105 protein-coding genes and 1 pseudogene (1 of these 106 only partly in view) are annotated in these 113,676 nt (G+C 66.5%); 44 read left to right on the plus strand and 62 right to left on the minus strand.

What is annotated here, in order from left to right; genetic code table 11:
- The 7 genes from ACQKIE_RS16250 to ACQKIE_RS16280 all read left to right on the plus strand — a co-directional run.
- A partial coding sequence (locus ACQKIE_RS16250; protein WP_427461004.1) for a dATP/dGTP pyrophosphohydrolase domain-containing protein occupies positions 1–842 on the plus strand: 842 nt, incomplete at its 5' end.
- Positions 839–1,120, plus strand: a complete 282-nt coding sequence (locus tag ACQKIE_RS16255; RefSeq protein WP_427461006.1) for a hypothetical protein — start codon at positions 839–841, stop codon at positions 1,118–1,120. The genes ACQKIE_RS16250 and ACQKIE_RS16255, both read left to right, overlap by 4 nt.
- Before the next feature lie 2 nt (positions 1,121–1,122).
- Complete coding sequence (locus ACQKIE_RS16260; protein ID WP_427461352.1) at positions 1,123–1,593, plus strand: DUF1643 domain-containing protein; 471 nt, start codon at positions 1,123–1,125, stop codon at positions 1,591–1,593.
- Positions 1,593–2,015, plus strand: a complete 423-nt coding sequence (locus tag ACQKIE_RS16265) for a hypothetical protein (RefSeq protein WP_427461007.1) — start codon at positions 1,593–1,595, stop codon at positions 2,013–2,015. The genes ACQKIE_RS16260 and ACQKIE_RS16265 overlap by 1 nt, the downstream gene beginning before the upstream one ends.
- Entirely contained in the window at positions 2,015–2,362 is a 348-nt protein-coding gene (locus ACQKIE_RS16270) for a hypothetical protein (RefSeq protein ID WP_427461010.1), read from the plus strand. Before ACQKIE_RS16265 ends, ACQKIE_RS16270 begins: the two co-directional genes overlap by 1 nt.
- Positions 2,359–2,574, plus strand: coding sequence for a hypothetical protein (locus ACQKIE_RS16275; protein ID WP_427461012.1), 216 nt, complete (start codon positions 2,359–2,361; stop codon positions 2,572–2,574). Before ACQKIE_RS16270 ends, ACQKIE_RS16275 begins: the two co-directional genes overlap by 4 nt.
- Positions 2,571–3,725, plus strand: a complete 1,155-nt coding sequence (locus ACQKIE_RS16280) for a site-specific integrase (RefSeq protein WP_427461014.1) — start codon at positions 2,571–2,573, stop codon at positions 3,723–3,725. The genes ACQKIE_RS16275 and ACQKIE_RS16280 overlap by 4 nt, the downstream gene beginning before the upstream one ends.
- A gap of 163 nt (positions 3,726–3,888) precedes the next feature.
- On the opposite strand, the gene queC is transcribed toward ACQKIE_RS16280, so the two are convergent.
- From queC to clpB, 19 genes are all read right to left on the minus strand, one after another.
- Positions 3,889–4,572, minus strand: coding sequence for a 7-cyano-7-deazaguanine synthase QueC (gene queC, locus ACQKIE_RS16285; RefSeq protein WP_427461016.1), 684 nt, complete (start codon positions 4,570–4,572; stop codon positions 3,889–3,891).
- Positions 4,573–4,587: 15 nt separating this feature from the next.
- Entirely contained in the window at positions 4,588–5,280 is a 693-nt protein-coding gene (queE, locus tag ACQKIE_RS16290) for a 7-carboxy-7-deazaguanine synthase QueE (protein ID WP_427461018.1), read from the minus strand.
- Between the two features lie 4 nt (positions 5,281–5,284).
- Positions 5,285–6,136 carry a tol-pal system protein YbgF gene (gene ybgF / locus ACQKIE_RS16295; RefSeq protein WP_427461020.1) on the minus strand — a complete coding sequence of 284 codons (852 nt, stop codon included), beginning with the start codon at positions 6,134–6,136 and terminating at the stop codon, positions 5,285–5,287.
- Positions 6,137–6,139: 3 nt separating this feature from the next.
- Positions 6,140–6,649: a peptidoglycan-associated lipoprotein Pal gene (gene pal / locus ACQKIE_RS16300; protein WP_427461022.1), complete on the minus strand. Its 510-nt coding sequence runs from the start codon at positions 6,647–6,649 to the stop codon at positions 6,140–6,142.
- 244 nt (positions 6,650–6,893) lie between these two features.
- Positions 6,894–8,210: a Tol-Pal system beta propeller repeat protein TolB gene (gene tolB / locus ACQKIE_RS16305; protein ID WP_427461024.1), complete on the minus strand. Its 1,317-nt coding sequence runs from the start codon at positions 8,208–8,210 to the stop codon at positions 6,894–6,896.
- Positions 8,211–8,336: 126 nt separating this feature from the next.
- Positions 8,337–9,281, minus strand: a complete 945-nt coding sequence (locus tag ACQKIE_RS16310; protein ID WP_427461026.1) for a cell envelope integrity protein TolA — start codon at positions 9,279–9,281, stop codon at positions 8,337–8,339.
- Positions 9,268–9,711, minus strand: coding sequence for a protein TolR (gene tolR / locus ACQKIE_RS16315; protein ID WP_306849581.1), 444 nt, complete (start codon positions 9,709–9,711; stop codon positions 9,268–9,270). Before tolR ends, ACQKIE_RS16310 begins: the two co-directional genes overlap by 14 nt.
- Before the next feature lie 15 nt (positions 9,712–9,726).
- Positions 9,727–10,410, minus strand: coding sequence for a protein TolQ (tolQ, locus tag ACQKIE_RS16320; RefSeq protein ID WP_427461029.1), 684 nt, complete (start codon positions 10,408–10,410; stop codon positions 9,727–9,729).
- Between the two features lie 30 nt (positions 10,411–10,440).
- Positions 10,441–10,845, minus strand: a complete 405-nt coding sequence (ybgC, locus tag ACQKIE_RS16325; RefSeq protein WP_427461031.1) for a tol-pal system-associated acyl-CoA thioesterase — start codon at positions 10,843–10,845, stop codon at positions 10,441–10,443.
- Positions 10,842–11,882, minus strand: a complete 1,041-nt coding sequence (ruvB, locus tag ACQKIE_RS16330; RefSeq protein ID WP_427461033.1) for a Holliday junction branch migration DNA helicase RuvB — start codon at positions 11,880–11,882, stop codon at positions 10,842–10,844. Before ruvB ends, ybgC begins: the two co-directional genes overlap by 4 nt.
- Positions 11,883–11,996: 114 nt before the next feature.
- Positions 11,997–13,898 carry a potassium transporter Kup gene (locus ACQKIE_RS16335; RefSeq protein WP_427461036.1) on the minus strand — a complete coding sequence of 634 codons (1,902 nt, stop codon included), beginning with the start codon at positions 13,896–13,898 and terminating at the stop codon, positions 11,997–11,999.
- A gap of 2 nt (positions 13,899–13,900) precedes the next feature.
- Positions 13,901–14,497 (minus strand): Holliday junction branch migration protein RuvA, encoded by a 597-nt coding sequence (ruvA, locus tag ACQKIE_RS16340; RefSeq protein WP_427461038.1) that lies wholly within the window; start codon positions 14,495–14,497, stop codon positions 13,901–13,903.
- Complete coding sequence (gene ruvC / locus ACQKIE_RS16345; protein WP_427461040.1) at positions 14,494–15,015, minus strand: crossover junction endodeoxyribonuclease RuvC; 522 nt, start codon at positions 15,013–15,015, stop codon at positions 14,494–14,496. Before ruvC ends, ruvA begins: the two co-directional genes overlap by 4 nt.
- Positions 15,016–15,033: 18 nt before the next feature.
- On the minus strand, positions 15,034–15,777 hold the full coding sequence (locus tag ACQKIE_RS16350) for a YebC/PmpR family DNA-binding transcriptional regulator (protein WP_427461042.1): 744 nt from the start codon (positions 15,775–15,777) through the stop codon (positions 15,034–15,036).
- 150 nt (positions 15,778–15,927) lie between these two features.
- A complete protein-coding gene (locus ACQKIE_RS16355) occupies positions 15,928–16,554 on the minus strand; it encodes an esterase/lipase family protein (RefSeq protein ID WP_427461044.1) in 627 nt (208 codons plus the stop codon).
- A gap of 13 nt (positions 16,555–16,567) precedes the next feature.
- Positions 16,568–18,340, minus strand: coding sequence for an aspartate--tRNA ligase (gene aspS / locus ACQKIE_RS16360; RefSeq protein WP_427461046.1), 1,773 nt, complete (start codon positions 18,338–18,340; stop codon positions 16,568–16,570).
- Positions 18,341–18,415: 75 nt separating this feature from the next.
- On the minus strand, positions 18,416–18,958 hold the full coding sequence (locus ACQKIE_RS16365; protein WP_427461048.1) for a DUF3011 domain-containing protein: 543 nt from the start codon (positions 18,956–18,958) through the stop codon (positions 18,416–18,418).
- A gap of 93 nt (positions 18,959–19,051) precedes the next feature.
- Complete coding sequence (locus tag ACQKIE_RS16370; protein WP_427461050.1) at positions 19,052–19,354, minus strand: FmdB family zinc ribbon protein; 303 nt, start codon at positions 19,352–19,354, stop codon at positions 19,052–19,054.
- A gap of 77 nt (positions 19,355–19,431) precedes the next feature.
- Entirely contained in the window at positions 19,432–22,014 is a 2,583-nt protein-coding gene (clpB, locus tag ACQKIE_RS16375; protein WP_427461052.1) for an ATP-dependent chaperone ClpB, read from the minus strand.
- 153 nt (positions 22,015–22,167) lie between these two features.
- On the opposite strand from clpB, the gene otsB reads away from it, so the two are divergent.
- Both otsB and otsA read left to right on the plus strand, forming a co-directional pair.
- Positions 22,168–22,941, plus strand: a complete 774-nt coding sequence (gene otsB, locus ACQKIE_RS16380) for a trehalose-phosphatase (protein ID WP_427461054.1) — start codon at positions 22,168–22,170, stop codon at positions 22,939–22,941.
- Entirely contained in the window at positions 22,938–24,356 is a 1,419-nt protein-coding gene (gene otsA, locus ACQKIE_RS16385) for an alpha,alpha-trehalose-phosphate synthase (UDP-forming) (RefSeq protein ID WP_427461056.1), read from the plus strand. The genes otsB and otsA overlap by 4 nt, the downstream gene beginning before the upstream one ends.
- On the opposite strand, the gene pgeF is transcribed toward otsA, so the two are convergent.
- Both pgeF and rluD read right to left on the minus strand, forming a co-directional pair.
- Positions 24,353–25,093: a peptidoglycan editing factor PgeF gene (gene pgeF / locus ACQKIE_RS16390; RefSeq protein WP_427461058.1), complete on the minus strand. Its 741-nt coding sequence runs from the start codon at positions 25,091–25,093 to the stop codon at positions 24,353–24,355. The two genes, otsA and pgeF, sit on opposite strands and share 4 nt — an antisense overlap.
- 2 nt (positions 25,094–25,095) lie before the next feature.
- Positions 25,096–26,070 (minus strand): 23S rRNA pseudouridine(1911/1915/1917) synthase RluD, encoded by a 975-nt coding sequence (gene rluD / locus ACQKIE_RS16395; protein WP_427461060.1) that lies wholly within the window; start codon positions 26,068–26,070, stop codon positions 25,096–25,098.
- Positions 26,071–26,139: 69 nt separating this feature from the next.
- Here rluD and ACQKIE_RS16400 point away from each other — a divergent pair, with 69 nt between their 5' ends.
- Positions 26,140–26,967 (plus strand): outer membrane protein assembly factor BamD, encoded by an 828-nt coding sequence (locus ACQKIE_RS16400; protein ID WP_427461062.1) that lies wholly within the window; start codon positions 26,140–26,142, stop codon positions 26,965–26,967.
- Between the two features lie 45 nt (positions 26,968–27,012).
- On the opposite strand, the gene ACQKIE_RS16405 is transcribed toward ACQKIE_RS16400, so the two are convergent.
- The 6 genes from ACQKIE_RS16405 to ACQKIE_RS16430 are packed head-to-tail and all read right to left on the minus strand — an operon-like array spanning position 27,013 to position 37,669.
- Positions 27,013–28,629, minus strand: coding sequence for an NAD+ synthase (locus ACQKIE_RS16405; RefSeq protein WP_427461065.1), 1,617 nt, complete (start codon positions 28,627–28,629; stop codon positions 27,013–27,015).
- A 52-nt stretch (positions 28,630–28,681) separates the two neighbouring features.
- The gene (locus ACQKIE_RS16410) at positions 28,682–29,719 is read right to left on the minus strand and encodes a serine hydrolase domain-containing protein (RefSeq protein WP_427461067.1); all 1,038 of its coding nucleotides are present in this window, start codon (positions 29,717–29,719) and stop codon (positions 28,682–28,684) included.
- A gap of 2 nt (positions 29,720–29,721) precedes the next feature.
- Positions 29,722–30,423 (minus strand): M15 family metallopeptidase, encoded by a 702-nt coding sequence (locus ACQKIE_RS16415; protein WP_427461069.1) that lies wholly within the window; start codon positions 30,421–30,423, stop codon positions 29,722–29,724.
- Positions 30,383–33,025 (minus strand): membrane dipeptidase, encoded by a 2,643-nt coding sequence (locus ACQKIE_RS16420; protein WP_427461071.1) that lies wholly within the window; start codon positions 33,023–33,025, stop codon positions 30,383–30,385. Before ACQKIE_RS16420 ends, ACQKIE_RS16415 begins: the two co-directional genes overlap by 41 nt.
- A gap of 33 nt (positions 33,026–33,058) precedes the next feature.
- Complete coding sequence (locus ACQKIE_RS16425; RefSeq protein WP_427461072.1) at positions 33,059–36,055, minus strand: TonB-dependent receptor; 2,997 nt, start codon at positions 36,053–36,055, stop codon at positions 33,059–33,061.
- 45 nt (positions 36,056–36,100) lie between these two features.
- Positions 36,101–37,669, minus strand: a complete 1,569-nt coding sequence (locus ACQKIE_RS16430; RefSeq protein WP_427461074.1) for a transglutaminase-like domain-containing protein — start codon at positions 37,667–37,669, stop codon at positions 36,101–36,103.
- A gap of 156 nt (positions 37,670–37,825) precedes the next feature.
- Between ACQKIE_RS16430 and ACQKIE_RS16435 the strand changes: the two genes are divergently transcribed.
- From ACQKIE_RS16435 to ACQKIE_RS16510, 16 genes are all read left to right on the plus strand, one after another.
- Entirely contained in the window at positions 37,826–38,974 is a 1,149-nt protein-coding gene (locus ACQKIE_RS16435; protein WP_427461077.1) for a DUF819 domain-containing protein, read from the plus strand.
- Between the two features lie 13 nt (positions 38,975–38,987).
- Positions 38,988–40,382 carry an SH3 domain-containing protein gene (locus tag ACQKIE_RS16440; RefSeq protein WP_427461079.1) on the plus strand — a complete coding sequence of 465 codons (1,395 nt, stop codon included), beginning with the start codon at positions 38,988–38,990 and terminating at the stop codon, positions 40,380–40,382.
- Positions 40,383–40,399: 17 nt separating this feature from the next.
- On the plus strand, positions 40,400–41,491 hold the full coding sequence (locus ACQKIE_RS16445; RefSeq protein WP_427461081.1) for a dipeptide epimerase: 1,092 nt from the start codon (positions 40,400–40,402) through the stop codon (positions 41,489–41,491).
- Between the two features lie 10 nt (positions 41,492–41,501).
- Positions 41,502–42,347 (plus strand): MurR/RpiR family transcriptional regulator, encoded by an 846-nt coding sequence (locus ACQKIE_RS16450; protein ID WP_427461083.1) that lies wholly within the window; start codon positions 41,502–41,504, stop codon positions 42,345–42,347.
- A 14-nt stretch (positions 42,348–42,361) separates the two neighbouring features.
- Positions 42,362–43,123 carry a L,D-transpeptidase family protein gene (locus ACQKIE_RS16455; protein ID WP_427461085.1) on the plus strand — a complete coding sequence of 254 codons (762 nt, stop codon included), beginning with the start codon at positions 42,362–42,364 and terminating at the stop codon, positions 43,121–43,123.
- Positions 43,120–44,355, plus strand: a complete 1,236-nt coding sequence (locus ACQKIE_RS16460; RefSeq protein WP_427461087.1) for a dicarboxylate/amino acid:cation symporter — start codon at positions 43,120–43,122, stop codon at positions 44,353–44,355. The genes ACQKIE_RS16455 and ACQKIE_RS16460 overlap by 4 nt, the downstream gene beginning before the upstream one ends.
- On the plus strand, positions 44,352–45,476 hold the full coding sequence (locus ACQKIE_RS16465) for an NAD(P)/FAD-dependent oxidoreductase (protein ID WP_427461089.1): 1,125 nt from the start codon (positions 44,352–44,354) through the stop codon (positions 45,474–45,476). The genes ACQKIE_RS16460 and ACQKIE_RS16465 overlap by 4 nt, the downstream gene beginning before the upstream one ends.
- An 84-nt stretch (positions 45,477–45,560) precedes the next feature.
- On the plus strand, positions 45,561–46,316 hold the full coding sequence (locus ACQKIE_RS16470) for a hypothetical protein (RefSeq protein ID WP_427461091.1): 756 nt from the start codon (positions 45,561–45,563) through the stop codon (positions 46,314–46,316).
- Positions 46,317–46,406: 90 nt separating this feature from the next.
- Positions 46,407–47,777: a TolC family protein gene (locus ACQKIE_RS16475; protein WP_427461093.1), complete on the plus strand. Its 1,371-nt coding sequence runs from the start codon at positions 46,407–46,409 to the stop codon at positions 47,775–47,777.
- Positions 47,777–48,910, plus strand: a complete 1,134-nt coding sequence (locus ACQKIE_RS16480; protein ID WP_427461095.1) for an ABC transporter permease — start codon at positions 47,777–47,779, stop codon at positions 48,908–48,910. The genes ACQKIE_RS16475 and ACQKIE_RS16480 overlap by 1 nt, the downstream gene beginning before the upstream one ends.
- Positions 48,907–49,638 (plus strand): ABC transporter ATP-binding protein, encoded by a 732-nt coding sequence (locus ACQKIE_RS16485; protein WP_427461098.1) that lies wholly within the window; start codon positions 48,907–48,909, stop codon positions 49,636–49,638. The genes ACQKIE_RS16480 and ACQKIE_RS16485 overlap by 4 nt, the downstream gene beginning before the upstream one ends.
- Positions 49,635–50,561: an efflux RND transporter periplasmic adaptor subunit gene (locus tag ACQKIE_RS16490; protein WP_427461100.1), complete on the plus strand. Its 927-nt coding sequence runs from the start codon at positions 49,635–49,637 to the stop codon at positions 50,559–50,561. Before ACQKIE_RS16485 ends, ACQKIE_RS16490 begins: the two co-directional genes overlap by 4 nt.
- A 46-nt stretch (positions 50,562–50,607) precedes the next feature.
- On the plus strand, positions 50,608–51,444 hold the full coding sequence (locus ACQKIE_RS16495) for an alpha/beta hydrolase (protein ID WP_427461102.1): 837 nt from the start codon (positions 50,608–50,610) through the stop codon (positions 51,442–51,444).
- A gap of 5 nt (positions 51,445–51,449) precedes the next feature.
- Positions 51,450–51,809, plus strand: a complete 360-nt coding sequence (locus ACQKIE_RS16500; RefSeq protein WP_427461104.1) for an EamA family transporter — start codon at positions 51,450–51,452, stop codon at positions 51,807–51,809.
- The gene (locus ACQKIE_RS16505) at positions 51,806–52,204 is read left to right on the plus strand and encodes a DMT family transporter (protein WP_427461106.1); all 399 of its coding nucleotides are present in this window, start codon (positions 51,806–51,808) and stop codon (positions 52,202–52,204) included. The genes ACQKIE_RS16500 and ACQKIE_RS16505 overlap by 4 nt, the downstream gene beginning before the upstream one ends.
- Positions 52,205–52,209: 5 nt before the next feature.
- The gene (locus ACQKIE_RS16510; protein ID WP_427461108.1) at positions 52,210–53,430 is read left to right on the plus strand and encodes a DegT/DnrJ/EryC1/StrS family aminotransferase; all 1,221 of its coding nucleotides are present in this window, start codon (positions 52,210–52,212) and stop codon (positions 53,428–53,430) included.
- On the opposite strand, the gene ACQKIE_RS16515 is transcribed toward ACQKIE_RS16510, so the two are convergent.
- The 7 genes and pseudogenes from ACQKIE_RS16515 to sucC form a co-directional block, all read right to left on the minus strand.
- Positions 53,399–54,280, minus strand: coding sequence for a hypothetical protein (locus ACQKIE_RS16515; protein ID WP_427461110.1), 882 nt, complete (start codon positions 54,278–54,280; stop codon positions 53,399–53,401). The genes ACQKIE_RS16510 and ACQKIE_RS16515 overlap by 32 nt on opposite strands.
- Positions 54,277–55,344, minus strand: coding sequence for a GNAT family N-acetyltransferase (locus tag ACQKIE_RS16520; RefSeq protein WP_427461354.1), 1,068 nt, complete (start codon positions 55,342–55,344; stop codon positions 54,277–54,279). The genes ACQKIE_RS16515 and ACQKIE_RS16520 overlap by 4 nt, the downstream gene beginning before the upstream one ends.
- A 53-nt stretch (positions 55,345–55,397) precedes the next feature.
- On the minus strand, positions 55,398–56,801 hold the full coding sequence (locus ACQKIE_RS16525; protein ID WP_427461112.1) for an aspartate aminotransferase family protein: 1,404 nt from the start codon (positions 56,799–56,801) through the stop codon (positions 55,398–55,400).
- 18 nt (positions 56,802–56,819) lie between these two features.
- Positions 56,820–57,526 (minus strand): annotated as a pseudogene (locus tag ACQKIE_RS16530) (MtnX-like HAD-IB family phosphatase).
- 128 nt (positions 57,527–57,654) lie between these two features.
- Complete coding sequence (locus ACQKIE_RS16535) at positions 57,655–60,663, minus strand: TonB-dependent receptor (RefSeq protein ID WP_427461114.1); 3,009 nt, start codon at positions 60,661–60,663, stop codon at positions 57,655–57,657.
- 422 nt (positions 60,664–61,085) lie between these two features.
- The gene (gene sucD, locus ACQKIE_RS16540; protein ID WP_427461116.1) at positions 61,086–61,958 is read right to left on the minus strand and encodes a succinate--CoA ligase subunit alpha; all 873 of its coding nucleotides are present in this window, start codon (positions 61,956–61,958) and stop codon (positions 61,086–61,088) included.
- Between the two features lie 14 nt (positions 61,959–61,972).
- Positions 61,973–63,133 (minus strand): ADP-forming succinate--CoA ligase subunit beta, encoded by a 1,161-nt coding sequence (sucC, locus tag ACQKIE_RS16545; protein WP_427461118.1) that lies wholly within the window; start codon positions 63,131–63,133, stop codon positions 61,973–61,975.
- Between the two features lie 254 nt (positions 63,134–63,387).
- Between sucC and ACQKIE_RS16550 the strand changes: the two genes are divergently transcribed.
- Together ACQKIE_RS16550 and ACQKIE_RS16555 are read left to right on the plus strand one after the other, a co-directional pair.
- The gene (locus tag ACQKIE_RS16550) at positions 63,388–65,031 is read left to right on the plus strand and encodes a sensor histidine kinase (protein ID WP_427461120.1); all 1,644 of its coding nucleotides are present in this window, start codon (positions 63,388–63,390) and stop codon (positions 65,029–65,031) included.
- 67 nt (positions 65,032–65,098) lie between these two features.
- Complete coding sequence (locus ACQKIE_RS16555; RefSeq protein WP_427461122.1) at positions 65,099–66,499, plus strand: sigma-54-dependent transcriptional regulator; 1,401 nt, start codon at positions 65,099–65,101, stop codon at positions 66,497–66,499.
- 24 nt (positions 66,500–66,523) lie between these two features.
- On the opposite strand, the gene ACQKIE_RS16560 is transcribed toward ACQKIE_RS16555, so the two are convergent.
- The 10 genes from ACQKIE_RS16560 to ACQKIE_RS16605 form a co-directional block, all read right to left on the minus strand.
- Entirely contained in the window at positions 66,524–67,012 is a 489-nt protein-coding gene (locus ACQKIE_RS16560; protein WP_427461124.1) for a YfbM family protein, read from the minus strand.
- 40 nt (positions 67,013–67,052) lie between these two features.
- Complete coding sequence (locus ACQKIE_RS16565; protein ID WP_427461126.1) at positions 67,053–67,925, minus strand: hypothetical protein; 873 nt, start codon at positions 67,923–67,925, stop codon at positions 67,053–67,055.
- A 31-nt stretch (positions 67,926–67,956) separates the two neighbouring features.
- A complete protein-coding gene (locus ACQKIE_RS16570; protein WP_427461128.1) occupies positions 67,957–68,643 on the minus strand; it encodes a hypothetical protein in 687 nt (228 codons plus the stop codon).
- Between the two features lie 202 nt (positions 68,644–68,845).
- Complete coding sequence (locus tag ACQKIE_RS16575; RefSeq protein WP_427461130.1) at positions 68,846–69,040, minus strand: hypothetical protein; 195 nt, start codon at positions 69,038–69,040, stop codon at positions 68,846–68,848.
- Entirely contained in the window at positions 69,037–69,396 is a 360-nt protein-coding gene (locus ACQKIE_RS16580; RefSeq protein ID WP_427461132.1) for a DUF6984 family protein, read from the minus strand. The genes ACQKIE_RS16575 and ACQKIE_RS16580 overlap by 4 nt, the downstream gene beginning before the upstream one ends.
- A gap of 46 nt (positions 69,397–69,442) precedes the next feature.
- Positions 69,443–70,147: a hypothetical protein gene (locus tag ACQKIE_RS16585; RefSeq protein ID WP_427461134.1), complete on the minus strand. Its 705-nt coding sequence runs from the start codon at positions 70,145–70,147 to the stop codon at positions 69,443–69,445.
- A 111-nt stretch (positions 70,148–70,258) separates the two neighbouring features.
- On the minus strand, positions 70,259–71,821 hold the full coding sequence (locus ACQKIE_RS16590) for a response regulator (protein ID WP_427461136.1): 1,563 nt from the start codon (positions 71,819–71,821) through the stop codon (positions 70,259–70,261).
- 19 nt (positions 71,822–71,840) lie between these two features.
- Positions 71,841–72,287 carry a response regulator gene (locus ACQKIE_RS16595; protein WP_427461138.1) on the minus strand — a complete coding sequence of 149 codons (447 nt, stop codon included), beginning with the start codon at positions 72,285–72,287 and terminating at the stop codon, positions 71,841–71,843.
- Positions 72,284–74,080 (minus strand): sensor histidine kinase, encoded by a 1,797-nt coding sequence (locus tag ACQKIE_RS16600; protein ID WP_427461140.1) that lies wholly within the window; start codon positions 74,078–74,080, stop codon positions 72,284–72,286. The genes ACQKIE_RS16595 and ACQKIE_RS16600 overlap by 4 nt, the downstream gene beginning before the upstream one ends.
- Positions 74,081–74,248: 168 nt before the next feature.
- The gene (locus ACQKIE_RS16605; protein WP_427461142.1) at positions 74,249–76,597 is read right to left on the minus strand and encodes a GH92 family glycosyl hydrolase; all 2,349 of its coding nucleotides are present in this window, start codon (positions 76,595–76,597) and stop codon (positions 74,249–74,251) included.
- A 143-nt stretch (positions 76,598–76,740) separates the two neighbouring features.
- Between ACQKIE_RS16605 and ACQKIE_RS16610 the strand changes: the two genes are divergently transcribed.
- The 4 genes from ACQKIE_RS16610 to ACQKIE_RS16625 all read left to right on the plus strand — a co-directional run bounded on the left by ACQKIE_RS16610 (position 76,741) and on the right by ACQKIE_RS16625 (position 81,406).
- Positions 76,741–77,790, plus strand: a complete 1,050-nt coding sequence (locus ACQKIE_RS16610) for a LacI family DNA-binding transcriptional regulator (RefSeq protein ID WP_427461144.1) — start codon at positions 76,741–76,743, stop codon at positions 77,788–77,790.
- Between the two features lie 113 nt (positions 77,791–77,903).
- A complete protein-coding gene (gene fucP, locus ACQKIE_RS16615) occupies positions 77,904–79,133 on the plus strand; it encodes an L-fucose:H+ symporter permease (protein ID WP_427461356.1) in 1,230 nt (409 codons plus the stop codon).
- 78 nt (positions 79,134–79,211) lie between these two features.
- A complete protein-coding gene (locus tag ACQKIE_RS16620) occupies positions 79,212–80,192 on the plus strand; it encodes a carbohydrate kinase family protein (protein WP_427461146.1) in 981 nt (326 codons plus the stop codon).
- A complete protein-coding gene (locus tag ACQKIE_RS16625; protein WP_427461148.1) occupies positions 80,189–81,406 on the plus strand; it encodes an AGE family epimerase/isomerase in 1,218 nt (405 codons plus the stop codon). The genes ACQKIE_RS16620 and ACQKIE_RS16625 overlap by 4 nt, the downstream gene beginning before the upstream one ends.
- A 3-nt stretch (positions 81,407–81,409) precedes the next feature.
- Here ACQKIE_RS16625 and ligD read toward each other — a convergent pair whose 3' ends face one another.
- The 4 genes from ligD to ACQKIE_RS16645 form a co-directional block, all read right to left on the minus strand.
- The gene (gene ligD / locus ACQKIE_RS16630; RefSeq protein ID WP_427461150.1) at positions 81,410–82,282 is read right to left on the minus strand and encodes a non-homologous end-joining DNA ligase; all 873 of its coding nucleotides are present in this window, start codon (positions 82,280–82,282) and stop codon (positions 81,410–81,412) included.
- Positions 82,283–82,285: 3 nt separating this feature from the next.
- Positions 82,286–83,233 carry a Ku protein gene (locus tag ACQKIE_RS16635; RefSeq protein WP_427461152.1) on the minus strand — a complete coding sequence of 316 codons (948 nt, stop codon included), beginning with the start codon at positions 83,231–83,233 and terminating at the stop codon, positions 82,286–82,288.
- 111 nt (positions 83,234–83,344) lie between these two features.
- Complete coding sequence (locus ACQKIE_RS16640; RefSeq protein ID WP_427461358.1) at positions 83,345–85,237, minus strand: CocE/NonD family hydrolase; 1,893 nt, start codon at positions 85,235–85,237, stop codon at positions 83,345–83,347.
- A gap of 205 nt (positions 85,238–85,442) precedes the next feature.
- Positions 85,443–85,685: a hypothetical protein gene (locus ACQKIE_RS16645; RefSeq protein ID WP_427461154.1), complete on the minus strand. Its 243-nt coding sequence runs from the start codon at positions 85,683–85,685 to the stop codon at positions 85,443–85,445.
- A 294-nt stretch (positions 85,686–85,979) separates the two neighbouring features.
- On the opposite strand from ACQKIE_RS16645, the gene ACQKIE_RS16650 reads away from it, so the two are divergent.
- Positions 85,980–88,850 (plus strand): autotransporter outer membrane beta-barrel domain-containing protein, encoded by a 2,871-nt coding sequence (locus ACQKIE_RS16650; protein ID WP_427461156.1) that lies wholly within the window; start codon positions 85,980–85,982, stop codon positions 88,848–88,850.
- Between the two features lie 44 nt (positions 88,851–88,894).
- Here ACQKIE_RS16650 and ACQKIE_RS16655 read toward each other — a convergent pair whose 3' ends face one another.
- A complete protein-coding gene (locus ACQKIE_RS16655) occupies positions 88,895–89,773 on the minus strand; it encodes an EamA family transporter (RefSeq protein ID WP_427461158.1) in 879 nt (292 codons plus the stop codon).
- A 61-nt stretch (positions 89,774–89,834) separates the two neighbouring features.
- Here ACQKIE_RS16655 and ACQKIE_RS16660 point away from each other — a divergent pair, with 61 nt between their 5' ends.
- Positions 89,835–90,965: an aminotransferase class I/II-fold pyridoxal phosphate-dependent enzyme gene (locus ACQKIE_RS16660; protein ID WP_427461160.1), complete on the plus strand. Its 1,131-nt coding sequence runs from the start codon at positions 89,835–89,837 to the stop codon at positions 90,963–90,965.
- Positions 90,966–90,969: 4 nt separating this feature from the next.
- Here the strand turns inward: ACQKIE_RS16660 and ACQKIE_RS16665 are convergent, their stop codons facing one another.
- The 5 genes from ACQKIE_RS16665 to ACQKIE_RS16685 all read right to left on the minus strand — a co-directional run bounded on the left by ACQKIE_RS16665 (position 90,970) and on the right by ACQKIE_RS16685 (position 95,430).
- The gene (locus ACQKIE_RS16665; protein ID WP_427461162.1) at positions 90,970–91,494 is read right to left on the minus strand and encodes a hypothetical protein; all 525 of its coding nucleotides are present in this window, start codon (positions 91,492–91,494) and stop codon (positions 90,970–90,972) included.
- A 60-nt stretch (positions 91,495–91,554) separates the two neighbouring features.
- Entirely contained in the window at positions 91,555–92,328 is a 774-nt protein-coding gene (locus ACQKIE_RS16670; RefSeq protein ID WP_427461164.1) for a YdcF family protein, read from the minus strand.
- Positions 92,329–92,375: 47 nt separating this feature from the next.
- On the minus strand, positions 92,376–92,747 hold the full coding sequence (locus ACQKIE_RS16675) for a response regulator transcription factor (RefSeq protein ID WP_427461166.1): 372 nt from the start codon (positions 92,745–92,747) through the stop codon (positions 92,376–92,378).
- A 107-nt stretch (positions 92,748–92,854) separates the two neighbouring features.
- Positions 92,855–93,493: a response regulator transcription factor gene (locus ACQKIE_RS16680; RefSeq protein WP_427461168.1), complete on the minus strand. Its 639-nt coding sequence runs from the start codon at positions 93,491–93,493 to the stop codon at positions 92,855–92,857.
- Complete coding sequence (locus ACQKIE_RS16685) at positions 93,490–95,430, minus strand: PAS domain-containing sensor histidine kinase (RefSeq protein ID WP_427461170.1); 1,941 nt, start codon at positions 95,428–95,430, stop codon at positions 93,490–93,492. The genes ACQKIE_RS16680 and ACQKIE_RS16685 overlap by 4 nt, the downstream gene beginning before the upstream one ends.
- Positions 95,431–95,683: 253 nt before the next feature.
- Between ACQKIE_RS16685 and ACQKIE_RS16690 the strand changes: the two genes are divergently transcribed.
- Positions 95,684–96,247, plus strand: a complete 564-nt coding sequence (locus ACQKIE_RS16690) for a helix-turn-helix domain-containing protein (protein WP_427461172.1) — start codon at positions 95,684–95,686, stop codon at positions 96,245–96,247.
- On the opposite strand, the gene wrbA is transcribed toward ACQKIE_RS16690, so the two are convergent.
- Positions 96,244–96,843 (minus strand): NAD(P)H:quinone oxidoreductase, encoded by a 600-nt coding sequence (wrbA, locus tag ACQKIE_RS16695; RefSeq protein ID WP_427461174.1) that lies wholly within the window; start codon positions 96,841–96,843, stop codon positions 96,244–96,246. The genes ACQKIE_RS16690 and wrbA overlap by 4 nt on opposite strands.
- Here wrbA and ACQKIE_RS16700 point away from each other — a divergent pair.
- Both ACQKIE_RS16700 and ACQKIE_RS16705 read left to right on the plus strand, forming a co-directional pair.
- Positions 96,836–97,900 carry a hypothetical protein gene (locus ACQKIE_RS16700; protein ID WP_427461176.1) on the plus strand — a complete coding sequence of 355 codons (1,065 nt, stop codon included), beginning with the start codon at positions 96,836–96,838 and terminating at the stop codon, positions 97,898–97,900. The two genes, wrbA and ACQKIE_RS16700, sit on opposite strands and share 8 nt — an antisense overlap.
- A 55-nt stretch (positions 97,901–97,955) precedes the next feature.
- The gene (locus ACQKIE_RS16705; RefSeq protein ID WP_427461178.1) at positions 97,956–98,138 is read left to right on the plus strand and encodes a hypothetical protein; all 183 of its coding nucleotides are present in this window, start codon (positions 97,956–97,958) and stop codon (positions 98,136–98,138) included.
- A gap of 14 nt (positions 98,139–98,152) precedes the next feature.
- On the opposite strand, the gene ACQKIE_RS16710 is transcribed toward ACQKIE_RS16705, so the two are convergent.
- Positions 98,153–99,718 carry an alpha-amylase family glycosyl hydrolase gene (locus ACQKIE_RS16710; protein WP_427461180.1) on the minus strand — a complete coding sequence of 522 codons (1,566 nt, stop codon included), beginning with the start codon at positions 99,716–99,718 and terminating at the stop codon, positions 98,153–98,155.
- A gap of 116 nt (positions 99,719–99,834) precedes the next feature.
- Between ACQKIE_RS16710 and ACQKIE_RS16715 the strand changes: the two genes are divergently transcribed.
- The 3 genes from ACQKIE_RS16715 (at position 99,835) to ACQKIE_RS16725 (ending at position 102,787) form a co-directional block, all read left to right on the plus strand.
- Positions 99,835–101,490 (plus strand): alpha-amylase family protein, encoded by a 1,656-nt coding sequence (locus ACQKIE_RS16715; RefSeq protein ID WP_427461182.1) that lies wholly within the window; start codon positions 99,835–99,837, stop codon positions 101,488–101,490.
- An 86-nt stretch (positions 101,491–101,576) separates the two neighbouring features.
- A complete protein-coding gene (locus tag ACQKIE_RS16720; RefSeq protein ID WP_427461184.1) occupies positions 101,577–102,335 on the plus strand; it encodes a helix-turn-helix domain-containing protein in 759 nt (252 codons plus the stop codon).
- A 2-nt stretch (positions 102,336–102,337) separates the two neighbouring features.
- Positions 102,338–102,787 carry a MarR family winged helix-turn-helix transcriptional regulator gene (locus ACQKIE_RS16725; RefSeq protein WP_427461186.1) on the plus strand — a complete coding sequence of 150 codons (450 nt, stop codon included), beginning with the start codon at positions 102,338–102,340 and terminating at the stop codon, positions 102,785–102,787.
- A 9-nt stretch (positions 102,788–102,796) separates the two neighbouring features.
- On the opposite strand, the gene ACQKIE_RS16730 is transcribed toward ACQKIE_RS16725, so the two are convergent.
- Positions 102,797–103,426, minus strand: coding sequence for a homoserine/threonine efflux transporter (locus ACQKIE_RS16730; protein WP_427461188.1), 630 nt, complete (start codon positions 103,424–103,426; stop codon positions 102,797–102,799).
- A gap of 109 nt (positions 103,427–103,535) precedes the next feature.
- On the opposite strand from ACQKIE_RS16730, the gene ACQKIE_RS16735 reads away from it, so the two are divergent.
- Both ACQKIE_RS16735 and ACQKIE_RS16740 read left to right on the plus strand, forming a co-directional pair.
- Positions 103,536–104,840: a NupC/NupG family nucleoside CNT transporter gene (locus tag ACQKIE_RS16735; protein ID WP_427461190.1), complete on the plus strand. Its 1,305-nt coding sequence runs from the start codon at positions 103,536–103,538 to the stop codon at positions 104,838–104,840.
- A 3-nt stretch (positions 104,841–104,843) separates the two neighbouring features.
- Positions 104,844–105,698 carry a PfkB family carbohydrate kinase gene (locus ACQKIE_RS16740; RefSeq protein ID WP_427461192.1) on the plus strand — a complete coding sequence of 285 codons (855 nt, stop codon included), beginning with the start codon at positions 104,844–104,846 and terminating at the stop codon, positions 105,696–105,698.
- Here ACQKIE_RS16740 and ACQKIE_RS16745 read toward each other — a convergent pair.
- Both ACQKIE_RS16745 and ACQKIE_RS16750 read right to left on the minus strand, forming a co-directional pair.
- Positions 105,581–106,417: a glutaminyl-peptide cyclotransferase gene (locus ACQKIE_RS16745; protein ID WP_427461194.1), complete on the minus strand. Its 837-nt coding sequence runs from the start codon at positions 106,415–106,417 to the stop codon at positions 105,581–105,583. The two genes, ACQKIE_RS16740 and ACQKIE_RS16745, sit on opposite strands and share 118 nt — an antisense overlap.
- Entirely contained in the window at positions 106,417–109,050 is a 2,634-nt protein-coding gene (locus ACQKIE_RS16750) for a M1 family metallopeptidase (protein ID WP_427461196.1), read from the minus strand. The genes ACQKIE_RS16745 and ACQKIE_RS16750 overlap by 1 nt, the downstream gene beginning before the upstream one ends.
- A 206-nt stretch (positions 109,051–109,256) precedes the next feature.
- Here ACQKIE_RS16750 and ACQKIE_RS16755 point away from each other — a divergent pair, with 206 nt between their 5' ends.
- Positions 109,257–109,781, plus strand: coding sequence for a type II toxin-antitoxin system PemK/MazF family toxin (locus ACQKIE_RS16755; protein WP_427461198.1), 525 nt, complete (start codon positions 109,257–109,259; stop codon positions 109,779–109,781).
- Positions 109,782–110,032: 251 nt separating this feature from the next.
- Here ACQKIE_RS16755 and ACQKIE_RS16760 read toward each other — a convergent pair whose 3' ends face one another.
- Together ACQKIE_RS16760 and ACQKIE_RS16765 are read right to left on the minus strand one after the other, a co-directional pair.
- Complete coding sequence (locus ACQKIE_RS16760; RefSeq protein WP_427461200.1) at positions 110,033–111,271, minus strand: tetratricopeptide repeat protein; 1,239 nt, start codon at positions 111,269–111,271, stop codon at positions 110,033–110,035.
- A 97-nt stretch (positions 111,272–111,368) separates the two neighbouring features.
- The gene (locus tag ACQKIE_RS16765; protein ID WP_427461361.1) at positions 111,369–112,244 is read right to left on the minus strand and encodes an SDR family oxidoreductase; all 876 of its coding nucleotides are present in this window, start codon (positions 112,242–112,244) and stop codon (positions 111,369–111,371) included.
- Between the two features lie 326 nt (positions 112,245–112,570).
- Between ACQKIE_RS16765 and ACQKIE_RS16770 the strand changes: the two genes are divergently transcribed.
- Positions 112,571–113,578, plus strand: coding sequence for a zinc-binding alcohol dehydrogenase family protein (locus ACQKIE_RS16770; protein ID WP_427461202.1), 1,008 nt, complete (start codon positions 112,571–112,573; stop codon positions 113,576–113,578).
- 10 nt (positions 113,579–113,588) lie between these two features.
- Here ACQKIE_RS16770 and ACQKIE_RS16775 read toward each other — a convergent pair whose 3' ends face one another.
- Positions 113,589–113,676, minus strand: partial view of a response regulator gene (locus ACQKIE_RS16775; RefSeq protein ID WP_427461204.1) — the 3' end only. It continues 1,847 nt past the right edge of the window; 88 of the gene's 1,935 nt are visible here — the last part of the coding sequence; its start codon lies beyond the right edge, outside the window; its stop codon occupies positions 113,589–113,591.

The raw sequence follows: 113,676 nt of genomic DNA on the forward strand, positions 1-113,676 counted from the left end.
GGGCCGACCATCCGGCCAATACCGTGGGTCACATCTTCACGCCTCTCGTGATTGGTGGACAGCCGAAGCCCGAGCAGGCGGTGGGCGATGGGGTGTATGCGCAGGTGCAAGCCAGTGACGGTCGGAAATCTACGGTTGAGGTCGAAGCGTGGGAGCAGTTCGCTCGCGAGAAAGGCTTGAACATGGCGGAGCATCCGCTGCACTACCTGTTCCTCGACGAGAAGACCAGCACGGCACGTCAGGCATGGTCGGCTGCAATCCGCTTCGTCCTCGATGCCCCGCGCCCGGCTGTCGCCACGGCTGGGGATGGGGTGGCGTTCAATTTCGCGGCGCATCTGCAAAGACAACGGGATTGGTCGGGAAAGACGTTCGGCCCCGGTTCGCGCTCGCAGGGCGTGGTCGATCACATTCGCAAGGAATTGAAGGAAATCGAGGCGGATCCAGGCGACCTTAAGGAATGGATCGACGTGGTGATCCTTGCCCTCGACGGCGCGTGGCGATCTGGTGCGCAGCCTCAGGAAATCATCGACGCCCTGGTTTCCAAGCAAACGAAGAACGAGGGTCGCGTATGGCCGGACTGGCGCACCGCTGACCCGAATAAAGCCATCGAACATGATCGCTCGCACGACGCCCTCGCCTCTCGCCCCGTGGAAGCTGCGCAGGGTGGGGTTCCGGAGGGGTGGGAGTCAAAGCCTCGCGAACCCACGCCTGAAATGCTCAAGGCGTGCGACACCGTCATCCAGGGCTACGGCGCGAAACTGGTTTGGCAGCGCATGTACGACGCCGCGCCGGAGGTGCCAGCAACCACCCGTGATGCGGGTGATGGGGAGGTTCGGTCGTGAACCAGGTGATCGTATTCCCCCGCGGCCAGCTGTCAGCCGAGGACAAGGCCAGCATGCGCGACGCGGGCATCGTGGCTGTTGAAGCTGACGATCCGTCGAAAGTGGTGACAGTGATCCCGGTCGCCCCGTCGGCGCCGATGGCAACCCCGGACGACTTCACGATGAGCCTGCTCGGCGCATTGGATGACGATGCTTTCGGGTATGGGCAATGTCGCGCCATCAAAGAACTACACCGCCGCATGCTGGCCCGCGAGAAGGCCAAGGCGGTGCAGTCGTGAAGATGACCGCGATCCTCAGCCCATGTGGCCAGTACCGTTACGCCCTGACGCGGACGTGGGACGAGGCGCTGCCGGTGCTCGTGTTCTGCATGCTCAACCCGAGCACGGCGGACGCCAGCCAGGACGACCCAACAATCCGGCGCTGCATCGGCTTCGCGAAGCGCGAGGACTGCGGCGGCCTCGCCGTCGTGAACCTCTTCGCCTGGCGCGCCACCCACCCGGACCACATGCCCATCCTGGACATCGACAAGACGGGGCCCGACAACCATCACCACGTGGCCGAGGTTGTACGAGGGCGGCGCGTGGTGGTGGCCTATGGCGCCCACCATGCCGCTCACCCGTTCGTGGTCACGCCCCTGCTCGAGGTGCTTCGGCAGCACGCCACGAGCCTGCATCACCTGGGAACGACGAAGGCCGGTGCTCCGCGCCACCCTCTCTACGTGCGCGGCGATGCCCCGCTGGTGGAATTCTGATGCCGATCAAGCCAGAGAACCGCGACCGCTATCCCGCCAACTGGTCGACCGAGATCCGGCCAGCCATCCTCAAGCGCGCCGGCGACCGATGCGAGCGCTGCAAGGCGAAGAACGGGCACGTCATCTGCCGAGAAATGAGCGGCGCGACCTACATGGTCGACGACGGGTACGTCTTCAGTTCCGAAAATGGCGATTGCCTGGGTCGCGCACGCGTGACCGACTACCCCGCCGGCCGGTACATCACTGTCGTCCTGACGATCGCGCACCTCGACCACCAGCCCGAGAGCTGCGATCCGAACAACCTGCGAGCCTGGTGCCAGCGGTGCCACCTCGCCTACGACAAAGACCACCATGCCGTGACTCGGCGCGCCACGATCGCGGCGCGCAGAGCGTCCGGTGACCTATTCCAGGAGGCAGGCTGATGGGCTGGTCCCTCGGTTACGACGAGAACTGGAGCCGGGACGTGGGCTACGGCGTGCCAGCCACCTGCGACCATCCTGGCTGCGGCGCCAGCATCGATCGCGGGCTGTCGTTCGTCTGCGGTGGCGCACCGTTCGGCGGTGAGCACGGCTGCGGCCTCTACTTCTGCGGCGCGCACCGGCACATCGCTGCTGACCGCCGCGACAACGCCCCGCTGTGCACGCGCTGCTACTGGGGCAAGCCCAACCCGTATAACCCCACGCCGGACGTGCCGGAGTGGATCGAACACAAGGCCACCGACCCGAGCTGGGCGGAATGGCGAGCGGAACAGGAGGCGGCGAAGCCGTGAGTAGCAACTCCCACATCATCGACGCGGCCGAGCTACGCCGCCTGTCCGGGCTCCAACAGCCGGCGGCGGTGAAGCGGTGGGCCAGCACCCAGGGCATCCGCGTGCGCGACGGTGCCGAAGGGCCCTGGACGACCGTCGAGGCGATCAATGCCGCGCTGGGGGTAGGATCTGCCGGCAACGACGACGCCTACCGCCCAGAGGACCTGCTGTGACGCGTGGAAGGCCCCGCAAGCGGGACAAGACCATTCCGGAGCACATCGACCAGCGGAAGCTGCCTGTCGGCTGCTACTGGGACGCGCGCGATCGGGTCTGGTACACGATTCACCGGGACCCTAAGCCGCGGCGCCAGAAGGTCGCTGCGGCCGATGCGCTGATGTCCGACCTGCATTTGGCGATGGAGGCAATCCGCGGCGTGAACCGTAAGAGCCTGGGGTGGCTGGTCGACCAGTACCACGAGAGCCACGTCTTCGCGGCCCTCAGCGAACGCACCCGCGCCGACTATGCTCGGCAGCGGGCGATCGTCCGGACCCTCACATTGAAGGACGGGAGCACGCTGGCCAGCCTGGATTATGGGCGGCTCAACACGGTCTTCTTCCAGCGACTCGTGGACAAGATCGCTGGCGAGGGCACGCCAACGAAGGCGAACCACTTGATGCGCTACCTACGCCTGGTCTATTCGTGGGCCGTACGCCGCGGGTATGTGCCGGCCAACCCGGTGAAGGGAACGAAGGAAGCGAAGGAGCGCCAGCAGCGTCGCCTGCCGAAGCCGGATGTGATGGCCGCGCTCGTCAGGATGGCGTACGAAGGAAGCCAGCGCCAAGCGCACACCGAGGGCAGTTGTCCGCCCTACCTATGGGCCGTTGCCGACATTGCCTACCTCTGCCGACTGCGCGGCATCGAGGTCGTGACGCTCACCGAGGACCATGCTCTCGAGGCGGGCGTGCGCACGAACCGGCGCAAGGGCAGCCGCGACAACATCGTCGCCTGGACACCTCGGCTGCGAATGGCCTGGGACGCGCTCATCCGCTACCGCGATGGAATATGGCGGAAGCGCGGCACGCCCGTGCCTATCCGCGCCGAAGACCGCCCACTGGTCGTTGCCGCGCACGGCGGTGCCATCACGAAAAGCGGCCTCGATTCCGCTTGGCAACGTATCAAGGCGCGCGCCCTCGCGGAAAAGCTGCTCGACGAGAGAGACTGGTTCGGCCTGCATGACCTGAAGCGCCGCGGCGTCACCGACACCGCCGGAAACCGCGCCGACAAGCAGGAGGGAAGCGGCCACCGAACCGAGTCGATGATGGACGTCTACGACCTCAGCTTGCCCGTGGTGCCGGCCGCCGGATCGGCCAAAATCACCCCGTAAAATTCCCGCGCAAGTTGCTGATCAGCTTGGCATGGAAGGGCCGAAAACCCGTAAAAATAACGCTCGTAAGTTTGCGGATTCCTTGTAGCGAGCAGCGGACTTTTAATCCGTAGGTCGCCGGTTCGAATCCGGCACGACCCACCATTCGCGGCTCCCGGACGCCTTACGCGTAGCGCGTGGGGTCCGCAACGCCGGCCTTGGCGAAGCCCTCGGCACGTAAACGGCAGGCATCGCAATGCCCGCAGGCGCGGCCTTCCGCATCGGCCTGGTAGCAGCTGACGGTTTCGGCGAAATCCACGCCCAGCCGCATGCCCTCGCGCACGATGTCGCCTTTGCCCATCTGCATGAGCGGCGCATGGATGCGGATGCCCGCGCCTTCCACACCCGCTTTAGTGGCGACGTTGGCGAGGGTCTGGAAGGCGTCGATGAAGGCGGGACGGCAATCGGGGTAACCGGAATAGTCGACGGCGTTGACGCCACAGAAGATGTCGTTCGAGCCGAGCACTTCGGCCCAACCCAGCGCGATCGACAGCATGATCGTGTTGCGCGCTGGCACGTAGGTGACGGGGATGCCTTCGCCGCCGTCTTCGGGTACGTCGATATCCGCAGTTAGCGCGGAGCCGCCGATGCTACGCAGGTCGACGTGCACCGTCTTGTGCACGACGGCGCCAAGCATGGTGGCCACGCGCTCGGAGGCTTCCAGTTCGGAACTGTGGCGCTGGCCGTACGCGACGCTGAGCGCGTACACGTCGAACCCTTGCTCGCGCGCCATGGCGATCGTGACAGCCGAATCCATGCCGCCGGAAACGAGGATGACGGCTCTGCGGGGAGTGTTCGGAACGTTCATGCGATTACCCTGGAATCAATGGCCCGCGGCGTCGTTCCAGAGCAGCTTGTGCAGTTGCAGCTGGAAACGCACGGGGAGGCGTTCGGCGAGGATCCATTCGGCCAGTTCGCGCGGTTCGACTTTCGACCATACCGGCGAGAAGAGGACCATCGCCTTGCGGTCGAGCGCGTGCTCGCGCACGACGTCGCGCGACCATTCGAAGTCGGCGCGGCTGGCGATGACGAACTTCACCTGGTCGTGTGGCAGCAAGTGCGCAAGGTTCGACCACAGGTTGCGCGCGCTTTCGCCGGAATCGGGCGCCTTGAGGTCCATGACCTTGCGCACCCGCGAATCCACCTGGGATACATCGAGGGCGCCGGACGTCTCGAGCGATACCTCGTACCCCGCGTCGCACAGCTTGCGCAGCAGGATCAGGCAGCGCTTCTGCGCCAGGGGCTCGCCACCGGTCACGCATACATGATGCGCGCCGTGGCTGGCCACCTCGGCGAGGATCGCATCGATGTCGTGCCACTGGCCGCCGTGGAAGGAGTACTCGGTATCGCACCACACGCAGCGCAGCGGGCAGCCGGTGAGGCGCACGAAGACGGTCGGCCAGCCAATGGCGTCCGCTTCGCCCTGCACGGAGTGGAATATCTCGGTGATGCGCAGCCGCTCCCGGACGGGCGTGGCCGGCGAGACGTCCGCCGGCGTTGCGGTACTGCCGTTCATGGGATCAGTTGGCCGTCTGGCGCTGCAGGCGGCGCAGGCGTTCCTGTGCGAGGCCGGCGGCCTTCGTTCCCGGATACTTGGCGCTGACCTGCTTCAGCGTGGCGATGGCGGCGTCCTGCTGCTTCAGTTCGATCTGGCAGTAACCGACCTTGAGCAGGCCGTCGGAGACCTTGTCGCTCTGCGGGTACTGCTTCACGAGGCGCTGGAAGGCCTCGATCGCCACGGGGTAATTCATCGTCACGTAGTAAGACTCGCCGAGCCAGTAGTAGGCGTTCGGCGCGAGCGGGCTGTCCGGATACTTCACCAGGAAGTCGCGGAAGCCGCGGGAGGCCGTGACGTAATCGCCCGCGCGCAGCGACTTGAACGCGGCGTCGTAGGCAGCTTGCTGTTCGGTGCTCGGCGGCGTGGCCGGCGCGCCGCCCGGCGCGGCGGGAGCGGTCGCGGGAGCGGCCTGCGCGGCGGCGGGCGCTGCCGCGGACGGCGCGGAAGGGGCCGGCGTGGTGGCCGAGGCGGCGGGCTGGCCCTGCGGCGCCCCACCCTTCTCGATGCGGCCCAGTCGCGAATCGATGTCCGCGTACTGCGCCTTCTGGGAATCCTGGAGTTGCTGGTTCTGGTGCTGCAGTTCTTCGATCTGGCCCTGCAACTGCGACAGCTGCTGCTGCAGGTCGTTGACCTGGTTCACGAGCGACGTCGTACCGGCCTGCGCCTGCGACTGCTGCTCGAGCCGCGACACGCGGTCGGCGAGGCTGAGGCGGGTGTCCTGGGCGGCGGCCGGCAGAGCAAAAAGCGTGGCGGACGCGATTGCGCCCGCCACGCCAAGCCTGGCCATGATGCTGGTAGCCAGAGTCTTCTTCATCACTTACTTCGCGGTGTAGACGATCTCAACGCGACGGTTCTTGGCCCAGCAGTCTTCGTTGTGCTCGCGGCAGGTCGGCTTTTCCTTACCGTAGCTGGTCACGTTGACCTGGCCAGCCGAACCGCCAGCCGCCTGGAGGGCGCTGGAGACGGCATTGCCGCGGCGCTCGCCGAGGCCCAGGTTGTACTCACGCGTACCGCGCTCGTCGGTGTTGCCCTCGAGGGTCATCGCCGACTGCGGACGGTCCTGCAGGTACTTGGCGTGGCAAGCGATGATCTGCTGGAACTCCGGCTTGACGTCGTTCTTGTCGAAGTCGAAGTACACGACGCGCTGACGCAGGCAAGCGTCGGTGTCGAGATCGGACGGCTGGTACTTGCCATCGCTGGTCGGGGCCTGGGTCTGGGCGACCGGCTGCTGTTCCGGCATCGGAGCCGGCTTGGTGTTCTTCTTCGAGCACGCGGCGGCGCCAACGCAAAGCAGGGCAGCCAGGGTGACGGTAACGGTCTTATTCATGGGACGTTCCTTCAACAGTTGAGTTCCGACAGTCGGTTTTCGGTTTCGGGACAGGCACCGCCGGTTGTCCGGCTGTTTTTCTACTTACATCTACGCCGACGGGGCGCTGTCCCGCGCCCGGCGCCTTCGCTCCGGCCACCGCCCGAGAGGCAGTCGCCGAAAAACCTGCGTCCGCGGAAAAGGCGCGGCCACGCCGCGCCCCTCCCTGGACGTTGCCAATGTCGCCGCCCGGCAGGGCGCGCCATCAGCGCTGTCGATAGGGTCCCCAGGACGGCTCACGCACGTCGCCGTCCGACAGAACGAGACGCTGGCGCACGAGGCCATCGGCTGAAACCGCGTACAGGACGCCACGCGTACCCTGCGATGCCGCATAGAGCAGCATGCTGGCGTTGGGCGCGAAGCTGGGCGAATCGTCCACGTTACCCGGGGATACGAAACGCACCTGGCCTCCCAGACTACGGTCCATGATGGCGATACGATACACGTTCCCGTTGCCCTGCACCATCGCAATCTGCTTGCCGTCGAAGCTCACCGAGGCGCTGGCGTTGAAGCCGCCCTGGAAGGTGAGCCGCTGGGCGGAGCCGCCGGACGCCGACATCTGGTAGAGCTGCGGCTTGCCGGAACGATCGGAGGTGAAAATGATGCCCTGGCCATCCGGCGTGAAGGTCGGCTCGGTGTCGATCGCGAAATTGTTGGTGACCCGGGTTTCCGTCCGGCTGGCCACGTCGATGACGAAGATCTCCGGATTGCCCACGTAGGACAGGCTCACGGCGAGCTTGCTGCCGTCCGGCGACCAGGACGGCGCGCTGTTGATGCCGCGCGGATGCGAGGCGATCAGGCTGCGCGACCCGGTGGAGATGTTCTGCACATAGACCTGCGAGTTACCGCTCTCGAAGGACACGTAGGCGATCTTGCTGCCGTCCGGCGACCAGGCGGGGCCGAGCAGCGACTCACGCGAACGGGCCACGACCTGCGGATTGAACCCGTCGGAGTCGGCCACGATCAGCGAATAAGTGGTGTTATTACCGGTACCCACCGCCGTGATGTAGGCGATGCGGGTCCAGAAGGCGCCGCGCACGCCGGTGATCTTTTCGTAGATCTGGTCGGCGATCTGGTGGGCCACGCCACGCAGGTCGCCCGCCGGGGCCGTGAACGACTGGGCGAGCAGGCTCTGCTGCCGGTTCACGTCCCACAGTTCGTACTCGACCTTGAGCATGCCGCCACCGGCATCGCTGATGCGGCCGATGGTCACGTAGTCCTGCTTGAGCAGGCGCCACGTGGCGAACTTGATCTCGGAGCCCTGCGACGGGGTCTCGACGATGTCGTTCTTCGCCAGGGAGCGGAATTTGCCGGAACGGTTGAAATCCGCGCGGATGACGTCGGCGACGTCCGTCTGCAGCGGGGCACCGCCCGCCTGGGCGAAGGGGACGACGGCGATGGGAATGGCCGTCTTCAGTCCGCCGACGATTTCCACGTTGAGCGACTGGGCGGCAGCCGGGCCGGCCACGAGGGCGGCCAGGGCGGCCAGGAGGAGGACGAGTCGGGAAAACGTTCTGCGCATGGGCGGGTTCATTGCGGCCTGGGAATGAGGGACAGCGGCGAAATGTTAACGCGATGGTCACCTCGTGAGTGACCGGAATCTGAACCGCCCCTGCCCCGGCACAAGGCCGGGACGGGGCGCGCTACATCATTGCGGCCTGAACGTGAACGTTAGGTTGCGCTGGAAAACATCTTCGAAGCCCTGGTAGGGCAAGGGCTGGGCGCGCAACACGGCGTTCTCGACCGAGGCGCGACCGGCGGCGTCGTACGGGCAAGTCGAATCCACCTTGGCGCTCAGCACCTGGCCACCCGGCACCTGGACGATGTGCACGACGCATGCGGTCGCCGGCATGCTCTCGGGCCTCAGCCAGTTCTGCGTCACCGAATTCTGGATCGCGGCGAGGTACTGGCCCAGCTTGCCGGTGTCGCGTCCATTGGTGCCCGACTGCTTCTGGTCGGCCGGCGGCAGGTCCGGCAAGCCGTCGTCCTTGGCGTTCTGCAGGTCCTTCAACTGCTGCTCGGCCTGCTTCTTCGTGGTGTCGGCCTTTTTCGTCTGCGCCTTCGCCGCGTCGAGCTGCTTGAAGATGTCGTCGATTTCCTTCTGCTTCTCTTTCTTCTTCTGCTCCTGCTCCGCGTCCAGCTCCGCCTGGCGCTGGCGCTGCTTCTCTTCCTGCAGGCGCTTGGCGTCCTCGGCCTTCTGGACGGCGTCGTCGACGACGTGCTCCTGGTCCTTGAGGTCCGGCTGCTTCGGCGGCGGCGGAAGGGTCTCGACCTTCGGTTTTTCCGGCTGCGGCGGAGGCGGTGTCGGCACCACGGGCGGTGGCGGCGTCGTATTCGGCACCGGCTTGGCCTTGGTCGCCTTCGGCGGCGGGCTGCCGGTCGGACCGACCAGGGTTGCCTCGATGATCTGACCCGGCAACTCGAGGGGCGCCGGGCACTTCAGCGGATTCCACTCCGCCGGCACGCCCAGGGCCTCGGCCCATTTCTCGTAATCCGAGCACGGAATGATCGCGAGGCCCAGGAAGGCCACGATGCCGATGTGCAGGAGCGCGGCGAGGACGACCGCGCGGGGCGTGCCGTTACGGTTTTCCATTCTGCGCCGACTGCGGCTGGCTCATCAGGCCGATCTTGGAGACGCCCGCTTCCTGGAGGATCGGGAGGATCGAATACACCTTGCCGTAGCCCACGCGCTGGTCGCCCGCGACCAGGACCTGGAGTTCCGGATTGGCGTTATGGAAGGCCGTGATCTTGGTCCTGAACTCGTCGGCGCTCACCGGCTCGCGCTTGGCGCCGTTGGCGGTGAGGTAAATCTGGCCGGCTTCGTCGACGGACACCACGATGGGATCTTTCTTGTCCTGCAAGGACTTGGCGTTGGTCTGCGGGAGCTGGATGTCCACGCCGAGGTTCATCATGGGCGTGGTGACCATGAAGATGATCAGCAGCACGAGCATCACGTCGATGTAGGGCACGACGTTGATCTCGGATTTCAGCTTCCGCTTGTGCCGGCGGTAGACGTTGCGCATGGCCATCGTTCCGGCTCAGACCGTTTCGTCGGAGTGGATCTGACGTTGCAGCACGGACGAGAACTCTTCCTGGAATACCTCGTACCGCGACGCGATGCGCTCCACCTTGTTGGCGTAACGGTTGTAGGCCCAAACGGCCGGGATGGCCGCGAACAGGCCCATCGCGGTGGCGATCAGCGCCTCGGAAATGTGCGGCGCGACCACCGAGATGGTGACGTCCTTCATCTCGCCCAGGCCCTGGAAGGCGCCCATGATGCCCCAGACGGTGCCGAACAGGCCCACGTAGGGGCTGATCGAGCCGACGTTGGCGAGGAATTCGAGGTTCTGCTCGAGCTTGCCGATCTCGCGGGTGCCGGCCACGCGCATGGCGCGTTCGGAACCCTCCATCACGCGGTTAGGGTCGGTGACACGACGCTGGCGCTGGCGGGCGAATTCACGGAAACCGGCCTCGAAGACGTTTTCGATGCCGTGCTGGCCGTCGCGGTTGCCCACTTCGCGAAACAGGGCGGCGAGGTCGCCACCGGACCAGAAACGGTCCTCGAAGGTCTCGGCGTTGTCATGCGCCGTCTTCAGCTGGCTGTACTTGCGGATGATGATCACCCAGGACAGGAACGAGAACACCAGCAAGAGGAGCATCACCAGTTGTACGGGCAGGCTCGCTTCCGACACCAGCTTGAAAATGTTCAGTCCACCGTTCATCGCTTGAGGGCTCTCCGCCGGTTTCTGGCTTCAGGTAATAGGGTTGTCGTTGGAAAACAGGTCCGCGGGGATCTGCGCCGGGCGCATCGTGTCGAGGTTGACGCAGGCCACCCGGACCCTTGCGCGAACCAGCGCCGCCTCCCCCCGCACGATCTCCTGACCGAACAGCATACTGGCTGAACGGCGCTCTTTGACGCTTACGGTGACCCGGAGTTCATCATCCAGACGGGCCGGACGGTGGAAATCGAGTTGCATGTCGCGGACCACGAAGCCCAACGAGGTCGTTTCGCGAAGGGCGAGCTGGTCGATGCCCTGGGCACGTAACCACTCGCTGCGTGCGCGTTCCATGAAGCGGAGGTAGTTCGCGTGGTAGACGACACCACCGGCGTCGGTGTCTTCCCAGTAGATCCGCACGGGCCAGCTGAAAACGCTCATGCCTCGTCCGAAAACAGGTCCGGGGTGGCGGCCTGCCGGGGCGGAGGGGTCAGGCCCAGGTGGCGCCATGCCTTGGCCGAGGCCATGCGGCCGCGCGCCGTCCGGATCAGGTAGCCCTGCTGGATGAGGTAGGGCTCGACCACGTCCTCGAGCGTGCCGCGGTCCTCGCTGAGCGCCGCGGCCAGCGACTCCACGCCCACGGGGCCGCCGTCGAAGTTCTCGATGATGATCCCCAGGAGACGCCGGTCGAGGTCGTCGAAACCCTCGGCGTCCACCTTGAGCATGGTCGTCGCTGCACGGGCGAGGTCATGCGTGATCCGTCCGTCGCCACGGACCTCGGCGAAATCGCGCACGCGACGAAGCAGGCGATTGGCGATGCGCGGCGTGCCGCGCGACCGCCGGGCGATCTCCACAGCGCCTTCCAGTTCGCATTCGATGCCGAAGATACGCGCGGCGCGGCGCACGATCGCCGTGAGCTCGTCGACGCTGTAGAACTCCAACCGCTGGATGATGCCGAAGCGATCGCGCAGGGGCCCCGTGAGGAGCCCGGCCCGCGTGGTCGCGCCGATCAGGGTGAACGGCGGCAGGTCGAGCTTGATCGAGCGCGCGGCGGGGCCCTCGCCGATCATGATGTCGATCTGGAAATCCTCCATCGCCGGGTAGAGGACTTCCTCGACCACGGGCGACAGGCGATGGATTTCGTCCACGAACAGCACGTCGTTCGCCTCGAGGTTGGTCAGCAGCGCCGCCAGGTCGCCGGCGCGCTCCAGGACCGGCCCCGAGGTGGAGCGCACGCTTACCCCGAGCTCGTTCGCAATCACATGCGAAAGCGTGGTCTTGCCCAGGCCGGGCGGCCCGAAGATGAGGGTATGGTCCAGCGCGCCCCCACGCCGCCGCGCCGCCTCGATATAGATGGCCATCTGCTCGCGCACCGTCTGCTGGCCAAGGTACTCGGCCAATCGCTTCGGACGGATGCTGGCCTCCAGGGCCTCGTCGTCCATGGCGGCTGCGGAGGAAATGATGCGGTGTTCGGACATGGGCGGGATTATGGCAGGTCTGGGCAGCGGGACGGGTGCCAGCCCTTGTGTTGTGGGAAGCGCACCAGCGCGCTTCCCACAGGAATATTCAGCGGCCCGCAGAGGCGGGGCGACTCATATCTCGACTTGCGCGCCCAGTTCGATCAGGCGGTTGCCCGGGATCTGGAAGAAGGCCGTGGCGGGCATCGCGTTGCGCGCGAGGAAGGCGAACAGCTTGTCGCGCCACAGGGCCATGCCGGGACGGCGGACATCGGCGACGATGGTTTCGCGGGACAGGAAGAACGTCGTGTCCATCATGTCGAAGTCCAGCCCGAGCGCGCCGACGCGGGAGAGCGACACGGGAATGTTCGGGTCCTCCGCGAACCCGTAGCGAAGTTGCAGCCCGTAGAAGCCACTGCCGTACTCGATCACTTCCATACGCTCGTCGTGGTCCGCCACGGGCGTCTCGAGCATTTCCACGGTCAGCAGGACATTGCGCTCGTGGAGCACCTTGTTGTGTTTCAGGTTGTGCAGCATCGCGTGCGGCACGGAATTCTGGTTCGCCGTGAGGAACACGGCCGTGCCCGGCACGATCAGCGGCGGATGGTCCGCGATGTTCGCCACGAACGGCTCGAGCGCCAGGCCCGATTGCTTGATCTCGCGGACGACGAGGTCCCTGCCCCGGCGCCAGGTCGTCATCACCGTGAAGATGATCACGCCCAGGACGAGCGGGAACCAGCCGCCGTGGGCGATCTTGAGGGCGTTCGCCCCGAAGAACGACAGGTCGGTGATGAGGAAGATGACGCCCACGGTGATGACCGCGGACCAGTGCCAGTGCCAGCGCCGACGCGCGACGACCAGGGCCAGCAACGTCGTCATCGTCATGGTGCCGGTCACGGCGATGCCGTAGGCCGCGCCGAGGTTGTTCGAGGAACGGAAGCCGATCACCGCGAGGAACACCAGGACCAGCAGGAGCCTGTTCACCCACGGCACGAAGATCTGGCCGGACATCTCGTGCGACGTATGCACCACGGGCATGCGCGGCGAATACCCGAGGGACATCGCCTCGCGCGTCATCGAGAAGGCCCCGGAGATGACGGCTTGCGAGGCGATGATCGCCGCCATCGTCGCCAGTGCCACCATCGGATACAGCCACTCTTCCGGCACCATCCGGTAGAACGGATTCTCGATGGCACTGCGATCGTGCAGCAGCAGCGCGCCCTGGCCGAAATAGTTGATCAGCAGTGCCGGCAGCACGAAACCGAACCACGCCAGGCGAATCGGGCGCTTGCCGAAGTGACCCATGTCCGCGTACAGCGCTTCCGCGCCGGTGAGCGCGAGGACGACACCGCCCAGCGCGATGAAGGACATCTTCCCGTATTCGCGGAAGAAGGTGACCGCGTACCAGGGATTCAGCGCGACCAGCACCTGTGGGTGGGCCACCAGCTGGCGCAGGCCCAGGAAGGCCAGGACCAGGAACCACAACACCATGACGGGAGCGAACGCCTTGCCCACGATGTTCGTGCCGTGGCGCTGCACGGCGAAGAGCACGAAGATGATGACGAGACAGATCGGCAGCACGTACGTGTCGAGTTGCGGCGCGGCGATCTCCAGGCCTTCCACGGCCGAGAGCACCGAGATGGCGGGCGTGATCACGCCATCGCCGTAGAACAGCGAGGCGCCGAAGATGCCGATCGCCGCCAGGACCCAGCGCGCCCGCGGCGAGCCGCTGACACTGCGCTGCGCCAGCGCCATCAGCGCCATGATGCCGCCCTCTCCCTTGTTGTCCGCACGCATGACGAAGGTGACGTATTTCAACGACACCACCATGATCAGCGACCAGAAGATCAGCGACAGCACGCCGAGCACGGCGTCCGGGTGCGGCGTCATGCCGTGCGTGCCGAGCGTTTCCTTCATCGCATACAGCGGGCTGGTACCGATGTCGCCGAAGACGACGCCGATCGCGCCCAGCGCGAGCGCGCCGAGTCGCCGGCTATGCGCGTTCTGGAGATCGTCGCCCTGGTTTTCCGTCTTCACTTTCAACCTCCGAGCGCCGCGCGCAGCGCCTTGCGGATGATGGCCTCGGCGGAGTCGCCGTCCGCGGCGGCCTTCTGGACCAGCCGCGACGCCTCCACGGGCTTGTAACCGAGTTGCTGCAAGGCGACCGTGGCCTCGCCGACCGGATCCACAGGCGCGGCCTCGCCCACGATGCTGGACGGCAGGCGCACGCCCACCGCGTCCACGCGGTCGCGCAGTTCCACCACCATGCGTTCGGCGGTCTTCTTGCCGATGCCGGGAATCTTGGTCAGCGCCACGACGTCACCCGCGTGCACCAGGCGCGCGAGTTCGTCCGTGGCGACGCCGGAAAGGACGGCCAGCGCGATCTTCGCGCCGATGCCGCTCACCTTGATCAGGTTGCGGAACATGGCCCGCTCGGACTCGCGAAGGAATCCGTACAGCGCCACGCCGTCTTCCTTCACCGCGTAATGGGTGAGAAGGGTCACTTCCTTGCCCGTGGCGGGCAAGTCGTAAATGGTCGACATCGGTGCATCGACGTCGTAACCCACGCCACCCACCTCGATGAGGAGCGAGGGAGGCTGCTTGCTTACGAGAGTGCCACGCAGGCGGCCGATCATCGGCGACGTCTCCATGCCGTGCGGGGGATGCCCACGCGTTCGATGCTGGAACGGGTGTGCGCATGGGCGATGGCGATCGCCAACGCGTCGGCGGCGTCCGCCTGCAACGGACCCTTGATGCCGAGGATCATCCCGATCATGTGCTGGACCTGGGCCTTATCGGCGCGGCCGGTACCGACCACCGCCTGTTTCACCTCGGTCGCTGCATATTCGTGCACGACGATTCCCTGGCTGACCACGGCACATACGGCCGCGCCGCGCGCCTGGCCAAGTTTCAGGGCCGAGTCCGCGTTGCGCGCCATGAACACGCGCTCGATCGCGGCTTCCGCCGGACCGTGCTCGCCGATGATGCCGCACAGTTCGTCAAAGATGCGTTTCAGGCGCAAGGGAAAGCTGGCCTCGCCCCCGACCACCAGCGCGCCGTGCCAGACGTGGCTCACCGCGCCGCCGTCCGCCACGTCGATGACACCGACGCCGGTACGCTGGCTGCCCGGGTCGATGCCGAGGATACGGATCATGGAGGCGCCGACGGGGCCTCAGCCCTCGTCGTGGGCCGGCAGGACGGCGTTGTGGTAGACCTCGTCCACGTCGTCGAGCGAATTCAGGCGTTCCAGCAGTTTCTCGAACTGCTCCAGCGCTTCGCCGGTCGGCGTGACCAGCGGGCCGTTCGGGCGCATGACCACGTCGGAGCCTTCGATGTCGAAGCCCGCGGCGGCCAGCGCCTTGCGCATGGCTTCCACCGCGATGGGATCCGACGCGAGCAGCACCGTGCCGACGCCGTTCTCGATCACGATGTCCTCGGCGTTGTTCTCGATGGCGGCTTCTTCCAGCCTGGCCTCAACATCGGCATCGCCACCGGTGTGCACCACGACCTGGCCCACGCGGGTGAACTGGAAGGCCACCGAGTTGGTGGTCCCCATGTTGCCGCCGAGCTTGTTCAGCGCGGCGCGCACGTCGGCCACGGTGCGGGTCTGGTTGTCGGTGACGCAATCGATGATCAGCGCGGTGCCCGCCGGGCCATAGCCCTCGTAGCGGATCTCGTGCATGTCCGCGCCGCCCTCGGCACCCGAGCCGCGCTTGATGGCGCGCTCGATCGTGTCCTTGGTCATGTTGGCCGCGAGGGCCTTGTCGACGGCGGCGCGCAGGCGCGGGTTGCCGTTCGGGTCGGGCACGCCGCCGCGCGTGGCGATGGTGATTTCGCGGATCAGCTTGGTGAACACCTTGGCGCGCTTGGCGTCTTCGGCGTTCTTGCGACCTTCGATGGACGGGCCTCTACCCATGTTCGATTCCTGGACATACCGGACGGACAGGGGCGGGATTCTAGCGTAGGAAGGCGCTTTATGTGGGAGCCGCTTCAGCAGCGATGGACGCGTGAGGCGTGTTTGCCCGCTGCCGCGGGATCGCCGACAGGGTCGGCTCCCACCGCGGCTTCACGCGTCGAAGCGCCCTTCCCTGAGAAAAAACGCCGCCTGGCGAGCCACGTCCGCCGAGACCAGCATGCCCGTGTGGCTGGTTTCCAGGACGCAATGGGCGGTCAGGCCGGGCAGCCGGGTCTCTTCCACGCCCACCGAACCGTCGTGTTCGACGCCGACGTCGCCCACCAGCGAGCCCAGCCCCACCGGCTGGCGGCCGGCGATGACACCCACTTCGCGCAGGCCGTCCCAGCGGTCGAGGCCGTGTTCGAGCAGCTCCTTCGAGCGCCCCAGCAACATGTCGCCGCCCCAGCGATGGGTGAGACCGCGCGCCGCGCCGCTGCCGTTGAGTGGCGAGCCGAGGCAGACGATCCGCCCGTCGGGGAGGTCGTCGTCGCGGCAGGCCAGCAGGGCGAGGATGCCGCCCAGGCTGTGCCCGACGACATGGACGGGCCCCGGCGCCAGGGCGCGAATGCGTTTGCGCAGCCGGGTGATCGCCTGTTCCGGCGGCGCGGCCACGCTCATGTATTCGAACTGGTGGACCTCGAAGCCTTCCTCGCGGAGGCGCCGGTTGAGCATCGCCATGGCGAAGCCGCGCATCCACAGGCCATGCAGCAGCAGGACATGGACCTGGGAAGTTGTCATCGGACCATCCGGATCAGGCTTTCGCCGGCTCCGCGGCGGCCACGCGGACGTGCAGTTCCTTGAGCTGCGGCTCGGACACCGTGGACGGCGCGTCGGTCATGAGGTCCTGCGCGCTGGTGGTCTTCGGGAAGGCGATGACGTCGCGGATGGATTCCGTGCCCGCCATCAACGCAGCAATGCGGTCGATGCCGAAGGCCAGGCCACCGTGCGGGGGCGCGCCGAGACGCAGCGCCTTCAGCAGGAAGCCGAACTTGGCCTCCGCCTCGGCCTCGCCGATGCCGAGCAGATCGAACACGGCGCTCTGCATGTCCGGACGATGGATACGGATGGACCCGCCACCGATCTCGTTGCCGTTGAGGACCATGTCGTAGCCGCGGCTCACCGCCACGGCCGCGTTGGCGCGCAGCTCCGCGATGTCGTCGACCTTCGGCGCGGTGAACGGATGGTGGAGCGCCACGAAGCGCTTTTCTTCCTCGTCGTACTCGAACATGGGGAAGTCCGTAACCCACAGCGGTTTCCAGCTGTTTTCGACCATGCCGCGATCGCGGCCCAGCTTGATGCGCAACGCGCCCATGAAATCGGTGACCGTCTTCCAGGCGCCGGCACCGAAGAACACGATGTCGCCCGTCCCGGCGCCCGTCAGCTTCAGCACCTGCTCGAGCGCGGCGTCGTCGAGGAACTTCGCCACCGGCGAGTTGATGCCGTCGCGGCCCTTGGCCAGGTCTTCCACCTTCAGCCAGGCGAGGCCCTTCGCGCCGTACCGGCTGGCGTACTCGGTCAGGCCATCGATGTCCTTGCGGGAGAGGTCCGTCGCTCCCGGCACGCGGAGTGCGGCGACGCGGCCGGCGGGATCGTTGGCCGGGCCGGAGAACACCTTGAATTCCACGTGCTTCACCGCGTCGGCGATGTCCACGAGCTCGAGCGGGATGCGCAGGTCGGGCTTGTCGGAACCGAAGCGCCGCATGGCCTCTTCATAGGTCATCCGCGGGAAGCTCGCGTCGAGTTCCACGTGGCGCACTTCGCGGAAGACGTGGCGGATCAGGTCCTCGACGAAGTCCTGCACGTCGCGTTCCTCGACGAAGGCGAACTCGAGGTCGAGCTGGGTGAATTCCGGCTGCCGATCGGCGCGAAGGTCTTCGTCGCGGAAGCAGCGGGCGATCTGGTAGTACCGGTCGAAGCCGGCCACCATCAGGATCTGCTTGAACAGCTGGGGCGACTGCGGCAAGGCGTAGAACTGTCCCGGATGCACGCGGCTCGGCACGAGGTAATCGCGCGCGCCCTCGGGCGTGGCCTTGGTGAGGATCGGCGTCTCGATGTCCTGGAAACCCGCCGCGTCGAGGTAGCGACGCAGCTCGCGCACCAGCGCGGTGCGCGTGCGCATCATCTTCTGCATGTCCGGACGGCGCAGGTCGAGGTAGCGGTAAGTCATCCGCAGGTCCTCGTTGGGCGATTCGTGCAGCGCGAACGGCAGGTCGCGCGCCGCGTTGAGGATCTCGACCTTGTCCGCCAGGACCTCGACCGTGCCGGTCTTGAGCTTGTCGTTGGCGGACAGGCGCTTGCGGACCTGGCCGGTGACCTTCACCACGAATTCGTAACCAAGATCGCCGGCGACGGCGAAGGCCGCGGCGTTGTCGCGTTCGATCACCACCTGGGCGAGGCCCTCATGATCGCGGAGGTCGACGAAGGCCACATGGCTCTGGAGGCGAAGGGTGTTGACCCACCCGCAGAGGGTGACGTCCTGGCCAATCAGCGACTCGTCGATGAGTCCACAAAGGTGGGTGCGCATGCGCTTGGAACTCTGGGGAAAAGACCCCGGATCGTACCACGAGCCGGGGTCCCGATAGGGCCGGAAGCCGCTCTCTCAGCGGCCTATCGCGAACTTGCCGCGGCAACCGTGATCCGCCCAGATGCCGTCGCGGGTGAAGCCGTAGCTGTAGCCCTCGCGGCAATTGCTCTGCGAGGTCTGCTCCACGAGGCGGGCACCGCGGCCGATCGGCCAATGGCAGAACACGCGCTTGTTGTCGTTGCTGTCGCAGGACACGATGCGGCCGTCGCCGCCACCGGGACCGCCGCCCCAACCCGGACGATGGCCGTCATGGTCGTCCCAGTCCGGGCGACCGCCGCCGCCCCAACCGCGCGCCTCCTGGAAAATGCCGCGGCAGCCGTCGTCGACCCACAGGCCGCCCCGATCGATGTCCCAGGTGCGACCGCGGATGCACGCCGTCTTGGAATCCTGCCGGACGAGCCGGGCGTCGCGCCAGGGAACCCGGCAGTAGGACCTGCGGCCGTTGTCGCTGTAGCAGTTGACGGTGTCGCCACCGCGCTGGGCGTGCGCCACCTGCGGCGCCGCGAAGGCCACCGCGCCGAGCGCCACGGCAGCCGCCAGTCCCAGAATGCTTTTCATGCCCCTGCCTCCGATGTGTGTGGCGCCAACTTATCGGAGGAAACCGCAACGATGTTTGAACGGATCGAAAGAACCTGTGGCGACCCGCGACAATCAGCTTGTCGACGAGGTTCCGGATGCCGGGGCCGGCGTGGGCGCCGGGGCGGCTGCAGGTGCCGGAGCCGGAGCCGGCGCGCCCGACGATCCTTCGGCGAGGTTCCGCTTCTTGTCGCCGTCCTTCTTGAAATCCGTCTCGTACCAGCCGCTGCCGGCGAGGCGGAACTGCGGCGCGCTCAGCATCCGGCCCACGCGGGGTTCGCCACAGCTCGGGCAGGTCTCGGGGTCCGGGTCGGACATCTTCTGCAGTCGGTCGAAGCGGTGGCCGCAGGCCTGGCACTGGAATTCGTAGATGGGCATGGGTCAAGCATCCTGGGTGTTTCAGCCGGGGAATTATGGTGATTTCCAGTAGGAGCCGCCATGGCGGCTCCTACCCTTCAGCTCGCCGTGAACGTGAGGTGGTTGCCGTCGGAGTCCACGCGGATGGTCTGGCCAGGCGAGAAGGCGCCCTGCAGGATGCGCTGCGCCAGCGGATTCTCCAGCTGCTGCTGGATGGCCCGCTTCAGCGGCCGTGCGCCGTACACCGGATCGAAGCCCGCGCTGCCGAGCAGGTCGAGCGCCTTCTCGGTGAGGTCCAGCGACAGCTGCCGGTCGGCGAGGCGACGGGCCAGGTAATCGAGCTGGATGCGCGCGATCGAACGGATCTGTTTCTTGTCCAGCGGACGGAACACGACGAGGTCGTCCAGGCGGTTGATGAACTCCGGACGGAAATGCGCCTGCACGACGCCGAGTACCGACGCCTTCATCTGCAGGTAGTCGGCCTCACTGTCGCCGGCCTGCTCCTGGATGAGGTTCGAGCCCAGGTTCGAGGTCATCACGATGACGGTATTGCGGAAGTCCACCGTGCGACCCTGGCCGTCCGTGAGGCGACCGTCGTCGAGCACCTGCAACAGGATGTTGAAGACATCCGGGTGCGCCTTCTCCACTTCGTCCAGCAGGATCACGCTGTACGGGCGACGACGCACCGCCTCCGTGAGGTAACCGCCCTCTTCGTAACCCACGTACCCCGGCGGCGCGCCGACGAGACGGCTCACGGAGTGCTTCTCCATGAACTCGCTCATGTCGATGCGGACCATGGCGTCCTGCGTATCGAAGAGGAAATCCGCCAGTGCCTTGCACAATTCCGTCTTGCCCACGCCTGTGGGACCAAGGAACAGGAACGAACCGTAGGGACGGTTCGGGTCGGACAGGCCCGCGCGTGCACGGCGGATCGCGTCGGAAACCGCGCGCACCGCTTCGTCCTGGCCCACGACGCGGCCATGCAGCGCCTCTTCCATGTGCAGCAGCTTCTCGCGCTCGCCTTCGAGCATCTTCGCCACCGGAATGCCCGTCCAGCGAGCCACGACCTCGGCGATCTCTTCCGCCGTGACGCGATCCTGCAACAGCGTGAAATCCTGCTTCTCCGCTTTCTGCGCGGCGGCAAGCTGGGTTTCCAGTGCCGGCAGGCGGCCGTATTGGATCTCGCTCATCGCGCCATAGTCCTGGCGGCGTTGCGCGGCTTCCAGCTCGAGGCGGGCCTGCTCGATCTGCTCCTTGATCTTGGTCGCGCCCTGCAGCGTGGCCTTCTCCGACTTCCACACCTCGTTGAGGTCGGAGAACTCGCGGTCGAGCTTCTCGATGTCGGCCTCGAGGGCGGCGAGGCGCTGCTTCGATTCCTCGTCCTGCTCCTTCTTCAGCATCTCGCGCTGGATCTTCAGCTGGATCAGGCGACGCTCGAGCCGGTCCAGCTCTTCCGGCTTGGAATCGATCTCCATGCGAATGCGCGACGCCGCCTCATCCATCAGGTCGATGGCCTTGTCGGGCAACTGGCGGTCGGGGATGTAGCGTGCTGACAAGGTGGCCGCGGCGACGATCGCGGGATCGGTGATCTCCACGCCGTGGTGCACCGCGTAGCGCTCCTTCAGGCCGCGCAGGATCGCGATCGTGTCCTCGACGCTGGGTTCGCCCACGAAGACCTTCTGGAAGCGCCGCTCGAGCGCGGCGTCCTTTTCCACGTACTTGCGGTATTCGTCGAGCGTGGTCGCGCCGATGCAATGCAGTTCGCCGCGCGCCAGCGCCGGCTTGAGCATGTTGCCGGCGTCCATCGCGCCGTCGGCCTTGCCCGCGCCGACCATCGTGTGCAGCTCGTCGATGAAGAGGATGACCCGCCCTTCCTGCTTGGAGAGGTCGCTCAGCACGGCCTTCAGGCGTTCCTCGAACTCGCCGCGGAACTTCGCGCCGGCGATCAGCGCGCCCATGTCGAGCGAGAGCACGCGCTTGTCGCGCAAGCCCTCGGGCACCTCGCCGTTCACGATGCGCTGCGCGAGCCCCTCGACGATCGCCGTCTTGCCGACGCCCGGTTCACCGATGAGCACCGGATTGTTCTTCGTGCGCCGTTGCAGGACCTGGATCGTGCGCCGAATTTCCTCGTCGCGGCCGATCACCGGATCGAGCTTGCCGATTTCGGCCCGCTCGGTGAGGTCGATGGTGTACTTCTCCAGCGCCTGGCGCTGCTCCTCGGCGTTCTCCGACTGCACCTTTTCGCCACCACGCAGCTTCTCGATGGCGGCTTCCAGGCGCTCCTTCGTCGCGCCGGCGGCCTTGAGCGCGCCGCCGGTCTCACCGCGATCGTCCAGCGCCGCCAGGACGAACAGCTCGCTGGCGATGAACTGGTCGCCGCGCTGCTGGGCCAGCTTGTCGGTGAGGTTGAGCAGGCGGTTGAGGTCGTTGCCGAGGCTGATGTTGCCTTCCTGGCCGCTGACCTTCGGCAGGCGATCGAGGATCTCGCCCAGGCGCTGGCGCAGCGCGGGCACGTTGACCTGGGCCTGGGTTAACAGGGGCGCGGTGGATCCGCCCTGCTGGTCGAGCAGCGCGGCAAGCAGGTGCACCGGCTCGAGGATGTTGTGGTCGCGGCCGACGGCCAGCGACTGGGCGTCGGCCAGCGCTTGCTGGAATCGCGACGTGAGTCTGTCCATTCGCATCGTGGTTGTCTCCGAAAGTGTCGGCGCGCCCCGGGGCCCTCCCCCGCGACCGCCTCTCTGGCGTACCAGATGCGGGTTCCCCGCCGCCCCTTCAACGGCCGGCGGCGGCATGAGGCAGCGGTTTTTTCACGGTACGGCATGCATCCTGAGGGGATGAACGACCTCCCGCGCCCGCCCGCCGACCTCGTCACGACCGCCACCGCGCTGTTCCTCGACGCGGACGGTACCCTGCTCGCCTTCGCCGATGATCCAGAGGGCGTCGTCGTCCCGGCCGGCATGCTCGAGACGCTGGACGCGATCCACGAGGCGCTCGGCGGCGCGCTGGCCCTGGTTAGTGGCCGGGCCATCGCGAGCCTCGACAGCATCTTCGGCCGCCCCCGCTGGGCCGCCGCGGGGCAGCATGGACTGGAGCGCCGCGACGCGGAGGGACGAACGGTGACCGTCCCCGTAGACGCGGACGAGCTGGCCCGCCTGCGCGCCACGGTGCACGCCGTCGCAGCCGACATGCCGAGCGTGCGCGTCGAGGACAAGAGCTGGTCGGTGGCCCTGCACTGTCGCGAGCATCCGGAATACACGCCGGAACTCGAGCGCGTCGCGCCGGCCATCGCCGCGCGCTTTCCAGGCTTCGAGCTCCAGCCGGGCAGCTACGTGTACGAATTCAAGCCGCGCGGCATGGACAAGGGCGTGGCGGTCGCGGCCTTCCTCGATGCACCGCCGTTCCAGGCCCGTCATCCCGTCTACCTCGGCGACGACCTGACGGACGAGCACGCCTTCGCCATGGTGAATGCACGCGGGGGCGCGTCGGTGCGTGTAGGTACAAGAACGCCCTCTTGCGCCGTGTTCACATTGTCTAGCCCGGCCGATGTCCATGCTTGGCTCGATTCCGTGAAAGCCGCATTGACGCAAGGAGCCGCAAGGAGACAATGAGTCGATTAGTCGTCATATCGAACCGCGTCGCGCTGCCGAAGCAGACACAGACGGGGGGATTGGCGTCCGCGATGAACGCGGCGCTGCAGGAAATGGGCGGCCTGTGGTTCGGATGGAGCGGCAACATCGCCGCCGAAACGGGCAAGGATCTGCACGAGGTCCAGGACGGACACATCAGCTACGCCACGATCGACATGTCCAAGGCGGACCATGACGACTACTACAGCGGTTTCGCCAATCGCGCGTTGTGGCCGCTGTTCCATTATCGCGGCGATCTCGTGGATTACCGTCGCGACCACCTGGAGGGGTACCTGCGGGTCAACCGCGCGTTCGCGAAGCGGGTGGCCAAACTCATCCGGAAAGACGACATCGTCTGGGTGCACGACTACCACCTGATCCCCCTCGCGGGCATGCTGCGCGAACTGGGTGTCGAGAACCGCATCGGTTTCTTCCTGCACACGCCACTCCCCGCTGCGGGACTGCTGATCACGCTGCCGCGCCATCGCGAGATCCTCGAGCCCCTGGCCGCATACGACCTCGTGGGCGTGCACACGCAGCGCGACCTGCGCGCGCTGGAGGATTATTTCCTGCACGAGCTCGGCGCCGCGATGCGCACCGGCGGCCGCATTCGCGCGGCAAACGGCCGCATCTTCCGGGCCGGCGTCTTCCCGATCAGCATCGACACCGCCGAGGCGGTGGAACTCGCCCATCGCGCGGAAGACAGCGGCGCCGTGGCGAAGCTGAAGGCGTCCATCGACGACCGCGCGCTGATCATCGGCGTGGATCGACTCGATTATTCGAAAGGCCTGCCGGAGCGCTTCGAGGGATTCGCCCGCCTGCTGCGCGACCACAAGGAAATGCGCGGCCGGGTTTCCCTCCTGCAGATCGCGCCGCCATCGCGCTCCGACGTGCCCGAGTACCGTTCGTTGCGCAGGGAACTCGAGCGCAGCGCGGGCCATATCAACGGGCAGTACGCGGAGCCGGACTGGGTGCCGATCCGCTATGTGAACAAGTCGTTCGCGCACAAGGTGCTGGCCGGCTACTTCCGGGTGGCGAAGGTCGGCCTGGTCACGCCGCTTCGCGACGGCATGAACCTCGTCGCCAAGGAATACGTGGCGTGCCAGGATCCGCAGGACCCGGGCGTCCTCGTGCTGTCACGCTTCGCGGGCGCGGCGCAGGAGCTGGACGCGGCCTTGCTGGTGAATCCCTCGGACCTCGACGAAGTATCGGAGGCGTTGAAGCGCGCCATGGAGATGCCGCTGAAAGAGCGGCGCATGCGCTGGCAGTCGATGATGGACGTGCTCGAACGCAACGACATCACCACGTGGCGCAATGCCTTCCTGCACGCGCTGACGGAACCGCCGAAGGTGAAGCCGGAGATCTACGTACCGTCGCCGATGACGGTGAGTCCCTAGCGCGTCCAGACCAGCGACGCGAAGCGTCCGCTGGACGCACCGTCGCGGCGGTAGGAATAGAGCCGTTTATCCCGGAACGTATCGAATCCGCCCCCGCTCACTTGCGTCACGCCCGCCGCGGCGAGCTTGCGCCGGGCCAGGACGTAAAGGTCGCAAAGCCAGTGTCCGGGACGGGTCGGCGTGAATGCCGTCTCGGCCCCGGTATCGGACGCCAGGAAGGCCGCACGCACTTCGTCGCCCACTTCGTACGACGGGCCGCCGATGGCCGGGCCGAGCCAGGCCATGACGGAGGCGGGTGGCGAGTCCATCCGGGCCACCGTGTTTTCCAGCACGCCGGCGGCGAGCCCGCGCCAGCCAGCGTGGGCCGCCCCGATCGTGCCGCCGTCCGCGCTGGCGAACAGCACCGGCAGGCAGTCGGCCGTGAGGATCGCCAGCACTTTCCCGGGCCCGTGGGCCACGGCCGCATCCGCCACCGGCTCGTCTTCCGTTGCCACGCCGGCATCGACGACCGCGGTCCCATGCACCTGGCGCAGCCACAGGGGTGGCCCCGGCAAATCGAGGGCGAGCGCCAGACTGACGCGATTCGCGGTCACCGCCAGGGGGTCGTCGCCGGAGCGCAGGCCGAGGTTGAGGGTGTCATACGGCGGTGCGGACGAGCCCGGACCGAGCCGGGTCGACACCGCGGCCCCGACGTTCGCCGGGGCGGTCCACTCCGGCACGATCCAGGCGTCGCCCATGGTCAGTCCTCGATCGGGTGCAGGGCCGTGTCGGCGCGCAGCGCCTCGATCAGGGCGTCCTGGTCGGCCGGACGCGGCGAGTCGAACTCGAGGTATTCCCCGGTGAGCGGGTGCTCGAACGCGAGTTTCTCGGCGTGCAGGGCTTGGCGGCGGAACCCGCGCAAGGCGTCGATGAGTTCCTGGCTCGCCCCGCGGGGCAGGCGCAGGCCGTTGCCGTAGAGCTGGTCCCCGACCAGTGGATGGCCCAGATGGGCCATGTGCACGCGAATCTGATGGGTACGGCCGGTCTCCAGGTTGCATTGGATGACGCTGTGGGCGCGGAAGCGCTCACGCACCCGATAATGGGTGACCGCTTCCTTGCCGCCGTCCTCGACGTCGCGGACGCCCTGCTTCAGGCGATCGTGCTGGTGCCGGCCGATCGGCTGGTCCACGGTGCCGCCGGCCACCATCGTGCCGAGCACCACCGCTTCATACTGGCGATGCACGTCGTGCCGGGCCAGCATGGCCACCAGGGCGGTGTGCGCGGCCATGCTCTTGGCCACCACCATCAGGCCCGCCGTATCCTTGTCGAGGCGATGCACGATGCCCCCGCGCGGCAGCTCGGCCAGCGTTGCGCTGTGGTGCAGCAGGGCGTTGAGCAGCGTGCCCGCCGGGTTGCCCGCGCCCGGGTGGACCACCAGGCCCACGGGCTTCTCGACCACCATGAGGTCGTCGTCCTCGTAGCGGATGTCCAGCGCGATGTCCTCGGGCTGGGCACGGACCTCGGCCTCCAGCTCGGCCTCCAGCGCCACCTGTTCCCCGCCGCGGACCAGGTGCCGCGGCGCCACGCGGGCGCCGTCCAGCAGGACCTTACCCTCCTTGATCCAGCCGGTGAGGCGGGATCGGGAGTAATCGGGGAACATCTCGGCCAGCGACTGGTCGAACCGCCGACCCGCTGCGGCCACCGGCACGGTGGCCTCGTGTCTGACCGTCGTCATAGCGCCTCGCCCGGCCCACGGCCGGTTTCGGCTATCATGCCTTTTCGCTCAAGCATCCGAACTCTCTCAATGCGTGCAACCAAGATCACCATTCTGCTCGTCCTCGCCTTGTCGATGAGCGCCTGCTCGATGTTCCGCAGCAAGAAGGAGACGATCGACACGATGCCGGTCGACCGGCTCTATGCCAATGCCCACGAATCGCTGGAGCATTCCGACTATGCCGCGGCTGAAAAGGCCTACCAGCGCCTCATCGCGCGCTTCCCGTCGGGGGACATCAACGAGCAGTCGCAGATCGAACTGGCTTACGCGCAGTACAAAGACAACAAGCCGGATGATGCCTACTCGACGATCAACCGCTTCATCAAGACGTTTCCGACCCATCCACACGCCGATTATGCCTATTACCTGCGCGGTCTGATCAATTTCGACCGCACGGCCGGCTTCATCGAGCGCTACCTGTCGCGCGGAGACAGTGCCTCGACCCGTCGGGACCAGGGCTTCAACCTCACGGCATTCGACGATTTCAGCCAGCTGACGCGTCGCTATCCCAACAGCGCCTACGCCACCGACGCCCGCCAGCGCATGATCTTCCTGCGCAACCAGCTGGCCCAGTTCGAAATCAACGTCGCCGAGTATTACCTGCGCACGAAGTCGTACATCGCCTCGGCGGATCGCGCCCAGTATGTGGTGGAGCACTACCAGCAGTCGCCGCAGACCGCCGACGCCCTGGCCATCCTCACCCGCAGCTATATCGCGCTCGACCGCCAGCCGCTGGCCGATCAGACCCGCAAGGTGCTGGCCCTGAATTATCCGGACCACCCGTACCTCACGGACGCCAACTGGCCGCACCATCCGTCGATCTGGCGCAAGGCCATCCCGTTCTCGGGACACCACTAAAAGAAAAAGCCGGCGCAAGCCGGCTTTTTCTTACCTGCCGGCCGCCTAGCGCCAGCCGGAGGTGATCGGGTAGCGCCTTTCGCGGCCGAAGGCCTTCGTGGTCACACGGGGTCCGGGCGCGGCCTGGCGGCGCTTGAACTCGTTGATGTAGACCATGCGGATCACGCGGCGCACGGTGGCGTCGTCGTAGCCGGCGGCGATGATGTCTTCCGCCGATGCCTCGCCTTCGATGAACAGGTCGAGGATCGCGTCGAGCACGTCGTAGGGCGGCAGCGAATCCTGGTCGGTCTGTTCATGGCGCAGCTCGGCCGACGGCGGCCGGTCGATCACCGCCGCGGGAATCGCGCCGTCGATCGCCGCGCGCCAACGCGACAGGGCGTACACCACCGTCTTGTAGACATCTTTCAGCGGGGCGTAGGCGCCGCACATGTCGCCATACAAGGTCGCATAGCCCACGGCCATCTCGCTCTTGTTGCCGGTGGACAGCAGCAGCTTGCCGGTCTTGTTCGACATGGCCATCAACAGCACGCCGCGTGTGCGCGACTGCAGGTTTTCCTCTGTGATATCGGGCGCACGGCCGGCGAATACCGGCGAAAGCGCATCCGTGAAGGCGCCATAGATGCCTTCGATCGGCAGCACGTGGTATTCCACGCCGAGCTGCTCTGCCTGGGCCTTTGCTTCGCGCAGGGACAGGCCGGAGGTGTATTCCGTCGGCATCATCACCGCGGTGACCTTGTCCTTGCCCAGGGCGTCGACCGCGATGGCAAGGGTAAGCGCCGAGTCGATACCGCCGGAAAGCCCGAGCAGCACGCCGGTGAAGCCGTTCTTCCCGATGTAGTCGTGCACGCCGCGCACGAGGCCGGCGTACATGATCGCCTCCGGCGAGCGGTTATCCGTCGCCGGCCAGTCGATCGCCGTGAGGCGCTTCGTCGCGGTGTCGTATTCCACGGCGAGAAGCATTTCCTCGAAGGACGGCGCGCGCGCCACGATGGTGCCGTCGGCCTGCACCAGCAGCGAGTGCCCGTCGAACAGCAAGTCGTCCTGTCCGCCGACGAGGTTCACGTACGCGATCGGCACGCCGTTCTCGGTGGCGCGGCGGCGCAGCAGTTCCTCGCGCGTCGCCGCCTGGCGGCGGTCGTAGGGCGAGGCGTTGATCACGAGGATCAGTTCCGCGCCGGCTTCCGCCGCGTGCGCGGCCGGCTCGGCTTCCCAGATGTCTTCGCAGATCAGCATGCCCACGCGAACGCCTTCGATCGTGAAGACCCGGGTGCTCTCGCCGTGCTGGAAATAGCGCTTCTCGTCGAACACCGTGTAATTCGGCAGCGCCTGCTTGTGGTACGTCCACTCGGCCCTGCCCTCGCGGATCAGCGTCGCGGCGTTGAACACCTCGCCACGCGTGTCGGGGTGGCCGACGACGGCGGAAATGCCCTTGATCCGTGGGGCCAACGCGGCGAGCTCCCTCGCGCACCCTTCGAGGAAGCTCGGGCGTTGCAGGAGGTCTTCCGGTGGATAACCCGAAAGGGTGAGTTCCGGAAAGGCGATCAGCGAAGCGCCGAGGCGGTCGCGGGCTTCATCGGCCAGGGCCTGCACGCGCCGGGCATTGTCGGCGGTGGCGCCCACGGGAAAGTCGAACTGGGCCAGGGCGAAGCGAAACGTGGACATGGGGGATCCGTGCAGTCGCGGGGAACCGCCATGATAAGCCATCGCGCGGTTCCTACAGGTACAGGTGCGCGATCGCCAACGCCGTCCTGTAGGGCTCCGGATCATTACGGTTGGTCAGCAGGATCACCGTCAAATGACGGTCCGGGTAACGGACGATCACGTTGCGAAACCCGATCGTCTCGCCCGAGTGCCATACGGAATCGCCGGTAATCCGCCAGCCGTACCCGTATTCGACGGTCGGATCGTCGGTCCGCGTCTTGGGCGTGAAAGCCGCGGCGCGGGATGATTCGCTGAGCAGGCGGTCGTCGTAGAGCGCGGCGTCCCAGCGGGCCATGTCGTCGATGGACGCATAGATCCCGCCGTCGCCGAGCACCGAGCTGGTCATGCTCTGGTCGGTGCGCACCCAATGCCCGTTTTCCTCGCTGTAGCCGAAGGCACGGTGCGGCACCGCCGGCCCTTCCTTCACGTAGGCGAGCGTGTGGATCATACCTAGGGGAAGGAAGATGCGCTCGCGCAGGAAGTCCTGGAACCTCTTGCCCGATGCCTTCTCCACGATCAGGGCGAGCATCGCGTAGCCGCCGTTGCTGTAGCGGTACGACGTGCCCGGCGCGAAGTACAGATGATCGGTGGCCGACATCAGGTCCAGCACGTCCTTGTCGCGCAGCGGCACCCTTGTATCCGCCGGCATCACGTCCTCGTAGTCGACGAGCCCGCCCTGGTGGCTGAGGAGTTGGGCGATCGTGATGGCGTCGGCCGCCGGAGGAAGCGCGGGAAGCCATTGCCTCGCCCGGTCGTCGAGGGAGAGCTTGCCGTCCTGCGCCAGCAGCAGGATCGCCGCGGCGGTGAACTGTTTGCTTACCGAAGCGAGCCGATAGTCGGTCTGCGGCGTCGCCGGCACACGGTTCTCGAGATCCGCAAAGCCGTAGCCGCGCCGCACCAACGGCACGCCGTCGCGCACCACGAGCAGCGAGGCCCCGGGGCCGTCACCTTCGTATCGGGACATCAGGCTGTCGACGGAGGCGTTCGGCGAGTGGGCCGCCGCACATGACGCCAGGAGGACGCAACAGACAAGGAGGACGGCGAATCGCATGCTCACTCCACGGGAACGTCGTAGATGGTGTCGGCGGCCGCGGCGGACGGCAGCGAGTAATGCCACCACTCCTGCGGGTAGTTGACGAAGCCTTCCTTCGCCATCGCATGCACTAGGCGCTGCCGGTTGGCGCGTTGCGCGGGATCGATGCCGGGATCGTCCGTATGCGCGCGCGGATCGAAGAAGTCGAAGTCCGTGCCCATGTCGAGTGCCGCGCACCGGTCGCCATCGCAGCGCATGAGGGTGAGGTCGACGGTGGCACCGCGACTGTGGCCGGACACGGGGGCGATGTACTCACCCAGTAGCTGGTCCTTTTCGAGGTGCGGATAATGCGCCGGCTTTGTCTTGGTGTCGGAGAGATCGCCCGCCCAGCGCACGAAGTTGGCCACCGCCCGCGCCGGGCGGTAGCAATCCCAAAGGCGCAGACGATAGCCGGCCCTGCGCAGGTTGTGCTCCACGCGCGCGAGCGCCTCGGCGGCGGCGGTGCGGAGGAAGCATTTCGGCGCGCGATACCCATCCACGGTGGCGCCGGTGAAATTGTCGCTGCCGGCGTAGTGGATGGTTTCCGCCATGTCGGGCACGAGGGAACGGATGTCCGTCAGCCCCGCCTCCGCCATCGTGCGCGCGGACGAGACGCGCGGTGGTGCGTCGGCGGCGTGGACGCTAAGGGCAAGCGCGCACGCGAGCGAAATCCAGGTCTTCATAGTCGTTGCTGAAATCGGCATCGGGGTCGACCTTGGTGAGACGCAGGCGGTCCGGTGCGGAAAGATCGAGCCACGGCTCGGCATCCATCCGCTCTCCCTTCCACTGTACGAGGTAGCGCGTCCCCACGCGCTGGAGGGCGCCGGTCATTGCGGGTGAGCGCGAGGCGACAAAGCCGACGCCGCCCTTCACCGGGCAGATGCTCACCTCACCGAACCAGGGGTCCCGCCAGACACCGAGGAACGCCTTCGCGTCGTCGGTCGAGGCGGTGACGCGCGAGGACGTATCGGGGGCGCGCGAGGCGCCGGGGGCCGAGGCCTCGGCGGCGATGCGGTCCGCGTATTCGCCGACCGTGTGTGTCTCGCCTGGCACGGTAAGTCGTTTCAGCAAGGCCTCGGCTAGTGTATCGCGCGCATCTTCGCCGCCGCCGTTCATCATGATGACGAAGCCGCTGCGCTGCTCCGGTAGCAGGCTGACCGTGGAGTACATGCCCGAGAGCGTGCCGGTGTGCGACACACTCCATTGGCCATCCACGTCGGCAAGGCGCCAGCCGTATCCGTATCCGTACAGGTGGGTGTCGTTCCATGTCTTGCGACGCTGCCCGACAGGCATCGGGTTCTGGATCGACCACAGCGGCTCGCGCTGTTTCGCGTCCAGCCAGGCCAGCTGGGACGCATCGGGCGCGAGCCAGTTGCCGGCCCAGCGCAGCATGTCGTCGAGGTCGCAGCGAACGCCACCCGCGGCGGCGGACGTGATCGCGGGGATCGTCGCGGGATCGGCACCCACGACGTCATTGCCGTGCTCGCCATGGCGGTGTGGCTGGGCGACGTTGCCCACCCCGTCGCGCGACCAGCTGCCGATCTGGCAACGGGACAGGCCGAGCGGCTCGAACACCTCGCGGCGTAGCAGTGTCTCGTAGGACGCGCCCCCTGCCGCGGCGGCCACCTCGCCCGCGACGACGTAGAGCAGGTTGTCGTACGCGTAACGCGAACGGAAACTGTGTTCCGGCTTCAGGTACGCCAGCCCCGCGAGGATGTCCTTGCGGGTGAAATGGTTCGGCTCGGGCCACAACATCAGGTCGCCCGCGCCTTCGCGCAGTCCACTGTTGTGGATCAGCAGGTCGCGCACCTGGATCTCGCGCGTGACCCACGGGTCGTTCATCCGGAAATCCGGCAGGTACTTCACCACGGGGTCGTCCCAGTGCAGCTTGCCGGCAGCCACGAGGCGGGCGATCAGCGCCGTGGTCATCGCCTTGCTGTTGGAGGCGATCTTGAACAGCGTGCGGCTGTCGACCCTGACCCGCGACCCCGCTGCCCGCACACCCGCCGTACGGGTGTATACGACGTTGCCGTCCTGGATCACGCCCACGGCGATGCCCGGGATGTCATAGCGCGCCACGGCCTCGTCCACCAGTTTGTCGAGCGATGCGGACGAAGCCGCCTCGTCGGCAGACCAGACGCGCAGGAGGTTGCCGCTCCAGATCTTCGCGATGTCGGCATCGGAGAAGCCGCGTCGCTTCAAGCCGGCGGTGACGTTGCGCGTCTCCGACGCGTCCATCCACCCCGTGATTTCGCCGCCGCCATCGAAGTCGGACGCGATACCCACGTGGTCGATGCCGGCGACCTTCACCATGTGCTGGATGTGGTCGAGGAAGTCGTCCAACGTCGCCAGCGGATGCTCCCGCTGGATCGCCCTCATGCCTTCGGTGTATGCCGGCAGGTAATCGTGCTTCTCGCTGTCGTATGCCTTGTCCCCCGCCTCGCGTGCCACACGCGCCTGGAGGGCCTTCTCGGCGGCCTCGCGCGCCGGATCCTTCTTCAGGAACTCCTTGTACGCGACGGCCTGGATGACACCGCCCTTGTCCGCGATGGCTTTCAACAGCTCGTCGGGCAGGTTGCGCGGGTGGTCGGTGATCGCACGCGCGGAGGAATGCGACGCGATGATCGGCGCCGTGGAGAGGGCCAGCACGTCGCGTACGCAGGCGTCCGAGGCATGCGAGATGTCCACCATCATGCCCAGCGCGTTCGCCCGCCTCACCACCTGGCGCCCGAAATCGCTCAGGCCTAGATTGCTGTCGGGCTTGTCGCCCAGGTCCTTGCTCGGCAGCGAACTGCCGCAGAGGTCATTGTTGCCGACATGCGCCAGGCCGACGTAGCTCGCGCCACGCGCGTAGGCGGCGTCCAGCCGCTTCAGGTCGTGGCCCAGCGAATAGCTGTTCTCGATGCCGACCATCGCGGAGAGCCGCCCCGCCGCCTTGTTCGCCCGGACGTCGCCCGGCGTGCGCGCCAGCCGGATCTGGTCCGGGTAACGCTTCAGCATGAGATCGATGGCGTCGTACTTACGCGCGGCCTGCGCGACGGCCTTGGCGTAACCCGCCTGGGTCAGCGGCCCCTGCTCGACATAGATGACGAAGAAGGCGGCGTCCAGTCCACCGCGACGCATCTTCGGCAGGTCCACCTTGAGCGGACCGTCCTTGCCGGCGTCGAACTTCGCGTCGTGCATGTACGACAGGGGGATGTCGACATGGGTGTCGAGGGTCAGCGGATGGTCCTGTGCCTGCGCGGTGGCGCAGAACAACAGGGCCAGGCCGAAAGTTCGTTTCATTCTGCCTCCCGTCGAAAAGCGTTGCCTCAGGCATCAGAAGTCGATCGAGACGGTCAACTGCCCGAAGCGCGGCGGCTGGAAGCGGATCGGCTGGAGGTAGGTGTTGCTGTTGCTGCCGATCGACGTCTGCAGGTCCTGGTCGACGCCCGTCGTGCGCTGCTGGTTCAGCAGGTTGTACACGGCGAACTTCACGCGCAGGTTGTTCTTCTCGTCCAGCGGCAGCAGGTAGGTGATGCTGGCGTTGAGGTTGAAGCTCCACGGCGTGCGTTTCGCGCCGCGCTCGGACTCGACGTACACACGGTTCTCGGAGACCGGATCCGCGCAATTCTCCACGCAGATGAAGTAGCTGTGGTACGAGGTCTTGTCGAACGGATTGCCGACGCCGTACGCGGTGATCGGGCTACCCGACAAGGCTGTGACGTCTGCACCGACCTGCCACTGGTCGCTGATCGCGTACGTGCCGCGCAACTTGAACTGGTGGCGATGGTCGTTCGGGAGGTAGCCGCCTGACAGGTTCACCCAGGGATCGTCGAAGTTCTCGGTGCGGCCGGTGTCGTCGAAGTTGGTGTCCGAGTTCACCGGACCTTCGGCGTTGCCGCGGCTCCACGAGAGCACGTACGACGCATTGAACATCCACTTGTCGTCCCAGGCGCGGTCCACCTGGAATTCCAGGGAGCCGAACGTGCGGCGCGGCTTCTTCCAGCCGCGCTGGCCGAGGTAGTTGCCCGAGGCGTCGTAGAGCGCCCAGCCCTGCTTGGAAGTATCGAGGGTGATGTAGCCGTCCGGCGTGCCGTCGCAGTTGGTATCGCCATACACGGTCACGTTCCGGCCGGGATTGCCCATGACGTAACCGATGTAACCATCGCCACCGCACTGCGGCGTGGCGCTGATCTCCATGTCGTCGATCGCGTCGTGCAGCTTGCGGTACGTGCCGCTCACGCCCCAGGACCACTTGTCCGTGATCATCTGCTGGAAGCCGAGGATGGCCTCGTCCTGGTAGACCGGGTCCATGTTCTTGTCGACTTCGGCACGCAGGTCGCCCACGGTGCCGTTGCCCTGCGACGTGTCGACCGCGCCGATCTGCTGGCCGAGGATCGGCACCGCGTATTGCGATCCGTTGCGATCGAGGAACTGGTATCCCTCGAAGGTGTAGAACGTGCGCTCGTCGAGCAGGCCGCCGGCCTGCTTGATGTTGATCACGTTGGCCACCGGCAGGTAATACCGGCCCAGGTTGCCGAAGATCTTCGTCCGCCCGTCGCCATTGAGGTCCCAGGAGAAGCCCAGGCGCGGAGCGATCATGTTGTCGACCTTGATGTAGCTCTCGCCTTCGGCCGTCTTGTTGTCGAAGGAATCGCTGCGCAGGCCGACGTTCAGCAGGAAGTCGGGCGTGATGTTCCAGTTGTCCTCGACGTAATACGCGTTGTTCGAGGTCTCGAACGTACCGCTGATGTTGTAGCGGCGCTGGCGCACGTACATGTCGTAGCCGGGCGGCATGACGCCGTCGTTCTCGATGGTCGATCCGGGGTCGGCATGCACGATGTTGTAGTAGTACGCGCCCGGGCCCGGGTAATGCCGGTCGTACTGCGAGGTATCTACTTCGTGGTCATAGCCGAAGCGCACGAGGTGGTCGCCGAGGGTCCATTCGAAGTCCGCTCGGCCTTGCTTGCGCGTATCGTTGCGCTTCTCGACCATCGTGCTGGAGCTGCAGCCCAACGGCACGTCCGGGGCGTCGGCATTGTCGTCGATGCGGACGGGATTGCACTCGGCATCGGCCAGCCCGCGGGTGTAGGCCTCGCGCTCGTTGCGGCCGTACATCAGCTTCATCGACAGGTTGTCGACCAGGTAGCTGGTGAAAGTGCCGTTCCAGTTCCTGCCGCCCGTGTCGCTGGTGATGACGTCGCTCTTCTGACCCTTGGTGCGCGTCGCGTAGTCGTACGGGTAGACCGATCCCTCGTTCGTGTCCTTGTCCGAGAAGGCCATGAACTCGAGCAGGTTCTTGTCGTTGATGTGCCAGTCGACCTTGGCGCCCCAGAAGCCGGAGTCGGTGTCGTTCTGGGTGAGCACCGTGCCCTGGTTGTCCGTGTTCTGCGGCGTGTAGCCGCGCGCCTCGTACATCGCGAAGAAGAACAGCTTGTCCTTCACGATCGGGCCCGACGCGTACACGTTCATCTTCGTGCGCGAGTAATGGTCCTCGGACGAAGTGATGTAGCGCTCGCCGTCCCAGTAGCGGTTCTTCGTGGTGGCCTGCCAGTCGCTCGGCTCGAAGGTCATCTCCGCGCCGGCCTTGAACTCGTTGGTGCCCGAGCGGGTGACGGCATTCACCACGCCGCCCGTGGTGCGGCCGAACTCCACCGAGTAGCCGCCGGTCTTCACCTGGAATTCCTGATAGAAGGCGAACGGCGCTTCGGAGAAGCCGTTGCGGTTGTAGAAGTCGGTGACGTTGAGGCCGTTCACGTAGAACGAGTTCTCGGCCACCGACGAACCGCCGAAGGAGATGCCGCCGAAGCCGGCATTGCCCTTGTTCACGCCGGGCGCCAGCAGCGCGACGGACTGCACGTTCTGGTCCACGGGCAGCCGGCGAATTTCTTCGCGGCTGACGTTCGTCGCGATTTCCGTGGAACTGACGTCCACCGCGTTGATCACCACCGGCGCGCTCACCTGGACGCCTTCGAGCTCGGTGGTACCGGTCGCGCCGCGCTCCACGAGGTTCACCGTGGTCGCGTTGCCGAGGCTCACGTTCACTTCGGCGGTGGTCGCGACGGGCTTGCCGTCCTTGCTGCTGTCCACCTGGTAGTGGCCAACGGGGAGGAACGGCAGGCGGAAATTGCCGGCGTCATCAGCCGTCACCGTGCGCGTCAGCCCGGTGGCCGGGTCGCGCGCGGTCACCGTCGCGCCCGCCTTGGTCCGGCCGACGATCGAGCCATCGGTATTCGCACCCCAGGCGACGCCGGACATGGCGAGGCCCAGGCCGATCGCCATGCACAAGGCGCCGTGGCGCAATGCGCGCCGGTTCGTCTTGATATCCCCCATCTCCCCACTCCCATAAGATGATGTTTCGGGTTGTCTGATGCCCCGTCAGTGCTTCGTGCCGCCGGCCTCTTCCGGCGAGTCGACACGATGCCAACGGAAGTCGTAATCCCACTGGTCGAAGTACAGGTTGCCGCCCTTCCATTCGACTTCGCCGCGTTGCGAGTCGACCGTCTCCGAGCGGAAGAAGGTCTTCGCTGGCACGAACGGCCGCGAGTAGTCGTCGTTGAAGGCGATGCGGTAGGCGTCCAGGCCGCCGAGGTAGAACCACTCGAGCGTGTCGTCGCCCGGCTTTGCGTTCGCCCCGGCCGCCAGGCGGCCGAAGGTCACGTCCATCGGTACCCATCCGTACGGGGCAAGGTAGACCTGGCCCCAGTCGTGGATGTTGTTGTACTTGCCATCGGAGAAGATCCAGCCAGACTGCCAGCGGGCCGGAATGCCGTTGAGCCGCAGCAGCGTGATCAGAAGCAGGGTCTGCTCGCCGCAATCGCCGTGGCCCGCGTGCAGCGTGTAATCGCCGATATTCGCGATGGTGGAGTATTCGCGCGCACCCGCCCACGGGATCGTGTCCACGGCGGCGAACAGTTTCTGCGCGATACGGTACGGGTTGGTTTCGTTGCCCACCGCGCGTTTCGAATAGGCGCGCATCGCATCGGTGAACACGACATGCGGCGCACGCTCGGCCACGAAAGGCGCCAGCTCGGGCGTGATCGGCGCGCGCGTCACCTTCGCCGGGTCGATGTCCACGTAGCGGGCGTAGAGCGTCAACTCGTAGGTGATCGAAAATTCGGTCGCCTTCCCCGCCACGGCCTTCTTCTCGAGATAGGCGGTGCGTTGAAGCGTTGCCTCCGGTGCCAGCTTCGCGCCGGCGGGCTCGCTGGCAACGAGGCGGATGTCTTCCTGCTGCCCCTTGATCGCCCGTGGATACGGAATCCACGCACGCACGGTTTCGCCGGCGGGAACGGCGTCGGCCTTCACGGTGAGCACCTGCGTCACGCTTTCGCGCCGCGGAAGGACGCTGCTGCCGTGGCTGGCCAGCGCGGCATCGCGCACGGCGCGATGGTGATCGTTGAGCACTTCGTTCGGGCCATCGGCAAACGGCGTCTGCACCTTGCGGCGTGCCCGCGCCTCGGCGCTGATGCGGAAGAGGTTGCCGGGTGAACGGTTGAAATAGAGCGTACGGCCGTCGATCACCTGCTTTTCGAGCAGGCCCGCCGCATCCCACTGCGCGAACTCCGCATCGGTGAGGTCGGGAATCTGCTTGCGCAGGCGCGCCTTCACCGATTCGGCATCGAGCGTGAAGTCGATGAGGATGCGGCGCATGCGTTCGCGCTGGAATGCGAGGGTATTGCGTTGCGCGGCGGTCAGGCCGGGTTGTGCGAGCGCTTTCGCGATGGCGGCTTCGGCGTCCTTGAAGTGGCCCGCGTCTATCTGCTTCGACGGGGCATCGCCGACAGGGTCGGCTTCCACCAGGCCACCGGTACCTCGCGCCGTCATTGCCGTCGACGCCGAGCCGGCCTGCGTGGCAGCGGCATGGACGATGGCGACCGGTAGCGATGCCAACAGGCACGCCGCCAGCGCGGAGCGAATCGTCGCGTTTCGTGTAGCCGCTTTCACCGTTCGGTATCCCCGATGCAACCGTGGTGGGTGGACGTGCTGTGATGGGTGTGTAACATGCTTGCAAAGCGCGGTCAATAATTTATGCTTCGGGCTACTTCGTTAGGAATAGATATTCCTGACGACCGTCGTGACACCACCCGGGGAGAGGGACGCGTGATCCAGTCGGTTTGGCCTTATCTGGCCGTGATGCTGCTTGCGGCGGGGTTCTGGCCGGCGATCGAAAGGCGCTTTGCCTGGAAGGCCTTCGACATCCTTCCTCCCATCGTCCTCACGTACCTCACGGTCACGGCGCTCTCCGTCGCAGGGTTCTGGTCCGCGACACCCGAGATCCATCTCGCCCAGACGACGCTCGTGGCGCGGATGGTCCCGGCGCTGCTCTTCCTGCTGATGATCAATTGCGACCTGCGGGCCATCCTCGCCCTGGGTCCGCGCGTGCTCGGCGTCTTCGTCTGCACCTCCATCAGCCTGTTCACCGCGTTCATCGTCACTTTCCTGCTGTACCGGCACTGGATGCCGGGCACCGGCTGGATGCCGCTCGCCTCGCTGTCCGGCAGCTGGATGGGCGGCACGGCGAACATGATCGCCGTGAAGCAGGCGATCGGCATGTCCGACACGTCGCTGGCGACCACCCTGCTCACCGACGCCCTCTGCTACTCGATGTGGGTGGTGGTGCTGTTCGCCGTGGCGCGCCTGGCGCCGGCCTTCAATCGCTGGACGCGCGCGGCGTCCAGCGCCGACATGAACGTCGCCGAGTCGGCAGCACGGATCCCCGCCACCGGCGACAGCGTGCTGCTCTGGCTCGGACTTGCCGTGCTCGTCTCGACCCTCTCTGCGGTGCTCGGCGCACGGATGCCGGTCGGCAGCATGGTTTCACCGACGACCTGGACCATCCTCATCGCGACCATCGCGGGCCTCGTTGCTGCCCACACTCGGCTGGCACGGCTCCCGGGCGCGCAGGCGGTGTCGAGCGCCCTGTTGATCTGCGTGGTCGCGGTACTCGCCTCGCAGAGCAGCTTCGCCGGCATTGCCGCGGCGCCGCTCTACCTGCTCGCCGGGGTCACCGTCATCGCGATCCATGCCGTGCTCCTGTGCATCGCGGCGAGGATCTTCCACTTCGACCTGTACCTCTGCGGCATTTCCTCGCTCGCCCATATCGGTGGCGTGGCGGCGACGCCGGTGCTGGCCGCCACGTATTCACGCTCGCTGGTACCGGTCGGCATCCTGCTCGCGCTGCTCGGATATATCCTCGGGACTGGATTCGGTCTCGTCGTCGCCGCGGTGCTTTCGGCGCTGGCCTCCTGACAAGGAACTCGCTATGAACCTGCTTCGCCCCACCCTGCTCGCGGCCCTTCTCGCGCTTGCGACGGGCGGCACGCCTGCCCTGGCCGCCGACATGGCGGTACCGCCATCCGGGATACTCGGTGTATCCGACGCGCAGCTCACGCCCGAGTTCTGGGTGGGTCGGCTCACCGACGCCGACAAGCCGGTGCTGGATCGGGACGCCATCGCGGCTATCAATGAGCGCGTCGCCCGGCTCGACCCGTCCATGCACGACATCCGCCACCTGCCGTCCGCGCTGCCGCGCGACCAGGTGAAGGGCTGGATCGAGAAGCTGACCAGCAAGCCCACGAAACAGCTCTTCGATGTGCACGGCAAGCCGGTGGCGAGCGCGGCGATCGACGGCGTGATGGCAAACGCGGCGATCGGCGCCATTCCGGCCCAGGTGACGCCCCGGTACGGCATGGCCGTCCGGCGCAGCGCGCTGCGCGGCTACCCCACCGACCTGCGCGTATTCAGCCACGCCGACGACACCGACATCGACCGTTTCCAGGAGAGCACGCTGTTCCCGGGCGATCCGCTGGTCACGGTGCATACCAGCAAGGACGGCAAGTGGGTGTTCGTGGTGAGTCCGCGCTACGCGGCGTGGTTACACGCCGACGACGTCGCTTACGGCGACGCGGCCAAGGTGTTCGCCCATGCCGATGCCGCGCCCTACCGCGTCATCACGGGTGCCAAGCCACTCACGGTTTACACACCCGAGGCGCCCGCCGTCTCCGAATTGCAGCTCGACATGGGCACGCGCGTGCCGCTGGACACGTCCCTGCCGCCGGACCAACCGGTGAACGGGCAGAGCCCGTATGCGTCGTGGGTGCTGAGCCTGCCGGTACGCGACGCGAAGGGCACACTCGCCTTCCAGCCCGCCCTGCTCCAGCGCAACCAGGATTCCTCCGCGGACTACCTGCCGCTCACCCGCGCGAACATCGTGCGCCAGGCCTTCAAGTTCCTGGGCGAACGCTACGGTTGGGGGCACGCGTACAACGGCCGCGACTGCAGCGGCTTCGTCTCCGACGTCTATCGCAGCATGGGCGTGCAGATGCCGCGCAACACGCGCGACCAGAGCATCAGCCCCGGCCTCACCCATACCGTGTACAGCGACAAGGACACCCACGAGGCGCGCGAGAAGGCCGCGCTGGCGCTGGAGGTAGGCGACCTCGTTTACATCCCGGGCCACGTGATGATGGTCATCGGCAAGATCGACGGCCAGCCCTATGTCATCCATGACGTCGGAGGCATGAGCTACCGGCAAGCCGACGGCAGCCTGCGCCGGATCAAGCTCAACGAAGTGTCGGTCACGCCGCTCCTGCCGATGATGTCCAGTCGCGACAAGACGTTCGTCGACATCATGACCAGCATCGTCCGCATCCGCTAATTCGCCCAAGAGGCTCCATGAAAATCACCGACATCCGCTTCGGCATGCTCCGTGTGCCGCTGAAGACCCCGTTCAAGACGGCACTGCGTACCGTCGACAAGGTCGAAGACATCGTGGTGATGGTGCACACCGACGATGGCCGCGTGGGCTATGGCGAGGCACCGGCCACCGCGGTCATCACGGGCGACACGCACGGCTCCATCGTCGACGCCATCCGCCACTACATCGCACCGCGCCTCATCGGCCAGGACATCGCCGACCTCAACCGGATCACGAAGCTGATCCAGGGCACGATGGAGAAGAACACCAGCGCGAAGGCGGCGGTGGAGATCGCCGTCTACGACCTATGGGGCCAGCTCTACAACGCGCCCCTGTACAAGCTGCTCGGCGGCGGCGATCCGGTCATCACCACCGACATCACGATCAGCGTCGACTATATCGACAAGATGGTGGCCGACTCGGTCGCGGCGGTGGAAAGGGGCTTCGAGTCCCTCAAGATCAAGGTGGGCAAGGACATCGGCGTTGACATCGAGCGCGTCCGTGCCATCTACGCCGCCGTGGAAGACCGCGCCCTGCTGCGGCTGGACGCGAACCAGGGCTGGACGGCCAAGGAAGCCGTGTACGCGCTGCACGCGCTGGAAGACGCGGGCGTGCGCCTCGAGCTGGTGGAACAGCCGGTGAAGGCCCGCGACCTCGAAGGCATGCGCTACGTCACCGAGCGCGTGCACACGCCGATCATGGCCGACGAGAGCGTCTTCGGGCCGGCGGAGGTGATGGACCTCATCCGCATGCGTGCCGCCGACATCATCAACATCAAGCTGATGAAGACGGGCGGCATCTCCAACGCCATCCGCATCGCCGACATCGCCGGGCTCTACGGCATCGAGTGCATGATCGGCTGCATGCTGGAATCCAGCATCAGCGTGGCAGCCGCGGTGCACGTGGCGGTGGCCAAGTCCGACGTCATCACGAAGGTAGACCTCGACGGACCGTCGCTCAGTGCGTACGACCCGGTCGACGGCGGCGTGAACTTCAACGAATCGGAGATCTCCATCAGCGACGCCCCCGGACTCGGCATCCGCGAGATCCGCGGCCTCGAACCCCTCTGAAGGAACAGCCATGTCGCCCCTGGTGAAGATCCGTTCCGAGCGCGACCGCATGTCGGCGGTGGAACGGCGCATCGCCGACTTCATCCTCGAGAACGCCCACCTGCTGCGCGACTACTCGTCGCAGCAGCTCGCGAATGCGCTGGGCATCAGCCAGTCCAGCGTGGTGAAGTTCACCCAGAAACTCGGCTTTCGCGGCTATCCGGACCTCAAGTACTCCGTGGGCGAGGCGATCGTCCGCACCGAGGACACGGACGGCGATACCGCGCCGCCCAACGAGGCGGAGGGCGGCGACACGCTGGGCGCGGCGCTCTGGCAGCGCAAGGCGCGGGCCGAGGAAGCGACCCGTCTCCTCAACGAGCCCGGGACGATGGACGAACTCGTCGCCGCGCTCGACGCGGCCGGCAAGGTGTTCCTCATCGGCGTGGGCGAGGACGAACTGCATGCGCGGGGCTTCGCCATGCGGCTGTCGCTGCTGGGCATCGTCGCGATACGCCACGTGGACGTGGGACGGATGGCCGCGCAGGTGGCGATGTCCGCGCCGGGCGACATCCTTGTCGTGTTCTCGGAGCACGGGAAGCATCCCGCCCTGGTGAAGCTTGCCCGCTATTTCCGTGAGCATCGGGGCCGGGTGGTCACCGTGACGCGGCATACGTCGAACCCGTTGCGCGCGCTCTCCGATCTCTCGCTCGCGGTCGCGGCCCATGACGATGCATCCTACGTGCAGTCCCTGATCTACCAGTCCAGCGTGCAACAGTTGCTCGACACCGTGTTCGTGCACCTCTGCGAGGGCGACGAGGCGCGTCACGCCCGCCTCGTGGAAAACCTCGACCGCATTCATCAGATGCTCGAACCCTGACCGGAGCGCCATCCATGCCGTCGCCCAGCCTCCTCGCCCGTCTCTTCGGCCTCGCCGCCGTCATGGCGATCGTTCCCGCCGGTGCCTTCGAGACACCCGCCGCCTGGTCGGTCTCGCGGCAGATGATCGTCGTGACCACGGACGGCTGGGACGTCGACCACGGTACCCTGCGCGCCTACGTGCGCGACGGCGCGCACTGGAAGCAGGAAGGGCCGGCCGCGGACGTGACCGTCGGCAAGCACGGCAGTGCCTGGGGCGTCGGCCTCAATCCGCCGGAGCACGATGGACCGGTGAAGAAGGAAGGCGATGGCCGCAGCCCCGCCGGTGTCTTTCGTGTCGGCCCCGCCTTTGGTTATGCGGACAGCAATCCCACCGCCCTTCCCTACCGTGGCCTCACCGCGTCCGACTACTGCGTGGACGTGGACGGATCGCCGTACTACAACCGTATCGTCGATGCGGACACGGTCGGCGAGAAGGCTGTCGCGGGTGCCACCGAGCCGATGCGCCGCGACCTGCATTTCAACGGCGACCATGCGTATCGCATCGGCTTCGTCATCGAGCACAACCCGGACGGCCGCAAGGGCGCGGGGAGTTGCATCTTCGCCCACCTTTGGAAAACACCCACGACGTCGACCGCCGGCTGCACCGCCATGACCGACACCACGATGGAGCGCTTGCTCGGCTGGCTCGACCCCAGCAAGAAGCCGGTCTTCGTGCTGCTGCCCAAGAACGAGTACGCGCGCCTGCGCGAAGCCTGGAACCTGCCGGCCCCATGACCGCCACCCAACGCATCCTCCTCGGCCTGGCGCTCGGCGCGGCGGCTGGCATCGCCCTCGCCCACTGGACACCGGACGCCGCCGTTCGCGTGGCCGATGCAGTGCAGCCACTGGGCAAGCTCTGGCTCAGCGCCCTGCAGATGACGGTCGTGCCCCTGGTGCTGTCCCTCGTCGTCGTCGGCGCCAACACCGCCACGGATGCCGCCGCGTCAGGGCGCATCGCTCGCCGCGCCATCGTGGTGTTTCTCGTCCTGCTCGCCCTGGGCGCCGCCGTCGCGGCCATCGCCGCGCCGGAGCTGTTCCTGCTCTTCCCGCGCAGCGATTCCCTGCGGAACGCACTAGGCGCCGCCACCGGCAACCTCCCGGCCACCTCGCCCATCGGCTGGTCCGACTGGCTCGCCGGCATCGTGCCGACGAACGCGGTCATGGCCGCGGCGCAGAGTGCGATGCTACCGCTGGTGGTGTTCGCGATGTTCCTCGGCTTCGCGTTGACCCGCATCGGAGCGGAACGGCGGGCGCTGGCCGTGGAATTCTTCCGCGCGATCGCCGACGCGATGATCGTGGTCGTGCGCTGGGTGCTGCTGCTCGCGCCCTTCGGCGTCTTCGCCCTCATCCTCTCCGTCTGCGCACGCGCCGGGCTGCACATGCTCGGCGCCCTCGGCGTCTACGTGCTGGTGGAATGCATCGTGTACCTGATGGTCACCGCCCTGATGCTCGTCGTGGCGCGCGTATGGGGCCGCGAGCCTTTCGTCCGCTTCGCCTCGGCCATCGCGCCGGCGCAGGTGGTCGCCGCCAGCACGCAGTCGTCGCTCGCGTCGTTGCCCGCGATGATCGAGAGCGCGGACCGCCGGCTCGGCTATCCCACCGCTATCACCTCGCTGGTGCTGCCGATGGCAGTGTCCCTTTTTCGCCTGACCAGCCCGGTGCAATACATCGTGTCGGCCAGCTTCATTGCCTGGGCATTCGGCATCGACCTCGGCGCCGCACAGCTTGCCGCCGGCGCCGCGCTGGCAGTAGTGATCAGTCTCGGCTCGGTGGGCCTGCCGGGCCAGGTGACCTTCATCGCCACCAATGTGCCGGTCGCGCAGGCGATGGGTTTGCCCATCGGTCCGCTGGGGTTGATGCTGGCGGTGGACACGCTGCCCGACACCCTCGCCACGCTCGGCAACGTCACCGCCGACCTCGCGGCAACCAGCGTCGTCGCGGCGCAATCCTCCAAGGACAAGGCATGAGCACGAAGCACGCGGATGTGATCGTCGTCGGCGCGGGCATTGCCGGTGCGTCGGTGGCGTGGTTCCTCGCACCGCATGCACGCGTCGTCGTGCTCGAGCGTGAATCGTTTGCCGGGTTCCATACGACCGGGCGCTCCGCGGCGCATTTCAGCGAGAGCTATGGCTCGCCGCAGGTCCGCGCGTTGAGCCGTGCCACGCGCCCGTTCCTCGAACGTCCCCCGTCCGGTTTCGCGGGACATCCGATCCTGCACCCGCGCAGCGCGCTCGTGATCGGCAGCGCCGATCAGGCCGATCGTGTGCGCGAGGAGTTCGAGGCCGTGCGGCACTTCACCCCGGCGCTCACGCTGCTGAGCGGTTCCGCGGTGATGGACCTGGTTCCCGTGCTGCGTCCGGAGGCGGCGCGCATCGCGTTCTTCGAACCGGACTCCGCCGATATCGACGTCAACGAACTGCACCAGGGCTTCCTTCGCGGCGCGAAGGCCAACGGCGTCGCACTGCACGTGGACACCGAGGTGCGATCGATCCGGCGCGAGGCCGGCGAGTGGGTCGTCAACGAGACGTGGCAGGCACCCATCGTCGTGAACGCCGCGGGGGCGTGGGCCGATGTCCTGGCCGCCATGGCAGGCGTGGCTCCGATTGGCCTGGAACCGCGGCGTCGCTCCGCTTTCACCTTCGCGGCACCGGAAGGCATCGATAGCGCGGCATGGCCGTTCGTCGTGGACATCGACGAGACGTTTTATTTCAAGCCCGACGCCGGCCTGCTCCTCGGTTCGGCCGCGAATGCCGATCCCACGCATCCGCACGACGTGCAACCGGAAGAGTTCGACATCGCACTCGGCATCCATCGCATCGAGGAAGCCACCACGATGACGATCCGCCGGCCCGCGCGCACGTGGGCGGGGCTGCGTAGCTTCGTCCCCGATGGCGACCTGGTCGGCGGTTTCGCACCCGGCGCACAAGGCTTCTTCTGGCTCGCTGCGCAAGGCGGCTACGGCATCCAGACCAGTGCGGCCATGGCGGAAGCATGTGCCTCGATGATCCTTGGCCGGCCGATGCCGTGGCACTTGCTGGACCAGGGCATCACAGCCGATCTCCTGGGCCCCGCGCGACTGCTGCCCTAGTCGCGCAAGTTATTGCGCAGCGCCTAGGGGCGATCTAAGCCGAGCGCCTTAGTGTGGCGGAAACCATCCGCGAGGCGAAGGCCGGTGCAGGCAAAGGAAATCGTAAGCAAGGTACCCGAGGTCACCCTGGCTTTCTGGATCGTCAAGATCCTCGCCACGACGCTCGGCGAAACCGGCGGCGACGCGGTGTCGATGTCGATGCAACTCGGCTACTTGCTCAGCACCGGCATCTTCGCGCTGGTATTCGCCGTCGCCGTGACGATGCAGATTCGTGCTGCCCGCTTCCGGCCGCTCCTCTACTGGACCACCATCATCGCGACCACCACGGTCGGAACCACGCTGGCGGACTTCGCCGACCGTTCGATCGGCATCGGATACGCCGGCGGCTCGAGCATCCTGCTGGTGCTGCTGCTTGCGTCGTTGTTCACCTGGTATCGCGTCCTCGGCACGGTCGCCGTGGATTCCGTCCGTTCGCCAGACAGCGAGGTCTTCTACTGGATCACGATCATGTTTTCGCAGACGCTGGGCACGGCGCTCGGCGACTGGACGGCGGACAGCATGGGCCTCGGCTATCTCGGCGGCGCGGCGGTCTTCGCTGGGTTGCTGGCCCTCATCGCCATTGCGTACCTCTGGACACGCATGTCCCGCACGCTGCTGTTCTGGGCGGCCTTCGTGCTGACCCGTCCCCTCGGTGCGGTGGTGGGCGACTTGCTCGACAAGCCGCTCGACCACGGCGGCCTCGCCTTCAGTCGTTACACGGCCTCGGCCGTGCTCGTGGTCCTCATCCTGGCGTGCATCCTGATTTTTCCGCAGGGGCCGGCGCGCCGACGCGGTGCGTGATTGGCGATCCTTCCTCGATCGGAACCGTGGCGAAAGGTACTTTCCCGATAATGCCGCCGGTCCAGACATAGCGAGCGGTTCGGGGCGGCCATGCGTAACCTGATTGCCGTTCCCTTGTTGACCGCGCTCGCGGCGTTCGCCGGCTGTGCCAGCACACCCATGCCCGACCTTCTCGCGCCGACGCCGGATCATTGGCGTCACGACGTCGCCGATGCCGGCACGCCCACCGACCTGCATGGATGGTGGCATGTGTTCGACGATCCCGCACTCGACGCGCTGGTGGACGAGGCGCTGGCCCATAGCCTGCTGCCTCGCGAAGCCATGGCGCGCCTCCGCGCCGCCCGTGCGCTGCACGGCGAGGCCGATGCACGATTCCTGCCCCAGTTAAGCGCCCGGACGGAAGATATCCCCGACCCCGATGCGAATGCCTCGTTCTTCGTCGCGGGTTTCGATGCGCAGTGGGAACTCGATCTGTTCGGCCGACGCGGTGCCGCGCAGCGCGTGGCGCGCGGCGAGTTGGATGCTGCCGCGTCCGACGTGCGCGCGGCGAACGTGTCGCTGGTCGCGGAAGTGACGCGAGACTGGCTCGCATTGCGCGCGGCGCAACAGCAGACGCAGTGGCTGGAGCGGATTCGCGACGCGCGGGCGCGCGAACTCGGCATGCTTCGAACGCGCGAGCGCCTGCGCCTCGTGGACGAAGCGGACGTGCGGCGCGCGGAGGCCGCGCTCGCGCAAGCGGAAGCGGCGCCGGTCGAATCGCACGATGCCATCGACGAAAACGCGGAGCGCCTGGCCACCCTGCTAGGCCGGGCAGAGCCCGACCCGGCATGGTTCCAGGCAGCGCCAATGCCGTCGCTCGGTGCCTGGCGCCTTGATACGGCACCCGCCGACCTGCTTCGTTCCCGCCCGGAGATCCTGCGTGCGCAGGCCGACGTGTTGCGTGCCGCCGGCGAAGCGGGGCTGGCGAAGGCCGAGCGTTACCCGAACGTGGCGCTCGGGGGTTCGCTCGCATGGTCCACCAGCCTGCAACAGGGTCCGCGCACGGACGGCCATACGCTCGCTTCGGTCGGACCCATCATCGACATTCCCCTGTTTGACTGGGGCATGCGCGCGGCCCGGGCGGATGCCAAGGAACACGAGCTGGAGGCAAGCGCGCTGGCGTACCGGCAGGCGGTGCTGCAGGGGGTCGCCGAGGTCGAAACCTCCCTTGGCCGGCTCAGCCGACAGGCGGAGTACGAACACCGGTGCGCCGACGCGGCGGCGGCCATGGACGAAGCAAGCCGCATCGTCGCGCGCCGCGCCGAATACCGGCTCGCCGATCCCATGCAGGCGTCGGAAAGCGACATCGCCTATGACCAGGTCGCCGTGGCGCTCGTGCAGGCGAAGGAAAGCCACGCACTGGCCTTCGTGGCGCTCTTCAAAGCCCTCGGTGGCGCACCGCTGCCCGTGGAACCGGGCTGATGGTCGCCCTCGCGCGCAAGACGCTGCTGCACGAATGGCGGCGCTTCCTTTCCGCCGTGGTGGCGGTCGGCTTTGCCGGCCTGCTGCAACTGCTCCAGGCGGCGCTGGTCCTCGGCATCTTCGGCAGTGCCGGCGTCGACGTCACCGGCTCCGCGGCTGACGTGTGGATCGGCTATCCGGGCACGCGTAGCGTCGATCTTGGCCGGGCCATCGATCCGAACATCGAAAGCCGGCTGCTGATGGACCCGGCCATCGCTCGTGTCGAGCCCTTCATCCGGCTCGACGGCGACTGGCATGGCCCAGCCGACAGCGGCAGTGAATCGGTGTACGTCTCCGGCATTGACCCGAGGCCCGAAGGTTTGATGTTCGCGCATGCCTTGTCGCCCGACCTGCGCGCACGGCTCGACGAGCCGGACGCGGTCGTCGTGGATCGCGCGGATATCGACAAGCTCGGCGTCGCTGTCGGCGGGACCGCCGCCATCAATGGCCACACCGTGCGGGTGGTCGGCATCGGCAGCGGCTTGCGCGCACTCGGCGGCGTCAATGTGGTGACTTCGCTCGCCACCGCCCGGCGCCTCGACAGCGACGCCACCGACGCGGGATGGCCCACCTACCTCGTCGCCCGCCTGCGCGAGCCGGCGATGGCCGACGCGGTGGCGCGTCGCCTGAAGGACAACGGAGGCTTCGGACCCTATGAGGCGTGGACGGCCACGGCCTTCGCCCGCCGCTCGGCGCTCTATTGGATGCTCGATACCGGCGCGGGTGCCGGTGTGCTGTTCCTCGCCGGCGCGGTCTTCCTGGCGGGCGCGGCGATCACCGGGCAGACGCTGGCAGGTGCAGTGGCCGGCTCGGCACGTGAGTATGCGACGCTCAACGCGCTCGGCGTTAGCGTCGGCGCACTCCGCCGTGTGGTGCTCGAGCAGGCCTTCTGGGTCGGCGCCGCGGGGCTGCTCGGAGCGGGAGTGCTCGGTACGGCGCTCCTCGCGCTCGCCCGGACGCAAGATGTACCGGTGGCGCTGAGTCTTCCGGTCGTCCTCGCCTGCGCGGCACTCGTGATGGGCCTGGCGGCTTTGTCCGGCCTCGCCGCGCTCCGCGGCCTGAGCCAGGCCGACCCGGCGAGCCTCCTTCGATGAAGACCGGCCACGTCACCGTGCGCGCGGAAGGCGTGAGCAAGTCCTTCGTCTCGGGCAAGGTACCCACGCGCGTCCTGCACGACCTCTCGCTATCGATCCGTGCGGGCGAACTGACGCTGATCGCCGGTCCCTCAGGCTGCGGCAAGAGCACCTTGCTCGCCATCCTCAGCGGCTTGCAGAAACCTGACGACGGACGCGTGCTCGCGCTGGACAGCGCCCTGCACTCGCTGGATGGCGGCGCACTGGAACGCTTCCGCCTGCTGCACACCGGCTTCGTGTTCCAGGGTTTCAACCTTTTTCCCGCGCTGACCGCGCGCGAGCAGGTGGCGCTGCCCCTGCGCTATCTCGGCATGACCGCGCGCGTGGCGGACGAGCACGCCGCCCACGCGCTCGAAGAAGTGGGCCTGGCACAACGCATGACACTCAAACCAGCCGAGCTGTCCGGCGGCGAGAAGCAGCGCGTGGCGATCGCCCGTGCACTGGCGAAGCAACCGCAACTGCTGTTTGCCGACGAGCCCACCAGCGCGCTCGACGCGGCCAGCGGCCAGACGATCATCGACATCCTGCATCGCATCGCGCGCACCCATGGCACCACCGTCCTGTGCGTCAGCCACGATCCGCGCCTGATCGGTCACGCCGATCGGATACTTGCCATGGAGGATGGCCACATCCTGAGCGACCGCCGAATGGCCACGTCGACCGCATCCCGCGAAGAGTCCTCCCCATGATTTCCTTTCCGTTGCGGTACACGGCCGTCGCCATGCTCATGGCCCTCCTCCTGCTCGGCGCGTGCACTCGCCAGGACGACGTCGCGGCCACCGCGCCGCAACCCTCCTATGCGGCGGTGGCGCGCGGGCGTATCGATGTGGAAGGTGGCCTGCTCCGTCTGGCCATGCCGCGCGAGGGCATCCTTGGCGAGGTGGACGTGCGCGAGGGTGAGCACGTACGGCGTGGCCAACCGCTCGCATCCCTCGATCCCCAACCCGCGCACCTCGCCATCGCCGCGGCGCAAGCCGGCCTCGACCAGGCGCAGGCGCAACTCTCCCTGCTCGACATCAGGCTGGCCGCCGCGACGTCCCATGCGCGACGCCTCGCCGAGGCCGACCGCGCCGGTGCCGGCGACGGTCCGGGCACCGACGAAGCGCGCGAGACGGCCGCGGAATTGGCCGCGCAGCGCGGTGCCGCTCGGGCGAGCGTGGCGGCGTCCGCGCAGACGCTCGCCAGCGCACGGCTGGCACTGGCGCAACTGACCCTGCGCGCGCCCGCGGACGCCGACGTGCTGCGCGTGGCCGCGCAGCCTGGCGCCAACGTGTCCCCGCAGTCGGGCCCCTTGTTCGTGCTGCTGCCGAATGCGCCCCGGATAGTGCGGGCCGACCTGAGCGAGGCGTACCTTGACGCCGTGCGGCCCGGCATGCCGGCGCTGGTCACCGCCGACGCATCGCCCGACGCCACGCCGTTGCGAGCCCACGTGGTACGTGTCGGTGCGGTGGTCGGACCATCCTCCCTGGAAGACGATCCCCAACTCCGTGCCAACAGTCGCAGCGCCGAGTGCGTGCTCGCCCTCGAGGGCTCGCAGGCGCCGCGCGTGGGCCAGCGCGTCATCGTCCGCTTTGGCGTGGACGCGTCGCGCGTCCCGGCGAAAGGGCGTTGAAACGGGCTCGTGCAAGCCTTGCGCATGACCCATCCTGGACAGCCACGTGATCCGCCAGACCGATTTCTTCCTTGAAGGCGACCGTCGCGGCGTCCTGCTGATCCACGGCCTGACCGGGACGCCGACGGAAATGCGCATGCTGGGCAAGGGCTTGAACCGCGCCGGCTTCACCGTGCACGGCATGCAGCTGGCGGGCCATTGCGGGGACGCGGAGGACCTGCTCGCCACCGATTGGCGGGACTGGTACGCGAGCGTGGAACGCGCCGCCGACGCGCTGCGGGCGAAGGTCGACCACCTGTTCGTGGGGGGCCTGTCGATGGGAGCGCTGCTCGCGCTGAAACTCGCCGCGGAGCGGCCGGACGACATCGCCGGTGTCGGTGTATACGGCGCCACGTTTCGCTACGACGGCTGGAGCATTCCGTGGAAGGCGCGCTTGTCCTTCGTGCTTCCGCTGATCAAGCGCCTCGGTATCGCACGCGAACGAATGTTCATCGAGCAGCCTCCGTATGGACTGCGCGACGAGCGGCTCCGCGCGCAGGTCAGCGCGGCCATGAACAGCGGGGACAGCACGCTCGCGGGGCTTCCTGGCAATCCATGGCATTCGCTGGCTGACCTTCGCCGGTTGTCGAAAGAGGTGCGCCGGCAACTCGGCGATGTCGTCGCCCCCTGCCTGGTGGCGCATGCGAGCGAAGACGACGTCGCGAGCGTGAGGAACGCCAGGCTGGTCATCCGACGGGTCAGTGCGCCGGCACAGCTGCTCCTGCTCGACGATAGCTACCACATGATCACGATCGACAGGCAGCGGCGCACGTTGATCGACCATTCCGTCCGCTTTTTCAACACCATCGCGCCGGCGCGACGCGCCACCGCCTTGGCGGGATGACGACGATGGCGCCGTCGACCCTCGCCTTGTGGGCGGCCAACATGGTGTTCGACACCGTCGGGCAGTTGTCCTTCAAGGCCGCGGCGGGAGATCCACACGCGGGCGACGGACTCGCGCGCTGGCGCCACATGGCCACCCGTCCGTGGTTGTGGCTCGGCATGGGCTGTTATGTGGTGGAGTTCCTTGCGTGGATCGCCTTCCTGTCGTTCGTGCCATTGTCGAAAGGCGTACTGCTCGGCTCGATCAACATCGTGGTGGTGACGCTCGCGGGCCGGCTTCTCTTCCACGAGAAACTCACCCCGCTGCGTGTCCTCGGCATCGTCCTGATCAGCATGGGCGTGGCCGTCGTGGGGGCGGGTGGATGAGGCGCTTCTACGTGTTCGGCTTCCTGCTGTTGATGGCGTTCGACACACTGGCGCAGCTCTCCTTCAAGCTGGCCGGCATCCACGCGTTGCCGGTGGCGGCGGACCTGGCATGGCTGTCGCGCGTCTTCGGTCAACCGTGGATCTTCGGCGCGCTGGCGGGTTATGTCGGCGCATTCTTCACCTGGATGAGCTTGCTCAAGCACGCACCGATCGGACCCGCGTTCGCCGCTTCGCACCTGGAGATGGTGAGCGTGATGCTGCTGTCGGCGTGGTTGCTGCATGAGCCGCTGACCCTGGCACGTCTTGCCGGAGCCGCCCTGATCGTGGCCGGCATCCTCTGTCTTGGCGCGGCGGAGGGCGACACTCCGGAGGAACCCTCCGGTCTGCCGAGTTGAGCAGCGTGCGCCGACGCGTCCTCCACGAGCTTCCACCGACCGCCGGGCTGCCGCTGCGCATCGCCGACCTGGTCCCCGGGCGCGCCGCCTTGTCCGAGACGGCCGCCGCGCAACTCGGTACGCCACCCCTCCTGCTGACCTGTTCCGGCACCGTCGCGCTGATGGTGGCATTGCGCACACTGAGCGAACGCGCACCGCGGCGCCGCGTCGTGGTGGTGCCGGCGTACACCTGCCCACTGGTGGCCATAGCGGTACACCGTCTGGGCTTGCAACTGCGACTCTGCGATACCCGGCCCGGGCATTTCGACATGGCACCGGATGCGCTGGCAGAGGCCTGCCGCGACGATACCCTGGCGGTCGTCCCGACCCACCTGGCCGGACTCGTCGCGGATGTCGACACGGCGTGTGACATCGCCTGGGGGCGAGGCGCGTTCGTCATCGAGGACGCCGCTCAGGCGCTGGGAGCATCCGACCGTGGGCAGAGCGTCGCCCTCCGCGGCGACGCGGGTTTCTTCAGCCTCGCCGCGGGCAAGGGTTTGTCGATCTACGAAGGTGGATTGCTGGCAGCACGCGACGCCACGTTGCGCGACGCGCTGCGCCGCACGCACGACGCGATGGCACCGCATGACCGCGGGTGGGAACTGCGTCGTACCGTGGCGCTGGCCGCACTCGCCCTGGCGTATCGCCCCAGCGGACTCGCCCTCGCGTATGGCCTTCCGCTACGGCGCCATTTGCTGCGGGGCGATCCCGTCAGCGCGGTTGGCGATCGTTTCGGTCCGGATATCCCGATACATCGCGTGGGACACTGGCGCCAAGGCGTCGGTACCCGCGCGGCCGCTCGCTGGCCCGCCTTCCTTGCCGAGCGTCGCGCCCTGGCTTGCCGGCGTGTCGCCCGCTTGCAACGCATCGCCGGGCTCGACGTGCTCACGCCCCGCGAGGAGGCGCAAGGTAGTTGGCCCGTCCTGCTGTTGCGCCTGGCGGACGAGGCGCGCAGGGACGCCGTGCTGGAGCGGCTCTGGAGCATCGGCGTGGGCGTCAGCCGAATGTTCGTGCACGCCCTTCCCGACTATTCCTACCTGGCGGACCGGGTGCCGCGAGAACCCATGCCCAACGCACGTGACTTCGCGCGGCGCACGCTCACCGTCACCAACAGTCCATGGCTCGACGATGCCACGTTCGAGCGGATTGCCTTCGTTATCGAGAGCGTGCTCGAGCGCGGCGCCTGATCGCGTCGAGCAATACCGCATTCAGCGCATGCTGCCGCACCTGCCACGGGCCCAGGTCATGGGCGGCGAAAGCCGGTTGTGCATCCATGGCCGACAGCCGGCGCTTCCACCAGCGACGGTAGCGATACGCGGAAATTTCGCCGGTAATGTCGCTTCCCACCAGCCCGCCACGCAGGCTGTCGATCAGGGCGAGGGCATCGTCGAGCCGCAACTGGCCCTGGTCCCAGTTGGTGCGCACCACTTCCTCCGAGAACACGTCCTTGTCGATCGAAAGGTAAGCCGGTTGCGGATGCGACAACTGGAGGCGACGGAAGGCTTCGACGAGATCGGCAACCGTGCCGAACCCGCGGAACGCATGACCGAGTCCGGCGCGCGTGGCCCACGCGGTATCCACGCCGACGCTCCAATAGGTCAAGCGCCCGGCCCGAAGGGGCCCGCGGTAATTCTCCCAGGCATGGGCCGCGGCGATATCGGACGAGGTGATGCCGACCACGTGTACATGGCTGACCTGAGGCAACCGCGCCACCCGGCGAACCCACGAGCCGCAGTGCACGCCGAAGGGAAAACGCATGTTGTCCGGATGGTTGTCCAGCACCACCACCTGGAAGACCCGCCCGCGAGGCACGCGCGCAATCAGCGGCCAGCTCAGGTGATGGAAGTCGCCGCTACCCAGCATCACCGTGCCGTGGTCTTGCGGCAGGAGGCCGTCGAGCAGGCGGTCGAACCGCGCCAGCGAGCGGACGGAGCAGCCGAAACGGAGTGTTTCCTGCCAGTCCGCCAGGGCCAGTACGTGTCCGCCGGCGAGCGGCCCGACGGAGCCGTCGATGTCGAGCACGACCGGCGTGTTCATTCGCTTTGCGCCGCGCCGTTCGCGGAAGACGGCGGAGCCTCGAAGCGATGCGCGATGCGGCGAAACAAGGCGCGCAGCAACGGATTGCGCAGGTAGACGGCATGTCGGGTGCGGCTCAGCCTCGCGCCCAGCTGTGACTTGACCTCGGGGTCCGTCCAGCCCGCGACATAGTGGGTCAAGCCGCGCTGACGCGCGTATTCCACGTTATGCATCCAGCTGACCGTGTACAGGTTGTACTCCCGTGCCTGCGGGTACGCGAAGCCGACGTACTTGTCGATAAGCATGCCAGCGTAGGCATAGCAGAGGTTCCAGCCGATCAGGTGCCCATCGGCGCGGTACATGAAGACGATGCCGGCAGTCGCGCCGTCGCGCAGCAGGGCCGCAAGCAAGGGTCTGTCCATCAGGTCGAACTGGATCTCGCTCTGCGCATGCACGTTGCGGTAGAGCGCATAACATTCGTCCATCAAGCGCGACTGGAGGAAACAGTCGGCACCGGTCGGCACCGCCTCCACGTCCAACTGGGCGCGGGACCGCAACTTGCGCCGGATATTCTTTCGCCGCGCCGCGGACAAGCGGGCGAGGTAGTCGTCGATCGAGTCGAAATCGACCGGCAGCCACGCCAGGTCCATGCCGTCGAGCAGCACGAAGCCGCGTGCCGCAAGCGCGGCGGCGAAATCCGCAGCCCGCGCGTTCGCGGCCGCGCCCAGCAGCGGCGATTCCGCCGGCAGGTCTTTGACAACGAGCAAGGCACGCTCGCGCCCGTGCAGGGCGAGCAGTTCCTCGACGAGCGCATCCGGGTCCCCGCGCGCCGGCAAGGGTGTGTACTCGGTCACGGTGCAACCCACGAAGCGGGTGCGCCAACGCAGGAGGCGGCCCCAACGCCGATACAACGGCAACGCGACGACCCGCTGGCGCAACGCGTCATCGGCGGTGGTCAGCAGGTCGAAGGGCGCGAGGAAGGTCGGAAGACCCGACGGCGAGCGGCGTGCCGTGAACCCGGCGGGCGGATGTGCCAGGAAATGCTCCACCAGCACCGCGGGTTCGAGGGCGGTGCAGGCAGGCAGCTCGCCTTGTCCGGCAAGGAGGCGGTCACGGGACGTCACCGCCACCGGCATGCTCAGCGACGCTTCGCGCGGGTCAGCAACTGGTCAAGCAGCGAGATCGCCAGATCGATCTCCTCATGGGTGATGTCCAGCGACGGGGCGAGCGTGATGACGTTCTTGTACCAGCCGCCCACGTCGAGCACGAGGCCGACCTTCTTTCCGTTGTGCTCGAGGTCCCCGGCCAAACCGATATCCACCATCCGATCCAGCAGTTCCTTGTTGGGCGTGAAACCGTCCTCCATGCAAATCTCCGCACGCAAGGCCAGGCCCAGGCCGTCGACGTCACCGATTTCCTTGTGGCGCTTCTGCAGGTCGCGCAGGCCGTCGAGGAAATGGGCGCCCTTGGCAGGCACGCTGGTGGCGTAGTCCAGTTCGTAACCCATCCGGATGACCTCGAGACCCAGCGCCGTCCCGAGCGGATTCGAATTGAACGTGGAGTGCGTGGAACCCGGCGGGAAGATCGTGGGATTGATCAGTTCCTCGCGTGCCCACAGGCCCGAGAGGGGATTGAGTCCGTTGGTCAACGCCTTGCCGAACACCAGCACGTCCGGCGTCACGCCGAAATGCTCGATGGACCACAGCTTGCCGGTGCGCCAGAACCCCATCTGGATCTCGTCCACCACCATCAGGATGCCGTATTGGTCCAGCACCTTCTTGAGGTCGCGGAAGAAATTCGCCGGGGGGATCACGTAGCCGCCGGTGCCCTGGATCGGCTCCACGTAGAAGGCCGCGTATTCGGCCTGCCCCACTTTCGGGTCCCATACGCCGTTGTATTCGGTTTCGAAAAGCCGCGCGAACTGGCGCACGCAAGCGTCGGAATAGTCCTCCGGCGTCATGCCCTTCGGACGGCGGAACGGATACGGGAACGGAATGAACATGGCGCGCTCGCCGAAATGCCCGAAGCGGCGGCGATAGCGGTAACTGGAGGTGATGGACGATGCACCCAGGGTTCGACCGTGGTATCCGCCTTCGAAGGCGAACATCAGGCTCTTGCCCTGCCTGACATTGCGCACGATCTTCAGCGAATCCTCGATCGCCTGTGCACCGCCCACGTTGAAGTGCACGCGCCCCTTGCAACCGAACTTGCCTTCCACGTCGAGCGCGATCGTCTTGGCCAACTCGATGCGGGTCGGGTGGAGGTACTGGCTCGCCACCTGCGGCAAGGTGTCGAGCTGGTGCTTGAGCACGTCGATGAGGCGGGGATTGCCGTAACCGAAGTTGACCGCGGAATACCACATCTGCAGGTCGAGGAACGGCACCTCCGCGCTGTCGTACATCCAGCTGCCTTCGCAGCGGCGGAAGATTTTCGGCGGGTCGACATAGTGCACCGTGTCGCCAAACGAGCTGTACCGCGCCTCGTCGGCGAGCAGCTGCGCGTCGTCGACGGTCACGGCGATGTGTTTTTCGAGGAGGGTCATGGGTGGCTCTTCCGGGGGTCAGGCGGCGGCGTTTGCGGAAACAGGAGGCGTCGGGAGGCCGACGAGTTCGCCTGCGATGAGGGCCGGCAGCAGGGCCAGCGCTTCCTCGAATCCGGTAATGGGGAAATACGGGATACCGGCGGCACGGCAGTGCTCGATCAGGCGATGTTTGGCGAAGACGAAATCGACGCGATCGGCGGCACAGAAGTCCGATGCGCCGTCGCCGATCAATAGCGTCCGTCGCGCACCGTCCGCGCGGTGGCGGGCCACTGCCGTGCATTTGCAGGTACCGCTGGCGCAGCCCGGCGCGGCGTGTGGCGACGCCAGCGTCCAGCGCTTCCCGGCGGGGCCGGGCGAGAGATGGTTGCCCATACCGGCAGGTCGCCGAGGCCGTGACGGTCGAGGATGCGGCGGATCGCAAGGTCCAGGCCGTCGCTCACCACATGAATGGGCACGTCAAGGTCGCGGGCCTTCGCCACGAAGGCGGGAAAGGCATGGTCGATGCGCACCTCGGCAAGGTGCGCATCGAGTTCGGTCGCGCTCATGTCGAGCAGTGCCACTTGCCCGCTCATGCAGGCGCGCGAGCCGATGCGGCCGGCGCGCCAGTCGTTCTCGAGCGTTTCCCAACCGGGCCGCCCGTAGCGGTCCAGCAGGGAGTCGATCACGTCTTCCACGGAGATCGTGCCGTCGAAGTCGCAAAGCACGGTCCATTGAGGCAGGGTCATCGGAGTGCACGTCGGAAGGTTCGACGTGCACCGTAATCCCGGGTTCTTTCCCGCCCCTTTCCGCAACCCCAGCGCAAGCTTAGGTTCTCCCGCGGGCCATCCTGGCCTGGGTCTGGCGCCCTGTTACCTCAGAAGTCGTACGACACGCTCAGGCGACCATAGCGCGGCTCCTGCCGCGCGGTGATCACGCCGTACGCGGGTTCGGGCAAGCCTGGGCCCGCTTCCGAGTACGGGTACTTCTGCAACGCGCGCCGCTCGTTGAGCAGGTTGAAGACGTTCGCATTGAACGCCAGCTTCCCGTCGCCAAACGAGGGCCGCCACGTCAGGCCGAGGTCGATCTGGCGAATCCACGGCAAGCGTCCCTGCTCGCCCGGGGGCGACGGTTCGCCATCGCAGTAGTGGTAATTGCTCCCATAGCCGGCGGGGTCGGAATGATCGGGGCCGTAATACCCGAGGCAATGCCGCGGCGTGCCCGACACGAGGCTCACGTTCGCCGACGCCAGCCACTCCGGCGCGATCTGCCAATAGCCGAACACCTTGAACTGGTGCGTGTGGTCGTTGCTCTGCGGGCCGTTGTTATGTTCCATCACTTCCGCGTTGTCCCAGTCCTCGCTGGTCGACGCCGCAGTCTGGTTGAGGTCGGAGCGAAGTTGCCCCTCCGTATTGCCGTAGCTACGCGAGAACACATAGCTCGCCCGCGCGTACCACGTGCCGTCGAACGGATGCTCCAGCAAGAGCTCCAGGCTGTAGTACTTGCGCTTCAGCCCCTGGAATCCCAGCTCCTTGTTGCTGACCGGCACCTCGACATGGTTGCCGGATGCATCGAGCAGGGTGAACGTATTGGCCTGTCCCGGGTTGAAGAGGTAGCAGCTGTTGACCTGGTTGGTGTCGATATCCAACCCGAGCGATTGCCCCTTCGCGACGATGCGGTCGATGTCGCAGTAGTCGTCGATCGCATTGCGCAGCTTCCGGTAGGTCAGCTTGGCGCCATAGACCCAGTCGCTGCCGAAGGTCTTCGTGAAGCCGAGGATGTATTCGTCCTGGTTCTCCGCCTTCATGCCCTTGGCGGCGACCGTCTTGGGATCGGGAAGCTGGCCGAAGTAGTTGTTCGACGAGACGGGGACACCGGGTGCGATCGCCGTGAGGCCCGTGGGCTGGCCATCGCCGGCAATGCCGGTATACGTGAAGTACTGCGACGTCGACAACGCACCACCCGCTGCGTTGAGCGCGGGATTGAGCGGAAGCCCGAGGTAGTAGCGACCGGCGTTACCGTAGACCTTGAAGGTCGAGTCGCCATTCACGTCCCAGCTGAAACCGAGCCGCGGCGCCCATTGCGGCGACGTCTGCTTGATGTAGACCTGGCTGTCGGCGTTGTAGTTGGAGAATTGGTCGTTGCGAAGCCCCAGCGTGAGCAACCAACGGTCGCTGACCTGCCATGCGTCCTCGATGTATTGGGCACGCTGGCTCGAACGCACGGTGGCGAGGCTGGACGATACGCCGCGCACCACGTAGTAGCCCTCCTCGCCACCGGGATAGTTTCCGGGCGCATCCACGCCGAGGCCGGTGGAGATCGGAAGGCCTGGTGCGCTCTGGTTGTAGGTCCAGATGTAGCCGGGACCGGAGCTCGACGTACCCTGGTCGCGCGCGCGGGCTTGCTGGTTGTCGATGCCGGCGGTGATCGTGTGGTCGCCGAGGGTGTAATGGATGTCGAAGCGCGTGTTCGTCGTTTCGTTGCCGCGGTTGGGGTTTGCCAGCGATGCGACGGTCTGTCCGTTCTCGCGGGCCACCCCACCGGTATAGGCGGGGTTCTGGAAGTCCTGCCCGGCGATGTACACCGCATCGGCGTTGTAACCCGAGGGCACGACGTAGTTTACGGTGCGCATCTTGCCGTACTGCGCGCTGATCGTGAGATTGTCGGTGAGGTAGCCGGTGTACTTGGCCGTGTACACATCGCCACCGAACTTTTCGTCGTTGGCGCCGGAGAGCCGCTCGCCACGCTGGCGGTCCGCGTAATCGTAGTCGTAGATCGTGCCCGAGCGCTCGGACTTGTCCGAGGCACCGGTCAGTTCGAGGATGTTCGCATCGGTGATGTTCCAATCCAGCTTGGCGTACCAGCGCGGCAGTTGATACCTATAGTCGCGGTCGGGCGATTGCGGCAGCGTTACGTTACTCACGGCGTTGCCGGTCTGCCGTTCCACCTCCGCGGCAGCGAAGAGGAACAGCTTGTCCTTGATGAGCGGACCGCCTGCATAAAGACTGGCCGTCGTGGACGTTACGCTGTTGGCGCGGTTCGGCGCGTAGAGGTTGCCGGCCTTCGGCTGCGGCGGCAGGCCGTTGGTGTAGTAGCTGTCCTTCTCGCGCGCACGGAGACCGTTCGGCTCCCAGATCAACTGCGCGCCCGCATGCCATTCGTTCGTGCCGCGCTTGCCGACAACGTTGATGACGCCGCCATCCGAGCGACCGTACTGCGCGCTGTACCCGCCCGTGTACACCTCCTGCTGCTCGATGGCCCCATAGGGCAATGAAATGCCGCCGAAGCCCCGCAGCGGATCGGTGGTGTTGAAGCCGTTGACGTAGTACGCGTTCTCGCTCGCCGCGGAACCACCGAAGGAGACCAGCGAGTTGCCCGTGGCACTCGTGTAGCTGCCGCTGTTGTTCACGGCGCCCGGTGCCAGCAGCGCGATCGCTTCCGAACTCCGGCCCAGCGGCAGCCTTGCCAGCTGCTGCGATGTCACTACCGTTCGCGAGTCGACCGTGGATACGTCGATCGCCGGCAAGGCGTTCGCGGAAACGTTGACGCCACCGAGATCCTGCACGGACTGCTGCACGAACGACACTTCGACACCGGAGCCGACGCGCAGGGCCACGTTCTCCCGGCTCTGCACCGGCGCACCGCCGTGGATGACGGACACGGTGTAAGTGCCCAGCGGCAGCTGCGCCACCGAATAGCGACCGCGCGCGTCGATGGGCACGTCGCGAGTGAGGCCCGTGTCGTTCACGACGCGGACGACATCGCCCTCGGCCGCCTGCACCTGGCCATAGATCGACCCCGTGGTGGACTGCGCCAGCACGGCCCCTGAGAACGCGGAAAACACCGCGGCGGCCAACAGCGACCGCTGCAACGACAACTTGTTCATGAAAACCCTTGATCGTGGATGGAAGGGCAAGCCCGGCCGCATCGCCTTCCCCTTGCGAGGGCGATGGGTCGATCGCAGCGGCTTGCCGGTGCACGGGCGAACTCGCCCGTTACGCCTGCGAGGCGTGGATGGTTCGGATCGGAAACGCAGTAGCGCTTAGGCGGCCATGCCGGTCAGCGCCGAGGCCGCTGGATCAGCGGCGACAACAACATCGCACGGCGGCGAGGCGCACGCGCGTGGAGCCGGGATTAACGAGTTCAGGGTGACGCATGACGACCCCTCGTTTTTTGCTGCGGTGCGCAACCGTAGCACGGTGCCATATGGCCATGTCAAGCGTTTGGACGTCTAGATGTCTTCACGACAAAAAGAAAGCCGCGGCCTTTCGGCCGCGGCTCCTGTCGTGCACCGAGGTGCGCGAGGTCTTACTTCATCAAACCCGCAAGCGTCTTGCCGAGGTCGGCCGGGGACTTGACCGTGGTCACGCCCGCCTTCTCCAGCGCGGCGAACTTCGCCGCCGCGGTGCCCTTGCCGCCGGAGATGATGGCGCCGGCGTGGCCCATGCGCTTGCCCGGAGGAGCCGAGGCGCCCGCGATGAAGGAGACGACCGGCTTCTTCACGTACTGGCCGATGAACTCGGCGGCGTCTTCCTCGGCGCTGCCGCCGATCTCGCCGACCATGATGATGCCTTCGGTCTGCGGGTCGTCCTGGAAGAGCTTCAGGCAGTCGATGAAGCTGAGACCGTTGATCGGGTCGCCGCCGATGCCGATGCAGGTCGACTGGCCCAGGCCTTCGTTCGTGGTCTGGAACACCGCTTCATACGTCAGGGTGCCCGATCGCGAAACGATGCCGACCTTGCCCGGCTTGTGGATGTGGCCCGGCATGATGCCGATCTTGCACTCGCCCGGCGTGATGACGCCCGGGCAGTTCGGACCGACCAGCACGACGTCCGGGTGCGACTTCAGCACGTTCTTCACGCGCATCATGTCGAGCACCGGGATGCCCTCGGTGATCGCCACGATGACCTTGATGCCACCGTCGATGGCTTCGAGGATCGAGTCGGCCGCGAACGGAGGCGGCACGAAGATCACCGACGCGTCGGCGCCCGTCTGGTCGACGGCGTCACGCACGGTGTTGAAGACCGGCAGACCGATGTGCTCGGAGCCGCCCTTGCCCGGGGTGACGCCACCGACGACCTTGGTGCCGTAGTCGATCGCCTGTTCGGCGTGGAAGGTGCCCTGCTGTCCGGTGAAACCCTGGACGAGGACCTTGGTGTTCTTGTTGATCAGGACGCTCATGTTGCTTTCGCTCCTCAGGCCGCGGCGGCCACGGCCTTTTGGGCCGCATCGTTGAGATCGTCGGCCGGCGTGATCGCCAGGCCCGAGTTGGCCAGCAGTTCGCGGCCCTTCTCGACATTGGTGCCCTGCAGGCGCACGACCACCGGAATCTTCAGGCCCACTTCCTTCACGGCCGCGATGATGCCTTCGGCAATCAGGTCGCAACGCACGATGCCGCCGAAGATGTTGACCAGGATGGCCTTCACCTTGTCCGACGAGAGGATGAGCTTGAACGCCTCGGTGACGCGTTCCTTGGTGGCACCGCCGCCGACGTCGAGGAAGTTGGCCGGCTCGCCGCCTGCCAGCTTGATCACGTCCATCGTGGCCATCGCGAGGCCGGCACCGTTGACCATGCAGCCGATCGTGCCGTCCATCGTGACGTAGTTGAGGTTGTGCTGGACGGCGGCCGCTTCGGCGGCGTCTTCCTGCGTCAGGTCGCGCATGGCGGCGAGGTCGGCGTGGCGGAACTCGGCGTTGTCGTCGGAGTTGACCTTGCCGTCGAGGGCGGCGAGGTTGCCGTCGGCAAGGATCGCCAGCGGGTTCAGCTCGACGAGGGCGAGGTCCTTCTCGTTGAAGAGCTTGTACAGGCCCATCATGATCTTGACGAGCTGGGTCACCTGCTTCGGATTCAGGTCCATCTTGAACCCGAGGTCGCGGCACTGGTACGGCTGCAGGCCTTCGACGTAATCCACCACGATGGTGTGGATGTCTTCCGGCGTGTCGTGCGCCACCTGCTCGATGTCCACGCCGCCGTGCTTGGAGGCGATGAACGAGATCGACTTGGTGTCGCGATCGGTGAGGATCGACAGGTACAGTTCCTTCGCGATGTCGGTCGCGTCGGTGACCAGGACCAGGTTCACCGGCAGCGCGCGGCCGGCGGACTGGTAGGTTTCCATGTTCGTGCCGAGCATGCCCTTGGCGGCGCCGCGGACGTCGTCCAGGCTACGGCAGAACTTGACGCCGCCGGCCTTGCCGCGGCCGCCGGCATGGATCTGGGCCTTCACCATCCACTGCGTGCCGCCAAGGTGCTTGGCGGCATCGACGGCGGCGTCGGGAGAGTTGGCAATCTTGCCCGGCGGTACGGCGATGCCGTACTTGGCGAACAGTTCTTTAGCCTGGTACTCGTGGAAATTCATTCGATACCTCGAGCGAACGGGAGAAAACGTGTGAAAGCGCGCCGGCCGTGGGGCCCGCACGGGGAGGGGGGATCGATCGCGTCACAAATGTCGCAATACGGCCGCGTATTTTCCCGGAAGGCGCCCCGGATGGAAAGGGGCGCGGGGCCATTCGCCCGCGCACGGCCCTCCGGCGCGGCTTGCCGCCATGGCCGGCGCCCCTATACTGGGGCCTCATGTCGGCCCCGGGGGGCCCACGGCGGAGAAGCATCCAGGTGTCCACGCCCGCGTCGACGATTGCCGCCCGAGTCAGCGCGAACCAGTCCACCGCGCGCCACGAACTCTTCTTTTTCAATTACTTCCGACTAGGCCAGGCCGCGGTTTACACCGCGCTCGCCTTCCGCCCCGAGCACATGAACTGGCCGGTCCTGCCGGAGCCGGTCATCGCCAGGGTGTTCGCCCTCGCCTACCTGCTGGCGGCCCTGGTCATGGTGGCGCGAACACGCCCCAGCCTGCGGAGGCCCGTGCTGGTGGTGTCGATCGGCCTCACCCTGGACGTCGCCGCGGCACTGCTGGCCCTCGTGCTCATGCACGACGTGCGCATGGGCGTGGCCATGATGCTGGCCGTGAACATCGCCACGGGCGCATTGCTCCTGCCGTTCCGGCTGTCGATGTTCTTCGCCGCGCTCGCGACGCTCGGGATGCTGGGCCACTCGGTGTTCGACCTGACCGGCACGGATCCGACGGATCGGGAGTTCGCCGAATATGGCCTGTTCGGCGCGGCCTACTTCGCCTGCGCCTCGCTTTGCTATGTCCTCGGCCGCAACATTCGCGCCTCCGAGGCCCTGGCGGAACAGCGCGGCATCGACCTCGCCAACCTTTCCCAGGTGAACGAGCTCATCATCCGGCGCATGAAAACCGGCGTGCTGCTGGTGGACGAGGGCAATCGCATCCACCAGCTCAACGAGTCCGCCTGGATGCTGATGGGCAACCCCTCGGCCGACCAGCGCGACCTCGGCAGCCTCGCCCCCGAACTCTCGCGACGCCTGTACCACTGGCGCGCATCCGGCAAGCTGGACGAGAGTGCGACCATGCTGGCCGACGGCACGCCCGAAGTGGTGCCGCGCTTCACGCGCCTCGCGCCCAACGACGACTCCCACGTCCTGATCTTCCTCGACGACACGTCGCTGGTGTCGCGCCGCGCGGAAGAGCTGACGCTGAGTTCGCTGGGCCGTCTCTCGGCGTCGATCGCCCACGAGATCCGCAACCCGCTCGCCGCGATCCACTACTCCGCGCAGCTGCTGGCCGAATCCACGGACATGAACGATACCGACATACGCATGGTCGAGATCATCAACAACCATTGTTCGCGGCTCAACGAGATCATCGAGAACATCCTGCAGCTGTCACGCCGCGAGCGCTCGAGGCCGGAGACCCTCGACCTCGGCCAATGGGTGCACCACTTCGTCACCGAATACCGTCAGGGCAACGACCTGGGCTCGGACATCCTCCGCGCCGTGTCCGGCAGCGAGCCCGTGGCCGCGGTGGCCGACCCGCAGCACCTCCAGCAGGTGATCTGGAACCTCGTGCAGAACGCCCTGCGCTACGGCCGGCTGCCCGGGGAGCCCGCCCGCGTGATGCTGGTGGCGAGGCATTCCGAGGCCGGCATCCCGATCCTCGAAGTGATCGACCGGGGCCCGGGTATCCCGCCGAAGGTGGCGGCGCAGATCTTCGAGCCGTTCTTCACGACACACGAATACGGCACGGGACTGGGCCTTTACCTCGCGCGCCAGATGGCGGAAGCGAACCAGGCGGCCCTCGAGTACGTGCGCGTGGCCGGCGGCGGCAGCTGCTTCCGGATCAGCCTCACGCCACCCGCGCGGACCGCCGCCGCGGCTCCCGTGGCGGTCCGCGCGTGAAAGGCGCCCTTTGCGTATCTCGCCCGGGCGGTTACATTTGGACCATTCACCGAAACTTTCGGACCTAATGAGCAAGCAGACCGTACTGGTCATTGACGACGAGCGGGACATCCGCGAGTTGCTGACCATCACTCTCGGTCGAATGGAACTCGACGTCGACGCCGTGGGGAGCGTCACCGAAGCGCGGAGCGCACTGGCCGCCCGGCGCTACGACCTGTGCTTCACCGACATGCGGCTGCCGGACGGCAGTGGCCAGGAGATCATCGAGCTGATCGCCGCCAGCTTCCCGGACATGCCGGTGGCGATGATCACGGCGTACGGCAACGTCGACGCCGCGGTCAACGCGCTCAAGGCCGGCGCCTTCGACTTCGTCTCAAAGCCCGTCGACATCCAGCTCCTGCGACGCCTCGTCCGCACCGCGCTGCGGCTGTCCGAGGAACGCAAGGCGGAAGCGGGAAACAAGAGCTCGCCCGGTGCGGATCGCCTGATCGGCGAATCAGTGGCAATGACCGAGGTACGCGGCAAGATCGCCAAGCTCGCCCGCAACCAGGCACCGGTCTACATCGCCGGCGAGTCCGGCGTGGGCAAGGAACTCGTCGCGCGGCTCATCCATGAAATGGGCCCGCGTTCCGCCGGCGCCTTCGTGCCGGTGAACTGCGGCGCCATTCCGTCCGAACTGATGGAGAGCGAGTTCTTCGGCCATCGCAAGGGCAGCTTCACCGGGGCGCACGCGGACAAGGAAGGCCTCTTCCAGGCCGCCCAGGGCGGCACCCTCTTCCTCGACGAAGTCGCCGAACTGCCCCTGCACATGCAGGTGAAGCTGCTGCGCGCGATCCAGGAAAAGGCCGTACGCCCGATCGGCGGTCGCGACGAGATCCCGGTGGACGTGCGCATCCTCTCGGCCACGCACAAGAACCTCGCCGCCCTCGTCGAGCAGGGCCTGTTCCGACAGGACTTGTTCTATCGCATCAATGTCATCGAACTGCGCGTGCCTCCGCTGCGCGAGCGCCGTGGCGATGTGCCTCGTCTCGCGGACTTCATCCTGCGCCAGCTTGCCACCGAATCCGGCGGTGCGCCGGGCAAGCTCAAGCCTGACGCGCTGGCAGCGCTGGAGGCCTACCACTTCCCCGGCAATGTGCGCGAACTGGAGAACATCCTCGAGCGTGCCATGGCCATGTGCGAAGGCGACACGATCGAGGCCGACGACCTGATGCTGCCACAGCGCAATGTCACGCCGGTAACGGCCGTCGCGATGGAAACCGTGGCTTCGGCCACTGTCGCGCAGCCGGCCGCGCGCGGTGTCGCCGGTGCGGATGGCTCGCTCGAGGACTACATCTCGAACATCGAGCGCGACACGATCATCAAGGCGCTGGAAGAGTCGCGGTATAACAAGACGGCGACGGCGAAGAAGCTGGGGATTACGTTTCGGGCGCTGCGGTACAAGTTGAAGAAGCTAGGGATCGATTAGTTTCCGCTTGTTCAAACGCGAGCATCAAGCGAGCCAGAGGATCACTGCCTCGTTCCGGACAGCGGCCTCGCTGTAGAACGCGCGAAGTCGCTGCAGATGGTGAGCGATATAGTCGCGATTGCTCGCCTCTTCCCTCAGCCAGGCGCCCGGGTATACCTCTGCCGATTCGAGGCGCGCCATGTCCAGCTGGGAAGCGATCGTCGGTGGATCCACTGCGGCGAGCGCCTCGGCCACTGATCTCACGTCTGCGGTGTGCAGCATGCGAGGCGGGCCATATCCAAGGTCATCGCCAAAGGGCTCGCCACCGAATATCGCCATGGAGAGCAGATCCTCGTTCGGCCATGCCTCGCCCGTAAGCGAAAAATGGATGGCGTGCCACGCCTTGTCCACATCCAGCATCTCCGGGCCTGGTTCGCCTCCCCTCTCGAAGAAGGCGGCCTGTTCCGCGGGATCGACGCTCAAACGTTCGGCACGGTCCTCATCAATTCGCTCAAAGCGTCCAATCATTGACATCGCACTCCCTCCTTCCTCTATGCACTCTGCACGTCACTCATCAGGCTTCAGTGCCACGGTCGCTGACAGAAACAATGGTGGGCAGGACCGCTTGGAGAAACGTCTCCTGCGCACCCACGCAAAGCTCAAAGGTTGCACCGTCATATCCCGTTGTATATGTGCCACCGACCCCGAGCAAAGAAAGTGACTTGAACAACCAGCCACTCTCGTAAGAGGGAGCGAACCAGGAATCCAAACCGATGTAGTCGACATCTGGCATGACCTCCAGCGAATTGGAGGCAGGGTAAGGAATTCTTCTGTCGGTGTGCACCTTGACGCCGAGGTAAATTCCCATGCCGGTGTCAGTAGGTCGGTACAGGAGCGTACTGAAATTGAACGCCGCTTCAATTACGCGGAACCCAAATTCACCGGCCACTGTTGCGAATCGGCTTTCAATCTCCACAGCGTCCAACAACTGATTCGATGTCCCCCCCAGATGCCTACCGTGCGCTTGAGAAGTTAGAGCCTCAACTTGTTGCCGCTGTGACAGAAGCCTTCTGCGCCTGTCCTCACTGTAGCCCCAAAGCCACGGCTGAGTATTGATCTTTCCCTCGACGTCAGGAGCCTTCACCGGCTTCGTGAGCTCTTCAAGAGAAAGTCCAAGGGGCGCTAGCCGGGCCTCAATGGAACTCTGCCCAAGACCAAACACGCGGGGAGGTTCACTTCCCGCAAATGCGCTGCCATATCGGCAGCGGGCAACTTCCATCATGAAGCGAAACCAGTCTGGTGGATTCTCACCCGGCGGTATATCGGCACCGCCGTAGGTGGCGCCGACCAAGTCATAGCCCTTTTCCAGAAGGGCGACCACTGCGGGGACAGCGGCTTGTGATATCTGCCCGAACCGGGCTAGTTGTCGCTCGACGTCCGAACGCATGAGAATCCTGGTATCTCACTCTTCCCGGTGGCTAGTCGATCCGCGTCGGGGCCGATGGCACGGCATTCAAACGATGACAGAGTTTTATCGCCTGCTGTTCATCCCTGCCGAGCTGCATAACGCCTTCCCACAACGCGCTCATCCCACGCTTCGACGCCAGCGCTTTCAATCGACTCCGCTCTGTCTCGCCAGGCTCATAACCGAGGAACCGCAGTAGCTGTGCGGCATCGAGGTTCCCCATCGCGAGCGCCGCCAATAGCGGCACACTAGGCGCGATCCCGGCAGAGGTGCGAACACCGTAGTCGGCTAGCAGACAGATCGTTCGGTTTTCGCCAGCTGTTACCGCGTAGGCCAAGGCGCCAGCTCCTCCGCCGTGCACCTCATTAGGGTCGACTCCGAGCGCCAGGATCAATCCCACCATGTGCGGATCGGGGGTCTGGATCGCCGCGAGTAAGGCATCGGCTCCTTCCCGCTTTCGTCGAACGGGATCACTCAACAGTCTTACGACGATATCGTCGTACCCGGATACAACCGCGTTGACGCTCGCGCTCCCGGGATAGCGAAACGCTTCAGATCGGTCACTCAGTATGACCTCACGAGCCCACGCGGACGGGCTATATCGCAGCGCCGCAGGTGTCGGGCAATCCTCAGGCGCAGCCGACGCGATCCGCGCGGTCAGCAGGATGCTTGAAAAGACCGTCGCCTGCCACCTCCTCATGATCCGTCACTCACCTTTGAGCGAGGCAGCGTTCGATCGCTTCGCGGCCTGATCCGCTGGATCAATCAGCAAACGCTGGGCACGGGACACACTGACCCGCTCAAAGCAGCCAATCATGGACATCGCGTGCCCCCCTGTGTGCCATTGCGGCGCTCGCGCAATCTAGCGAGGGCCCGCTTGCGAAGTCAACGGGGAGAAGTTCCTAGGTGCGACACCCCGCATCCGCCGTGCCGTCCAGTAAGACCGTATAGATCCTGCCATCCTCTCGAAGTCCGTCAATCTTCACTAGTGAAGGCATGCCCACCATGCCGGCAAGCGCCATCAACTTGTCCACGTGGCCTGCGACGAGCAGCCAGGACGCCGTGGCAGGGGGAACATTGCCTTGCTCTTCAATCATGAGGACTCCCGATCGTCGAACATGGGAAGGGTCCTCAACGGGGAGAAATCCACCTTCCACACGTCCACCTCGCAGGGTGCCGCGTCCGCGTCTACGTACAGCGATGCCAAGACCTTCGTCCCGTCGACGTCGTTGAACTCTACTTCGCTCAAGACGCGGTCATAACCGCGGCTCGACGGCTCCAGTATCCGGAAGCTTCCCATGCCGCCGTCGTCGAGATCGGCCACGACCACGGCGTCGAGCCATTGCTCGTCAGCCGACCCGATCCCGCCTTTTTGCATCAAATGCTTTAGTAGCGACCGTTCTCGCGTTCGCAGATGCCTCATAGCGCCCGCTTCTCGGAAGTGCGAACTCATCCCCCCCCTGGCACCGATGCCGTCGCACTGATGCTGCCACAGCGCATTACTCGTCAGAATGCGAGCCAGCGGCTTCCGCCGCAATCTTGGCGTTAAGAACCGGGACACCTGATAAATCGAACGCCCAGGTCGTGCCGCCACTTATCAAAATGAGTTGACGTCCCGTTGCGATGGTGCGCGCCAACCGCGCCTCATCAGAAACCTTAACTGGCCTGAATACGGTGACCCCGCTTATACAGTGACCCTCAAAGGATGCGGACCAGTCTCCAACTCGGATTGATTGCCGCCCCTCCTTTATCGCCTCATTACAAGGCAGAGCGAACCTTCCTACCGCGATATGAAACGAAGGCGTTGACTGCTGAGAATCCCTCAAGGCGAGCAGCGACACCGACTCATCATCAATTGCACGAAGTCTGTAGCCTTCCCCAGGCCAGACTAGCCAGCGAGAGCGCGGATCATCGTTCTTATGTTCTCTAACTGCGTTCTGGTACCGGTCTATGGCTTCTATGAGCGCATCTGTATAGGCTTGTTTCCCGGCGGACGACAGTGGCGTCTCGCCCAGCGGCTGGATGTCTTCGCTCACCTTGATGAGCTTCTTGTACTCATCCCCCGGGCTGGACACCGGCTCGGACTGCGCATGGGCAGCCAGGACCGGGAGAAAAAACGAGGCCACGAAGGCGGCTAGGGGGAGCGACGCGCGCCCATGGAAACGCACGCAGCCAGCGGCCGCGCCCTGCACATCAAAACCCATTCCCTGTCCCCCGTGCGTCGACGCGTGCCGACGCTCACGAAATCTAGCGGTCGGGTGAGAAAGATGTCAACAAGGGGCAACTCCTAGGAACGGCGATGTGACATGACAAGGTCAACGACTCGCTTCACTCGCATCCAACGCCTCGCGCACCTTCCGCAACAACCCCCGCGACTGCACGGGCTTCTCGATCACATACAGATGATCCAGCTGCGGTAGCTCGTCGAAGTTCGGCGGCGAATCCGGTCGCGCCAGCAACAGCACCGCGCCGGTGTATCCGTGCTCGAGCAACGCGGCGAGTGTACGCACGCCGGTGAAGAGGTTCATGTCCGCATCCATCACGACCAGGTCGGGGATGCCGTGAGCCTCGATCCACTGCAGCGCCGCGGTGCCGCTCTGGCTTGCACCTGCCTGGTAGCCGTAAGCGTCGAGGGTATCGACCAGCAGCGAGAGCTGCACCGCTTCCTCGACCACGACGAGCACACGCTCGGCCTCGCCTTGCAAGCTGGCGTCCATCACCTGCGGCTCGACGTGGTCGGCGTCTTCCGCGTTCAACGGCAGGTAGAGATGGAATGCCGTGCCTTCGCCCACCTGGCTGCGCACGCGCATGAGGCCGCCATGGCTGGCGACGATGCGCTTGCACGAGAGCAGGCCCAAGCCGGTACCGGCGGCCTTGGTCGTGAAGAATGGTTCGAAGAGCCGCTGCAGGACATCGGGACTCATCCCTTCGCCGGTATCGATGACCGACAGGCGGAGGTAGCGTCCCGGCGCGGCCGGCTCGACGTCGACGAAGAAGTCTTCGGGCAGGCTGACCAGGTCGGTCTCGATGCGCAGCGTCCCCCCGTCCGGCATGGCCTGGATGGCGTTGAGGCACAGGTTCAACAGGCACTGCTGCAGCTCGGTGTGGTTGCCCTCGAAGGCCACGTCGCGATCGAAGATGTCGACTTCCATCTTCACCGTGCGGGGCACGCTCCCCTGCAACAGGAGGTTCAACGCTTCGAGCAGCGCGCCCAGCTTTACCTGCTCGGCACGTCGCGCACCGCGCGCGAAGGAGAGCATCGAGGACACCATCTCCAGTCCGCGGCGGCCGCAGTCGCGGACGAGCGTGCCGAGGCGGGCGAGGCGCGGGTCGTCCGCGTAGTCTTCCAGCGTGTCGCCGGCCAGCAGCAACGGTTGCAGGAGATTGCGCAGGTCGTGGCTCAGGCCGCCGGCGAGGAGTGCGAGGCTCTCGAAGCGCTGGGCGCGAATGAGCTCCTGCTCGGCGCGCACGCGCGCGCGTTGCTCTTCGGCTTCGCGCAGCGCACGTCGCACCGCGCTGGCGAGACGCGCCGTGTTGTGCTTCAGGATGTAATCGGTCGCGCCATTGCGCAGCGCTTCGATCGCGGCTTCCTCGCCGAGCGTCGCCGATATGAAGATGAAGGGTATGTCGGAAGAACGCTCGCGCAGGATCTGCAGCGCGCGCTCACCGCTGAAGACAGGCAGGCTGAGGTCCGATAGCACGATGTCGGGGGCGAAGCCATCGAGGGCGGCGACGTACGCCTCCTCGTGGTCGACCAACCTCACGTCGTATTCGATGCCGTCCTGCTCGAGTTCACCCAGGACCAGTTCCGCGTCGAACGCGTTGTCCTCCACCTGGAGGATCCGGACCTTTTGGGATTGTCCGCCCATGTCAGTCATGGCTTGCGACCAGGCTCCGTCATTCGCCTTCGGGGCGCTGGTTGAGCACAGCCCAGAAATGGCCGAGCGTCTGGACCGCGGTGAAGAACTGCTGCACATCCACCGGCTTGAGGACGTACGCGTTCACGCCGAGGTCCCAGCTGCGGGCCAGGTCGCTTTCCTCGCGCGACGACGACAGGATCACCACCGGCAGGCGCTTCCAGCGCTCTTCCGTGCGCAGCTGCTTGAGGACTTCCAGACCATCCATGCGCGGCATCTTGATGTCGAGCAGGATCACCGCCGGGTCGCCTTCGACGCGGTCGGCGTAAGGCCCACGGCGATGGAGCCAGTCGAGGCAGTCCACGCCGTCCTCGAGGTGGACGATCGGGTTGGCGAGTTTGGCCTCGCGCAGGGCGTCGATGGCCATCTCGGCATCGGCCATCGAGTCTTCGACGAGGAGGATCGTGCGCAGGTCGCGCTGGTTCATGTGTCACCCGTTCTGGCGCCCGGAAGGTCCGCGGCCGGTAAAGAGAAATGGAAAGTGGCGCCGACGCCGGTTTCGCCCTCGGCCCAGGTACGCCCTCCATGGCGCGCGATGATGCGTCTCACATTGGCAAGGCCGATGCCGTTGCCGGGAAACTCGGAAGCGCGGTGCAGGCGCTGGAACACGCCGAACAACTTGGCCGCGTACTGCATGTCGAAACCGGCACCGTTGTCGCGCACGCTGAATTCGTAGTCGCCGGCCGGGAGGCGGTCGACGCTCACCTCGATGGTGGCGACTTCACGGTTGCCCGTGTACTTCACGGCGTTGCCGAGCAGGTTCTGCCACACCGTGCGCAGCATGTTCTCGTCGCCGATCACGATGGGCATGGGCGCGATCCGCCAGTCGATGCGGCGGTCCCGCGCATCGGTCAGCACCAGCGCGCGTGCTTCGTCCACCAGGGACTGCATATCCACCGTCTGCAGGCGCAGGGCCCCGCGTCCCAGGCGGGAGAACACGAGCAGGTCGTCGATCAGCTGGGCCATGCGCCGCGAGGAACTGCTGATCACGTCGATGTAGTGCCGCACGCGGTCGTCGGCCTTGTCGCCCAACTGCGACTCGAGTTTGCCGGCGAATCCGGAAATGTGCCGCAGCGGCGCGCGCAGGTCGTGCGACACGGAATAGCTGAAGGCTTCCAGCTCCCGGTTCACGTCGGAGATCTGCTCCACCTTCCCTTCCAGCTGGCGGTTCAGCTCACTGACCTTCTGCTCCACGAGCGCGCGCGCGGTGATGTCGCTCACCGTCAGCAGGAGGGCCGGATCGTTGCTGTCGGGCTGCTCGATGCGGCGGGCATTGATGACGACGAACCGATCGATGCCGTCCACCGTGCGCTGGGTGAGCTCGTAATCCCACAACTCGCGGTCGCGCGTGATCACATCCGCGAGGCGCTGCAGGAGGGCGGTGTCGGTCCAGGCGCCCTCTCCGATCTGGTCGAGCGGAAGCTTCTGGTCGCCTTCCGGGTCGAAGCCATAGAGCTCCGCGAAGGCCGTGTTGACCAGCAGCGTGCGCAGCTGGCGGTCGAGCATGGCGATCGGCTCGCGCACTGCCTGGACGATGAGCTGGGAGCGCTTCACGGCACCGGCCACGCGCGACTCGGCGGCCAGGCGGATGGCGATCTGGCGTTCGGAAACGACCACCACGATACCGAGCAAGGCGATCTGCGCGAGCGCCGCGACCAGGAGCACCACGCGGTTGTCGTTCGCCAGCCTGCGGGCCTGGTCGCGACGCTTGTCGAGGAGCTTCGATTCCTCAGCCAGTACCGTCTGGATCTGCGTGCGTATGGGGAAAAGCTGGCGCGCATCTTCCATCGAGGCCAGGGCGCCGCTGCGATCGCCCGCCTGGAGGCGCTGCAGCGCCTGGTCGCTCAACGCCATACGGCCATTGGCGATGGATTCGAGTGCACCAAGACGCGCCACCTGCTCCGGGTTGTCGCGGGTCATCTCGCGCAGCGCGGCCACGATCCCGGGAACGACTTTCCGCGGCGCCCGGGCGCGTTCGTCCAGCCCTTCGCTGTCCGCCGCGCCGGCCAGCCGGGCGTAGATGGCGGCCTCGCTGTTACGCAAGGTTTCGGCGAGCTGGTAGACGTTCGCCTTGACCTCGGCGGTATGGGTGACCCAATCCCGCGAGTTCAGTGCGTCCTCGGAACTCGAGCGCGTGACGATGTACGGCAGCGCGACGATCACGAGCACGGCAGCGAGCAGGCCCACGAGGCGCCAGCGCAGTCCGATACGTTCGATCATGCCTTCGTCATCCCCGCGACGACTCCTGCCAAGGAAGGGTGCTCATTGTAGACGAGGACGGGCACGCCCTCTTCCCCCGCATGGCGAGAAAAGAAGGCGCACCCGTCCTGATGGAGGCGTGCTTAATGCCGAAACGGTCGTGAAGGACCCGTGACGGCAATCACGTACTCAGTGCGCGGCGTCGCTCATGGAGTACGGCTGCGCGCCCGCGCTGCTGCCCCAATCCTTCGCCGGCGTTTCCTGCATCGAGAAATGCAGCTCGCCGCCGGCCACGATCTCCTCGTGGCGGATGAAGGTGCGATCGAGCGGCTTGCCGTTGAGCGTGACCTTGCCCACGTACGGATGCTTTGCATCGAGGTGGTCGGCGGAGACGGTGAACGTCTTGCCGCCCGCGAGGTTCAGCGTGGCCTTTTCGACGAAGGGCCGGCCGATCACGTACTGGTTGCTGCCCGGCGCGACCGGATAGAAGCCGAGCGAGGTGAAGATGTACCACGCCGACATCTGGCCCAGGTCGTCGTTGCCGACGAGGCCGGTGGGCGTCGGGGTGTACTGCGTCTCCATGATCTTCACCAGGCGCTCCTGGGTCTTCCAGGGCTGGCCGGCATAGTTGTACAGGTAGGCGACCTGATGGCTGGGTTCGTTGCCGTGCGCGTACCAGCCGATCAGGCCGGTGATGTCCTCGACGTGGGCGAACGACTTCGGGTCCACCTTGGCATCGAACACCTGGTCGAGCTTCTTCACGAACGCGTCCTTGCCGCCGAGCGCGGTCATGAGGCCCGCGACATCCTGCGGCACGTACCAGGAGTACTGCCAGGCGTTGCCTTCCGTGTAGTCGCTACCGTAACCGGCCGACGACGGGTCGAACGGCTCGCGGTAGTTGCCATCGCTCTTCCGCGCGCGGAGGAAGCCGGTCTTCGTGTCGAAGCTGTTCTTCCAGTTGCCGGCGCGCTTCATGAAGCTCGCGGCGATATCGTCCTTGCCCATGGCCTTGGCCATCTGGGCCAGAGACCAATCGTCGAAGGCGTACTCGACGGTCTTGGAGGCGGCTTCCGGCTGGCGGTCGATCGGCACGTAGCCGAGCTTCATGTAATCGTCGAGGCCGCCGTACGGACCGTAGGTGGCACTGGCGACCATGGCCTTGAGCGCGGCGTCCGCGTCGTAGCCGCGAATGCCCTTCATATAAGCGTCGGCGATCACCGGCACCGCGTGGTAGCCGATCATGCACCACGTCTCCATGCCCTGGTATGCCCACACCGGCAGGATGCCGAAGGGGCTGGCCTGCTGCGCGGCGACCAGCGAGCTGACGAAGTCATTGCTCTTTTCCGGCTCGAGCAGGGTCATCAGCGGCTGCTGGGCCCGGTAGACGTCCCACAGCGACCAGGTCGAGTAGAAGTCGAAGCCCTTGGCCGTATGGACCTGGTTGTCCGGCCCGCGGTACTGGCCGTTGACGTCCATCGACAGGCCGGGCGCGATCATGGCGTGGTACAGCGCCGTATAGAACGTCTTCCGGGTCTGGGCGGGGGCCTGCACGTCGACCGAGGAAAGCGCCTTCTCCCAGGCCTGGCGGGCTTCCGCGCGGCGGGCGTCGAAGTCGAAACCGGCGCCGTCCTTATCCAGGTTGGCCACGGCGTTGTCCTCGCTGACGGACGACACGGCGACCTTCACGATCAACGGCTTGGCGAGGTCGCCGAAGTCGAACACGCCTTCGAGGGCCCGCCCGCTGATGGCGTCGACGTCCTCGGCGCGGTTGCCCGGGCCGGAGAAGCCCTTGTAAGGCACGTCCTTCTCGCGGTTCTTGAGGCTCCGGGAGGACAGCGGCTGGTTGAAGCGCATGGCGAAATACAGCTGGCGGCCCGGTGCCCAGCCACGGGTGGTGCGGCCACCGGTCACCGTGCCGTCGTCGCGGACGCGCAGCGAGGACCAGAGCACCTTGCCGTCGTAGTCATAGATGCTGGGACGGAGGTCGAGCAGCAGGTGGGCCGGCTTGCCCTTCGGGAAGGTGTAACGATGCCAGCCCACCCGGCTGCCGGCGGTCAGCTCGGCCCGGACGCCATAGTCGGCCAACGTGACGGCGTAGTACCCTGCCTCGGCTTTCTCGCTCTTATGGTCGAAGCGCGAGCGATAGCCGCTACCGGGCTGGTCGGGGGAACCGGGGTCCAGCTTCACATCGCCGGCGATGGGCATGACGAGCACGTCGCCCAGGTCGGAATGGCCGCTGCCGGAGAAATGCGTATGGGAGAAGCCCAGGATGCTCGAATCGCCGTATTGGTAGCCGGCGGCCCACTTGTACGCGTGCTTGAAGTCCGGCATGGCCGTGTCCGGCGACAGCTGGATCATGCCGAACGGCACCGTGGCGCCCGGGAAGGTGTGGCCGTCGCCACCCGTTCCGATCATCGGATCCACCGCCGCGAAGGCGCCATTGGCCTTGCCGCCAGGGGCCGCGGCGGCCAGGGCCGGCAGGGCGAGGGTCAGGGCGGCAGCCATCAGGCCGCGGCGCAGGCGGGTGGTTCTGGACATCGTGGGTACCCCAGGTTATTTGGATCGTGACAAACGCGTCGAACGTAGCAAAGATAGCGCTATCGCGCATGTTGCAGTGCGTGATGCATCCCTGAGCCCCCCGCGCGATGATCGCCGGGTTTAGATCGTTTGAAGGAGTTCCGATGTCGAGGAATACCCCGCAGCGCCGCAAGGTGACGCTCGCCGATATCGCACAGGGCTGCGACGTCTCGCGGGCCACCGTCTCGCTGGTGCTGCGCGGCAGCCCGCTGGTGAACTCCGCCACCCGCGCTCGCGTGGAGGCCGAGCTCAAGCGCCAGGGCTACGTATACAACCGGGCGGCGGCCAACCTGCGCCGGCGCACCTCCTCGAGCATCGGCCTGGTCATCAACGACCTGGGCAACCCCTTCTTCGCGGAATTCGCGGCCGGCGCGGACGAGGCCCTGGCCAGCGCGGGCTACGTCACCCTGCTCGGCAACACCGGCGAATCCCCGGTCCGGCAGCAGGCCGTGCTGAACTCGCTGGTGGAACACGGCCCGGCCGGCATCATCCTGTCGCCGGCCGAGGGCAGCGAGGGCGAGCAGGTGCTCGCTGCCGTCGGCGTGCATACGCCCCTGCTGGTGTTCAACCGCGAACTCCCCGACGACGACGGCACGCACCGTTGGGACACCCTCGAGATGGACAACGAGCACGGCGCCCGCCTCGCTACGGAACATCTCATAGAACTTGGCCACCAGCGCATTGCCTTCTTCGGTGGCCACCGCGATTCGAGCTCGGTGGAACAACGCCGCCGGGGCTATGCGGGGGCGATGCGCGATGCCGGCCTGAAGGTCGATCCAGCCTGGCTTATCGAGAGTGCGCCGACGCGCCTGGAAGCAGCTCGCCAGACCGGCGCGCTGTTCGCGCGCGACCCAGCGCCGACGGCGGCGGTTTGCTACAACGACGCCGTGGCGCTGGGGCTTATGCTTGGCCTGACCAAGCGAGGCCGTCGTCCGGGCGAAGATTTCGCCCTGACCGGCTTCGACGACGTCGCAGAAGCTTCGGTCTGCGTGCCGCCCCTCACCACCGTCGCGGTCGATCCGCGCGGCCTGGGACGGCGCAGCGCCGAACTCATCCTCGAAAGACTTGGCAATCCCGAGACGGAAGCTGCGTATACGATCGCGCCTGTACGGCTCGTCGTACGCGAAAGCAGCTGCCCACCGTCCTCCCCCTGAACCCGAAAATGGAGCGCCCCATGGCCACCGGTTACACGCCATCGCCCGCATCGCCGTCCGCCGCGACACCCGGCGACACCCGCTATACCTATTTCCCCCTCGCCCTTGGCGTGATGACGACGATCTTCTTCATGTGGGGGTTCCTGACCTGCCTGAACGACATCCTCATCCCGCACCTGAAGGCCGTGTTCGAGCTGAACTACGCGCAGGCACTGCTGATCCAGTTCACGTTCTTCGGCGCGTACTTCATCATGTCGCTGCCCGCCGGCAGGCTCGTCGCCAAGCTCGGCTATAAGAAGGGCATCGTCGCCGGCCTGATCATCGCCGGCATCGGCGCCGCGCTGTTCTGGCCCGCCGCCGGCATGCGCGTCTACGGCTTCTTCCTCGGCGCGTTGTTCATCCTCGCGACCGGCATCACGGTGCTGCAGGTGGCCGCCAACGCCTATGTGGCCCTGCTCGGGCCCGAGAAGACGAGCTCCAGCCGCCTCACCCTGGCGCAGGCGCTGAACTCCTTCGGTACGTTCCTCGCGCCGTTCTTCGGCGGCTTCCTCATTCTCTCGAATGCGGTGAAGAGCAGCGCCGACATCGCGAAGATGAGCGCGGCGGAACAGATCACCTACCGCGCCCACGAGGCCGGCACCGTGCAGGGCCCGTACATCGGCCTGGCGGTGGTGCTGGTGCTGCTCGCCATCGGCGTGTACCTGTTCAACCTGCCCGCCCTCGAGGAAACCACCGAGAAGGCCGACGACAGCCAGCACTCGCTGATGGACGCGTTCAAGACGCCGCACGTGTTCTTCGGCGTGCTGGCCATCTTCTTCTACGTGGGTGGCGAGGTCGCCATCGGCAGCTTCATGATCAATTACCTGGAACTGCCCGAAATCGGCAATATGTCGGGTGAAGTCGCCGCCAGCCACGTGGCGTTCTACTGGGGCGGCGCGATGGTCGGCCGGTTCATCGGCTCGGCGCTGCTGGCGAAATTCTCGCCACGCATGCTGCTGGCCGTGTTCGCCGTCATCAACGGCCTCCTGGTCATCACCACCATGAGCACGACGGGTACGGTCGCTGTGTACAGCATCGTCGCCATCGGCCTGTTCAATTCGATCATGTTCCCGACGATCTTCTCGCTGGGCATCGAACGCATGGGTCCGCTGACCGGCAAGGCGTCCAGCCTGCTGATCATGGCCATCGTCGGCGGTGCGCTGATTCCCTGGATCCAGGGCATCATCGCGGACCAGATCGGCGTGCAGCATGCCTTCTTCATTCCGCTGATCTGCTACGCGTATATCGTGTTCTACGGTCTCAGCGGCTCGAAGATCCGCAGCCTGCCGGTCGCCACGCGCTGACCGCTCGCACGCGACGGCCGGCTCCCATGCCGGCCGTCGTGTTTCCCCTTTACTCCGCCCCCAAGGACAGGCCGTAGCATGTCTTCCATCCTCTGCTTCGGCGAGGCGCTGATCGATTTCCACGCACAGCCCCAGGGCGGCGCCGGTCAGCCTCCCGCCTTCGTTCCCTTTGCCGGCGGCGCGCCGGCCAATGTCGCGGTCGCCGCGGCACGCTTGGGCGGACACGCCCGGTTTGCCGGCATGCTCGCTCGCGACATGTTCGGCGACTTCCTGCTGAAGAGCCTCACCGAGCTCGGTGTCGGCACGGAAGACGTCGCTCGTACCGACGAGGCACGCACGGCCCTGGCCTTCGTCGCCCACGACGACAAGGGGGACCGCAGCTTCAGCTTCTATCGGCCTCCTGCCGCGGACCTGCTGTTCCGTCCCGAACATTTCCGGCGCGAGGCCTTCGACCGCCTCGCGATCTTCCACGTCTGCTCCAACTCGCTCACCGAGGCCGCGATCGCCGCGACCACCGTGGAGGGCATGCGCCGCGCGCGTGCCGCGGGTGCGCTGGTCAGTTTCGACATGAACCTTCGCCCGGCCCTGTGGCCGCGGGACGAGGCGCCCCTGCCGCGTTTGTGGGAAGCCTTGCACGAAGCCGACGTCATCAAGCTGAGCGCGGAAGAGTTCGCCTTCATCCACGCGGGCGCCGGCTCCGACGACGCCGTGCTCGAGCGTCTGTGGCGCGGCAAGGCCCGCCTGTTGCTGGTGACCGACGGCGCGGAACCCATGCACTGGTTCACGCGCGCCGCGCGCGGCACCTTGCAGGGCTATCGCGTGGACGCCGTCGACACGACCGCGGCCGGCGACGCCTTCGTGGGCGGCCTGCTGGCGCGCCTGGCCGCCGAGGGCGTCACGCCGGAGCGCTTCGACGCGCTCATCGAGGACGAAGCCCGCCTGGTCAGCCTGATCCGCTTCGCGGCCGCCGCCGGCGCGATCACCGCGACACGCAAGGGCTCGTTCACCGCCATTCCCGACCAGGCCGAAGTAAAGGCCTTCATGGAGATGCACGCATGACGACCGTCCCCCTCCCCGATTTCCATGACGTGAACGTGCTGCGCGACCATGTCGCGAAGACGATGGCGTTCTACAAGCCGAACGAGGTCGATCCGGCCGGCGGCTTCTTCCAGTACTTCAAGGACGACGGCACGGTCTACGACCGTAGCCATCGCCACCTCGTCTCCAGCACGCGCTTCGTTTTCAACCACGCGATGGCCTACCTCGAGTTCAAGAAGCCCGAGGACAAGGACCTGGCCATGCACGGGCTGAAGTACCTGCGCGAGGTCCACCGCAATCCGGCCACCGGCGGCTATGCGTGGACGATTGCCGACGGCAAGCCCGACGACCAGATGAACCACTGCTACGGCCTGGCCTTCATGCTGCTCGCGTATTCCTGCGGCGTGAAGGTCGGCTTCGACGAAGCGCGTGCGTGGCAGGACGAGATCTGGAACCTCCTCGAGCAGCGCTATTGGGAACCGACCCGCGGCCTGTACCGCGACGAGGCGGACAAGGACTGGCACTTCACCGGCTATCGCGGCCAGAACGCCAACATGCACATGACCGAGGCCATGATCGCCGCGTGGGAAGCCACGAAGGACGACCGCTACCTCGACCGCGCCATGCTGCTGGCGAACAACATGACGCAGCGCCAGGCAGGCCTCACGCCGCAGAAGCTGGTCTGGGAGCACTACCACGAGGACTGGTCGATCGACTGGGAATACAACCTCGACAATCCCAAGCACTTGTTCCGCCCCTGGGGTTTCCAGCCCGGTCACCAGACCGAGTGGGCCAAGCTGCTGCTCATGCTCGAGCGCTACACCAAGGGCACGCCGCGCCATGCCGGCTGGCTGGTGCCGACGGCGAAGCACCTGTTCGACGAGGCGCTGGACAAGGCCTGGGACAAGGAATACGGCGGCATCGCCTACGGCTTCGCCCCGGAAGGCGAGGTCTGCGACGACGACAAGTACTTCTGGGTGCAGGCGGAGTCACTCGCGGCGGCACAGCTGCTGTTCGAGACCACCGGCGAAGCGAAGTACGACGAGTGGTACGAAAAGATCTGGGCCTACAGCTGGGAACACCTCGTCGATCACACGTACGGCGCGTGGTACCGCATCCTCAAGCGCAACAACGAGAAGTACGACGACGAGAAGAGCCCCGCCGGCAAGACGGACTACCACACGATGGGCGCGTGCTACGAAGCGATGGCGTCGCTCCGGCGGATGCAGGGCTGACGGCTAGGGCAAGACCTGCTTCAACGTGCCGATGCCTTCCCATGGATCGTGCTCGAGGGTCTTCGCCCGCTTCAGCGCCTTCGTCAAGTCAAACGCCCCGCCGCTCTTGAGGCGCGCGATCTCGTCCCACGCCAGGGGCATGGCCACTGGCGCTCCGGGACGCGCGCGTAACGACCAGCCCGTGACGCTCGTGGCGCCGCGGGTGTTGCGCAGCCAGTCGATGAAGATCAGGCCTTCGCGCTTGGCCTTGCTCGCCTCCGCGATGTAGAGCTTTGGCTTCTCAGCGACCAGCGCGTCCGCGACGCCCTCGCAGAAGGCCTTGACCTTCTCCCAGGACGGCCCGCGCCGGAACGGCGCCACGACGTGCAACCCCTTCCCGCCGGACGAGCGCACGAAGCTCTCCAGTCCCACCTCGGAAAGACGGTCGCGGATCGCGCGTGCGCCCGCGACAACGGCCTTCCATTCCACGCCTTTCGCCGGATCGAGGTCGAAGATCATCCGGTCGGGCTTGTCCGGTGCATCGGCACGCGCACCCCACGGGTGGAACTCGAGGGTGTTCATCTGCACGAGCTCGAGGACACCGCGCACGTCGTCCACATAGATGTATTCCGCATCGTCGCCGCCCTTTTCCTCCAGCGTGACCGGATGGACATGCGCGCCCAGTGTGTCGGCATGGTGCTTCTGGAAGAAGCACGGCCCCGTCGAGCCCTGCGGACAGCGCACCAGCGACAGCGGGCGGTCGCGCAACTCGGGAAGCAACCACCGGCCCACCGCGTCGTAATACGCCGCGACCTCTCCCTTGGTCGGTCCACCGTCGCCGAACACCGGGCGTTCCGGATGGGTGATGGTGACGCCGCCGACGACCAGCCCGGCCACGGGTCAGCCCGCCCGACGCTTGGCCGGGGCCTTGCGGCTGGCGGTTTTCTTCGTGGCCTTCTTCGCGCTGGTCTTCTTCGCCGGGGCTTTCTTCGCGGGGGCCTTCTTCGCGGCGGTCTTGCGCGTCGGCGTGTCCTTCGCCGCCGGCGTGCGCGTCTTCGCCCCGATGCTCTTCTTCAGTAGCGCCATGAAGTCGACCACGTTGGTCGTGGCGTTCTCCGGCGTGCGCTCCTCTTCCTCGACGGTCGCCGTGACACCCTTGCTCTTCAGCCGCTTCTCGATGGCGTCGCGCAGCTTGGCGCGGAACTCGTCGTGGTAGTCCTCCGGCTTCCACTTGCCCGACATGGATTCGATGAGGTCCGTGGCCATCTCCATCTCCCGCGGCGATATGCGGTATTCGGACGCGGACTTGGCCGGCAACTCGAAATCGGATACGTCGACCACCTCGGCCTTGTAACGCAGGAGGTTGAGGATCAGCGCATCGTCCTGCGGCATCACCGCGGCGAGGTACTCCTTCGTGCGGATGACCACGCGGGCGATGCCGACCTTGCCCGTTTTCTTCAACGTCTCGCGGAGAAGCACGTAGCCCTTCTCGGCCTTCTTCGCCGGAAGCAGTACATAGGGCTTCTCGTAGTAGGCGGGGGAGATGTCCTTGCCATCGACAAAGGTGTCGATCTCGACGGTTTCATGCGCGTCGCTCGCGGCGTTGCGGATGTCCTCTTCCTCGAGGACCACGTAACTGCCCTTCTGGTATTCGAAGGCCTTGACGATTTCCTTCCAGGGCACCTCTTCACCGGTTTCCGCGTTGACGCGCTCGTAGCGGACCGGCGTGTTGTTACGCTGGTCCAGCATGCGGAAATGCAGGTCGTTGCGACGCTCGCCGGACATCAGCCGGATGGGAACGTTAAGCAGACCGAACGATAGCGTTCCAGTCCAGATCGGGCGGGCCATGGTGCAGTCCTCGGCGCGTAGGTCCCGCGAGGATACGGTCGCGCGCGTGGAGGGATTGCAAAATGCCGCCTTGTAGGAGCCGCCATAGCGGCTCCTACAGGGAGGCCCCGGCTACTTCGCGTCCACCACCGGCAGGTCGATCGCGCTGGCCGTGCCGGCCGTGTGCCACACCTGCTGCGTCGCCTTCCGGTAGTCGGACGGCTTGGCGAAGAAGATGTTCGGCACGAAGGTTTGCGGGTTCCGGTCGTACAGCGGGAACCACGAGGACTGCACCTGCACCATCACCCGGTGTCCCGGCTCGAAGGTATGGTTCACCGTCGGCAGGCCGAAGCGGTACTGCAGCGGGGTGTTCGGGGTCAGTGCCTTGCCTTCGGCGAAACCCTCGCGATAACGGCCGCGGAAGATGTCCATCGATACCGGCAGCTCGTAGCCTCCCATTTCCGGATGGCTGGCGTCCGTCTCCGGGTAGACGTCGATCAGCTTCACCACCCAGTCGCTGTCCGTTCCGCTGGTCGAGGCATACAGGTTCACCTGCGGCGCGCCAGCCACCTTCAGCGGCGCGGTAAGGGGCTCGGTCATGTAGGTCACGATGTCCGGGCGGCCATCGACGAAGCGCTGGTCGTGCACCAGCCAGGTGGTCCAGGCCTTGTGATCGGCGAAGCTCACCGGACGGGGCAGGTACGGCACCGGCTTCGCCGGATCCGAGACGTACTCGTCGTACTTGGCCTCGGTCGCCGCCGGCGCGTCAAACGACAACTTGCCGTTGGCGGCCAGGTACAGCGGACGCGTCTTCTTCGCCTGTGGCCAGGATTTGAAGCGGTCCCAGTGGTTCTCGCCGGTGTTGTAGATGAAGACGGGCGGCGTGTTGGCCTTGGGCGCACCGTCCACGAGGTACTGGTTGAAGAACGGCAGCAGCACGTCGCGGCGGAACTGCAGCGCGGTGTCGCCGTCCCACTGCAGCGCGCCCAACGACGAGGCGTCGTAGTTCACCTGGCTATGGCGCCACGGGCCCATCACCAGGAAGTTCTTGTCGTTGCCCTTGTCCTTCGGTTCCACGGCTTCGTAGCTATGGATGGCGCCCCACATGTCTTCCTGGTCCCACAGGCCCTGCAGCCACATGGTCGGCACCTTCAGCGGCTGCTTTGCCATGACCTTGTCCAGCGCCTGTTCCTGCCAGTACGCGTCGTAGGCCGGATGTTCGCTGATCTTGCGCCAGTACGGCAGCTGGTCGAAGCCGTTGGCGCGCGCATAGTCCCCGGCCGATCCGGCGGCAAGGAAGTTGGTGTAGTCGTCGTACCCCAGCCGCGGAATGGTGGCGCCCTTGCCGCGCTTCGCGTTCTGGCCGGCGATGTAGTCGAAGTTGGTCTGGCGGAAGGCGCCGTAATGGAACCAGTCGTCGCCCATCCAGCCATCGACCATGGGACTTTCCGGGGCCGCCACCTTGAGCGCCGGGTGCGGGTTCACCAGCGCCATGACCACGGTAAAGCCCTCGTACGACGAGCCGAGCATGCCTACCCTTCCGTTCGACTCCGGCAGGTTCTTCGTCAGCCAGTCGATGGTGTCGTACGCGTCGGTGGAGTGGTCCACCTTCGAGTCGTTGAGCGGACCGCGCAGGGGGCGGGTCATCACGTAATCGCCTTCGGAACCGTACTTACCGCGGATGTCCTGGAAGACGCGGATATAGCCGGCGTCGACGAACACCTCGTCGCCCATCGGCAGCAGATCGCGCATGGTCGACGCATCGGCGCGCGAGGCGCGTCCATCGGCGTTGTAGGGCGTGCGGGTGAGGAGGATCGGTGCGTGCTTCGCGTTCTTCGGAATGACGATGACCGTATGCAGCTTCACGCCATCCCGCATCGGGATCTCGACGACGCGCTTCACGTAATCGTTGGCCGTCGTCGGCACCTCGAACTTGGCCGGGATGTCCGGCGTCATCGGCGCGGTCTGCGCGGCGACGAAGGAGGAGGCGACAGCCAGGGACAGGGCGAGCATCGGCAGCAACATGGGACGATGTGGCATGGGGATTCCTGTGGCAGTGGGACGAACGGAACCCCGTAAGCGTGCCCGATCCTGAACGGAAGGGCCACGCGTGCCACTAGTCATGGATGCCATGGCACGTCGCATGCTTGTGGCAAAAAAAACGCCGCTGCGAAGCGCAGCGGCGTTTCCTTTCCCCTGACCGCTCGGAAAGAGCGGCCGGAGGCGCGGCTTAGTGACCCGCGGCCGTCGAGGCCGGAGCCGGAGCAGCGGTGCCGGTGGTGGCCGGCGGGGTCATGGCCGGGGAGGCGGCGGTGCTGGCAGCCGGCGGCGTGGTGGTCGGGGCGGCGGCCGGAGCGGCGGCGGTCGAAGCAGCCGACGGCGAGGCCGGAGTGGCGTTGTCGTCCGACTTGTTGCAGCCGGCTAGCAGGGCGGCGGCTACGAAAGCCAGGGCAGTAATCGAAATAACCTTCATGATGCTGGGCTCCTCATTCGTTATGTATGGTGCTTAATCTCGCATCCCCGACGTTTCCCCCCGAAGATGGTCCCGTCTAGGGTGCGACGACAATTATGAAGCGTGGATGTCCAGCGGCGCAGCGCAGACGCGTTCGCAGACATTTTCAGAATAATCGCGTTCCCCCACCTGAAGCCAGTCCCTACCCTGTCATCTGGAAGTTGCTGTTGGCATCCCGTCCGACAGCCAGACAAGGAGCGACTCGCTTTGAAACCCGCCACCCCCCTCCCCCGACGGTATCTCACGGCCCTCGTCATGGCCGCCCTGCCCCCTATGGCCGCCGCGGATTCCGTTCCCATTGTCGTCGATGGTGAGATCCGGACGATCCCCTCGGGTCCCTACACGTTCACCGGGGACTCCGTCATCGGACTGAAAACGCTTAACGCCGGGCGTGCTTTCAGCAGGAACATCGAGATCGACACCTCGGGCAAGCAAAGCCATGCGGTCGAAGTCACCGGCCCGAACAGCTTCGTTGAGTTGGTCGGCGGCACCCTGCACACCACAGGCAACGGCGCTCGGGGCGTACATGCTGACGGCACCGGCAGCGGCGCCCTTCTTCTGCATGATGTCCGGATCGCCACCGAGGGCGCCGGGGCGAGAGGAGCACTTTTCACCGACGCCAGCGGCAAGTTCCGTGAGAGCGCCATTGAGACGTCAGGCTATAACGCCGTAGGGATCGAAGCCGAGAGCGGGGGGTCGTTCTCTCTGGACAAGAGTACTGTCGTCACGCACGGCGAGGCCGCCGATGGCTTGCTCATCAAGCATGGCTCATCCATGGAGGCTGACGGCGCAACGATCGAGACTAACGGCCGCGGCAGCCATGGTATCTCCATCCATGGTGCGCTCGACGCCACCGCCACAGTCGTGCGAACGGACGTAACGACGCGCGGATCACTTGCGAACGCCATCAATGCGAACACGGGAAGCGGCCTGGTAATAATCACCGGCAACAGCCGTCTCCGCACTGAAGGCGCCAACTCGGTGGCTGTCAGCGTCCATGACGGTGCCCCCCTCGCGGTTCGCGGGTCCCTCATTGAAACCCTCGCCCGCAACTCCCACGGTCTCGTCGATCGCGGCTCATACGTCAGCCTGCAGGATACCGACGTGGTCACGTACGGGTACAACGCCTACGGCGTGCTGGCCCAAGGAGGCGACATTCCTGGGAAGACGCCGCAGATCGACGTACGCGATTCACGCATCGACACGAACGGTGCCTTTGGCTATGGCGCCGTGGCTTCCACGGGCGGTCGGGTCACATTGATCGACTCCACCGTCACTACCACTGGCGACAACGCGCACGGCATGCTGGTTACCGCCGCGGATCTCGCCACTCGGGGTAGCGCGGTTTCAACGACAGGAAAAGGCGCGTATGGCGCCATCATCCAGGGCGGCGGGAACCTTTCGATCGACGGTGGAAGCCTAAGCAGTGCGCAGGCGGCAGCGCTGGGGTTGCACGATCCCGGCACTATCCGCATCGGTGGTGGCGCCGTGCTACGGGGTGGGGACGGGGCCTTTGCCGAGGTCGACCCGGCTTCAACGAAAGCGTTCACGCTGACGATCGAGGACAAGGCAGTGGCGATCGGCGATATCCGGCTGTCCCAAACGGCCGTCGAACAGCCCGATGAAACGAGGCTGTCGCTCTCCGCCCTTGCCGGCGCCACCTGGTCGGGCGCGTCGTCCATCGTGCGCGACCTCTCGCTCGCTTCCGGCGGCACATGGGTCGTCACGGGCGACAGCCACGTCGGATCGCTCCGCAACGACCACGGCGTCGTCGCATTCGCACCTGCCACGGCTGCCACGTTCGGCACGCTGACCATCGCGGGCGACTACGAAGGCAACGAAGGCTTGTTCCGGATGCGCACCCGGCTCGGCGACGACAGCTCGCCCAGCGACCGTATCCACGTCATGGGCAATACCTCGGGGACGAGTTTCATCGCCGTGGATGCCCTGGACGGCCGAGGCGACCACACGGTGGACGGCGTACGACTCGTCCGCGTCGACGGCCGCTCCGACGGCCGGTTCGCCCTATCCGGTCGCGCGGTGGCCGGCGCCCACGAGTACTTCCTGCACCAGGGCTCCCTCAGCGAGCCATCCGATGGCGGTTGGTACCTGCGTTCTTCCCTGCCGCCCGACCCGATCCTGGATCCCGAGGAAGGCAAGGACCCGATCGAGCCGATCGACCCCGTCGACCCGCCCGTACCGCCCCCGGTGCTCAGGCCGGAAACAGGTACCTACCGCGCCAACCAGGTGGCGGCGCTCGACATGTTCCAGGCAGGCCCTGGCGCCGGCAGGGATGACGAGCCCGATAGCTCGCGCGGCCGTCCGTGGGCGCGATTCGAGCGTCGACATACCGCGTTCGACCTCGGGCGCCAGGTGACGACCACGACCGCCACGAACGAACTCACCATCGGCACCGACCTGCTTCAAGGCGACGGAGCGATGGAAACCCACGTCGGCGTGATGGCCGCCTTGGGCAACGCGGACACGCGCGGCACCTCCCTGCTCACCCGCTATTCGGCGCGTGGGCGCGTCAAGGGCGCGGCGGGAGGTATCTACGGGGGCCTGCGCACCGCCGCCGGCACCTACCTTCGCGGCTGGGCCCAATACGCGCACTTCAACCAGCGCGTCGAGGGCACCGCGCTCGCCAGCGAACGCTACGGCAGCGGCACACTCACCACCAGCGTCGAAGCCGGGCACCGCTGGCGCAAGGTGCTCAATCGCGACACGGACATCTATCTCGAGCCGCAGGCGCAGATCACCGCCACGCGGTTGCGCGGCGGCGCGCACACGGAGGCCAACGGCACGCGTGTGAATCCCCTGCACGCCAGCGGCAGCACGGCCCGGGCTGGCATGCGCGCGGCTGCGCGCTGGCAGACGCCGGGCGGGCATGTCGCCTCGCCTTACCTCACGGCCAGCTGGCTACGCCGTCTCGGCAGGCTCGATGCCACGCAGTTCGACGGCCAGCCTTTCGCCGGCGGTGTGCCGCGCAATGCGTATGCCTTGAAGCTCGGCCTCAGCATGCTGCGCAACGACGGATGGCGCCTGTGGGGCGACGTGGAAACCCGGTTCGGCGTGCACCGGTACCGCCGCGTCGCGGGCACGCTAGGCGTCAGGAAGACCTGGTAACCAAGGCGACGGGTTCCCATTCGCTGCGTGCCTGTTTTGCGCTCTTATCCCGCCAGCTCCACGGCTTCCGGCCGCGCTCGCCGCGCGGTCACCGTGCTTCCGATGGAGGCGAGAACGATGAACCCGATGGCCAGCCACTGGAACGACGTCAGGTGCTCGCCCAGCAGCAGCATCGCCAGCAGCGAGGCAACGGCGGGTTCCAGGCTCACCATGATTCCGAAGGTCTCGCTCGGCAGTCGTTTCATCGCCATCATTTCTAGTGACATCGGAATCGCGCTGGAGACGATGGCGACGCCGAGCCCGGCGGCGAGGATGGCGGGGTCGAGCAACGTCATGCCGGCATGCGCCACGCCATAGGGCACCACCACGAGGCTGGCCGCCACAAGGCCCAGCGACACGGAATGTCCTGCGTGCAGGTGCCCGGCACGCTTGCCGAACACGATATACAGCGCCCAGCAGACGGCAGCGCCCAAGGCGAGCAGGACGCCGGTCGGATCCAGCGTGCTGCCGCGTCCGATGGGCAGGATCATCGCGAGACCGGCAATGGCCGAGGCCAGCCAGAGGAAATCGATCGGACGACGCGACGACCACATCGCCACGGCCAGCGGTCCGCTGAACTCGATCGCCACCGCGATGCCGAAAGGGATGGTGCGCAAAGCGAGGTAGAACAACAGGTTCATCGTGCCAAGCGTCAGCCCGTAGCGGATCACCGAGCCCGCGTCCTGGCGGCTGAGCGGCCACCGCCATGGCCGCCATACCAGCAACAGGATCAGGGCGGAGAACCCGACGCGCAGCGCCGACGTCCCTTCCGCCCCGATCAGCGGAAACAGCTTCTTCGCGAAGGACGTGCCGATACTCAACGACGTCACGGAGCCGAGCACGGCCAGCGCCGGCAACCAGGGAGTGGAACGCAGGGAGGTCATCGACAGGCTCGGACAGCAGTGCTTAGATGCGGCACATAGTACACACGCTACAGACCACACCATGACCTCCCTCCCCGATTTTCGCCTCGAAACCTACTTCTCGCGCTGGGAGTTCGCGGCGCGCTACAACCTCGCCGCCTCCGACGCGCAGAGCATGAGCCTCTCGGGCTTGCTCGTCCTTGCGGAACCCGACGATCGCGACGCCTTCGACGAGCTGCACCTGGGATATACGCAGACTTATGGCGCACCGGCGCTGCGGGAAGCGATAGCGAGCACGTATGAAAGGCGGTCCGCGGAGGATGTGCTTTGCTTCGCCGGTGCGGAAGAAGCCATTTATATCGCCATGCGGGTGTTGCTCGAGCCCGGCGACCACGCCATCGTCGTGACGCCGAACTACCAGTCGGCCGAGACGGTCCCGCTCTCCATCTGCGACGTGACCGGCGTTGCGCTCGATCCCGACGACCGGTGGTCCCTGGACATCGACGCCGTGGCCGCGGCGATCCGGCCAAACACACGCGTGGTGTCGATCAACTTTCCCCACAACCCGACCGGCAAGATCCTCGAACGCGATCGTTTCGACGCGCTCGTGGCGCTGTGTCGCAAGCACGGCATCTGGCTTTTCAGCGACGAGGTCTATCGTCTCCTCGGCGCGACCGGCACGGTCCACCTGCCGAACGCCGCGGACGAGTACGAGCGCGGGATATCGCTCAATGTGATGTCGAAGGCGTATGGCCTGCCCGGCCTGCGCATCGGGTGGATCGCGTGCGCCGACCGCGACCTCCTGCAACGCATGGAGCGCTACAAGCACTACCTGTCGATCTGCAACGCGGCGCCGTCGGAGCAACTCGCGCTCATTGCGCTCAAGGCGCGCGACACCATCCTGGCCGCGCATCGCGAGCGGCTCGATGGCAACCTCGCACTGCTGGACGGCTTCTTCGCCCGCTGGCCCGACCGGTTCCAGTGGCACCGGCCGGACGGTGGCTGCATCGCCTATCCGCGCTACATGGGCGCGGAAGGCGTGGATGCGTTCGCTGCGAACCTCGTCGAGCGAAGCGGCGTGCTCCTGCTACCGGCATCCAACTACCGGTCGGCCCTCGCGGACACGCCAGCGGACCGCTTCCGTCTGGGCTTCGGCCGCGCGGACTGCGCGGAAGCCCTCGGCGTCATGGAAGCCTACATGCGGTCCACCTGAACGCTTAGCGGCCGTCGCCGCCGTCGTCCTGCGCCATCAAGGCGTTGATCTGGTCCTTGTGCGACTCGTAGAAGGCCACGTTCTTCTGGTTGACCTTCGACTGGTCGACGTAAGCAGCCATCTGTGGATTCTTCTTGGCTTCCGAGGCGATGGCGGCGTTGGTCACGGCCAGGTTCGCCAGCAGGAAATCGCGCGGGGTGAAGTTGTACTTCTTGAGCAGCGGCTCGATGCGCGGGTCGGCCGCGGTAACCTGCGCCGCCAGGTCGTCGAGCGAGTGGATCTTCGAGAAATCGGTCTTCGCGTCCTTCGGACGGATGCCCTGCTGCTTGGCTTCCTGCGACACCTTCACGATGCGGTTGAACACGTCATCGTTGAGGTTGTAGCTCTGGATGGCCTGCTTGTCCGCCGCCGGGATCTGGGAGGCCGGATTGGGAGCATCCTGAGCCGGCGCGGCGGTCTGCGCATAGGTGGCTACCGGCGCGACGGAGGCGGCGGCAATCAGGGCGGCGAGTAGGTAACGAGACTTCACGGGTAACTCCTGGGTCGTCGGGTCCGTGCTGGACGGTGGCACAGCATAAGCGGCTAATTGTTACGTATGTGTCTGCGTGGTCACGCTTTCTTCAGGAACTTTCGGCACGTTCCAGCCCATCCCGTTGTAGAGGTGGTAGCGCGCCACGCCCAGGTACTCGTGGATGGCGAAGTCCGCGAAGGACAGGTTCTCCGACGTGGGCAGCCAGTCGTATCGCGCCCTGACGTAGTCGCCTCGTACCGCTTCGCCGCGTAAGCCGAAGTGGGCGAAATAAAGCGCGACACGCTTCAGGTGCACGGCCGAGGACACCAGCACGATCTTGTCCGCGCCGTAGGCCGTGAGCAGCGGCCTGCTGAACTGTGCATTTTGGAAGGTATTCATGCTGCGGCCTTCCAGGATGAGGTCGCCGCGCGGCACGCCGAGCCGGTCGAGCGAGAGGGCATAGACGTCGGCCTCCGGCTGCTTCAGCTTCATCGCGTCGCCGCCGCTGACCTCGAGCTTGCACTCCGCGCCCGTCTCCTTGCATGCATGGTAGAGCTGCGCAGCGCGGAGGATACGGCCGTTGGCGTAAAGGCTCGGCTCGACGGCGCCTTCGCTGCCGAGCACGGTGCCGGCGCCGAGCAGCACGATGGCATTGCGCTGTCCCCAGTGCGCGACGTCCGGCGTGAAGCCGGCTTGCAGGGGACCGAGCAGAAGGCCGGTGAGTGGACCGCAACCCGCGAAGAACAACCAGGCAAGGGCGAGGATCGAAAACGTCCACGCGCCTCGCCGGCGGTGCCGGGCGAAGAGGACGAGGCCGACGACCAGGAGGACGAGGAAGAGGATGAGGGTCATGGGCGCGGAGCGTAGCAAACCGCCACGACGAATGGCGCGATCTTCCGCTAGCGTTCTTCCAGCGCCCGCTCCAGGCACGCGACCAGTTCGTCACCGCTGAAAGGTTTGCCGAGATAACAGAACGCGCCAGCCGCCATCACGCTGTCGCGCATCGCGTCGTCCGGATAACCCGTCATGAACACCACGGGATACGTGCGACCGCGCGCGATCAGGTGACGATGCAGCGCGGTACCGTCGATACCGGGCATGTGCACATCGGTCACGAGGCAATCGATGCCCTCGTCGTCACCATGGCGCAGGAAATCCTCCGCCGAGGCGAAACTACGGACGTCGTGTCCGAGCGAGCGCACAAGGCTCACCGTGGCCGTTCGCACGGCCTCGTCGTCATCCACGATCGCCACGATCCTGTTAGCGGCCAACGTTACTTCCTCGCCCGACACGTGCCCGACCCTGCCAATGCCTACAGTGCACTGCCGCATGACGATTGGGAATCATACGGAAGTGTGCGGCGGCGCCGGGACGCGGCTCAAGGGCGGATGGCCAGCGCTTCGGCCTGCTTTACCAGTTCCGCCAGCGACTTCGCCCGCATCTTGCGCATGACGTTGCCGCGATGGATCTTCACGGTGATTTCCGACAAGCCGAGCAGCGCCCCCACCTGCTTGTTCATGAGGCCGTTCGTCACGTGCGCCATCACTTCGCGCTCGCGTGGCGTGAGCGAGGCATAGGCGCCGCGCAAGGCGTCGAGGGCCAAGGCGTCGCGCCGGTTGGCGGCATCGCGCTCGATCGCGCTGGACACGGCGTCCAGCATGTCCTGGTCGCGGAAGGGTTTCGCGAGGAAATCCACGGCGCCGGCCTTCATCGCGCGCACCGACATCGGAATGTCGCCATGCCCGGTCATGAAGATGATCGGCAGGCGGTTGTCCATCGCGGCAAGCTGCGCCTGGAAGTCCAGGCCGCTGACACCCGGCAGGCGTACGTCGAGCACGAGGCAACCCGGAGCGTCCGCGCGTTCGCGGGCGAGGAAATCGGCGGCGCTTCCGAAGGTGGCCACGGCCAGGCCGACGGAGCGGAACAACGAGGACAGGGCGTCGCGAATCGAAGCGTCGTCGTCCACGACGCACACGGTCGGCGCGAGCGCCGGACTGGAGGCGATGGCGCGCGTCATGCCCGCGCCTCCACCGCCATCGCGACGGGCAGCGTGAAGTGGAAGGTCGCGCCCCCGCCGGGGCGGTTCGTCGCCCATAGGCGGCCACCATGCGATTCCACCGTCGAGCGGCAGATAGCCAGGCCCATGCCCATCCCATCGCCGCGGGTGGTGACGAAGGCATCGAACAACTGCGGGGCGATGTGCTCGGGAATGCCCGTGCCGTTGTCTTCCACCTCGACCAGCAGGCCGTCGATGGCGTCGGCGCATGCGCGTATGTACAGGCGCCGCGCATGGGGGGCGTCGGACATGGCCCGGATCGCGTTCGCCATGAGGTTCACGACGACCTGTTGCAACTGCACGCGATCGCCACGGGGCATGGGGGTGTCGCGACCGATGTCCACGGACAACGCGATGCGATGCTGCACGAGTTCCCCGTCGAGCAGTTGCGCGCATTCGTCGACCAGTGACGCGAAGTCGACGCGGACGTGCTGGCGAGGCTCCTTGCTCGCGAGGCTGCGCACGCGATGCACCACTTCGCTCGCCCGGCGCGCATCGCGCACCACGCGCTCGATGCCGTCGCACGCCTCATCGAGGTCCGGGTCGGGGCGGCGCAGCCAGCGCAGACTCGCCTCGCCGTGCGTCACGATGGCCGCCAGCGGCTGGTTCACCTCGTGCGCGATCGACGCGCTCATCTCGCCCAGTGCGGTGACGCGGGCCGCCTGGGCCAGTTCCGCCTGCACCGCGATCAAGGCGCGCTCCGCGCGCTTGCGGTCTGTGATGTCCACCACGCTGATGAGGACGCGATCGTAGCGCGTGGGTCCCAGCGGCATGTTGAGCGCGAAGAGCACCGTGAGCCGCTCGCCGTCCAGGTTCATGAGCTGCGTTTCACCCTCGGCGACGCCGCCCCCTTCGATCGTCGCGAGCACCCGCGCGAAGGTGCGCTTCGACGGCGCGAGCACGCGGGCCAGGGGGCCGATGAGTTCCTCGCGCCGCCGCGCGCCCAGCATCCGCACCGTCGCCTGGTTCACGTCGACGATCGGCGTGAGGGCGGTCGCCTCGCTGACGAACTCCGGATGCGCCTCGAGGTACGCGGTCAGGTCGGTCACGCCCGCCTCGCGCAGGGTGCGCACACGCTCCATCACCAGCGAGTAATCCTGTTCCCAGAAGCAGAAGCGCGAGTTTTCGAACATGCTGCGATAACGACGTTCGCTTTCCGCCAGCGCGGCCGCGGCGGCCCGGCGACCCGTGACGTCCGTACCGGCCTCGAGGATCGCGCGAGGCTTTCCGTACTCGTCGCGCAACAGCGCGCAACGCGCCTCGACGATGACGATCCGATCGTCGCGATGGCGCTGGAAGACTTCGCCCTCCCAGCGGCCTGTGCCGAAGAGCTCGGCCTCCGCCTCGACATGGTCGCCGGGGAAGGCCGTACCGAGGAGGTCGCTCGCCCGCCGCCCCAGCGCTTCCTGTGCCGTCCAGCCATAGAGCTGCTCGGCGCCGCCGTTCCACAGCACGATGACGTCGTCCGTGTCGCGGACGAAGATCGAATCGTGGGTGAGCTCGATCAGGCGGGCCTGCCCGGCGATCGTGAGCATGCGCTCGCGGTTGCGCAGGGCGAGCACGCCGGTGATGGCGATGGCGCCGAGGCTGACGGCGCAGCGCAGCAGCGAAGCATCCATGACAGGAACACCATGGCCGCGCCCATAGGCGACGGCGGTGAGCAGCATGCACCCCACCGTTGCACCGACGATCGCGCGCCGGCTTCCGCTTGCCGCCACCAGAAGGATGACCACCACGTAGACCACCGCGACCGCGCTTTGCAGCGGCGTGAACGTATCCACGAGGAAAACACCCAGCGCCAGCAACCCACCGGCGGCCATCAACACGCCCGCCACCAGTCGCCGAGGACGCGTCTCGGGGGCGTAGGCTTGGCTTTGCAGGGGTCGGAATCGTGCCATCGGGCGAGTCGAAGTCGATGTCTTGTACAGAATGAGCGTGGAGTGTTTCGGAACCCGGTGCACGCGTCTTGCACGCCGGTGATGGTTTTTGACCGTTACGGTACGGACGCTACAAGAAATCCACGTGGCACCGACTAACCCTTTGGTATGGACCGCCCCGACCGAATGTAGAATTCAGCCCGCTCCGCATCGCGCATAGGCTCCTCGTCCTGGGCAGTCCCGCCCATCACCAGCAGCCACGGAGCAGACGCAGATGCGCATCGAACTGAATTCCCCCGGGGTCGTGCATGGCATGCCGCCGTTTTCCCTTCCCGTCACGGAAGAGGATGGAAACGTTACCCGCCTGCTCGAAAAGGCGCTGACCGCCGCCGAGACCGACCTCGCCACCACCCGCGCCTGCGTGGCAAGGGTAGCCGCCCTCCTCGAGCGCGAACAGGCTCCCGCCATGCCGCCGCCGCTTCCGCGCCGCCGCGTGGGTGCCGGATTGGCCCCCTGGCAGGCCCGCAGGGTCGCCGCGCACGTCGAGGAGAACCTCGGCTATTCGATCACCATCGACCAGCTCGCCGCCATCGCCGGCCTGTCCAGCAGCTATTTCTGCCGGGCCTTCAAGGACAGCTTCGGCGATCCGCCGCATGCCTACATCATGGCCCGGCGCGTCGAGCGCGCCCAGACCCTGATGTTGCAGACCCGCGAACCCCTGAGCCAGATCGCCCTCGCTTGCGGGCTTTCCGACCAGGCCCACCTGTGCAACCTGTTCCGCCGCCTGGTCGGACAGAGCCCCAGCCAGTGGCGGCGCTCGCGCTGGCAGGAGGCCTAGCCGAACAAGCGGGTAGCTATCTCGGCGATGTGTTTGCCCTGGAAGCGTGCGCCGGCGAGTTCGGTACCGCTGGGCTGGCGGGAGCCGTCGCTGGCGGCGATGGTGGTCGCGCCGTAAGGGGTGCCACCGGTGACCTCGTCGAGCCGGGACTGCCCCTGGAAGGAGTAAGGCAGACCCACGGGGATCATGCCCAGGTGGATCAGGTTGGTGATGATCGAAAACAGCGTGGTTTCCTGGCCGCCGTGCTGGGTCGCGGTCGAGGCGAAGGCGCCCCCGACCTTGCCGTTGAGCGCGCCGCGGGCCCACAGCGGGCCGGTCTGGTCGAGGAAGTTGGCCATCTGCGAGCTCATGCGCCCGTAACGCGTGCCCGTGCCGATGATGATGGCGTCGTAGTTGGGCAGGTCGTCCACCTGTGCCACCGGTGCGGGCTGGTCGAGCTTGAAGTTGGCTTTCCTCGCCGTCTCCTCGGGGACCAGTTCCGGGACGCGCCTGATGTCGACGGTAGCGCCCGCGTCACGGGCTCCATCGGCGACCGCCTCGGCCATCTTCTCGATATGACCGTAGGTCGAGTAGTAAAGGACAAGCACCTTGGCCATGGTCGCGTACTCCGCCGGGGAAACCGTCAATGTAGGAACCCTGCCGTCGAAGCCACGTGTGTGGGGCCTGCACGACGCGCGCCGTTCCTGCCACCGGGCCGGCGTCGCGGTACAGTCTGCGGAAACCAGCCCGGGCCACGACGTGTCGATCGAAGAAGCCACCCTCCCCGACCGCGATGAACGCCTTACCGCCGAGCGCGCCTATGAGCTCTTCTGGGCCGACCTGCTCGCACGCGACGCCCGCTTTACCTGCGTCGGTACGGGTTGCTCGGCGCCGCTGATCTGCGCCTGCCTCGACAAGCCGGAGCAGAACCTGCGCATCCGGCCGTACTTCCGCTCGTACCGCCTCGAAGACCACGCAGAAAGCTGCGAAGTGGCACACGGGCGCGGGGAAGCGAAGGCGGCGAAGCAGGCGGACGTGTTCGAGGCCGAGCGGCCGGAGGGACATTTCCGCGCCGGCGCGGGTACGGCGTCGCCCGCGACCGCCACGACGCCCGCGCGTCGCGTCCGGACATCGCCCACCGGGGGCCTCGCACCGCGAGCGAGCCACTATTACCGCCTGTCCTCGCTGGTGCAGAAGTTCCTGGAGCACCGCCGCGACAAGGACCTGGACCAGGCCGCCGTGGAGATCGGCGGCGACACCACGACCTATGAAGCGCTGTTCCGGAACATCTACCGGCAGAAGGTGGCCGACCTGCTCGGCACCCGCGCCGTGTGGTGGGGCACCGCGTCCATCCGCGCGACGAAGGAAGGCGGCTATTACCTGCGCTTCTCGCGGCCCTTTCGCCATGGCGACGCGGAGCTGCGTCCGACCATCACCCTCACGACAAAGGACATCGACGCCTACCCCGTGCGCAAGCTGCTGCGCGCACGGCTGGACAAGCTCATCGCGGAGTCGGACGGTTACTGCGTGGCGTTCGTCTGGGCGAAACCGTGGATGCCCAAGGACGCGGAAGCCCCGTTCGTGCGTTTCTACGTGAACAACCTGGACCACATCGACGTCCGCGGACCGGAGATCCTGGAAGCACTGAAGAACACGTCCAGGGTAGCCTCATGACGGCGCGCCCCGCTCTCTCTACCCAGGGCATACGCTCTTAGCGCCAGCATCGGACATGTCACCCAAACGCCGCAAACGCCTTCGCCTGCCCTTCGTTCGCCATCCGCGCGACGCGTCGCACGACTATGACGACGCGAGTTATGACGGCGGCGTATCGGGTGGCGCCTACCTGCGCCACGTCGTCATGGTGGCAGCCGTGGTCATCGCCGTCGCGGCCCTCCTTCGCTGGTTGTTGTGAGGTTGTGGGAAGGCTCATCCCTCGTAAATTCTCGCCTCATTGGCGCGCAATATGCCGCGGGTGTCGTCGCCGTGCGTGGAGAGGACGACGGCACCTTCCGGTTCCGGAGCGGGCAACGGTGCCGGGGCGTCGGTGAAGTTGAGGATCACCACGCACCTTTGCCCTTCGCCAATGCGCGCGTACGCAAGTACGGCGTCGCTTGCGGCTAGTACGTTGATGTCGCCCCGGCACAGCGCCGGCGTCTCCTTCCGGAGGCGCAGCAACGCCTTGTACAACGACAGCATCGAGCCAGGATCGTCCGCTTGCGTCGCCACGTTGCACGTGGCCACGTCGTCCCCGAGGCGCAGCCACGGCTTGCCCCGCGTGAAGCCGGCCCCGGCGCAGGGGAACCAGCGCATGGGCGTCCGCTGCGGATCCCGGCCGAGGCCCTTGTGCGGTTCGTTGAGCTCGAAGGGATCGCGCACTTCCTCGAACGGGATCGGTACGTCGTGCATGCCGATCTCGTCGCCGTAGTACATCGTCGGCGTCCCACGCAGGGTCAACAAGAGGATGGCCGCGACACGCGCCTGCGCCGCGCCGATCCGCGACGCGATGCGCGGCTTGTCGTGGTTGCCCAGTACCCAGTTCGGCCATCCGCCCACCGGCAGGGCCGCCTCGTAACGCTTGATCAGGCCAGCGATGGTCGGCGCGTCCCAATCCGTGCCGATGAGCAGGAAATTGAACGGCAGGTGCGCCCCGGTGAGGTTCTCGCCGTAGTAGGCGACGATGCGCTCGAGCGGCAGGTAAAGCTCGCCGATCAGGACGCGATCCGGGAACTCGTCCACCACCGAACGCATGGCGGCGACGATACCCTGCGTCTCCGGCAGGTCCGCCGTGTGCAGCGGGAGGAAGCGATGCGCCTCCGCATCGATGCCTTCGCGGAACGCGGGATTGGGAGGATTGTCGCGGAAGGCCGCGTCCTTCAGCACGTGGTAGATGACATCGACGCGAAAGCCGTCGATGCCGCGACGCATCCAGAAGCGCATCGATTCGTACATCGCCTCGCGCAGCACCGGATGGCGCCAGTTGAGGTCGGGTTGCTTGTCGAGGAACAGGTGCAGGTAGTACTGCGCTGTCGACGGATCGAACGTCCAGGCGCTCCCGCCGAAGTTCGACAACCAGTTGTTCGGCGGCCCGCCGTCCGGCGCCGGATCGCGCCAGATGTACCAGTCGCGAAAGACGCTGTCGCGCGACCGGCGGCTTTCCCGGAACCAGGGATGCTCGTCCGAACTGTGGTTGGGCACGAAGTCGAGGATGACCTTCAGTCCCAGTGCGTGGGCATCGGCGATCAGCGCGTCCATGCCGGCGATATCCCCGAACAGCGGGTCGATGCCTCGATAGTCGCTGACGTCGTAGCCGAAGTCGGCCATGGGCGAGGGGTAGATCGGCGAGATCCACAGCGCGTCGACGCCGAGGTCGGCCAGGTAGGCCAGTTTGCAGCGAATGCCGGCGAGGTCGCCGATCCCATCGCCGTTCGCGTCGGCGAACGAGCGTGGGTAGACCTGGTACACGACGCCATCGCGCCACCACGAACGTTCCACGACCTCTCCTCTGCAACCTGTGGAAGTGCCCGCTAGCCTCGCCTGCCCCGCGTGTACGAAATGCCTTCACACGCTCTCGCCTAGCCTCTCTGCACCACACAGCTCCGGATGCCGTCATGATCAACGACCTCTGGTACAAGAACGCCATCGTCTATTGCCTCTCTGTCGGATCCTTCCAGGACTCCAACGGCGATGGCGTCGGCGATTTCCAGGGGCTCGGCCGGCGCCTGGCCTACCTGCAGGGACTGGGCGTGACAGCGCTATGGCTCATGCCGTTCCAGACCTCGCCGGGCAAGGACGGTGGCTACGACATCGCCGAGTACTACAACGTCGATCCCCGCTACGGCACCCTGGGCGACTTCGTCGAGTTCACCCACGCGGCGCGCCAGCGCGGCATGCGCGTGCTGATCGACCTGGTGGTGAACCATACCTCCAACCGCCACCCCTGGTTCCGCGAAGCCTGTCGCGACCCGTCATCGAAGTACCGCGACTGGTACGTCTGGGCGAAGACGCGGCCGGACAACGCGAACGAAGGCATGGTTTTCCCGGGCGTGCAGAAAAGCACCTGGACCTACGAGAAGACCGCGAAGGCCTGGTACTTCCATCGCTTCTACGACTTCCAGCCGGACCTCGACACATCCAACCCTTACGTGCAGGCGGAAATCCTGAAGATCATGGGCTTCTGGACACAACTCGGCGTATCCGGATTCCGCATGGACGCCGTGCCTTTCGTCATCTCGACCAAGGGCGCGGACGTGAAGCGTCCGAAGGAACAGTTCGACATGCTGCGCAGCTTCCGTGAGCTACTCCAGTGGCGCCAGGGCGATGCGGTGATCCTCGGCGAGGCGAACGTGTTGCCGCGCGACGACATGGAGTATTTCGGCGACGACGGCGACCGCCTGCAGATGATGTTCAACTTCCAGGTGAACCAGCACCTGTTCCATGCGCTGGCCTCCAGCGACGTGCGCTCGTTGGCCGGCGCCTTGCAAAAGACCCGGCCGCGACCGGCGACGGCGCAATGGGCGCAGTTCCTGCGCAACCACGACGAGCTCGACCTGGGCCGCCTGACGCCGGCGCAGCGTGAGCGTGTCTTCGCCGAGTTCGGCCCCGAGAAGGACATGCAGCTTTACGACCGAGGCATCCGCCGGCGCCTCGCGCCGATGCTGCGCAACGACCGGCGCCGCCTCGAACTGGCCTACAGCCTGCTCTTCACCCTGCCCGGTACGCCGGTGCTCCGGTACGGCGACGAGATCGGCATGGGCGACGACCTCTCGCTTCCCGAACGGGAGGGCGCGCGGACGCCGATGCAATGGTCCACGGAAGCCTTCGCCGGCTTCACCCGGGTCCGCAGCGGCGGCAAGACGGTGATCTCCGAGGGACCCTTCGGATACTCCCACGTCAACGTCGCGCAGCAGCGGCGCGATCCGGGATCGCTGCTCAACTGGATGGAGCGGATCATCCGCATGCGCAAGGAGATACCCGAGGTCTCCTGGGGCGACTTCGAGGTGCTGCCCCTCGACGACAACGCGGTGCTGATGCTGCGCTACACGTGGCGGGGCAATGCGGTGCTTTTCCTGCACAACCTCGCCGACGCACCGACCGAGGCGGCCTTCGAAGGCCCGGATCGCCTGACCAACCTCTTGTCGGACGACCACAGCGAGCCGGAGGAGAAAGGCCGCCACCGGATCATCCTGGAGCCTTACGGCTACCGCTGGTTCCGCGAAGGCGGGTTGGGCTACATCCTCGACCGAAAGGAAATCGACGAGATGTGAGGCCGCTACCTCTTAAGGGGGTAGGTGACGATCCTTGCATGCGCAATGCTTCGATCCTCCTCCGATACCGCGAAAGGATCGGCCCCATGTACCGCGCCGAACCCGCCTGCAGCAGCCACCGTGCCCACTTTCCCACGGTGATCGTCGACCTGTCCCAGCGCTCCGCCGCCATCGACCGAGGCGACCGCCGGGGGAACAGCAGCCTCGTGGAAGACCTCCGCGGAAGGGCGCAGCTGACCGAGATTCCGCTCGACAACGCGGCCAACGACCTGCTCCTGGTCTACCGGGCGGCCTGCGCGGCCGACGCCGAGGGTGCCGGCGCGATCCTGTTCCGTCGGCAGGCGGCCGGCGATGTCGAGGCCGAGCACCCGCCGGCCGTGCGTTCACTGGCCCAGGTGCTGTTCGAAAGCCTCCGCGCGGAGGCGCCCAACACCCCGTTGCTCGCCCACGTGGCCCTGGCCCTCCGGGCCATCCTCGGCTGCCCGGCGCCGCGCGATGACGGCGCCACGCCGCGCGGCGGGCTCGCCACCTGGCAGGAACGCCGCGCCATCGCCTATATGGACGAGCGGCTGGACCAGTCGTTCCCGGTGGCGGCCGTGGCGGAGGCCTGCGGGCTCTCCGTCAACCATTTTTCCCGCGCCTTCCGCCGCAGCATGGGCAAGCCGCCGCACCGCTGGCTGCTGGACCGGCGCATCGACCGTGCCCGGGAGCTCCTGCGCGACACGACGCTGTCGCTGGCGGATATCGCCCTGGCGTGCGGATTTGCCGAACAAAGCCACTTTACCCGTGTGTTTACCCGTACCGTCGGCATGCCGCCGGGAGCCTGGCGACGCGCGGCGGACTGAGCATGGGTAACGACGACAACACGGCTTCCGCCCTCGGGCTGGGACGCGACCTCATGCTGGCCGGGTCGCGCCTGCGCGACGCCGTGGGCCGGCGTGCCCAGCGGGAGTTCGGTCTCACCGCGCTGCAAAGCGACATGCTGCTCCTGCTCGCCCTTCGCGGCAGCATGATCTCCACCGAACTCGCCACCGCCTGCGGCGTCAATGCCAGCACGGTCACCCATGCGGTGGACGCGGGCATCGAGCGCGGGCTGATGCTGCGCGAGCGCAACGAGCATGACCGCCGACTGGTCGACATCGTGCTGACCACGGCCGGCAAGCGGATGGCCGAGCGGGTGCGGGCCCTGGTGGCCGACCTCGCACGGGCCGCCCTCGAGGGCGTGGACCAGCCGGCGGTACTCGCCGAGAGCCTCGCCCAGGTCACCCGCAACCTGGACAAGGGCCAGCTGCCTTAGCGCCCGTCGTCAGGCCGAGCGGCGGCCGAAGATCAGGTGCAGCCCGAACAGGGCGAAGATCGCGCCGGCACCGCCGTCGATCCAGCGGCTGGCGCGCACGTAGCCCCGGCGCATGGCCGGCAGGGCGAAAATCCCCGCCACCACGGAGAACCACAGCATGGTCTCCAGCGTGACCATGGCCCAGAGGCCCCAGCGCGCGCCCGCCGACATGCCTTCACCGACGAAAGCCGAGAAGATCGAGGCGAAGTAGATGGCCGCCTTCGGGTTGGCCAGGTTGGTCGCCAGGCCGCGGAGCAATGCCCGCCAGGGGCTGGAGCCACGCACGTCGACTACGGGCACGGCGGCATCCGGCTTTGCCTTCCAGGACGCCCGGAGCATCTGGAATCCCATCCAGCAGAGGTAGACGCCGCCGGCAATGGCGATGCCGCGCTCCAGCCAGGCCAGCTGCCGCAGGAGGAGGTGCAGGCCCAGCAGGGCCAGCGCCGCCCACACCGCGACGCCCAGTCCGATGCCGACCACGCCCGCGAACGCTTCGCGCCGCGAGCGGCTGGCGGCGAGCTGGGACACGAAGAAGAAGTCGGGGCCGGGCGTAACCAGGGCGACGATCTGCACGAGGGCGATGGTGAGGAAGAGGTTCATGACCACAGCTTTCCGCATCCTGCCTTGCCCCACAAGGCCTCCTCCCGTAACCTCGCGTTTTTCAAAGCGGTCACGGGGCTACCCCCGGCCTTCCAAGGGGTAAGTCACGATGCTGGGTCTGCTGGGCCACGTTCTCTTTGGCCTGTTCGGTTTGGTGGTGCTCGTCGGCATCGCCTTCTGTTTCTCCAACAACAAGCGTGTGGTCGACTGGAAGCTCGTCGCCACCGGCGTGCTCCTGCAGATCGCCTTCGCCGCCGTCGTATTGAAGGTACCGCTCGGCCGCGACGTCTTCGACGCCATCGCCACCGGTTTCGTGCGCCTGCTCGATTACGTCGACGTCGGCTCGCGCTTCATCTTCGGCAGCCTGCTCGACAGCGAGAAGTTCGGCGTGATCTTCGCGGTGAAGGTCCTGCCCACCATCGTCTTCTTCGCCGCGCTCACCGGCGTGCTCTACCACCTCGGCGTGATGCAGCAGATCGTGAAGGGCATGGCGTGGGTGATCACCAAGGTGATGCGCGTGTCCGGCGCGGAGACCACCAGCGTCTGCGCCAGCGTGTTCATCGGCCAGACCGAGGCCCCGCTCACCATCAAGCCTTATATCGAGCGGATGACCCAGGCCGAACTCATGACCGTCATGATCGGCGGCATGGCGCACATCGCCGGTTCGGTGATGGCCGCCTACGTGGCGATGCTCGGCGGCGACGATCCCGCGCAGCGCATGTTCTACGCCAAGCACCTGCTCACGGCGAGCGTGATGGCCGCCCCGGCCACGATGGTGCTCGCCAAGATCCTCGTGCCCGAGACGCAGGAGCCGCTCACCCGCGGCACCGTCAAGATCGAGGTCGAGAAGACCACGGCCAACGTCATCGACGCGGCGGCCACCGGCGCGGGCGACGGCCTCAAGCTGGCGATGAACGTCGGCGCGATGCTACTGGCCTTCATTGCGCTGATCGCACTGATCAACGGTCCGGTGCAGTGGGTCGGCACCCTCGGCGGCGAGCACAGCGTCAATGCATGGCTGTCGGCCAACATGGGCCATCCGGTGACGCTCAGCCTCGAGACGATCTTCGGCTGGATCCTTGCCCCGGTGGCCTGGCTCATCGGCGTGCCCTGGCAGGACGCCACCCTGGTCGGCAGCTTCATCGGACAGAAGGTGGTCATCAACGAATTCGTGGCCTACGCGGACCTCGCGCGCCACCTCGACGAACTGCTGCCGCAGAGCCGCCTGATCGCCACGTACGCGCTGTGCGGCTTCGCCAATTTCTCCTCCATCGCCATCCAGATCGGCGGCATTGGCGGCCTGGCGCCGAACCGTCGCGGCGACCTCGCCCGCCTCGGCCTCCGCGCCGTGCTCGGCGGCTCCATCGCCACGTTCATGACGGCGACCATCGCCGGCGTGCTCGAGCAATTCTGAGGCATGGCCGGCGTACGCCTGCTGGTCGTCGGCGGTTATAGCGAGGAAGAGCGCTGGCGCACGCCACGCCTTCCGCGCGCCGGCGAACCGGTCTACGCCGATCAGTTCGAGCGCAGCCCCGGCGGCAAGGCATTCCACCAGGCCGTCGCCGCCGCGCGCGCCGGCGTGCCCGCCGGTCTCGTCGCCGCCATCGGGGACGACACCATCGATCCGTCCGGCCTGCCCGCCAACGTGGTGGCTCGCTGGCAGGTAGTGTCCGGCGTTCGCACCGGTCGCACCGCCATCGTCGTGGACGCGAAGGGACAGGCACTATCGGTGCTGTCTTCCGGAGCGAACGACCACCTCGACGCGGCGTTCGTCGCCGCGCAGGCCGACCTGTTCGACACCGCGACGGTGTTGCTCGCCTCCACCGAGGCGAACATCGACGCCGTGGCGGCCACGCTCGAGCTGGCCGGCGCGAAGCGCCTCCTGCGCGTGCTCGACCCTGGCCCGCTGCCGCCCGGACTGTCGGTGCGGGAATTTGCCAGCACCGACGTCCTGCTGCTGGACGTGCACGAGTTCGCCCGCGTCTGCGGCCGCTTCCTGTCGATCGACATCACCGCACAGGCGGTAACCGGCATGGACGACACCACGATCAACGCTCTCGCCCGCCGTCTTTGCGCCGGCACGGTGGTGGTCTCCCTCGACCGCAGCTGCCTCGTGTCGCACGGGAGCGACAGGCATGGCGACGAAGCGGACCTCTACCGCGTCCCGACCTGTGGATCGGGCGACGTCTTCAAGGGCACGCTGGCGGCGCGACTGGTGGATGCATCCTGCTTCCGCGACGCCCTCGTAGCGGCCTGCGCGGCCTCGAACTGAAGCAACACCCGAATCTCGTAAACCGCATCCCAACGCTTGCCCGTCACGAACAGCCGGTCGTGTGCCGCGTCGTAGGCGATGCCGTTGAGTACGTCGTCGGCGGGGTTGTCCACGTGCTGCAGGCGGACCAGGTTGCCCAGCTCGATCCACCCGACGACATGGCCGGTCGATGGATCGATGCGCGCGATGCGCGAGGTCTGCCAGACATTGGCGTAGATCTCGCCCTTCACCCACTCCAGCTCGTTGATCTGCTGCAGCGGTTTCCCGTTCACCGTCACGTCGATCGACCCCGTCTGCGCGAATGTCTCGGGGTCGAGGACGCGTATGCGCGGCGAGCCGTCGCTCATGAAGAGGTGCGAGGCGTTGCGCGTCAGCGCCCAGCCTTCGCCGGGATACCGTATCTCGCCGAGCAGCGCGAACGTCATCCTGTCGTACAGGAAACCGACGCCCGCCTGCCAGGACAGTTGCAGGATCTTGCCGCCGCTGGCGACGATGCCCTCGCCGAAGACCTGTCGCGGCACCTCCCGCCGCTGCACCACCTCGCCGGTGTCCAGGCGCACCTTGCGCATGCCGGCGTCGACATAGCCGCCAGTGCTTTCGAAGAGGTACCCGTCCTCGTAATACAGGCCTTCGGTGAAGGCCTGTCGGTCATGCGGATAGGTGCGGACGATGCGCACGGTGGACGTCGGAACGTCCACCGGCGCAGCCATGACGATCATCAGCCGTTCTTCTTCAGCCAGGCATCCACCGCGGGCAGGCGTTCCTTGCGCACCATGACGCGGTACGTGATGTTGGCCATGCTGGTTTCCGCGTCGCGGCGCGAGGTCGGGGCGATGTACTTGTCGGCGAACGCCTTGACCTTGTCGATCATGGCAACGTCCATCGACCCGCTGGCGAGCCTCGGGTAATAGCGGGCCGTCGAGGTCGAATCGACGAAATGGTCGACGGTGTCCTTGTGCGCCACGGCGAAGTCGAACGCCAGCTCCGGATGCGCGCGGGACACGGCGGAAATCATCGCCGCGCTGTTCGTCGCGCCCGGTTCGTCGGTCAGGGCGAGTTCCAGCGCTCGCTTCGCCAGTGCCTCGTCTTCCGGCGTGGCCAGCAGGGCGTATAGCCTGTCCTTCACCAGCGGGGTCTTCTCCGCCTTCGCTTCCGCGTGCAGCTTGTCCCAGGTCGCCGCGTCGGCGCGCGACGCCACCACGGCAAGAATGGTCTTGCGCAGTTCGGCCGGCATCGCATTCGTCTCGTAGCGATGGCGTGCCTCGGCGATGACCTTCGCATCGCCCAGGTGTGCCAGCGTGCGGATCAGGGTGGCGCGCAGGATCGCTACCGGCGCTTCCTCGCCCGCCTTCGCTTCCCAACCCACCTGCGCGAACTTGGGTGCCAGCCGCGCGATGGCGTACTTGCGCAGCGTGGCCTGGCGCTTCGCATCACCCTGGTAGTACTCGTCCAGCGTGGTCATGTCGCCGGCGACGTCTTCCCACAGGAGCGGCGAGGCGTCCATCGGCACGACCTTCACCAGGTCGAGCACGTCGGACGCCGGCTGCAGGCCGGCCATGCCAAGCGCCCACACGTCGGCGGTCAGGCCGAGCTGGTCGATCGGGTCGAGCTTCGCGAACGCGCCCTGCAGCGCCTTCATCTGTGCCGGGGCATACAGCGTGCGGTAGTAGCCGCTCTGCCCCGCATTCACCAGGACCGGCGTGCAACCGGCGACGGTGAGCGTGCCGGCGCCGTCCGTGAGCAGCGTGGACGAGGTCGCACCGCCGATCGTCTTCGCGATGACCGGCACGTGCCACGCAAGCGCCTTCTTTTCGGGACGATCGCGCGTGAATTCGCCCTGCGAGAGCTTGAGGGTGGTCGAGCCGTTGGCGCAGGACGCCGACTCCACGCGCACCAGCGGGATGCCCGGCTGCAGGGTGAAGTCATGCGCCACCGTGCTGACCGGCTTGCCGGCGGCCGCGTCGATTTCCTTCCAGAGGTCGTCAGAGACGGTGTTCGAGTACTTGTGCGCCTTGATGTACGCCTGCACGCCCTTCTGCCAGGTGTCGGCGCCGACATAGGCCTCGAGCATGCGGATGACCGACTCGCCCTTTGCGTACGTGATGGAATCGAACGCCTGGCTGGCCTGCTCGACCGTTTCCACGTGCTGCACCACCGGATGCGTAGTGGCGACGGCATCGCGCGCCATGGCGCCCTCGCGGGTCAGCACCGCTTCGAGGTTGGTATGCCATTCCGGATGCAGCCGTTCCGTGGTGCGCGAGGCCAGCCACGAGGCGAAGCCCTCGTTGAGCCACAGGTCGTCCCACCAGCGCATGGTCACCAGGTCGCCGAACCACTGGTGCGCCATCTCGTGCGCGGCGGTGTTGAACACTTCCTGCTTGTCCGACTGCGTCGAGATGGACGGGTCGAGCAGCAGTGCGTATTCGAAGGTGTAGATCGCGCCCCAGTTCTCCATGGCGGCGAAGAACTGGCTCTGGCCCGGCGACGCGATGTTGTCGAGCTTCGGCAAGGGATACGGCACGCCGAAGTACGCGTTGTACTCCTGCAGCACGGCCTTGCCCGAGTCCAGCGTGAACTGCGCCTGCGAGGTGAGGCCCTTTTGCGTGATCACGCCGATTTCCACGCCGTCGCTCTTCGTCGTGGCGCGATCGAACTCGCCCAGTCCGAAGAACAGCAGGTAGGTGGACATCTTCGGCGACGGCTGGAAGCTGACCTGGGTGAGGCCGTTGCCGAGGTCCTTCTTCGAGGCCGCCGGCATGTTGCTCACGGCCATCTCATTGCTGGGCACGGTGGCCTTCAGCGTGAAGGTGGCCTTATAGGCCGGCTCGTCCCACGACGGGATGAAGCGACGGGCGTCTGAGTTCTCGAACTGCGTGTAGAGCGCGCGCTTCCTGCCGTCCGCCTTGGTGTCGTAATCGATCGCGAACAGGCCGTTGGCCTGCGTGCCGATCTTGCCGGTGTATGACATCGACAAGGTGTACGAGCCCGCGGGAATGGCGTGGTCGAAGGTGAAGGTCGCGGTCTGCGCGTCATTGTCGATGGAGACCTTCGGCGCGGCGAACTTCGCCTTGCCCTTCGCCGGGACGAGGGTCACGTCGGCGAAGGTCATGTCGATCGCGTTGAGCGTGACGGCCGCGGTGGGCTCGAGCACGTCGATGGCGATGGACACCTTGCCGTCGAAAGCGAGCCTCTCGGCATGCGGAACCACGGACACGTCGTAATGCGTCGGACGCACGCTGCGCGGCAGCTGGGTCGTGGCGAGCTGGCTGGCGTCCGCGGCAGGCGCGGCAACGGCGGCGGCGGAAAGACCGGCGAGCGCGAAGGCGATCGCGCTGACGAGAGGTGTACGCATGTTAGGCCCTTGGTTCACACCCCGCCGGACATCCGGCGGCGGTCGATCCGCCGATGGTCGCCGGGCCGAAGCGATGGGGGAAGCGCCGGAAGTCACGGGCGCAGGAACTTGCTGAGTAGGGAGCCGCAAACGAGACGTTGGCATGGCCGCTCGCTCCGCACTGTCGATTTATACTTCGAGGACAGCCCAGGAGCACGGAGGCCTTGATGGCCATTAATGGCAGCCCACGCAACGGCGCCATCCTCATGTGCGAATTCAATGCGCATGAGCTGGAACTTGCCAGTGACGGAAATATGGTGAAGACCCGCGCGGTGGTGGTTCTGTCGCCTCAGCATCAGCGACGGGGGAAGCTGCTACATGTCGTGCCGATCAGCATGACGCCGCCAAGGGAAATCGAGCCTTGGCACGTTGAGATTCCGCTGGAATGCATCCCTGCGCCCGCCCGACATAGAGAGGGGACTCGTTGGGCGAAGTGCGACATGGTCGTCACGGTGGGTTGGAGTCGATTGAACCGCTACAAGGGGCCGAAGCGCGACGGACGCGATGTCTACTACGACACGTACGTGGACATAGAGACGATGGTCAAGCTGAAGAAAGCGGTCGCTGCCGTGTTCGGAATCCGGAGCAATCTATGGACGTATGGCCAAGCCATCCGCTCCGCCGGGTGCGAATTAAAGACAGCAATTGAGAGAGCCGAGAAATTGCCCCTGGAAACGCCGGAGAGCGGGTAATCGTCACGAGCACCCTCATAAGCCGTTGATTTCCAAACTTGAAATTCGTGCATTCTCTGGTCAAACTATGCCAAGTCCAGAACACACGGACCCTCGAAGACCTAGGTCAGACCCTTTCGGGTGGCAACCAGGCAGGGAAGGAGGGCATGACACCCCTTCCGCATCTTCCCTCGCAGAGCCCAGGCGCTTCGGCCCTGGGCTCAGTCATTTCTGGTGAGGGCTCAGGGGACTTTGGCGGTCGTTGGCGGCGCTTACCTGAATCGCCACCAGGCGCGCTTCTCCAACTTGCGCAACGCCCTCAAATGCCCGCGCGCCGCCGCCTTGCGATACCACGCGCGGGCGATCGACGGGTTACGCGGGACGCCTTCGCCGCGCTCGTGGAACTGGCCCAGTTCGAATTGCGCGTCGGCGTGGCCGGCGCTGGCGGCGTGCCGCAGGAGGCGGACGACTTCGGTCACGTTACGCGGCACGCCGCGTCCCTCGTCGAGCATCCGCGCCAGCGCGTACTGCGCCGGGGCATGCGCGCGCTCCGCCGCGAGCGCCAGCCAACGGACAGCCTCGCGGTCGTTGCGGGCCAGGCCGTCGCCGGCGGCCAGGCGCTGGCCGAGCAGGAACTGCCCGGCGGCGTCCTGCGGTCCGAGCCGGGTCAGGCGGTCCGACGCCGGTTCGTGCGGGTCCGGCGCCATATCCAGTCCGTCCAGCAGCCGGCGTGCCTCGCTGTCGCCTTGCTCCGCGGCACGGGCGAACCAGTGGCGTGCATGCTCGCGATCTTCCGGTAGCGCGCTGGCTTCGAGATGCAGCTTGCCGAGGGCGAACTGCGCTGTGCCGTTGCCGAGCTCGGCGGCCCGGCGGTAATGATGCTCGCCCGCCACGGTGTCCCGAGGCACACCGATGCCGTCGCAATACATATGGGCGAGGCTGCACAGTGCGTCCGCGTAGCCGGGCGCGTCGGGCTCGCCGCGTTCCACCGCTCTCGCGTAATAGGTGAAGGCCAGTTCGGCATCGCGTGGCACGCCGCGGCCGAAATAGTGCGAAACGCCGAGGTTCACGCAGGCCTGCACGTGCCCCTGGTCAGCCGCCAGGGTCCACCAGCGCAGGGCTTCCTGGCGATCGGTAGCAACGCCATGGCCGCGTGCGTGGAGGGTACCCAGGGCGCATTGCGCGTCCGCCGAGCCCGCCTCCGCCGCGCGGCGATACCAGCCCGCGGCCTCGAACGGGTCGCGCGGCACGCCCAGCCCTTCCGCATGGTGCGCGGCGAGCCGGCACTGGCTTTCGAGATCACCCTGCTCGGCGGCGCGCCGGAACCACTGGGCGGCGCGATGGTGATCCTGGGCCACGTGCTCGCCCACGGCATACATGTGCGCCACCTGGCCCTGCGCGCGGACGTCACCCAGCTGCGCCGCCTTCTCCAGGCGGCCGAATTTCTGCAAGGCATCCATCTCCGCGACGAACCGATGGTCGCCGAGCGCGCCCGATCTCCCCTGCGACATCCCGTTCCCCTGCAAACGCCTGTCGATCGTGGGGCCGGATCATAGGGGGAAGCGGCCGCGGAAGATATCGGCTTTTTGGACAGGGGTCCGGGAGCGGTCAGGGGTTACCGGCGCCGCCGGAGGCGCCGAAGATCTGGCCGGTCTCGTAGCTGGCTTCGGTGGAGGCCAGTTGCACGTAGATCGGCGCGATCTCCGCGGGCTGGCCCGGGCGGCCCATGGGGCTGTCGCCGCCGAACTTCTTCAGCTTGTCCGGCGTCTGGCCACCCGAGACCTGCAGCGGGGTCCAGAACGGCCCCGGCGCCACGCCGTTCACGCGGATGCCTTTCTTGATCAGCTGCTTCGCCAGGCCCTTGGTGAAGATCATGATCCCGCCCTTGGTCATGGCGTAGTCCAGCAGGTTCTCCGAGGGGTTGTACGCATTGACCGAGGTCGTGTTGACGATGGCGGCGCCGGGCGGCAGGTGCGGCACGGCGGCCTTGGTGATCCAGAACATGGCATAAAGGTTCGTCTTCACCGTCCAGTCGAAGTCTTCGGTGGAAATGTCGGTGATCGAGTCGAAGCTATGTTGCCGGGCGGCGTTGTTCACCAGGATGTCGAGGCCGCCGAGTTCCTGCACGGCCTTCTGCACCATCTGCGTGCACCACGCTTCCTCGCGAATGTCGCCCGGCAAGGCGACGCCCTTGCGGCCGGCCTTGCGAATGAGTTCGATCACTTCCTTCGCATCCTCCTCTTCCGCCGGCAGGTAGCTGATCGCCACGTCGGCACCCTCGCGCGCGTAAGCGATGGCGACGGCGCGACCGATGCCGGAATCGCCGCCGGTGATCAGCGCCTTGCGACCCGCCAGGCGGCCGCTGCCCTTGTAGCTGGTCTCACCGTGGTCGGGCCGTGGGTTCATCTTTCCGGCCAGGCCCGGCCACGGCTGGCTCTGGACCGCGAAGGGCGGATGCGGAAAACCCTGGCGCGGATCGCCCATGCCGCGCACACCGCCCGACCCGGTGCTCGTTGCCGCACCCGTGGCGGCGAAAGTGGGGGTGCCGGCGAGGGCCGCGGCGGCGACGCCGAGGGATGCGTTCTGGACGATGCGACGGCGCGAGGGGGAAAAGTCGTCAGTCATGATCGATGTCCCGCAGTAGTGATCGAGGCCTCGGAAGCTTCGACAGGACCGGGTGCACTCCCCGTCGTCGCGACGCGAATGTCGTGCGATTTTCAACGCGGTGGCGAAACTGATCCCGTGCGGGAGCGGTTTCCAGGCATGCCCGAAGGGAGGACCATGCCACGATTCCCCACGGAGACCGCTGCATGAAAGCCATCGTCTACACCCGCCACGGCCTGCCCATAGACGATCCGGAGTCGCTGGTCGAGATGGAGCTGCCGCAACCCGTGCCGGCAGGTCGCGACCTGCTCGTCGCCGTGAAGGCGGTGTCGGTGAATCCCGTGGATACCAAGGTGCGCAACGGCATGCCCACGACGGAGCCGCGCGTGCTCGGCTTCGACGCCGTCGGCACGGTCACGGCGGTGGGCGACGGCGTCACGTTGTTCAAGGAAGGCGACGCGGTCTATTACGCGGGTTCGCTCGTTCGCCCCGGCAGCAACGCCCAGTTCCAGCTGGTGGACGAGCGCATCGTCGGCCGCAAGCCACGCTCGCTCGACGACGCGCACGCCGCGGCGCTGCCGCTCACGACGCTGACCGCATGGGAGCTGTTGTTCGATCGACTGAAGATCGTCGAAGGCGGCAACGAGGGCGAGGCCCTGCTCGTCATCGGCGCGGGCGGTGGCGTCGGATCGATCCTGGTCCAGCTTGCGCGCAAGCTGACGAAGCTCAGGATCATTGGCACGGCCTCTCGGCCGGAAACGGTCGCATGGGTCCGCGAGCTCGGGGCGCACGACGTGATCGACCACGGCAAGCCCCTGGCGCCCCAGCTCGAGGCTCTTGGTGTCGCGCAAGTCGACCACGTGATCAGCCTGACGCACACGGACGAGTATTACGAGCAGATCGTGGAGATCCTGAAGCCGCAGGGCCAGTTCGGCCTCATCGACGATCCGAAGTCACTGGATGCCACGAAGCTGAAGCGCAAGGCGATCTCGCTGCACTGGGAGTCGATGTTCACGCGCTCGACCTACCAGACGCCCGACATGGCGCGGCAGCACGACATCCTCGACCGCGTGGCGGACCTCATCGACGACGGCACCCTGCGCACCACGCTGGGCGAACACTTCGGCACGATCACCGCGGAAAATTTGCGCCGCGCGCACAAGCTCATCGAGAGCCACAAGGCGAAGGGCAAGATCGTGTTGGAAGGATTCTGAGCGCGGTCGCTCAGTCCAACATCGCGCGCACGCGGCCCAGCAACACGTCGCTCTCGAACGGCTTGGCGATCATGTCCATGCCCTGGCCGAGGAAGCGC

It is taken from the genome of Luteibacter sp. NPDC031894 (assembly GCF_050273135.1).
Lineage (GTDB): Bacteria > Pseudomonadota > Gammaproteobacteria > Xanthomonadales > Rhodanobacteraceae > Luteibacter.

Coding starts and splice junctions, on each gene's coding strand:
- ACQKIE_RS16420 (WP_427461071.1), bottom strand. CDS start 33,025: ATGAAACGAACTTTCGGCCTGGCCCTGTTGTTCTGCGCCACCGCGCAG.
- ACQKIE_RS16730 (WP_427461188.1), bottom strand. CDS start 103,426: ATGAACCTCTTCCTCACCATCGCCCTCGTGCAGATCGTCGCCCTGGTT.
- ACQKIE_RS16480 (WP_427461095.1), top strand. CDS start 47,777: ATGGTCGCCCTCGCGCGCAAGACGCTGCTGCACGAATGGCGGCGCTTC.
- ACQKIE_RS16365 (WP_427461048.1), bottom strand. CDS start 18,958: ATGAAAAGCATTCTGGGACTGGCGGCTGCCGTGGCGCTCGGCGCGGTG.
- ACQKIE_RS16575 (WP_427461130.1), bottom strand. CDS start 69,040: ATGATTGAAGAGCAAGGCAATGTTCCCCCTGCCACGGCGTCCTGGCTG.
- pal (WP_427461022.1), bottom strand. CDS start 6,649: ATGAATAAGACCGTTACCGTCACCCTGGCTGCCCTGCTTTGCGTTGGC.
- ruvA (WP_427461038.1), bottom strand. CDS start 14,497: ATGATCGGCCGCCTGCGTGGCACTCTCGTAAGCAAGCAGCCTCCCTCG.
- ACQKIE_RS16585 (WP_427461134.1), bottom strand. CDS start 70,147: ATGGGTTTTGATGTGCAGGGCGCGGCCGCTGGCTGCGTGCGTTTCCAT.
- ACQKIE_RS16535 (WP_427461114.1), bottom strand. CDS start 60,663: ATGAACAAGTTGTCGTTGCAGCGGTCGCTGTTGGCCGCCGCGGTGTTT.
- ACQKIE_RS16670 (WP_427461164.1), bottom strand. CDS start 92,328: ATGACCCTCATCCTCTTCCTCGTCCTCCTGGTCGTCGGCCTCGTCCTC.
- ACQKIE_RS16720 (WP_427461184.1), top strand. CDS start 101,577: ATGTACCGCGCCGAACCCGCCTGCAGCAGCCACCGTGCCCACTTTCCC.
- ACQKIE_RS16640 (WP_427461358.1), bottom strand. CDS start 85,237: ATGTTGCTGCCGATGCTCGCCCTGTCCCTGGCTGTCGCCTCCTCCTTC.
- ACQKIE_RS16440 (WP_427461079.1), top strand. CDS start 38,988: ATGAACCTGCTTCGCCCCACCCTGCTCGCGGCCCTTCTCGCGCTTGCG.
- fucP (WP_427461356.1), top strand. CDS start 77,904: ATGACGACGATCTTCTTCATGTGGGGGTTCCTGACCTGCCTGAACGAC.
- aspS (WP_427461046.1), bottom strand. CDS start 18,340: ATGCGCACCCACCTTTGTGGACTCATCGACGAGTCGCTGATTGGCCAG.
- rluD (WP_427461060.1), bottom strand. CDS start 26,070: ATGACGACGGTCAGACACGAGGCCACCGTGCCGGTGGCCGCAGCGGGT.
- clpB (WP_427461052.1), bottom strand. CDS start 22,014: ATGCGAATGGACAGACTCACGTCGCGATTCCAGCAAGCGCTGGCCGAC.
- ACQKIE_RS16265 (WP_427461007.1), top strand. CDS start 1,593: ATGCCGATCAAGCCAGAGAACCGCGACCGCTATCCCGCCAACTGGTCG.
- ruvB (WP_427461033.1), bottom strand. CDS start 11,882: ATGTCCGAACACCGCATCATTTCCTCCGCAGCCGCCATGGACGACGAG.
- ACQKIE_RS16515 (WP_427461110.1), bottom strand. CDS start 54,280: ATGAACACGCCGGTCGTGCTCGACATCGACGGCTCCGTCGGGCCGCTC.
- ACQKIE_RS16605 (WP_427461142.1), bottom strand. CDS start 76,597: ATGTCCAGAACCACCCGCCTGCGCCGCGGCCTGATGGCTGCCGCCCTG.
- ACQKIE_RS16580 (WP_427461132.1), bottom strand. CDS start 69,396: ATGAGTTCGCACTTCCGAGAAGCGGGCGCTATGAGGCATCTGCGAACG.
- ACQKIE_RS16625 (WP_427461148.1), top strand. CDS start 80,189: ATGACGACCGTCCCCCTCCCCGATTTCCATGACGTGAACGTGCTGCGC.
- ACQKIE_RS16425 (WP_427461072.1), bottom strand. CDS start 36,055: ATGGGGGATATCAAGACGAACCGGCGCGCATTGCGCCACGGCGCCTTG.
- ACQKIE_RS16645 (WP_427461154.1), bottom strand. CDS start 85,685: ATGAAGGTTATTTCGATTACTGCCCTGGCTTTCGTAGCCGCCGCCCTG.
- ACQKIE_RS16405 (WP_427461065.1), bottom strand. CDS start 28,629: ATGTCCACGTTTCGCTTCGCCCTGGCCCAGTTCGACTTTCCCGTGGGC.
- ACQKIE_RS16505 (WP_427461106.1), top strand. CDS start 51,806: ATGAGGCGCTTCTACGTGTTCGGCTTCCTGCTGTTGATGGCGTTCGAC.
- ACQKIE_RS16490 (WP_427461100.1), top strand. CDS start 49,635: ATGATTTCCTTTCCGTTGCGGTACACGGCCGTCGCCATGCTCATGGCC.
- ruvC (WP_427461040.1), bottom strand. CDS start 15,015: ATGATCCGTATCCTCGGCATCGACCCGGGCAGCCAGCGTACCGGCGTC.
- ACQKIE_RS16465 (WP_427461089.1), top strand. CDS start 44,352: ATGAGCACGAAGCACGCGGATGTGATCGTCGTCGGCGCGGGCATTGCC.
- ACQKIE_RS16260 (WP_427461352.1), top strand. CDS start 1,123: ATGACCGCGATCCTCAGCCCATGTGGCCAGTACCGTTACGCCCTGACG.
- ACQKIE_RS16765 (WP_427461361.1), bottom strand. CDS start 112,244: ATGGGCGATCCGCGCCAGGGTTTTCCGCATCCGCCCTTCGCGGTCCAG.
- ACQKIE_RS16600 (WP_427461140.1), bottom strand. CDS start 74,080: ATGATCGAACGTATCGGACTGCGCTGGCGCCTCGTGGGCCTGCTCGCT.
- ACQKIE_RS16370 (WP_427461050.1), bottom strand. CDS start 19,354: ATGCCCATCTACGAATTCCAGTGCCAGGCCTGCGGCCACCGCTTCGAC.
- otsA (WP_427461056.1), top strand. CDS start 22,938: ATGAGTCGATTAGTCGTCATATCGAACCGCGTCGCGCTGCCGAAGCAG.
- ACQKIE_RS16350 (WP_427461042.1), bottom strand. CDS start 15,777: ATGGGTAGAGGCCCGTCCATCGAAGGTCGCAAGAACGCCGAAGACGCC.
- queE (WP_427461018.1), bottom strand. CDS start 5,280: ATGAACGGCAGTACCGCAACGCCGGCGGACGTCTCGCCGGCCACGCCC.
- ACQKIE_RS16655 (WP_427461158.1), bottom strand. CDS start 89,773: ATGACCTCCCTGCGTTCCACTCCCTGGTTGCCGGCGCTGGCCGTGCTC.
- ACQKIE_RS16660 (WP_427461160.1), top strand. CDS start 89,835: ATGACCTCCCTCCCCGATTTTCGCCTCGAAACCTACTTCTCGCGCTGG.
- ACQKIE_RS16485 (WP_427461098.1), top strand. CDS start 48,907: ATGAAGACCGGCCACGTCACCGTGCGCGCGGAAGGCGTGAGCAAGTCC.
- ACQKIE_RS16400 (WP_427461062.1), top strand. CDS start 26,140: ATGCGTGCAACCAAGATCACCATTCTGCTCGTCCTCGCCTTGTCGATG.
- ACQKIE_RS16445 (WP_427461081.1), top strand. CDS start 40,400: ATGAAAATCACCGACATCCGCTTCGGCATGCTCCGTGTGCCGCTGAAG.
- ACQKIE_RS16500 (WP_427461104.1), top strand. CDS start 51,450: ATGGCGCCGTCGACCCTCGCCTTGTGGGCGGCCAACATGGTGTTCGAC.
- ybgF (WP_427461020.1), bottom strand. CDS start 6,136: ATGAAGAAGACTCTGGCTACCAGCATCATGGCCAGGCTTGGCGTGGCG.
- ACQKIE_RS16680 (WP_427461168.1), bottom strand. CDS start 93,493: ATGACGCGCGCCATCGCCTCCAGTCCGGCGCTCGCGCCGACCGTGTGC.
- ACQKIE_RS16760 (WP_427461200.1), bottom strand. CDS start 111,271: ATGTCGCAGGGGAGATCGGGCGCGCTCGGCGACCATCGGTTCGTCGCG.
- ACQKIE_RS16475 (WP_427461093.1), top strand. CDS start 46,407: ATGCGTAACCTGATTGCCGTTCCCTTGTTGACCGCGCTCGCGGCGTTC.
- pgeF (WP_427461058.1), bottom strand. CDS start 25,093: ATGGGCGACGCCTGGATCGTGCCGGAGTGGACCGCCCCGGCGAACGTC.
- ACQKIE_RS16565 (WP_427461126.1), bottom strand. CDS start 67,925: ATGCGTTCGGACGTCGAGCGACAACTAGCCCGGTTCGGGCAGATATCA.
- ACQKIE_RS16725 (WP_427461186.1), top strand. CDS start 102,338: ATGGGTAACGACGACAACACGGCTTCCGCCCTCGGGCTGGGACGCGAC.
- ACQKIE_RS16620 (WP_427461146.1), top strand. CDS start 79,212: ATGTCTTCCATCCTCTGCTTCGGCGAGGCGCTGATCGATTTCCACGCA.
- ACQKIE_RS16740 (WP_427461192.1), top strand. CDS start 104,844: ATGGCCGGCGTACGCCTGCTGGTCGTCGGCGGTTATAGCGAGGAAGAG.
- ACQKIE_RS16685 (WP_427461170.1), bottom strand. CDS start 95,430: ATGGCACGATTCCGACCCCTGCAAAGCCAAGCCTACGCCCCCGAGACG.
- ACQKIE_RS16570 (WP_427461128.1), bottom strand. CDS start 68,643: ATGAGGAGGTGGCAGGCGACGGTCTTTTCAAGCATCCTGCTGACCGCG.
- ACQKIE_RS16595 (WP_427461138.1), bottom strand. CDS start 72,287: ATGAACCAGCGCGACCTGCGCACGATCCTCCTCGTCGAAGACTCGATG.
- sucC (WP_427461118.1), bottom strand. CDS start 63,133: ATGAATTTCCACGAGTACCAGGCTAAAGAACTGTTCGCCAAGTACGGC.
- ACQKIE_RS16415 (WP_427461069.1), bottom strand. CDS start 30,423: ATGAAGACCTGGATTTCGCTCGCGTGCGCGCTTGCCCTTAGCGTCCAC.
- ACQKIE_RS16525 (WP_427461112.1), bottom strand. CDS start 56,801: ATGACCCTCCTCGAAAAACACATCGCCGTGACCGTCGACGACGCGCAG.
- ACQKIE_RS16460 (WP_427461087.1), top strand. CDS start 43,120: ATGACCGCCACCCAACGCATCCTCCTCGGCCTGGCGCTCGGCGCGGCG.
- ACQKIE_RS16270 (WP_427461010.1), top strand. CDS start 2,015: ATGGGCTGGTCCCTCGGTTACGACGAGAACTGGAGCCGGGACGTGGGC.
- otsB (WP_427461054.1), top strand. CDS start 22,168: ATGAACGACCTCCCGCGCCCGCCCGCCGACCTCGTCACGACCGCCACC.
- ybgC (WP_427461031.1), bottom strand. CDS start 10,845: ATGAGCGTTTTCAGCTGGCCCGTGCGGATCTACTGGGAAGACACCGAC.
- ACQKIE_RS16310 (WP_427461026.1), bottom strand. CDS start 9,281: ATGGAAAACCGTAACGGCACGCCCCGCGCGGTCGTCCTCGCCGCGCTC.
- sucD (WP_427461116.1), bottom strand. CDS start 61,958: ATGAGCGTCCTGATCAACAAGAACACCAAGGTCCTCGTCCAGGGTTTC.
- ACQKIE_RS16690 (WP_427461172.1), top strand. CDS start 95,684: ATGCGCATCGAACTGAATTCCCCCGGGGTCGTGCATGGCATGCCGCCG.
- tolB (WP_427461024.1), bottom strand. CDS start 8,210: ATGCGCAGAACGTTTTCCCGACTCGTCCTCCTCCTGGCCGCCCTGGCC.
- ACQKIE_RS16410 (WP_427461067.1), bottom strand. CDS start 29,719: ATGCGATTCGCCGTCCTCCTTGTCTGTTGCGTCCTCCTGGCGTCATGT.
- ACQKIE_RS16610 (WP_427461144.1), top strand. CDS start 76,741: ATGTCGAGGAATACCCCGCAGCGCCGCAAGGTGACGCTCGCCGATATC.
- ACQKIE_RS16705 (WP_427461178.1), top strand. CDS start 97,956: ATGTCACCCAAACGCCGCAAACGCCTTCGCCTGCCCTTCGTTCGCCAT.
- ACQKIE_RS16735 (WP_427461190.1), top strand. CDS start 103,536: ATGCTGGGTCTGCTGGGCCACGTTCTCTTTGGCCTGTTCGGTTTGGTG.
- queC (WP_427461016.1), bottom strand. CDS start 4,572: ATGAACGTTCCGAACACTCCCCGCAGAGCCGTCATCCTCGTTTCCGGC.
- ACQKIE_RS16715 (WP_427461182.1), top strand. CDS start 99,835: ATGATCAACGACCTCTGGTACAAGAACGCCATCGTCTATTGCCTCTCT.
- ACQKIE_RS16560 (WP_427461124.1), bottom strand. CDS start 67,012: ATGTCAATGATTGGACGCTTTGAGCGAATTGATGAGGACCGTGCCGAA.
- ACQKIE_RS16650 (WP_427461156.1), top strand. CDS start 85,980: ATGGCCGCCCTGCCCCCTATGGCCGCCGCGGATTCCGTTCCCATTGTC.
- ACQKIE_RS16750 (WP_427461196.1), bottom strand. CDS start 109,050: ATGCGTACACCTCTCGTCAGCGCGATCGCCTTCGCGCTCGCCGGTCTT.
- wrbA (WP_427461174.1), bottom strand. CDS start 96,843: ATGGCCAAGGTGCTTGTCCTTTACTACTCGACCTACGGTCATATCGAG.
- ACQKIE_RS16555 (WP_427461122.1), top strand. CDS start 65,099: ATGAGCAAGCAGACCGTACTGGTCATTGACGACGAGCGGGACATCCGC.
- ACQKIE_RS16770 (WP_427461202.1), top strand. CDS start 112,571: ATGAAAGCCATCGTCTACACCCGCCACGGCCTGCCCATAGACGATCCG.
- ACQKIE_RS16450 (WP_427461083.1), top strand. CDS start 41,502: ATGTCGCCCCTGGTGAAGATCCGTTCCGAGCGCGACCGCATGTCGGCG.
- tolR (WP_306849581.1), bottom strand. CDS start 9,711: ATGCGCAACGTCTACCGCCGGCACAAGCGGAAGCTGAAATCCGAGATC.
- ACQKIE_RS16590 (WP_427461136.1), bottom strand. CDS start 71,821: ATGACTGACATGGGCGGACAATCCCAAAAGGTCCGGATCCTCCAGGTG.
- ACQKIE_RS16745 (WP_427461194.1), bottom strand. CDS start 106,417: ATGATCGTCATGGCTGCGCCGGTGGACGTTCCGACGTCCACCGTGCGC.
- ACQKIE_RS16635 (WP_427461152.1), bottom strand. CDS start 83,233: ATGGCCCGCCCGATCTGGACTGGAACGCTATCGTTCGGTCTGCTTAAC.
- ACQKIE_RS16755 (WP_427461198.1), top strand. CDS start 109,257: ATGGCCATTAATGGCAGCCCACGCAACGGCGCCATCCTCATGTGCGAA.
- ACQKIE_RS16355 (WP_427461044.1), bottom strand. CDS start 16,554: ATGACAACTTCCCAGGTCCATGTCCTGCTGCTGCATGGCCTGTGGATG.
- tolQ (WP_427461029.1), bottom strand. CDS start 10,410: ATGAACGGTGGACTGAACATTTTCAAGCTGGTGTCGGAAGCGAGCCTG.
- ACQKIE_RS16455 (WP_427461085.1), top strand. CDS start 42,362: ATGCCGTCGCCCAGCCTCCTCGCCCGTCTCTTCGGCCTCGCCGCCGTC.